Genomic DNA, 115,343 nt, shown 5'->3' on the forward strand with positions numbered 1-115,343 from the left:
TAAGTCTACTTTAAATTTAACCTTATTATGACCTAGTAAATTTGGATATTCATCGCGATAAACTAAAGTCATAGATGCATCTAGGCCGATCATCGGGCGTTTAAGGGTTGCGATGTCATTATAATAATCGCAGGCGCTTTTTGCCGTTTCAGTAAATTTTGTCAAAAACCCTTTAACATGCTGAGCTTTACCGTTAACTTGAAATGGTAATATAAGCGGAGAAAAACCTAATCCCTCAAGCGCAATAACAGTGTCTTTTATCAAAGATGACTCATAGCTTGATGTGAACGCATCTTGTACAAGAAAAACAGTCTTTTGCTTATCAACTTCGGTCAGCTCCTGGTAACGCGTTTCGTTGTAAAAGTACTTTCTTTCAACCACTTGGCTTGGGTGTTGGCTAAGCTTTGGTGCATCAACATAACCAACAATATTGTTTACAACAAAGTTGCTAATTGGATTGTGAGTCAGCCAATTTGTGACCGAGGACATCCTAGAAAGCGTTGGCATTATAGACTCGACATTAGCAACTAAATGATCACTTAACGGTCGCATGTACCTCAGGTAATAAGCCTCTAAAAATTTACTTCTAAATGTTGGTACGTCAACTTTTATTGGACATGCTGATGTACAAGCTTTACACGCTAGACACGCATCCATGCTTTCTTTTACTTCATGGCTAAAGTCATATCGACCGAACTTTTTCGCTAATGTATAAGCGGCTTTGTATGGCAATCTAAACAAGTCAAGAAATACCGTTTTTGCCATTACCATGTTTACATAAGACACACCTTCGCCTTGAAGCCTTAACCATTCACGCATCAATGTTGCACGCCCTTTAGGCGAATATCGACGATCTTTGGTTACTTTATAAGATGGGCACATTACGCTGGATTCATCATAATTAAAACATAAGCCATTACCATTACAATTAACGGTCTGTTGATATTCTTCTCTAACTTCGATAGGTATTTGCTTATCAAATCGCCCTCTTTTAACCGCATCAACACTCACCAATTTTTCTTCACTGCCTATCGGTGTGCATATTTTACCTGGGTTTAGTCTATTGTGAGGGTCAAAGGCTGCTTTGATTTTTCTAAGCTCTAAAAATAGTTCTTCTCCAAAAAATTCTGGACCATATTCGCTTCGATATCCTTTACCGTGCTCTCCCCACATTAAACCTTTATATTTTGCGGTGAGCTTAACAACTTGGTCGGATATCAATCGTAATAACTTTTCTTGGTTAGGATCCATCATATTTAACGCTGGTCTAACATGAAGAACACCGGCGTCTACATGACCAAACATGCCATATTCAAGGTTATGAGAGTCTAATAGCTGTCTAAATTCAGCGATAAAATCAGCAAGGTTTTCTGGAGGTACTGCGGTGTCTTCTGCAAATGCGATAGGTTTTTTATCGCCTTTAACATTACCAAGTAAGCCAACCGACTTTTTACGCATTGCGTATATTCTTGCCATTGCTGAACGGTCTGAAGTTACTGAATAACTTATTACGCCTGAACTTTTTGTTGAGATTAGTTGATCTAATCTTTTGCATAGACTTGAGACTTTATCATCTTGATTACTCTCGTCTTCATCGTTAAATTCTACAATATTTAACCCTGCTATGACGTGGCCTTGAACCTCAACAATAAGATCTTGGACTTCCTGCCAAATTACGTCTTGTTTAGCTAAGTTAAGGACTTTACTGTCGATAGTTTCTACAGATGTCGCTTTTGCATCAACTAAAAAGGGTGAGTTACGCAGTGCTGAATCAAAACTGTCATACGTGATATTAATCATCGTTTTATAAGCTGCTATGGGCGTAATATTAAGCTTAGCTTCAGTAATAAACGCTAACGTACCCTCGGATCCTGCTAATACTCTACTTAAGTCAAAGTGCTTTTTATCATCACATAATACATGCTCTAAGTCATAACCTGTCAAAAAACGATTTAAACGAGGAAATACTTCTCGAATTTGGTCTCTATAATTAGTTGCTGTTTCGTATACTTGTTTATATATACCTGCCGTTGTCTTGTTGTCGGCACTTCGAGATAGCGCTTCATCAACGGTCAAAGGCGAGGTAGACAACTTATCCCCGCCAATAGTAATGGCTTCTAAACCAAGTACATGGTCACTTGTTTTGCCATAAACCAGAGAGCCTTGACCTGACGCATCAGTGTTTATCATTCCACCAATTGTTGCTCTATTTGATGTTGAAAGATCGGGAGCAAAGAAAAACCCGTAGGGCTTAAGAAAATCATTCAGCTGATCCTTTATTACACCGGACTCTACCTTGACCCAGCGTTCTTCAACATTGATTTCAATTATATTTCGCATATGTCGTGACATATCGACAATTATAAACTCAGTTAAAGATTGGCCGTTCGTACCAGTGCCACCACCTTTTGGTGTAAATTTTAGCGTTTTAAACTCGGCTTCATTCGCAAGCTTTGTTAATTCGAATAGATCTTTTTCATTTTTAGGAAAGACAATGGCTTGAGGAATTGCTTGATAAATACTGTTGTCTGTCGATTGCGACAAACGAGCAGAGTAGCTTGTTTCTATATCACCAGAGAATTTAAATGACGATTTGTCCTTTAGCTTTTTGCAAAACAGGTGAACCTTTGGACTAATGGTGTTCTGGACAGGAATTCTACGAATCATATATCAACTAGCGCTCTACAGATAAAGAATAGTCGTCGATTATAACCAGTTCTATCCCACTAAGTCTAAACTTCTTGAAGCTGTTAGGGTATTAAACCAAAGGTCGATATCCATTGAATTTGGACGTTTAATGCTATGTATATTCACAACTTTTGCATCTTTATCTACATCTGAATTACGTTGTGTGTGAATATCTTTTGAGATTAGACTCGTATTTATTAACTTTTGTCTTACGTTAAAATCTAAACTATTAACTAATTCGTCGTCAAAAACTGCCGTTTTGTAACAAAGGGGTTCCGGCTTCAGAGTGTTCTCTAACCGAACATCTTGATATTGACCATTATGAACCAGCCTATTTTGATTAGATGCACGGACCGAGTTACCCGCACCATATATATCGGGCTTGACTGTCGGAAAAATGTCGGCGATGGCGTTTGCGTTAAGGTTTGTAGGCGTGTCTACTTGATGAAATTGGTCAAATTCAGTGGCATCTTGTGTAATCATTGAAAGCAGTAATGCAAAACTTTGGCTATCTGATGAATCTACAGCACGACGGAATTGTGAATAATAGGCTGACTCTCTAATTACATTATTATTCGTATTTAAACCAGAGTGATCTGAACTGCTGTTTGGCCAATTATTCGACATATAAACTTCTTATTTACTTCAATTAGTTATTATTTCGGCAGTCGTTAAATTTTCTTTAATTATTTGTTTACAGATTTTTTTTCTTTGTTATTATGCGTCTCGTTCTGGAGGGGTTCCCGAGTGGCCAAAGGGATCAGACTGTAAATCTGACGGTTCTACCTTCGGTGGTTCGAATCCACCTCCCTCCACCACTTTTCGAAGAAAAGGCACAACTAAGGTTGTGCCTTTTTGCGTTTATAACACCTAAATTCAATAAATTTGCCATCCTGATTTGTAAAATTTCACTTTCAGTTATATACCTTTAAGACACTAATTAACTTTTAGGTCTCAAAATATGCGAACAAAGGTTTATGCAGCCACGGTGGCATGTGCTTTGTTGGCGCAAGGAAGTGCACAAGCTGATATCGACTTCACTGGCTTTGCTAGCATTACCGCTGGTAAAGTATTGAGTGGAGACGGTGTTCCACATTATGATGTTCCCCCAACTTTTTTAGCTGACTACCCTATCGTATCAGCGTACACCGAAGATCTATCATTTAAACAAGAAAGCTTGTTTGGTCTTCAGGTCAAAGCCACACTTTCAGACGGTCTATCTGCTACAGCGCAAATCGTCTCTAGAGGTGCAGATAATTTTAATACCACCTTTGAATGGGCTTATTTGTCTTATGAGGTAAACGACAATTGGACAATTCAAGCTGGTAAAAAGCGCCTTCCATTATTTTACTACTCAGACTTTTATGATGTTGGTTTTGCTTATGTATGGTTACGACCACCTGCTGATACTTACACATGGCAAGTCTTCAACTACAATGGCATTAATGCTTTATACACGACGCAAGTTAATGATTGGTCTGTCTCAGCAAACTTTTATACCGGTGAAGAAGAGAGTGTAAATAATAGACTATTAAGTCAGTTCTTTTTTATTGAGCCGACAACTGAGATTTGGAAAGACATATTTGGCGCCGTCGTCAACACAAGTAATGATTGGTTAGAGTTTCGATTTACAGCAATGACGTATACTAACGAACGCTATCGTAGTGGTGTACAACAAACGTGGGGAGGCAGTACAGAACGTGATGGTACATTTTTAGGTATTGCAGTTAATGCGACATGGGGAGATACCTTTCTTCTCACAGAATTAAACAAATTAAAATTAGACGATGACGGTGAGCTTGATTCGTTAATGGTGAGTGTTGGACATAACTTTGGAAGTGTTACACCTTATTTGTCCTATTCTAAACTCGATCAAACAGGCGAGTACTTAGATGGTTCACCAATTACTGACGGCGAAGATCACGATACAACTTCTGTCGGCTTAAGATACAACTTTCATCCATCAGCAGCGTTTAAAGTGCAATATGACATCGTGAACGACAACTCCTATGAGTATGCCGTGGCCGGTGACAGTAAATCGCTTACTTTTGGTATAGATTTGGTTTTCTAGAGGAATAAACAATGAAAAAACTTTTAATTATTTTAGCACTATTTTCGTTTAATGCAGTATCGGAAATTGCAGTGATTGTTCACCCTTCTAACGGCGCTAGCCTAGATGAAAAAGATGTAGCCAGGATATTTACAGGCAAAATGAAATCGTTCCCTGATGGAAACCAAATTATTCCTGTTAATTTAGACAATAGTCAAGCTGCAACAGCTGAATTTAACGAGAAGGTACTTAAACGTTCAGAGAGCCAATTAAAAGCCTATTGGTCAAAGTTGGTCTTCACAGGGAAAGGTACCCCACCGCAGTCTGTTGCCAATGCTGATGAGGTTCTAAAATTGGTTTCTACTAACCCTAGCGTTATTGGTTACATCGATGCATCAAAAGTCACGGCCGATGTTAAAGTAATTACGACTTTCTAATTGTAACAATTAGCCCTAAGTTGTAACTTACGCAAAAATTGTAAAAAAAAGGCTCTTAATAAATTAAGAGCCTTTTTTATTTCGCAATATTTATCTACACCATATCCATAATCATAGACGTAGGATTTTCTAAATACTTAGTCCATAAATTGTTAAAACGTGCAATTGTCCCACCATCTATTATGCGGTGATCACCAGACCAACTTACATTCATTATACGTCTTGCTTCAACATTTCCATTTGAATCAAAGCGTGGCAATGTTTGCATTTTACCCAGCGCAACAATAGCAACTTCAGGTTTATTGATTATAGGTGTTGCTGTAGTTCCACCCAGTGCACCAATATTAGATATTGAGATTGTGCCACCTTTAAGTTGCTCAGGTGCTAATCGTCCAGCACGGGCTTGCTCTGTAAGTTCAGTCATTTTAACTGCAATATCTTTAATGCTTAATAATTGACATCCCTTGATATTAGGAACTAAAAGTCCGACTTTAGAATCTACCGCCATACCGATATTGTGATCATTGAAATACGTTAACTCTGTACAGTCGTCATTTGGCTGAGAATTCATAATTGGGAATTGCTTCATTGCCATTGACATCGCCTTCATAAAAAATGGCATCATTGTCAGCTTAATACCTTGAGCTTCGTATTCAGGTTTTAATTGTTTACGTAATTCATATAGCGCGGTTAAGTCAACTTCATCAGAGTATGTAAAATGCGGAATCGTTGAAACTGATACCTGCATAGCTTTCGCCATAGCGGCCTTTACGCCTCGTATAGGTTCTACCCGATTGCTTTCAGACGGTAAGGATGACGTCGCGTCCTCTTGTTTCGAATCGTTTGCAAGCTTGGTAGATGACTGTACGCCGTTATCTTTAAAAGAGAGTAGATCTTGTTTGTAAACACGTCCTTTAGCACCAGAACCCTGTACTACCGTAATGTCTAAGTTTAACTCCCGCGCCAAACGACGCACCGCCGGTGACGCGACGGCTTTTTTCCTAGTAGAGTACTCATTGTTTACTTCCTCTGAAGCCGGCTTAGGGACTTGACTATCAATGGAAACAACGTTCTCAGTTGTTTTAGAAGCTTTATCTTCGGCGGCTGAATTTGCTATCGCACCTTCAACTTCAATAGCAAACAAAGGTTTGTGCACTATCGCAATTTCACCTTTTTTATAATATAACTTTGCAACAACGCCATCACTTTTAGCCGGTATTTCAACCATAGCCTTATCAGTCATTACTTCGCAAATCGGCTGATCTTCCTTTACAACATCACCCTCTTTAACCAACCATTCAACAACTTCACACTCTACTATGCCTTCTCCAATATCGGGAAGTAGGAAGTCCTCTAGGGTTGTACCTGTGGCATTTAATTCGTTTGAGTCATTGTGGCTCGGCGCAGACGTTATTGTCTCAACGCTCGGTTTTGACTCAGAGGCTTGCTCATTATTAGCAGTGCCAGTTTCTTGCAACGCAAATAAAGGCCCGTGAACTTTAGCAATCTCGCCTTTTTTATAATAAAGCTTGGTAATAACACCGTCACTTTTAGACGGAATTTCTACCATAGCTTTATCTGTCATCACTTCACAAATTGGTTGGTCTTCTGTAACTGTATCGCCTTCGGATACTAACCACTCAACAACTTCACACTCGACAATGCCTTCACCAATATCTGGTAAGATAAAATCAGTACTCATTCTTAATTCTCCAGACTTAATAATTAACAGAGCGTTTAATCGCTTCGTAAACTTTTAGGTGATCGGCCATATATTCTTTTTCATGTGCTAATGGGTATGGCGTATCTAAACCACAAACACGTTCTATTGGAGACTCTAAATGCAAAAAGCATTCTTCTTGAACTGTCGCTGCTATTTCAGACGCAAAGCCACCCGTTAAAGGCGCCTCTTGAGACACAACTAAACGACCTGTTTTTATAACCGATGCAGTTACGGTTTCGACGTCCCATGGTGCTACGGTCCTAAGATCAATAACTTCACAGGAAATGCCATCTTTCTCTGCCATCTCAGCCGCTTTTTCTAGCATCTCTACTTGCGCACCCCAGGCTAACAACGTCACGTCTTCACCTTGCTGAACGATTTCAGCCTTACCTAACGGAATGGTGTATTTTCCTTCCGGAACTTCACCAACCGATGCACGATATAAACGCTTTGGTTCAAAGAAAATAACAGGGTCATTACTCTCTAAACTTGCTGCTAACAAACCTTTAGCTTGATATGCGTTTCTTGGGAATACCAGTTTCAGGCCTGGTGTATGAGCAAAATACGCTTCTGGCGATTGTGAATGATATAAACCACCGTGAATACCACCACCGTATGGTGTTCTAATCACCATGTTGCCTACGTTAAATTCATTACCCGAACGGAAACGGAATTTAGCGGTTTCATTAACGATTTGATCAAACGCTGGAAATATATAGTCAGCGAATTGGATCTCAGGGATGGCCAATGTACCTTGCGCTGCTAGACCGTTCGCAAAACCTAATATACCTTGCTCTACAAGAGGAGTATTAAAAACGCGGTCTTTACCGAACTTCTCTTGTAATCCACTTGTGGCTCTAAATACACCGCCAAAAGCACCAACATCTTCACCGAAGATACAAGCGTTTTCGTTCTCTTCCATGGCGATTGCTAACGCTGAATTTATCGCCTGTAACATGTTCATTTTAGCCATTATTTAGACTCCCCTATACGACTTGCCGTAGCAGGATACGACTCTGGGTATTTTAAGATATGTGCTTTTAGTTGCTCGTATTGCTTTTGCAGATGGGCTGGTACTTCTTCATACACATCTGTAACTATTTCTTCTAAAGCTGGCTTAGCGACCTTTTCTGCGACTTTTAGTGCATCAAGTACCTGCACTTTTATTTGCTCTTTTACTTTCTCATCTTCAGCTTCATCTAACCAACCTTGCTTCACCATATATTTACGGAATCGCTCGACTGGGCAATTATCACGGAAGGTTTCTTCTTCTTCCTTTTCACGATATCCCGTAGGATCGTCTGAAGAAGAATGAGCTGCTAAACGGTAGGCGATTGATTCAATTAAAACTGGTGCGTTATTCTTTACTGAATATTCGCGTGCCATTTTAACCGCTTCATAAACAGCTAGAGCATCGAAACCGTCAACTCGAATGGCCTTCATACCATATCCAGTCGCACGGACAGCTATACCATCGCCTTTAAACTGCTCACTTGCCGGTGTTGAAATCGCGTAACCATTGTTGCGGGCAAAAAATAGTGTAGGCGAATTATGTACTGCCGCCATGTTTAAGCCTGCGTGGAAATCACCTTCTGATGCTGCACCTTCACCAAAGTAGCAAATAGTACATGCACCATCGCCTTTAAGCTTTTGACCGTAAGCATAACCTGCAGCTTGTGGGATTTGCGTACCTAATGGCGACGAGATCGTAGAATAATTTAATTCTTTTGAGCCATAGTGAATAGGCATTTGACGGCCTTTTCCAAAGTCTTTTTCGTTTGAAAACATTTGGTGCATAAACTGTTCGAGCTTAAAACCTCGATAGGCAAGAGCGGCTTGTTCACGATACTGGGCAAAGATCATGTCTTTGTCTTCTAATGCAGCAGCACTGCCAGTTACAGCAGCTTCTTCACCAAGACATTGCATATAAAAACTCACCCGGCCTTGACGTTGGGCTGCCAACATACGTTCATCAAATACACGAATAAAACGCATCGTTTCATATATACGAATTGCGGTTTCTTTATCCATAGAAGACTTTTGAGCGCCTTTATAAAGCTCGCCATTGTCATCTAACATTTTGAACGTCGGTATCGACAATGCGTGCTCACCAACAAAATCCAGCTCTAACGTATCTTTACGAATCGTATTAGTTGGATTTTCAACGTTTAATAGCTTAGCCATTGAATCCTATCCCCTTTCTTCAAATCGTTTGTTATGGCCTAGACCCCTAACAGAGCGCAATTTGATCATTATTTTTATACAATATTATAGATTGTGCAGGACTTTACCTGCGAGCGGGATTTCGTTCAATTTTTGAGGGGTTTAGAGTAAATAGTTTAGAGATATAAAGTGTTCAGATAAATTGCCACTTTTGGCTATTTATTAAGCTGGAGTGAATATTTAACAAACGAACTCGTAATGATAAGTGCCACCATTACGAGTTGTTACGCGACTTTCTTGTCAAACTAAGTTAGCGGATATATCAGTAGGTAGAACTGTTAACAATGCTCTTTGCCCGATTGCGACATTAGCATTAGGAAAGACTATAGCTTCTCCGTCTTTTTCCGTCACGATAGCGACGCCGTTCTCAGTTGCGAGTTCTTCTCCGGCTTTAAATTGAGTAAAGTTAGCAACATTATCGGCAAAACTAAGCTGAAACGATTGATCATGTTTATTAATTTCACGATACACTGTCATAATTTGGTAATTTGCTGAATTAAAATTATCACCAGCATAAGTATGACCTTGCAACAAATTTATTAATGTGGATTTAGCGGCTACAAACTTGCTTTGATCGTTTTCACCAAAGGGTCTAACTTTTCCTAGCTCAACAGTAAACGAATTTGCTCCGTGTGTATTAGACGAGTAATAGCTAAACGTTGTGGCCGGCTTCTCCATTAATAAAAACGTTGTTACGCCCATCGCTTTTAATATTTCAAACTGTTGTTTTTTCCAAGGTTTACCATGCACATAAGGATATACGGCAAACTTCTCATGGGCAGAATCCCTAATTGCTGTGTGTAAGTCATAGTGAGTCCGCTCAGCGTTTGTATATTCAGCATAAAAATTGGTCATGTAATTTTCCAACTTAGACGCTCGCTCACGCTCTTTATTGAGAAATACTTTGGTAACCTGACCTTCGTGTAACGAATGGTAGCCACTAAAAAGTCGGTTCATATTTTCTTCAACAAATCGCTCACCGATATTAATAGAAGCGGGATTACCAAACATAAACAGGACAGGATGTTTAATAATTAAATCACCTGCTATAAGAGAATTAATTATTTCGCTGCAAATCTCAATAGGTGCCGTTTCATTACCATGAATCGCAGATGAAAAGACAAACGCCTGTTCAGCTTGTTCTTTTTTCAAGGTTTTCGGCTCAAACTTAATAACACCGGTATCCCAAACGCTGATGTTATATATCTCGTTTGAACTTATAAACGCGTCTAAATGCCACTCATGTTGACGGGTTAGTGTTAAAAAGTCTGTTTTAATAAGATCATGCATATGGGAAAAGTCCTAAATTTCTATTAGTTAGCGCATGCCATATTAGCAAAGCTAAAAGTAAATACATAACAATCCACTTGATTAGATACATTCAACACTAACTATTATGTATATAAAAATGCCCAGCATAAGCTAGGCATCTTTTAATCAGAACGTATAGTTCTACGCGTTTTTAACTGGGTAAGGCTTAAGTTTCCAAATCCTATCAACATAGTCCTGGATTGAACGGTCAGAGTTAAATTTACCCATGTACGCCGTATTTAATATTGCACTTTTTGCCCAGCCACGTTTATCTGTGTACTTAGTATTTATCTGTTGATGTGCTTTAGAATAACCATCAAAGTCAGCTAAACATAAGTAAGGGTCTCCGCCTTCTAAAAGGCTATGTTTTATCGAAGCAAGCTCACCAGGTTTACCCGGTGTAAAGTAGTCTGTTTCAAACCAGTCTAGCACGGCTTTAATTTCTGGATTCCCATAGTAGTAATCCCAAGGGCTATACCCCGCTTTATTTACTGCTTTTACTTCATCAACAGTTAGACCAAATATAACCACATTATCAATACCAACCTCTTCAGCAATTTCTATGTTAGCACCATCAAGTGTACCAATCGTAATTGCTCCATTTAGAGCTAACTTCATATTACCGGTACCCGACGCTTCCTTACCCGCTGTTGATATTTGTTCAGATACATCCGCCGCTGGTATCATTTTTTCTGCTAATGAAACTCGATAATTCGGTAAAAATACTACTTTTAGCTTGTTATTAATTCTTGGATCATTATTAACCTTATCGGCAACTTTATTGATGGCATAGATAATATCTTTCGCTAATGCGTAGCCTGGCGCGGCTTTAGCACCAAATATAAATACTCGAGGATGCATGTCGTAATCAGGGTTTTGTAGCAACCGTCGATATAAAGCCATAATATGGAGTAAGTTCAGATGTTGGCGCTTATATTCATGTAATCTTTTTATTTGAATATCGAAAATAGCACTCGGATCTACTTCAACATTCGTTAGCTCTTTAATCACTTTTGCTAGTTCAACTTTATTATCATGTTTTATTGCCATGAATTCTTTTTGAAATGCTAAGTCGTCCGCTGATTTATCTAGTTCTCTCAGTAACTCAAGGTTCGTAGGCCATTGGTCCCCTACGGTTCTATCAATTAAGTCTGACAAACTAGGATTACACGCTTTTAACCAACGCCTTGGAGTAACACCATTTGTTACGTTCGTTAATTTTTCTGGCCATAACGCATCAAATTCAGGAAAAAGATCGGTTTTTACCAAGGCCGAATGTACTTCTGCTACCCCATTTACCTTGTTAGAGCCAATAACGCTTAAGTTGCCCATTCTAACCATACGTTCGTTGCCTTCTTCAATGATAGAAAGCTTAGATTTTACTAAATCATTACCAGGCCATTTAGCTTCAACTTCAGTAGCTAAAAAGCGTTGGTTAATTTCGTAGATAATCTCTAAATGTCTCGGCAGTAATTTTTCGAATAAACGCACCGACCATTTCTCTAGCGCTTCCGGTAATAACGTATGATTTGTATAGCTAAACGTTTCTCGGCAAATTGTCCATGCGTAGTCCCAGTCTTGTCCATATTCATCCACTAGGATACGAAGTAGTTCAGGAATAGCGATAGCTGGGTGGGTATCATTTAATTGTACTGCGACTTGCGTACTAAAATGACTCCAGTCATCGTTATGTACTCGTTGATATCGCTTAATAATATCTTTTAACGAACAAGCGCTGAAAAAGTATTGCTGCATAAGGCGTAACTCTTTCCCGGCATCAGTATCATCATTTGGGTATAAAACTTTAGATACTGTTTCTGCTTCTACGTTTTCTTTGTGCGCGTCATGATAGCCGCCAGCGTTAAATACGTCCCAATTAAAAAAGTCTGATGCTCTAGACTCCCACAGTCGTAAGATATTAACGTTGGTACCTTTATAACCTACAATAGGAACATCCCAAGGAACACCTTTAATTACTCGACCTGGGTGCCAAACTTTTGAAATTCCGCCGTTGTCGTCAAATTTTGTTTCAACATACCCATAAACAGGCACTTCTTGTATACTTTCAGGGCGACATATTTCAAATGGATTACCATATTCGCGCCAACTATCTGGGCGTTCTATTTGATGACCATCTTGAAATTCTTGACGAAACAATCCATGTTCGTAATGAATACCATAGCCTACCGCTGGTAAATGCATCGTTGCCAAGGAATCAATAAAACAAGCTGCAAGTCGGCCAAGTCCACCATTACCTAAGGCCATGTCTTCTTCTTCGTCAACAAGCTCTGTTATGTCAACGTTCAACTCATTTAACGCTTGTTTCGCTACATCATATAAACCTAGATTATGAAGATTGTTGCCTGTTAAGCGGCCCATTAAGAACTCTAAAGAAAAGTAATGAACGGCACGCGTGTCATTTTCAAAATATGTTCTTTGGGTTTGGCTTAAACTACTATGCACGTGCTCATTTAGTGCAGACGTTACTGCATCCCACCAACTACGATTAGTCGCTTTGTTGATATCTGTGCCATGAGTAGCATTTAAATGCTTAATAATTGACTCTTTAAAAGTCTGCGCTGTAATAGATGCAGTAAGAGGAAAATTCGATTTATTGTTAGTCGCCATTTGAAATGCCCTGTTGTCTCCAGACTCAGCCTTTTTATTAAATGTTCAGAAGTTAATTCCGAATTGCGTGAGTTCAAGAATAGTCAAAATCTTGGGAAGGAATATATAGGCTAGGAGGTTTTTGACCAAGCTGATGGCCGGACTTTTTGCCCTACATACGTTTGCAGGGCAAAATTTGGCGTTATATTAAAGTTATAGGCCTTTGTTATTAAACGCGGCTGAGACTATTGATTGTGCTTCTTTCTCAATCTTCTCTAAATGCTCAATACCTAAAAAGCTCTCCATATATATTTTATATATTTCTTCTGTTCCTGAAGGACGAGCTGCAAACCAGCCATTTTGAGTAACTACTTTCAAGCCACCAATAGATTCATTATTACCTGACGCTTTTGTGAGAATAGAAACAATTTTTTCACCCGCTAACGTATCAGAAGTAATGTCTTGTGGTGCAAGTGAACTCAATACAGATTTTTGTGCTGCGTTCGCTGGTGCATCAATTCGCTTGTAGTAAGGCTGACCATGCTCTTTTACTAACATGTCATAATATTCAGATGGATTTAAGCCTGTCACAGCGGTAATTTCAGCCGCTAACAAAGCTAAAATAATACCGTCTTTGTCTGTTGACCAAGCGTCACCGTATTTTGTCAAAAAACTTGCGCCGGCACTTTCTTCACCACCAAACATTAACTGGTGATTAGTTAAACCATCTACAAACCATTTAAAACCAACTGGTACCTCAACAACTTCTTTGTTGTTTGCTTTGGCAACACGATCAATCATTGATGTCGAAACCAAGGTCTTACCAATTTTAAGATTCTTATCCCATTCAGGACGTTGTTTTGACAAATAGTCAATACAAACTGATAAGTAATGATTTGGGTTCATTAACCCGTGCGTTTTGGTCACTATACCGTGACGATCATAATCGGGGTCATTTGCGACAGCGATATCGAATTTATCTTTTAAACTAATTAAGCTGGCCATCGCTTTTTCAGACGAGCAATCCATACGGATTTTACCGTCTTTATCTAATGACATAAACGAAAAAGTCGGGTCTACCGTCTGGTTAACCATTTTAAGATCGATACCGTACTGCTCTTTTATTTGTGGCCAATATGCAATACCCGACCCGCCAAGAGGATCAACGCCTATGCTTACGCCTGCTTTCCTTATGGCTGCAAAATTAATTACGCGCTCTAAACCATTTACATAATCTTCAACAAAGTTTTGCTCTTTAACGTAACCAGTTTGCCAAGCTTGAGCGTATGGGAATAGTTTTACATCAAGCAAATCTTCAATAAGCAATTGGTTTGCTCTATCTTCAATCCACTTTGTAACTTTGCTATCTGCTGGTCCACCATGAGGGGGATTATACTTAATACCGCCATCCTGCGGTGGATTATGCGATGGCGTTATGATGATGCCATCAGCCAAAAATGCCGGATGCGCCTTATTGTGCTCAATGATCAAGTTAGAGATCACGGGTGTTGGTGTATAACCTAAACCCTCTTGCACTATTACCTGCACTTCATTTGCCACCAGAACTTCGATGACCGATGCGAACGCAGCTTCAGATAACGCGTGGGTATCAAAACCAAGATAAACAGGGCCTTCGTAATGTTGCGCAATACGGTATTCACAAATAGCCTGAGCAATCGCTAAAACATGGCTTTCATTAAACGTTGTATCTAACGCTGTGCCTCTGTGACCCGAAGTACCAAATGCGACACGTTGTTCCGGATATTTTTCGATGTCTGGTTCATTTAGGTAGTAACTAGTCATCAACCTGGGTACATTGATTAAGTCTTCTGCGGTTGCAGGCTGTCCGGCTCTTGGGTGCATTGCCATCAATATTTCCTTAAATTAATTCTCTGAGCTTTTCTGCATCAGACTCAGCATAGCCTAACTGGCGAGCTACTTCGAAAATGATGAACTTTTTACGGGGCGTGTTGTTATTTGTTGTTACCCAGTATTCGCTATTTGGTATTTGCTTGGGTTTAATACTGCTACCACTGGCTTCTAGTTCGGATGCTGACAGACCAAAGTAATTTCGTTCACGGCCCTTAATACTAAGAACATCTGTGAATGTATTGGTGTGCGCTCGATGAAGTTTACTCAATATAAAAAGAAAACGACCAACAGCCCCTTTTTGGGTAGCAACTTCTTCTTTATTCAATAAATTAAATACAGTTGTGTCTTTGCATATTACGGTATCATTTGCACTTGGTGTAACGATTTCTTGAGGCTCTATAATTGTTGAACCTAGTTCGTTATTTTTTACTTCGGTATTTGTAGACTCAGTAACCGCTGAGTTTTCATGTTTTAAAACTGCGGTTTCCTCTGAGTTACTTTTTAAACTCACTTCAACTGTTTTTATTTCTGCATGTTCCCACAGCAGTCGTCTTAATATATCTGAGGCATTTTCGCCAATTTTTTGCGTGTTTGCGGCGATAAATTGATATAAATCATCGTCTATTTGAATAGTTTTCATAAAATCCAATCATTACTAATTATTATTTGATTCAAATGATCGTTAACGGTAGGCGTTAAAGAATGCCATCATTATAACCAGAATCAAAGCCGCTCTTAAACCCTAATTGCATTAATACGTGGTGTAAGGGAAAATAAAGAACAAGTATAGATGTTTTAACGAATAATTTTTCAAGGCAGTGTCAATGACAATACATTTTCAAACCATAGGCGACGGTGAACCTTTAGTCATTATTCATGGTTTATTTGGTACATCTGATAATTTAAAAAGCGTCGCTCGAGAACTGTCTAACCAATTCAAAGTTTTCCTAATCGACGCCCCCGGTCATGGCGACTCAGATAGCGTCTCACCGCTTTCAATAGGCAATATGGCGTCCGAGGTTGCAAATTTTATAACTGATTTGAATATTGGCCCTGTCGCTATTTTAGGTCACTCACTAGGTGGGAAAATAGCGATGGAAGTGGCACTCACGAAACCTAATTTAGTATCAAAGCTGATCGTTGCGGATATTGCGCCCGTTCAATATACAAGAAGACATGATGCAATTATATCAAGCCTAAAAGCCGTTCCACTTGATAGCTTAAGTAGTCGCCAGGAAGCTGATGCTATATTGGCTGAACGGATTGAAGAACCGGCAGTACGTAGCTTTTTATTAAAAAGTTTAGTTCGAAATAAAGAGTCTGGTTCGGGCTGGAAATGGCGTTTTGACTTAGAGCAGTTGTCAAAGGACTACGATGAACTCATAAAAGCAAATATTGTCGCTGAGTTTACCAAGCCCACCCTTTTTATAATTGGTAGTGAGTCAAATTATGTTACGCCAGATTATCGCCCGCACATAGTGTCACGCTTTCCAAATGTGCAGGCTAAAACTATTAATGGTGCTGGTCACTGGTTACATGCGGAACGTACAGTCGCATTTGTAAAAATATCTAGAGATTTTTTATCTCAATAGCTGAAATAAGATTGTAAATTTGTTAAAATCCGCCGCCGTTTCAGTCAATAGAGCTGAAATAGCGGTAAATCTAAAACACAGACCTAGGTTTTTGGTCATTTAAGGTATGAAGTAATGACACCAGAGCAGTATGCAATTGCAGAAACAATTGGACTAAATTTGTTTTTTTTGGGCATTTTTGTGTTTATTGGCTTGGCGATACAAGATGTTTTGAAAAAAGGCGAAGTACCAAAATTTGGTCGCGTATTTGTTTGGTTAGTTTTGTTCCTAGGTTGTGCGGGTTTTGTTGCAAAAGGAATAATTCAATTTTTTTGGGAAAATAACGGTTTATCTTAAATGGCAAAAGCAACAATTGATAGAACGACTATTGACCTTTTTGCAACTGACAAACAAAGAGGCAGACCTAAATCTTCTCCTTATAGTCGTGAACAACAGATAAGAATTAATAAAAAAAATCAGCTTACCCGAGACAAGCAAGCTGGTTTAAAAAGAGTAGAAATTAAATTACATCGTGAAATTTACGACGATGCAACCGTAATTGCAGAGCAACGTGGCATAAGCCGCAGTGAGCTACTTGCAGAGTTAATAGAAGAATCATTAAAAAATTTATTAGAAGGTTAATCCGATGGCAAGCGTAGGCATCTATTTTGGAAGCGACACTGGTAATACAGAACATATAGCAAAGATGATCCAGAAAGAATTGGGCAAAAATCTAATTGATGTTCATGATGTTGCAAAGAGCACTAAGGAAGAAATTGCTGAGTACGACCTATTACTTTTTGGTATCCCAACTTGGTACTATGGTGAAGCTCAGTGTGATTGGGATGACTTTTTTCCTGAACTAGAGCAAATTGACTTTGATGGAAAGCTTGTTGCTATATTTGGTTGTGGTGATCAAGAAGACTATGCTGAATACTTCCTCGACGCTATGGGTATGGTACGAGACATCGTTGAAACAAAAGGCGCAGTTCTATTAGGTCAGTGGCCAACCGAGGGCTATGACTTTGTCGCGAGTAAAGGCATGGCAGATGCAGATCATTTTGTTGGCTTAGGAATTGATGAAGATCGCCAACCAGAATTAACCGAGCAGCGCGTTAAACAGTGGTGTGCTCAGATTCGTGAAGAAATGTGTTTGGATGAATTAGCCTAATATTTTTACTATTAATTAATTCTAAATAGAAAACAGCGAGTGAATTGACTTCCCTCGCTGTTTTTTTTTATTAAAGACCCAAATTGCTTAATGCCTAACTTCTGCCGTTAAATGTAACCACAAAACATTATTGAATAATGTAAACAACTGTCGAAACTATCACAGCCCCTATTATATTGAGCCCTATACCTTTTTTAGCCATATCAGATATCGTTAGTTGTCCTGACGCAAATACAATACTGTTTGGTGCCGTTGCGACTGGCAAACAAAATGCGAAACTACAGGAAATTACCGCGGGGATCATAATAAGCTCGATAGGGATGCCCTTCTCTATGGCGACGCTTGCTAATATTGGCATAAATAAAGTAGCGGTGGCTGTATTTGAAGTCACTTCCGTTAAAAACGACAAACTTAAACACAAAGACAACAATAATAAAAACATCGGCAAAGCAAAAGCAGATGATAGTTGCTGTCCAATTAATTCACTTAGACCTGATGCAGCAAAACCCTTTGCTAAACAAATACCGCTACTAAATAGGATAAGCATATCCCACGGAATCGTTTTTGCTTGCTGCCAGTCTAAAATAGGTTTGTCATCGTCACCTATTACTATGGCCATTAACATTGCTCCAAACAGCGCTATAGTTGCGTCGCCAACTTGATCTATACCTGTCAACTCCGCCCAACCACCAAACGGATGCTTCCTAAATATCCACATCATCGCAATAATGAAAAAGATAAGTAATGCGCGTTTTTCGCTTTTTCGCCATATTCCAACTTCCGGTAGCTCTAGTTTGTGTTGGAGTGAGATTCCGCGACTTAAATACAAAGCAACAACAGGAATAGTCACTACAACGACAGGAATACCGTATTTCATCCATTCAACAAAGCCGAACTCTTGACCAGCAAAGGTCTCGTATACTGATGCAAATATAACGTTTGGCGGTGTACCTATTAGTGTTCCAACGCCGCCAATACTTGCAGAGAAAGCCAGCCCTAACAGCAACGCAACGGCAAAGTCTCTATTTTTTGCTGATAGCGCGATGGCTGTCGCTACTGGAATTAAAGCAAGTACTGTTGCGGTATTAGATATCCACATCGACAAAATGCTACTTGCTACCATGAATGCAAATACTATTCTGAATGCACTGGTTCCGCCAATAGCATTTATTATGCTAAAAGCGATGCGTTTATGAACCCCTGAAGACTCTAACCCTTTTGCTAATAAAAACGCGCCAAGTAATAAAATAATGACATGACTACCGAAGGCAGATGAAGCCTCTTTAAAGTCGATTATCCCAAACGTAGGTAGGAATATAAATGGAATCAAAGACGCAAATGGAATTGGTACGGCCTCAGTTACCCACCAAATGCCTACCCAAACAGTAATACCAAGTGTTATTGCGATATCCGCAGGTTGGCCAAGTTCAACCGTCATAATGCCCGCGAAAAGCGCTATAAGCGGCGCCAACCAAATTAAACTTTGCTTACTAATACCCATTACCGCTCCGTTCTTTTTATTCTTGTTCTTGTTCTTGTTCTTGTTCTTGAAAGAATAGCATCCAAGTAGCCTTCCCTATGCAGATTTCCAAATCTTAATTTTTTTGATGATATCTTTTGCGGAACTTATTTTTTCTTGGTGATTCACTTCATTAACTTTTGGATTTTCAAACGTAAGATTAATGTCAGTCGGTGCTATGCCAATATCGCTTGGTTTTATTTGACTTAACAAAACATCAACCTCAACCGGTTTGTTACATAATAATGCAATATCGCAACCAGCGCTTATGGCTTTTTCAAAGCGCTCTAAGTAACTTAATGGCTTAGCTGCAGATGCTCCAGCACCCACCATAGCTAAGTCGTCACTAAAAATGACTCCTTTAAAGTTGAGTTGTTTTTTTAACAGTTCTTGTAACCAGTGCTTGCTATAACCAACCGGTTCATCTGCTATTTGCTTAAAAATAATATGAGCCGGCATTATTCCATCAACGATATTTTTAGTAATTAATTTTTCAAATACTTTCAAGTCGTTGTTTTTAATGTCAGCCCAGTTCCTAACGTCAACAGGAACATGAAAATGCGAATCTTCTTTAGTTGAACCATGTCCAGGAAAATGCTTTCCAACGGTCGCCATGCCAGCTTGGTGCATCCCGTCGCAAAAAGCCTCAATGAGCTGAGCGGCAATATCGGGCGACTCATGAAACGCTCGGTCGCCAATAACGTCAGACCCTTGGTCAACATCCATTACTGGAGCAAAACTCAAATCAATTCCATGTGACAAACATTCATACGCCATTAGATAGCCGATGTCACTTACTGACGTTAAGCACTGTTTACTTGGATATTCTCTAACTTGTTTAGAAAGCGCGTGTTTATCTAATCTTTTACTATTGTCGTCATTAGCATTGGCAAAATAACGATACAGGTCTGCCATTGCAGGTAAATGAGTAAAGCCATCTGTTTTAAACCGTTGTACTCGTCCACCTTCGTTATCTACAGCAACTAAAAGAGGTGTCTGCGAAGCATTCTTTATTGCCTGAACAAGGGCCTTTAATTGACGGCTACTTTCAAAGTTTCTCGCAAATAAAATAACGCCCCTTACCAACGGGTGTTTTAATCGAAGCGTTTCTTGAGTGGTTAACGATGTTCCTGCGATACAAACTAACAATGACTTAGCAGGATACTTACTTATGGAGGTTGACATGTGACCCTATTAATACACTTATTTTTTTATTTGAGAATCCTACGTAATTTATAGCAATTAGTACATCGTTTACATAAAGCTTTTACGTTTGCAAAGTACACCTGAATAAATAATAATCTTGGGACTAATATTGAGGGAATAATATGAAACTAAACGCACGCAACATATTAAAATTAAGCTCCATTTGGCTCGCCGTGGCAACAAGCATTCAGTTACAAGCAAGAACAGAATCAAACATAGCAGATACTGATATCAAAACGGCCCGTTTGGTAGAATCCATCGTTAATGCAACCCCAATTAAGCGCAAAGAGCCAGCTTACCCTTCAAGCGCCGCTAAAAAGGGAAAAGAAGGATGGGTTCAGGTAAGTTTTGTGATCGATACTGATGGAAGTGTAATAGAGCCAATAGTCATCGATTCTGTGGGCGACGTTGCCTTTGAACGTGCAGCATTAAAAGCAATTAAAAAGTGGAAATACTCACCTGCACAAAAAAATGGAGAGGCAATTCAACAGTGCGATTCGCAGCTTCAATTTGATTTTTCATTGAATAATAATAGCGTGTCAAAACGATTCAGAGAATTTTACGACAGTGCATTAGCTCTATTGAAAAACAAAGAGCTAAATAAATTAGAGATTGTATTGTCAGAAGCTAAATGGGCTGAGACGGCTAACTTAACTGAGCTTACATGGTTTCACTATTTAAACGCAGAATACTATTTACTGCGGGGCGACAAAAACAGTGAATTAAAACATCTATATAAAGCAACTCACAAGCCTAAATATGCAAATTACAATGGCAGGTTACCCGAAGTTACAACCGTACGTAATTTGCATCGAATGTTCATCTTAGAGTCAGAACAACAGCGCTATAACGACGCTCTATACACTTTTAATAGCCTTGATTATTTAACGTCTGACCAAGCAAAAAACACAAAGCAAGCATTAGCACCATTCGCTGAAAACATAGAGCAATATATAGCCAGCGACAAACTAATTGTTCGTAACGCAAATCTGTCTGAGTCTGGTACTTGGCGACACAGATTGTCTCGTAATTCTTTTGTAATTCAGAATATAAATGGCACCCTAGATAAGTTAGATGTTCGTTGCGATAACAAACGTAATACTTTTACTGTCGAAGAGAATAATCAATGGGTAATCCCAAAATCTTGGGGTAAATGCCAAGTTTTAGTTGATGGCAGTAATGGTGCAAGTTTCAAGTTAGTTGAGCTAAACAGTTAATACAGGTATTACTACTCAGGTTCCCTTCTATCCTGTATAATCTTGCGCAAATTCGGCAGGGCTATTTTAAATGCCCTGCTCGAACGTTCAATTAAAGAAGGCAAAGTATGACAGTCGAAAAATTCACTCCAAACAAAACAACAACGCTTGAAACTCCAGTTAAGGTAATTGCAGAGCAAAATAAAGCACAAGGTGCGACTACGTTAACGGAAGGTCAATCTTTTGATGTAGGGAGTAAAATCGGTTTTATAAGTTTAGGCTGTCCAAAAAACTTAGTCGACTCGGAGCGAATTTTAACTCAACTTCGTACAGAAGGTTATGAGGTGGTTAATACTTACCATGACTCAGATTTGGTTATTGTTAATACTTGTGGCTTTATTGATAGTGCTGTTCAAGAATCTTTAGATACCATAGGCGAAGCGTTAAAAGAAAATGGCCGTGTTATCGTAACTGGTTGTTTAGGTGTTAAAGATGATGAAATTAGAGAAATTCACCCAAATGTATTGGCAGTTACAGGCCCTCATGCCTATGAAGAAGTCCTTAACCAAGTTCATGAGCATTTGCCTAAACCAGAGCACAACCCTTTTGAAAACTTAATTCCTGACCATGGCGTTAAGCTGACTCCAAAACATTTTGCATACCTAAAAATATCTGAGGGTTGTAACCACAGATGTACGTTCTGCATTATCCCATCAATGCGGGGCGACCTAGTTAGCCGCCCAATTGGAGAAGTTTTATCAGAAGCGGAGCGCTTAAAAGCCGCTGGCGTAAAAGAGTTATTAGTAATATCACAAGATACTAGTGCTTACGGTGTTGATGTTAAACACAAAATGGACTTTTGGAACGGTATGCCGATTAAAACGGACATGAAAACACTATGTGAAAAGCTGGGCGAAATGGGTATGTGGGTTCGCTTACATTACGTTTATCCTTATCCTTCTGTTGATAAAACAATACCGTTAATGGCTGAGGGTAAATTATTACCTTATTTAGACATTCCTTTTCAACATGCCAGTCCTAAAATTTTGAAAGCGATGAAACGCCCAGGGCAAGCAGAAAAAGTATTGGAGCGAATTCAAAAATGGCGAGATATTTGCCCTGAAATTGTTATTCGTTCAACATTTATCGTTGGTTTCCCTGGTGAAACTGAAGAAGACTTTCAAATGTTGCTCGACTGGTTGGATGTAGCTCAACTAGACAGAGTTGGCTGCTTTAAATATAGCCCAGTCGAAGGCGCTAAAGCTAACGATCTTGGTGGTGATGTTTCTGAAGAAGTTAAAGAAGAGCGATATATTCGTTTTATGGAAAAACAACAAGCTATTAGTACCGCTAAGTTAAAAGCTCGTATTGGCACTACAATGAAGGTATTGATTGATGAAATTGATGAAGAAGGTGCTATTGGTCGTTGTTACGCTGATGCGCCAGAAATTGACGGTATGGTTTACTTGAATGAAGAAAAAGATGTAAAACCAGGCGACTTAGTTGATGTTTTAATAGAGCATTCTGATGAATATGACCTATGGGGCCGTATCGTATAATTCAAAACTATTTTACATTAGAGCTGTTTTTACGGTTCTAATGTAATCTGTTATGCGTATAATGAAATTAGAATTAATTAAAAGAAAAGCTTTATGAGTGAAAATGATCTTCAATTAAAAAACGCCGGATTAAAGGTGACTTCGCCCCGTTTAAAGGTTTTAGAACTATTAAAATCTCTTAAAGACGAACATATCAGTGCCGAAGATTTATATAAACTGATGTTAGAACACGAAGAAGAAATCGGTTTAGCGACTATTTATAGAGTCTTAAACCAATTTGATGATGCCGGTATTGTAACAAGGCACCATTTTGAAGGTGGCAAATCGGTATTTGAGCTAGCTAATAAAAAACATCATGACCATTTGGTTTGTTTAGACTGCGGTAAAGTTCTTGAATTTACAGATGATGTTATTGAAAAGCGTCAAGACGATGTAGCAAAGCGCAATGGTATTGAACTTACCAATCACAGCCTTTATCTATATGGTAACTGTGTTAAAAAAGACTGCGAGAACCGCGACTAACGCGTTCTCGCTAGCATCTTAATTGATGTACGGGTTGTTTACCCTTTCATTTCCAATAGTTGATGTTGGGCCGTGTCCTGATAGGAACTGATAATCATCATCTAATGGCAACAGGTTTTCTTTAATTGCATTTATTAATGTAGCATGGTCCCCTCTAGGGAAATCTGTTCTGCCTATACTCCCTTTAAATAAAACGTCCCCTACCCAGCACCATTTATACTTATGGTTAATAAAAACAACATGACCTGGAGTGTGTCCAGGACAATGTAAAACTTGAAACTCTAAATTACCTACAGTGACTTTGTCGTTATGAGACAACCACCGCGTTGGTTCGAAAGGTTTTGCCTCGGGAAACTGAAACATTCTTGACTGATCAGATAACCTATCTATCCAAAAAATATCTTCTTGTTGTGGGCCTTCAATTGGCAAAGTTAACCTTTCACTTAAATCTTTGGTTCCACCGGCATGATCAATATGGGCATGGGTAATTAAAATTTTCTCTGCAATCACGCCTAGTGAATCTAACTTTGAGATAATGCGATCAACTTCTCCGCCTGGATCAACTATGGCAGCTTTGTTCGTTTCAGTACAAATTATGATACTGCAATTTTGTTGAAACGGCGTCACTGGTAAAACTTCAATTTTCATTTATTCCCTCGAAGAACTCTTCTACAATTGCTTGATAACTACCTGACGATTTTACCTCGTTAAGGCCAACATTAAAAACTTCTATCAAATAATTACATTGAACAAACGATTTTGCACAAACTAAGTAATACGGCTCGGTATAAATTACTTGTTCATCAAGCAGTTCTAACTGCTCATTATCCTTTTGCGAAAAGTATCCAAGTAAATATTTAGCTAACGCTTTTTCAATTAAAATTACATCAAGCTCACTATTCAAAAGTGCTTTAATGCCCGTGTAATCAGATACTAGTTGTTCTGTGTTTAAATACTGTACATAAGAATCAAACTGCGGACCATAACTCTGGATCCTTGATAAGCCTATTTTATAAGGTCGCAATTGGTCATAGCGTGTCCAATAGAAGCGCACAGTTTTACGTGCTAAAAAAACAAACTCAGCTTTATAGATAGGTTGAGAAAAAAGCCACTTTTTCTCTCGCTCGTTATTTTTCTGCCACCAATAAGACAAGTGATGTTCAAGATCAACGGCTTGTTGCGCCTTCGTCCAGTTAGTAAAAATAAATTGAGGTTTATTATTACTATGGTCTAATGACTTATGAACTATTTTTGATATAAAACCTGTCGAACTGCCTTCTTCCATTATGTAGGGAGGAGCAACTCCGGATGATATCTTGATAGTATTAGTTTCGGCGTTTACTCGTATACTAAACAGTATCAACAAGAATAAGGAAATAAACTTTATCATGGTTATTCAACAGCCACCTTTTTCATTCACTAAGTTAGTTTATAGCGCAATTACACGAACCCCGCGTGAATTAGCACTATTTCAACCTTTTGCTATTAGTGTAGATAACTTCTTCCCACATTATAAAGTTCTAAATGGTTTTGAGAGTTTATTTGGTTCTGTCGACCACCGTCCTAATTTTGTATTTAACGCGACGTTCCCACTGATGCTTCAATGTATTTGTCAGAGCAGTATTCCTTCAAATTTACTTGGATTAATTCATATTTCATCAGAAATAATCCCTTTAAAGAAACAAAACTGGCGACTGCCGTCGGTTGTCTCTGTTGAATTAATGACAGCTACAGAAAATGAAAAAGGTATCCTTTATGAAATTAGAACTTCGGTTTGGCAGAATAAAGAACTTACTATCGTTAACATTAATAAGATGTTAGATAAGAATCGTTACTACAAAGGAAGCTCCGCTCCTATATCGCAAGACAATAAAATAACGACAGAATTAGCAAGCTACAAAATTACACAAAAAATGGTTAGAAATTACGCTTCAATTTCTCGAGACTATAACCCTATTCACATCAGTAACTGGTTAGCAAAGCAGTTTGGTCTCAAATGTGCCATTGTCCATGGCATGTATAACGCCCACTTAGCGATAAACGAAGTGATGCTAGAAGAAGATAATAAATATGGCTCGCTATTGGTAGAGTTTAATAAACCATGTTTCATACCTGCAAGCATGGTTTTAACTAAAACCGAAGATGCCTACTCGATGTATTCTTCAGACCTATCAGAGCGTTTTGTAAAGATTAGCTTCAAGTCAGCTCAGTAAAATAGTGTTCCATAAATCGCGAGCATTAAAAAAGGAAGCCTAAGCTTCCTTTCATCAAAATCAAATTTTTGCTTGATTAAGCAGCTAACGCTTCGTTTGCTTTAGTAACTAAAACAGCGAATGTTGCTTGGTCGTGAACAGCGATGTCAGCAAGGATCTTACGATCTACTTCAATAGACGCCTTTTTCAAGCCGTTCATGAATTTGCTGTATGACAAACCGTTTTGACGAGCCGCTGCATTGATACGAGCAATCCATAATTGACGGAAAACACGTTTCTTTTGACGACGGTCACGGTATGCATATTGACCTGCTTTTGTTACAGCTTGGAATGCTACGCGGTAAACACGTGAACGTGCTCCGTAATAACCTTTAGCTGCCTTTAGTACTTTTTTGTGACTCTTGCGAGCTTGTACACCACGTTTTACTCTTGCCATTATTCAGTCTCCTCTCTTAAGCGCCAGCTAACATACGATCGATCAACGGCTTATCTACTGAAGAAACCATTAACTTGCTACGTAAGTGACGTTTACGCTTAGAGCTCTTCTTAGTCAAAATGTGACGTAAGTGAGACTGTTTACGTTTGTAACCACCAGAGGCAGTCTTTTTAAAGCGCTTTGCCGCGCCGCTATGAGTTTTAATTTTAGGCATTGCCTAGACTCCGCATTGTTAGAGTGTTAATTAAAATGGTATTAAGGCGAACTGGTTTGTCGAAACTCACCAATTACTTGTTAAGGCCTTACCTACCGACTATTTTAAGAGCTTAGTTGCTCTTAGTTGGTGCGAGTACCATGATCATCTGTCTACCTTCAGCACGTGAAGGGAAAGATTCGCACGTAGAAATTTCTTCTAAATCCGCTTTAACACGTCTTAGTAAATCTAGTCCGATATCTTGATGAGCCATCTCTCGACCACGGAAGCGGATAGTGACTTTCGCCTTGTCTCCAGCTTCAATGAAGCGACGCAGGTTGCGTAGTTTTACCTGGTAATCGCCTTCATCAGTTCCAGGACGGAATTTAATTTCCTTAACCTGAATCTGTTTTTGCTTCTTCTTTTGCTCTTTTTGAGCTTTACTCTTTTCGTATAGGAATTTGCCGTAGTCCATAACTTTACAAACAGGTGGTTCAGCATTTGGACTGATCTCTACAAGATCCATTCCTGCTTCAATTGACGCTGCTAATGCTTCTTTAATAGAAACAACACCTAAAGGTTCACCTTCAACGCCGACTAATCGAACTTCTTGAACGGTAATTTCTTCATTTAACCTGTTTTGAGCAGCCTTCTGGCCACGTTTGTTTTGCGCTCTAATGGCAAAATCCTCCAAAAAAATTATAAATAAAGCACCGCGAGTCGTTTTCTATAATTTTATACTCATTGCGATGCTCGATATTAGTTACGAATGTTATTCGTATTTGCTCACTACTTCATTAAATTGTGCGATAAAGTCATCGATTGGCATTGAGCCCATATCGTCACCTTTACGAGTTCGAACTGCAACTTGTGCTGATTCTTTCTCTTTTTCGCCAACAACCAACATAAACGGAATACGCTTAAGAGTGTGCTCACGGATTTTAAAGCCTATCTTCTCATTTCTCAAGTCCGAAATGACTCTAATTCCACTTTGTTTCAGCTTTTCTTCAACATTTTTAACATATTCAGCCTGTGAATCGGTAATATTCATAATTACTACCTGTTTTGGGGCCAACCATGTCGGAAGTAAACCAGCATACTCTTCTATCAAAATTCCTATGAATCGTTCTAATGAACCAAGGATGGCACGATGAATCATGACCGGTGTGCGACGTTCATTGTCTTCAGCAACATAAGTTGCACCTAAACGACCCGGCATAGAGAAATCAACTTGAACCGTACCACATTGCCAAGCACGACCTAAACAGTCATGTAATGTGAATTCAATTTTAGGACCATAGAATGCACCTTCACCAGGTTGCAAGTCATACTCTAATTCGTTTGCATCTAACGCATCAGCTAGTGCTTTTTCTGCTTTATCCCAAATTTCATCGCTACCTACGCGCTGTTCTGGACGCGTAGAAAGTTTAATTGATACATTTTCAAAACCAAACGTTTTATAAGTATCAAAAACCATTTGAATACAGCCGATTACTTCTTGTTGAATTTGTTCTTCAGTACAGAAGATATGAGCGTCGTCTTGAGTAAAGCCACGAACACGCATTAAACCGTGTAATGCACCAGATGGCTCATTACGGTGACAACAACCAAACTCAGCCATACGCAATGGCAAGTCTCTGTATGACTTTAGGCCTTGGTTAAAGATTTGAACGTGCCCTGGGCAGTTCATTGGCTTGATAGCATATTCACGGTTTTCAGAACTTGTAGTAAACATGTTGTCTGCGTACTTGTCCCAGTGGCCTGATTTTTCCCACAAGCTTCTATCCATCATTAAAGGGCCTTTAACTTCGTCGTAGTTATACTCAGTTAACTTGCGACGAATAAAACGCTCTAGTTCAGTATAAATAGCGTAACCATCGTTATGCCAAAATACCATGCCTGGGGCTTCTTCTTGCCAATGGAATAAGTCTAACGCTTTACCAATTTTACGGTGATCGCGCTTCTCAGCTTCTTCTAGACGCTTCAAATAACCCTTAAGTTGCTTTTTGTCAGCCCATGCTGTGCCGTAAATACGCTGTAACATTTTGTTATCAGAATTTCCGCGCCAATAAGCACCAGCGACTTTCATTAACTTAAAGTGTTGGCAAAATTTCATGTTTGGAACGTGAGGACCACGACACATGTCGATGTATTCTTCGTGATGGTATAAAGCTGGTGAATCTGCTTTATCAATATTTTCATCAAGAATTTCGATTTTGTAACTCTCTCCTCGTGCTTCAAAAGTATCACGCGCTTCTTGCCATGTTACTTTTTTCTTTACAACATCGTAGTTTGTTTTCGCTAGCTCAAGCATGCGTTTTTCAATTGCTGCGATATCGTCTTGCGACAATGATTGCTCTAAATCAACATCGTAGTAAAAGCCATTTTCAATAGTAGGACCAATTGCCATTTTTACATCTGGGAACAATTGCTTAATCGCATGCCCTAATAAGTGAGCACAAGAGTGACGGATAATTTCTAGTCCATCGTCATCTTTGGCAGTGATGATTTGCAATTTAGCATCTTCGGTAATTAAGTCTTTTGCATCAACGCGGTTGCCATCAACAACACCAGCTATGGTCGCTTTTGCTAAACCAGGGCCAATGTCACCAGCAACATCAAGAACAGAAACAGCATTATCAAACGAGCGTTGACTACCGTCAGGAAGAGTAATAACAGGCATTTTATTTCCTTAGTACAGTGGCGGCGCCTACAATGCGTCGCGTATACAGTATAATTTATTAAGTGTTGGCATGTTAAACGGTTACAATCCGTTTAAACTAGAGCCGGGAGAGTGACATAAGTCTAGCGCGAATGTTATTTTATCTAACATAAGATCTCAAGCCAGATACCTGCTTTTATGTAGATAAATTTAAGCCAGTACAGAGTTTCCTCCGTACAGTTTCCATAAATTGAAAGTTAATGACACAGAGAATACAAATGAAGAGTAAAAATCTTGCCGTTTTAGTTACAGGGGCAGCAAAAAGAATTGGAAAACAAACCGCTACTTTACTTCACAAAAATGGATATAACATTGTCGTTCATTGTAATAACTCAACTGATGCTGCTGATTTATTTGTTCAGGAACTAAATACAATAAGACCAGGTTCAGCAAAGCGTGTTACAGCTGATATTACTAACTTTGAAGAATTGGAGTCATTAGCACAACAGTCTATTGATGCTTTTGGTCGACTAGATATGCTAGTTAACAACGCTTCGTCTTTTTACCCAACAAAGGTTAATGACGTGACTGAATCAGTTTGGGACGACTTAATGGGTACGAATTTAAAAGCGCCCTTCTTTTTAATCAAACACCTACAAGACGAGTTAAATAAAAATAAAGGTAACGTTGTCAACATGGTAGATATACATGCTGATAGACCGCTTAAAGATTACCCGGTTTATTGCATGGCAAAAGCCGGATTAGTCATGCTGACAAAATCGCTTTCTAGAGAATTAGCACCTAATATTAGAGTAAATGGTATTGCACCTGGTGCGATACTCTGGCACGAAAATGACTTATCAGAGCAAGACAAGCAGCAAGTCTTAAGCGAAATAGGTTTAGCTAGGCTGGGTTCTCCCGAGGATATCGCTGAAGCCATATTATATATGAGCAAAGCTTCATACGTTACAGGACAGATTTTGGCTGTAGATGGCGGCCGCAGTATAAATGGGGGAAGTAAAGCCTAATTTAGGAAGGCTTATGGACACATTTACAAAAACCATAGTATGCCCACATTGTGGGCATCATGTTAGCTTTGAATTCGATATGAGTAATGGCGATCAAGATTATTATGAAGATTGCGCTGCATGCTGTAACGCAATTCACTTAAATACTCATCTAGATGAGATCCGCCAGAAAGTAGAACTTAAAGTCGATGCTGACGATGAGCAAATATACTAAAAAAAGTAATTAACATTACGTAATTTGACTTTTAGTTACTATATCGGTTTTGTGATTTAAGATAACGCTCTACTGTTTGTACCGTTGTATAAGTTTGTTGATCAACTTCGATGTTGATTTCACTGCCTATTTTATAGTTACCTAAGTTTGTTATGGATAGTGTCTCTGGAATTAAATGCAACGCGAAACTATTCCGGTTAACATCACCGACGGTTAAACTACAACCATTCACACCGACAAAGCCTTTATGTAAAATGTACTTCATCCAACGTTCATCGAGGTTTAGTGTCAACTTAACGTTATCTTGCGATGTTTCAATATTTGTTAACAGTGCCGTAGTATGAATATGCCCAGAAACTATGTGTCCACCAATCTCGGTTCCAAATGTAACACTTCTTTCAAAATTAACCTTATCGCCTTGCTTTAAGGTGCGCAGGTTAGTTTTTTCTAGTGTTTCATCTATAACATCAAAATAAACTTGCCCAACTACATCTGACAATTGATTTTCATATTTCGTCACCGTTAAACAAACGCCATTAATGGCAATACTCGCTCCTATATTTAAGCGCTCTAAAAACTCATTGCCGACAGATAGACAGATCGTTTTAAACGTATCATGACCAGTAATTCCTATTACTGTCGCTTTTGTTTGAACAATACCAGTAAACATTATTAATACCCTTTATCGATGAGGCCCTACTATATAAAAGATTTGCCCATGTTCCTAATTCGTTTGACAGGTATACGTCGTAAACGCTTTTAAATTCACTAATTTGTTGGGAAATTAAGCAGTTGATTTAAATTTAGAATAAAACGGCTTGCACTTATTAACATCGTTGTTTAGCATACACCGGTCTTCAAGACACTTCTTTATACAACCGTAGCTCAGTTGGTTAGAGCACCACCTTGACATGGTGGGGGTCGGTGGTTCGAATCCACTCGGTTGTACCAATCTTTTCAATAATTTACTTCTCTTTCAGTATAAAACAATCAATGAGTTCACGATTCTTCATATTTTGATGCTTTATATCTAGTCGCTAAAATATTTATTTTAAACATAAAAAAAGGCTACCTAAGTAACCCTCTATCTAATTATTTATTTTTACGTCGGTTTAGCTAGTTATACGACGTCCCATCACGATAAGCCCTAGCATCAAAATAGCAAAAGCACTGACAAATATTAAAGCAATTCTCTTATTCATTAAACGCCACTCCTAAATTTGATTTCATGATGTACTGTAAAATCACGCAATTAGCGTTTCATTACATAACAAGCTGAATTTAATAGAATAATCCTTAGCTAGAAATTAATCTGTAAAATTATCTGACAAGATACCCCTTAAATTACTACGTCACGAAGTGCTTAAACATTAATGCTGTTTCTTTTTCACGTTTTGAATCAATAATCCAATGACAATAAAAAGTAACCCCAAAACTGTTGATATAAATATCTCTTCACCGACTATAAAGTGAAGTAACAATAACGAAATAAAAGGTGAGATAAATATTAAGTTGCTGATCATTGAAGTATTTTCTGCATATCTCATTGCCATTAACCAAAAAACAAAGGTAACCCCCATCTCAAAAACACCTACGTATACTGCTGCTAGGATTGATACGCTAGTAATATCATTAAAACCATAGAGGTATTGAGTCAGAGGCACTAACCAAATGGAGCCAAACAAAAAACATAGACATACCGATATTATTGGGTCGGTTTTTATTTTTGTGTTCAGTATCCAATAACTAGCCCAAAGAAACGTAGAAATTAATGCCAACGCCACCCCTATTCCGTCCGTGAACGTTAAGTCAAGCAGTTGCCCTTTTGTCGCTATAACTAAAACACCCAGGTAACCTAAACCACACGCTAACCAATCTTTTACTCTGATCTTTTGGCCTAAAAATATAGCGCTCATTAAAGTTAGTGCGATAGCCCATGTATAGTTTAAAGGTTGTGCTTGAGAGGCTGGTAGACGATCATAAGCACTAAATAGAACTAGATAATAAGCAACAGGGTTTAGTAAAGAAAACAACGCAAAGCGTTTCCACTTGGTTTTTAGAATAATTAATAGCTCTTGCTGTCGTTTGGTTAACAGTATAACTAAAAACAAAATGGTAAATGACGACACGGAGGCAATAGTCAGTAATTGCATTGGTGACATTGAGGATAAGGCTAACTTAAATGCTGTAGCAACAGTTGACCATAGCAAAACGGCGATTAACGCGTATTGAATTGCTCTGTGTTGGTTTTTTTCCATGTGTTTTTAACGATAATATGTCTTAGTAACTGGCGAGATTATAGATAAACGTCTATTAATTAAAGATAGTTTTTTTAATGGGTTATCTACATTTTGTTTACAACAAAACGACAAGCGCTTTTTATATCCATCATCCTTTTATTATTTACCTTTAATATCCGCGCTCAAGTTAGTCAAATAAGGATAGTTACTGAGCATTTACCTCCCTTTCAGATCGGTAAGGACAATCGCTTAGTTGGTGGAAGCGTTGGTAACGAAATAAATAAATTGCTTAGAATAGTATTACCCGATCACAGTATTGAAGTTATGCCGTGGGCTAGAGCTTACAAGGTCGCATTAAACAGACCTAATACTATTATATTTTCAATAGTTAGAACTCCTGAACGAGAAGACAAGTTTATTTGGATAGGCAAAGTGGCTGCCGTGTCAACCGAGCTCATCACACTGAAGAGAAAAGCTCTTGAGCCCGTTAAGTCTATAAATGAACTACGGCACATTCAAATAGGAGTTAAAAGGCAAGATGCTGTAGCTGATTTTTTAGCGAGTGAAGGCTTTCTCTTTGGTGAACAGCTAGTAGAAATAGTAAATACTTTTTCTACTATGAAAATGTTAGAAAAGGAACGCATAACCGCAATTCCTTCTAATAGGTTAATTACCGAATATTATTGCCAAACAACAGGGTGTAATACCACCGACTTCAAAACTATATACGTATTTAAACAACTGTCCGAAGAGTTTTACTTAGCCGTAAGTAAAGGCACTGATCCGATGCTCATTGAAAGGCTTAAAGAGGGTTTTTTAATGCTCGATTTACCTCTTTAATGCCTATTAATATTTTTATCTAGATAGAATTTTTAATTCTAGTTTTGTTGTTAAAGCGTTTACTACATCTTGGTTACTAACTGATAAAACATTTTCTGTTTCTTCAATTTTATCTATGAATAAGTACTGAAAATACCCTCTTATGGCCTTTTGTTGCCAAGATGAGGGAAGCTCCTTAAGATTTACTGCTAGTCCTAACTCTAAATACTTTAACTCTTCTAATACACTAAATATATTTTGAGAAACACGCAGAGGTGGAAAATCTATACAACACAAAACAATTTGATTCGGGTAAAGGTTCAATTCTCGCTTTACTTTAATTACCTCTTTTAGAAAATTACCATCTCGTAAAACATCAATACTTATAGGTATCATAAATGCCATTTTAGATAGCTTTCCAATATTATAAGTCCCTATAATGTCAGAGAACTGGGACAGTAACCTTGTATATAAAACAGTCAACAAGCCCGCCTCTTTGCAAAAGTCATACAGAGAGTTGAATGATTGATAATTAGCGTCAAAAGCACTATTTTCTAGCTGTATTTCATAAAAAGCAAAGTCACTAGGACTAGATATTGTTAGTGGTGTAACAGAAATGAAATTGCTACCGTTGCCCAACGCATCTCGAGTTTTTGCAATACTTCGTAATACTTCAATTTGTTGATTTGCCATATTTTCAGTAAAAAATGAGCATATATCCTGCGTATATTCGCTTTCCTCCAACGCAAGGTTTGCTTGCTGATATAAAACGTCAATTGTAGCGTGATTTTTACTAGTGGCGGAAACGCCTATTTTATAATCAATTAATACCTCGCTATTTTGCTGAGGATATCTATTAATGATTTTATTCGGTAATTGTTTTAACACTCCCGACATCAAAATAAGATCGTTACTGGAAATTAAAAACGCAAAAACCCCCTCTGCGACGGCATATACCTTATTGCTAAGATGACTCTCTTCAGTTTCCAAAACCATAAGGTTTTGCGATAAATTCAGTTCGATGTTGGAAGAAAAAGCGATCATTAGCTCAACAAGCTCATTACGGGACAATGTATTGTTTAGAAAGGGAAAGTTACAAACCTTAACTAGTATAAGTGAATAATTTGCTAGCTCTTCTTGTTTATTTAGTTTTGTTGTCTGAGTTTTTAGTGCACTGAAGTTCGGCAAGTCAAATAAAGCATCATGAGTCGCTTCGTATAGCCTTTGAGACTCACTGATTCTGACCCGCTCTGCTAACGCCATTGAAATAAACGCCATCTCAAACATAACGCTAAGCATAGTTGCATGCCTAGCCCAAAAAGTGTACTCAATCGCGCCTACCATAAACATAGTCCCAATTGCAGCGCCAGCTAACAAGGGAAACCAAGATAGGACATAATACTTCGCCCAATTTGAATTATGTTTAAATGTGCTAATCACCATCACTAAACACAAAATATAAATAAGGGTTTGTATTGGAAAGAAAAAATTGGCGGTTTGGTATTCTGGTATAAAAAAGGAAATAAAAGATAATAAACCTAAAAATATGATACAAAAGCGAGTGACTTTAGTTATATTTGAATCTGTTGCACTATTAAACTTTAAAAAATACATAGTAAACGCGAGTAAACTTATGCCAAGCCAAAAATAAAAAAACATCAAATATTGGCTAATAAATTTATATATTGGTGGTGTAAATATGAAAACTCCGAACCCGTGTAGTACAGAAAGAACAACCAGAAAAAGTGTAATGTATGCGATATAAATCAAGTATAAAGTTTCCCGATTTCCGACGTACAAAATCAGATTATATATACTCATCAATAACACTATACCAATAAAACCTCCCCAGAGAAGGTACACTGCTTCTGTATACTGAGCGAAATCTTTTTTATGAAAAATTAGTATTGGTAAATTAGGGCTACCATCTGTCTGTGTTTTTATTATAAGTCTTTTAACAACATCGCTATTTAGATTTAAATCAATTCTGGGCATTGCAGCCAACGAGGCCGAACTTTTTTCGGAGTATTTATTGAGTCTAAATAACGGTTGTTCGTATTTACTTTCAGTATAAATCTCTAAGACATCCAACGTTGGATTATCAAATAAAAGAACTAATTCAAGATTTTCTTTAGCTACATTTTTTAAAGATAATGAATGCCATCTATAGTCTAATCCAAAACCTCCGCTACTCGCATTTAGCGTCTCATTCGGTGCCTGTTGCAGTTCATGTGTAACAATATCGATTGGCTTATCGTTGTCTGATAAATAGCGTTTAAATTGAATATCTAAGAAAAAATTATCGCGGCTTATTTTAGAGTCTGTCACCTCATTTATTACCAAACTCAAATTGACCAAAATCAATAAAATAGGAAACAGCACCAATATCACCATTAGCCATTGCTTTATACGACTTTTCTTATTCACTTTCTTTCCTGTTATATTTATCTAGAAATAGCAGGTACTGTTCCTGCTGCATCGGCTGAGCTAGCGCACAACTCTGTACCACTAAGTTTTCATTATCAATAAAGTCTATCGAGTAAAAGTCTTCTATTGATAACTCAAGTAATACTTTATTTGCTAGTGTTTTAATAAACGCGGTGACTGCTAGAATTCTATTATGATTAATTTCACCTTCTTTCGTCTCCATTATAGAGCCAGGCCCGAAACGAATATACATCATTGGAAATAATTTATAACTTATCATCGTCGAAACCGTGCTGAAATTTGTACTTAATAAAAAGCCATGCGTCTCTAATTGTTTGATGTTGGGCAAAAGAAAAGCGTCGTTAACGTCTGTATCATTGCAAGTCAACTCCAAAACAAATTGGTTCGCATCGACTTCATGAGTACTTATTTTCCGCTTTATTACTTTAACAAATCTATCTAAATCTAGTTCGTTTAAACACAGCTTAATCGTTAAGGTGTACACTGATCCATTTGTGTGTCGCCGTACAGATTTTAAGTGCACACAGGCTTGTTCTAATAAATTTTCAATTATTGTGGTTGATAAGCTTAGGCTATTTGTAAAATCTGAAGTCCGAACGGGCTCTGACTGACCGGTTTGTTTATTACAAATAAACGGCATAATTTCTGCGCCTATACACTTTTTCTTTTTGATATCAATTTGTGGTTGGAATAAATATTCGATTTTTGAAACAGATGCTGTGTCTTGTACATAAAGAGTTTGGCTTTTGACTTTTGCGATGTCTTTTCTAAGTGATTTATCGAGTATACATATAGATAAGTTTTTAGCGTGAGCTATGTCTATCGCTTTTAGCGTGTCATCAATAAGGTCAATCGTTTTGTATGAGCTATTTTGATATGAGGTAACGACAATATTAAAGTTAAAATTAACTTCAATATCAAGTTCATCTAACTTAACCGTTACTGGCTGCTGATCCGCGAGTTTTTTTAACACTGCATCCAATAATACAACATCGTTGCTTATAACTAAAAACGCAAACACCCCTTCCTTTATGTTTGCCGCAGACTTTGCTTCAGATGATGGATCTATTTCAATTATCATCAGATCTAAGCTCAAAAGTTCTTCTATATTTTTTAAAAATATTAACGTCGCTGATTTTAGTAGGCTACCTTGTAGATAGGTTTTAATAGAAGAATATCTATGTACTGAAAAGGTTAAAACTGAAAAATCAAAAACTGTTTTATCCAGTCTCAATTCATCTACACGCTTTTGGAAAAGACTTCTGTTTGCAATTCCAAGTAATTGGTCATGGGTGGTCTCATATAACCTGACCTGTTCGGTAGCCCTTAACCTTTGTACAAGTGCCATAGAAATTAATGACATTTCGGTAAGGACACCCAACAAGAGCGCATGCCTATTCCAAAAAGAGTAGTCTAGTTGCCCAGCAAACATAAGAGAGCCAATTGCAGCTCCTAGAAACAATGGGAACCACGAAATGATATAAAATTTCGTCCAATGTATATGCTCACGAAAGGACATTGCCAATAACGCAATTACGAGAGCATAGGTAAAAGCTTGTAGAAAGAAAAAAGGTATTGCCGCAGTCGACTCTTTTAAAAATAGAAAAATAACCGACGCTAAAAGTAACAAATATTTAAAAGCATGTGTGAATCTTACAACTGAATAACCAGACTTGTTTAGTTTTAAAAAATGTAAAGCTAAAGACAGTGTGAAAAAACAAAGAATGCAGTTTAAGACATTAATATTATTTGATAATAAGTAATATATTGAATCATGGACTAGATACACATTAAACCCATGTAGAGTACCGAGCTGCAACAGAAACACACAAACGTATCCGATGTAATATAAATAAATATTTTCTCGTGTTCCGGCATACAAAATAATGTTGTAGAGCGTCATGACAATAGCAGAGCCAATAAAAGCTCCCCAAACCATGTAAATTGCAGTTTTGTATCGTGAAAAATCTTCTGTCTTGAAAACTAGTAGTGGCAGAAATGCTGAGCCCGTAGTTTGTGTTTTAAAATATATTGTTTTCTGACTATTTGCTGGAACTAAAAGCTCACTACTTGTGTTTCTATTGTTGAGTCTCGATTGTTCTTCGTAGCCATCACCAAACCGTGAAACATATCTAACGGTGTCTCTATCCTGCTTGTAGACATAAATACTATCGATTGTCGGATTGTCAAAGTACACAGTATAACGTTGGTCTAGCGACGACAAATTAGAAATTACATAACGGTAGTAAAATACTCTATCATCAAAGCCCCAATTTATTGTTTTACTGAAGCGTTGATAATTTAAGTTTTTAATATAAAACGTTTGATCAGTGTCTATTTCACTGGTAGCCCATGACTTATCGATATGTGTTGTTAATTCACTATCACTTATTCTTAATCCATCTAACGCATAAAACGTAGAAACACTGCTATAAACAAGTGACATCACAAATACTAAAACGATTGCTATAAGGCCGTATTGATAAATATTTCTCAATTTCATTCCAGTAATATATTTGTAAAAAACACTTGCAGTGGTACAAAAAACAGACTAAATCACAAACACTGTTCATTTATCCAGTAGTTACTAAATATGTTAAACAATATAATTTCAGCAAAGACAGAATACCAACTTAACCCTTTGAATAGTATTAAAAAAGGGGACTTAGATCTAATTAGTCTTTTAAAAGCTTATAGCACTTTACCCGGTTGGATTTTATTAATCGCTCCGGAAGGCTGTCCAACAAAAGACTACCTAATTGAAAATAGTATAGATGTTAATAAAGTTATTGTTTTTCAAAAGAAGCACTGCCAAGATGTATTCTACACTGCAAACGAAGCGGTTAAGCACCATACATGCTCAGCAGTCATATTTTGGGATAATGCGATGAGTGAAGCGCAGCAAAGAGTAATTTTCGAAAAAGGAAGCGATGCGGCCATAGCAATTCACTCTTTAAATGTCGATAACATTGATGGCATACTTCACGCTCATTAAATTTTATAAGAGAAAATAAATGTCTTTTTCTTGTCCCTGCAATTTAAAGTCTGCACATTGTGTTTGTAACGATCTTATAAATGGGTCTTTAGTCGCAGAAACACCTTTAGACTTAATGCGTTCTCGTTATGTAGCTTTTGCCACTGGTGAATGTGAGTATCTATTCGAAACAAGCTCGCAAAAATTGAAAGCCGAACTTAGTGTTAAAGAATTACATACTGCTTGTCAAAATTGTGACTTTACAAACTTAGAAATTATTAACGCTGAAAATGACACGGTGGAATTTAAAGCGGACTTTATTGCCGATGGTTACTTACAGCAGATTTATGAAAAGTCGTTATTCATAAAAGAAAACGGTGAATGGAAATATGATTCAGGTGAGTTGTTTGATGTTCCTATTATCAAAATAGAGCGTAATGACAAGTGCCCATGTGGATCAAACCAAAAATTTAAAAAATGTCACGGAAAGTAAAAAGCCAGCAATTAAGCTGGCTTTAAATGAGTGTATATTACCGGAAGGTTAATACTAAGAGCGTTTCTGCTCTTGCTCTGCAAGATATAACCAAGTTTCTAATACCGTATCTGGGTTTAAAGAAACTGAATCAATACCCTCTTCTACTAACCAATTTGCAAAGTCTTCATGATCCGAAGGTCCTTGACCACAAATACCAACGTATTTACCAGCTTTCTTCGCTGCTTTTATTGCCATTGACAATAGTGCTTTTACCGCTTCGTTTCGCTCATCAAATAAATGTGCAATTAAACCAGAGTCTCTATCAAGCCCTAAAGTAAGTTGCGTTAAGTCATTTGAACCTATCGAAAACCCGTCAAAATACTCCAAAAACTGATCGGCTAATAATGCGTTTGATGGTAATTCGCACATCATGATTACGCGCAGTCCGTTTTCCCCACGTTTTAAACCGTGTTCTACAAGTAGTTCCGATACTTGTTTAGCCTCACATACAGTTCTTACAAACGGGATCATAACTTCTACGTTTGTTAAGCCCATGTCATTTCTAACACGTTTTAACGCTTCACATTCAAGTGCAAAACAGTCACGGAACGAATCAGAAATATAACGAGATGCGCCACGGTACCCTATCATTGGGTTTTCTTCATCTGGTTCGTATTGCTCACCACCGACTAAATTAGCATACTCGTTTGATTTAAAATCAGACATACGAACAATGACTTTTTGCGGATAAAACGCGGCAGCTAAGGTAGCTATACCCTCTTTTAGCTTGTTGATATAAAACTCAACTGGTGACTCGTAACCTGCGATCAGCTCATCAATTTCATCTTTGATATCGGTTGATTGCGCTTCATAATTCAATAACGCTTTTGGATGCACGCCAATCATACGGTTAATAATAAACTCTAGACGGGCTAAGCCAATACCTGCATGCGGCAAACGGGCAAAGTCAAAAGCACGATCTGGATTACCAACGTTCATCATTACCTTAACCGGTAAGTCTGGCATTTCATCTACTTTTGATGTAACGACTTCAAATGGGAGTACTTCACCATAAATAAAACCAGTATCACCTTCTGCACAAGACACAGTGACTTCATCACCAGTTTCAATTAACGATGTTGCATCACCACAACCAACCACCGCTGGGATACCTAATTCACGAGCTATGATAGCGGCATGACATGTGCGACCACCTCGGTTTGTAACAATCGCTGATGCTCGCTTCATGATCGGTTCCCAGTCAGGGTCTGTCATGTCTGTCACCAAAACATCACCAGGCTGGATCTGGTCCATTTCTGCAATTGACTTTAATACTTTTGCTGTGCCTGAACCCACTTTATGGCCAATAGCGCGACCCGTACATTTGACTGTACCACGGCGCTCTAATTGGAAAGTTTCTATAACATTAGCTTCTTCATTACTGCGGACAGTTTCAGGTCTTGCTTGAACAATATAAAGTTGGTTATCTAAACCATCTTTAGCCCACTCAATATCCATAGGGCGACCATAATGTTTCTCAATCGTTACGGCTTGTTTCGCTAATTCCATGACTTCTTCATCAGTAAGAGAGAACTCATTCGCACGAGCAGGATCAACATCTTCAATAGTAACTTGTTTACCATGCTCTTGTGTATCGGCATAAATCATTTGAATTGCTTTACTGCCCATAGTTTTGCGCACAACAGCTGGTCGGCCTGCTGCTAAGGTTGGCTTATGAACATAAAATTCATCTGGGTTTACTGCACCCTGAACAACCATCTCACCTAAACCAAAGGCTGACGTTACAAACACCACGTCTTCAAAGCCAGATTCAGTATCAATCGAGAACATAACACCTGAAGATGACTTGTCTGAACGCACCATGCGTTGAATACCAGCAGATAAAGCAACACCCTTGTGGTCATAACCTTGGTGTACACGATAAGAAATGGCACGGTCATTAAATAATGATGCAAATACGTGTTTAACTGCGACCTTTACGGCGTCTAGACCTTTTACATTAAGAAACGTTTCTTGTTGACCCGCAAAAGACGCATCTGGCATATCTTCTGCTGTTGCAGAAGAACGAACTGCAAATGATGCTTGCTCACCTAATTCACCCGCTAACTTTTGATACGACTCTGCTAGTGCGGCTTCTAATGCTGGCGTAAACGGAGTTTCAATAATCCAGTTACGGATTTGCTCTCCAGTTTTAGTCAATTCAGCGATATCATCAACATCTAGTTTATCCAAAGATTCATGGATTCGTGCTTCTAAGCCACTTTGTTCTAAAAATTCATTAAAGGCGAAAGACGTTGTGGCGAAACCACCGGGTACTTTCACTCCAGCATTGGCGAGATTACTAATCATTTCGCCTAATGACGCATTTTTACCGCCAACTTGGTTGACGTCGTTCATTCCTAATTCTTGATACCAGAGTACATATTCCTGCACGATGACATTCTCCACTAATATTAATAAGTTTTGAGATAAAATAGAGTTTGATATAGGTTTTGTTATATGATTTGTATTATTACAAAAACACTTACAAACGCGAGCGCATTCTACACAACCTACCGCTATTGGTAAAATTTAAATGCGTTTGAAAATTTATTACTACAAAGGATATTTATGACGCGCAGCGCATTTTATGTATCTGATGGAACTGCAATTACAGCAGAAACCATAGGTCACGCGACATTATCGCAATACGACTTTACTATTGAACACATTACCGTGCCTTTTATAGAGAGTGATGAAAAAGCTAAACAGCTAAAAGAGCAAATAAATAGACGTTTTAAAACTACAGGCCATCGCCCTTTTGTATTTCACACCTTTGTTGACAAATCCCTCGCTAGTGAAGTTTGTGATTCAAATTCGATTTGTTTTGATGTGCTTGAACCCTTCTCAAATGTCATCAGTGAAAAGCTTAATATCAAAGCTAATCCAGTTAAACACAGAACACACTCAATAAAAGAACATAAATATGACGCCAGAATTGAGGCAATGAACTTTGCACTTGCCAATGATGACGGTCAAACTACCGATAATTATGATGATGCGGATGTTATTTTAGTCGGCGTTTCAAGAAGTGGTAAAACCCCTACAAGTATATACTTGGCACTTCAATATGGTATCAAAGCCGCTAACTATCCATTTACTGAAGACGACATGGAAGATTTTAAATTATCAGACGTTTTAAAAGCGAATAAACGAAAGATCTTTGGCTTAACCATTGAACCAAACAGGCTAGCCGCAATTCGACACGAACGCTACGCTAATAGTAAATATGCGTCACTGCGTCAGTGCCGTATGGAGCTACGCGAAGTTGAACGTATGTACAAAGCAAATAAAATCCCTTTTATTAATACAACACATTTCTCAGTAGAGGAAATATCAGCAAAAATTACTTCTACAATGAAACTAGTTCGTCATAATCACTAGGTACGGGAAAGAAATAAAAACACGCCATAAAGCAAGGGCTGATGTAACAAGTAAATAATAAGACTATGTTTGCCAGCCCAGTTTAACCAACGATTAAACAAGTTATTTCTTATCTCTATATTAAGCAGGGACATTTTAACCTTGTCACTATATTGAATGGCGTAACCGATTGCACAACCCCATAAGACAACGCCAAACCAAGGAAATACCGGAGCGTAATCTAAGGCAGGTCGTTGATGCAGTACCATTCCTATCCAATGTAACCAAGCTACTTCAAACACTGGGCTCGATATTAAATGGCCGGCAAAAAATATAATTGTACCTATTGCAAGACTTATCCAAGGTTTATTAATGAATAGCAAAGCAAGCCAACTAGAGAATAAAATTAGATGAAGAATACCAAATAAAGTGGTTTTTTCAGGGGCAATAATAAAAGAAGATATAGACACCGCAATTGATGCAGCCATTAGCTGCATTGTTCGACGTTTAATACTTGACCAATTAATTCCATTTGCATGAACAAATTGAAGACTAATACCAACCAGTAGTAAAAAACTTATGACTATCAAATACCGAAATGGAACCCAATACCCAACGCCAAATTGAGTATCAATGTAACCAAACACATCTAAATCGTAACAAAGATGATAAATCACCATTAATAAAATTGCGCTACCCCTAAACCAATCGATTATGGGATAGCGAACTTGAGGTAATTTGTTATCGAGCGTCTTTGAGTGCATCAGTAATCAAGAATGCCAGCTCCAATACCTGATCAGCATTTAAGCGAGGATCGCATTGTGTTTCATAACGTTGACTCAAATCAGCTTCACTCAGTCCATAAGCGCCACCGGTACATTCGGTAACGTGTTGACCTGTCATTTCAAAGTGAACACCGCCGGCCCACGTTCCTTCTGCTTTATGAACACTAAAGAAGTCTTGGATTTCTCTCAACACGGCATCAAAATTACGAGTTTTGTAACCGTTGCTCGCTTTAATCGTATTCCCATGCATTGGATCAGAACTCCAAACGACATGCCGTCCTTCTTGCTTTACTCTTTGAACCAAGGCAGGTAGCTTTTTACCGATAACATCAGCACCCATACGAGTGATTAACGTTAATCGCCCAGGTATGTTGTTCGGATTTAACGCATCTATCAGTTTAATAAGCTCATCCGGCGTCATACCAGGACCAACTTTAACGCCAATTGGGTTGTGGATGCCTTTAAAAAATTCAATGTGAGCATGGTCTAATTGACGGGTACGCTCACCAATCCAAACCATATGAGCAGAGCAATCGTACCATTTATCTGTTAGATGATCTTTGCGGGTTAAGGCTTGCTCATAGTTTAACAAAAGCGCTTCGTGCGATGTAAACAATTGCGTCTCTTTAATCATCGGCGTTGTTTCTGACGTTAGTCCAATGACTTCCATAAAGTCTAACGTTTCCTTTAACTGATCAGCAAGGTGTTGATAACGTTCCCTATTTGGATTCGACTCTACAAAACTCATATTCCAACGGTTTACCTGATGCAAATCAGCTAAGCCACCTTGCGCAAATGCACGTAGTAAATTAAGAGTTGATGCCGAATGATGGTACGCTGTAATTAAGCGTTGTGGATCAGGCTCTCTCGCTAACTCATTGAATTCGAAGCTATTAACAATATCACCTCGATAACTAGGAAGCTGTACGCCATTAATTTCTTCAAAATCAGAAGATCGTGGCTTCGCGTATTGACCTGCAACTCGAGCAATTTTAGTTACTGGCACTTTGCCACCAAACGTTAGTACCACTGCCATTTGCAGCATTACCTTAAACGTATCGCGAATATTAGTCGCACTGAAATCATTAAAAGATTCAGCACAGTCGCCACCTTGAAGCAAGAAACCTCTACCATTTGCGACTTCACCTAATTGGCGATGCAGTTCGCGCGTTTCTTCAGCGAAAACCAATGGTGGGAATGAGTGTATTTGAGCCTCTACACTTTTTAATAATTCTTTATCTTTATATGTTGGCTGTTGCTGTATTGGCAACGCTCTCCAACTTTCAGGAGTCCAATTTGTCACGTAATACCCTTAGTTTAAATATAGTCACTTTTTTATTTGATTTAGAAGACCATCACTAGCGTCTTCGATGAGGTCCAAAACAAACTCAAATCCAGCCGCACCACCATAATAAGGATCAGGAACTTCACTTTGGTCAGCATAAGCTTGTGAGAATTCTGTCATCAATCTTATTTTATGATGATGATGTTCAGGGCATGCAGAAATTAAATCTGAAAAATTCGAATCGTCCATTGCTAGAATAATGTCGAAGTTTTCAAAGTCACTCTGTACTACCTTTCGGGCAGATATTCCAGAAAAGTTATATCCTCTACTCTCACCAACTTTTTGTGAACGTCCATCGGGCTTTGCGCCTTGATGGTATGCTGCTGTACCTGCACTATCGATTTTTAGATCGAGGCCAGCGGCTTCAGATTTGTGCCGAAATACCGCATGAGCCGAAGGCGAGCGACAAATGTTGCCTAAACAGACAAAAAGCACTGAGTTAATAGAAGATAATGTCACTTTTTTGGTAACCTTGTTTGAAAATTAAACTAAGTGGTAGTGCGCCTTAACTTAAGGACAGAATACATTGTGTCAGAAGACGTTATTTGCGCTACACCGATGGTTACATTAAGCCACACTGTTCATGATTTTTAAACCATTACCACCACTAAAATAGAGTCTATATACTAATATCTTACTCTTTTTAGTAATAAACAAGTCATTCAGCAGATAGCATTTGATTATTTATAGCCATAACACTTAAATATATAGATAATACGGCACCGAAAATGACAACAAAGCGCATTAATGAAAGAAGTAAAAGCAAAATTTTTCGATCTCAATGAAACTAGACATTTATTAAAGCTCGCGATCCCTTTACTTATCACTCAGGTAATTACGGCACTCATGCTGTTTACCGATACAGTAATAGCATCCCAATTAAGCCATGTGGATATGGCATCGGTTTCCGTTGCCACTAGTTTATGGGGACCAGTTGTATTTTCAATTCAAGGTTTGCTTATTGCCGTCACACCTGTGGTCGCGCAATTGTTAGGTAGCGGTGGCGCAAACAGTGATACCCGTCCGATTGTTTCTACTTTGTACCAAGGTATTTATCTAGCACTTATTGTTTGTGCGTTTGTAATTTTGTTTTATCAGTTTGTTAATGTGCCACTCGATAACTTAGGTCTAGAACAAGAGTTACATGACAAGTCGTTAGGTTATTTACAATTTGCAATTTGGGGCATATTGCCAACCTGTTTGTTTTTTGTATTTAGAAGTTTTTTTGAAGGCGTTGGTTTAACCACCCCTGCGCTGATAACCGGTGTTATTGGTTTAATATTAAACATTCCGTTGAACTACATTTTTGTATTTGGCGAATTCGGTATGCCGCAATTAGGTGGTGCCGGTTGTGGATTAGCAACCGCAATTATCCAATGGATAAGCTTTTTTGTACTATTGATTTATTTGCATAAGGGTAAACGCCTAAAGCCAATGAAAGTATTCAGTCGCTTTGAAAAGCCCGATACTATTAAAATCAAGAGCTTGTCTAAGATCGGATTGCCAATCTTTATATCGTTGCTTTTTGAAACCACATTATTCGCGTTTTCAGCACTTGCTATCGCACCACTTGGGTCTATTGCCGTAGCAGGCCACCAGGTGGCATTTAGTTATAGTAGTGTTGTATTTATGATGCCGCTAAGTCTATCTATGGCCGCTACAATTCGCATCGGCTATTTAAAGGGATTTGGCGATATCGCAATGTTAAAGCAAGCAATTAAGACTTGTTTTGTATTAGCAGCAGCCTTTGGCACGTTTGTAATGGCAATTACGTTTTTTTTCAGGGACGTTATTATTGCTATGTATACAGAGCAACCAGAAGTTGTTGCCCTTGCCTCTAGTATCTTAATTATTACTGCTATTTATCAGCTTCCTGATGCTGTACAGGTCATGTGTGCGGGTATATTTAAAGGTTTGAAAATCACTAAACCGCTTCTATACATCACATTTATTGCATATTGGCCACTTGGTTTTGGTTTAGGCTATTTACTCGGGCGAACCGACGTAATAGTTCCAGCGATGGGACCTGCCGGTTTTTGGTGGGGGATTGTTTTGGGTTTAACCGCAGCGTCTATCATGTTCTTTTACTGGCTGAGAAGAACGCTGAAAAATCCAGACACTTTTCTGCCCAATTAATTAAAATAAAAAAGCCAGCTTAATAAGAAAGCTGGCTTTTTCCCAATTTACACTCGTTAAATATTGCCGAGAGTTAGTCGTCTTCTGTTAACGTCATTAACGATGTATTGCCACCAGATGCAGTCGTATCAATACTTACTGTCTTTTCCGTTAACATACGTGAAATAAGATTATCATCGTACTCAGCTTCTATAACTGGAAGTATTGCACCATTTCTGCGTGCCAATTGCTCAGAAACATAGGCTGTTCGTTTAGATCGAGACTCGATTACAACCCCTGCTAAGTCTTCATGACCTAATAATGGTTCTAAATGACGAAGTCTTGCCACTTGTAGTACGCCTTTTTCTACGCCCGTCGCTAGTAGCTTCTCACGGAACGCCTGAGCTTCCTCATAAAACAAATCAGAAACAACAGCTATTACAACGTTACCTGTTGCCAATGCCGTTACAACAGATAATGTCCAATAGTGAAACGATACATTTTTATCTGCAAAACATACTAATGTGCCACGTGGCTCATAAAATAGAGTATTTGATTCACCTGTTGGTCCAGGCAATTGAACCGGCTTTTTCATTTTACGTTCAATATTAATCAACTGATTACGAGACGCTTTTAACGTTTTTTCTAAGTTATCGGCTAAATCATCAACTATATCAACAGTCGCAATACTTGCTAATAACTGTCGTACATAAGATAAGCGACTTACCAAATCAGTTAACCGCCAAGACTCGCGGGTAAACTTAGCGGTTTCCATCATCTCTTTAGCGGCGTCAATCGACAGGTCATCTGTTTCTAATGCTGGATCTTCTTCAGGATAATCAAATTCATCTGGCGTTGCTTTTTCAATCATCAAACGAGGCAAATAGTTTGGACCACCCGCTTTAGGACCCGTTCCTGATAAGCCTCGGCCGCCAAATGGTTGTACACCTACCACAGCACCAATCATGTTTCTATTAACGTAAACATTACCCGCTCTAGACAACTTAGCGAGTTGAACTGCACGTTCTTCAATACGAGAGTGAATGCCCATAGTTAAACCAAAACCTGTTGAGTTAACTTGGTCAACAACTTCAATTATTTGATCGGCCTTAAAACGAATTACATGAACACATGGTCCGAAAACTTCTTTTTCAAGCTGGTTAATATTCTCTATTTCATAAAGCCTTGGAGCGAAATAAGTTCCGTTTTCACAGTCACTTGAAAGCGTGCCTTCAAATAGCAACTTGCCTTTAGACTGCATGAATTCGGCGTGTGAATTAAGAGCTGCTAACGCTTTCTCATCGATTACAGGACCTACATCTGTAGATAACAATGCCGGATCACCTATGGATAATTCATCTAACGCACCTTTAATCATACGGATCACGTTATCAGCAATATCCTCTTGGATATATAGCACCCTTAACGCCGAGCAACGTTGACCGGCACTTTGGAAACCAGATGCAATCACGTCATCAACAACTTGCTCCGGTAACGCCGTTGAGTCAACAATCATGCAATTTTGACCACCCGTTTCTGCAATAAGTGGAACCTGCTCACCACCTCGCTCTGCTAATATCTGCGATATTAAGGTACCGGTTTGAGTAGAGCCGGTAAACATTACTGCCTTTACTCTCTCATCTGGTAATAAGGTATTGCCTACGTCAGGCCCTCTGGCAATAACAAGTTGGACAACATTTTCTGGCAAACCAACTTGTTTCATCAACTCTACCGCTCGAATCGCAATTAAGCTCGTTTGCTCCGCCGGCTTTGCTAGAACCGTATTACCGGTAACAACAGCGGCAACCACTTGGCCTAAAAATATCGCTAACGGGAAGTTCCAAGGGCTAATACATAAAATTACGCCTCGAGGCTCTAGCCTGTCATCATTTGCAAGTTCTTCGGCTCGAGCTGCATAGTAACGACAAAAGTCTACCGCTTCACGAATTTCGTCCACACCGTCTTTAGCTATTTTCCCAGCTTCTTTTATACATAAACCAATTAATTCTTCGGTATTATCTTCAAGAATATCAGCGGTTTTACGCAATAATTCTGCTCGAACTGAAATAGATGTTGTCGACCATTCAGTAAAGGCGTTATCCGCTCGCTCAAGCATTTTTGTCATTTCATCTGTACTAGTAAACTTGTGATAGCCTACCACTTCTGAATGATTTGCAGGATTTCGAACTGCATGTGCATTATCTGGCAAGTCTTTTTTAAACGCTTTAACCGACGCTTGATTCGTTTCAAACCAAGACTCCAATGACTTTTTAAGAGGTAATAGTTCATTAATGTCGGTTAAATCTAGACCTTTTGAGTTGGCTCGCTCTTTACCAAAAATTTGATGTGGCAAATTAATTTGATCGTTGTAAACAGACTCAAGTCGTTGTGTTCTTTCCATAGGATCAAACAACAAGTCTTCAACTGGTTTTTCAACATCTACAATCGCATTCACAAACGACGAGTTGGCACCATTCTCTAATAAACGACGAACCAAATAAGCTAAAAGGTCTTCATGAACGCCTACAGGCGCGTAAATACGACATTGAATTTTCTGCTCACTCACTATTTGGTCATACAAGCTATCGCCCATGCCATGCAAACATTGAAATTCAAAACCCTCTTTATCATCACCAGCGAGCTCTAATATTGTCGAAGCTGTATAGCCATTATGTGTCGCAAACTGCGGATAAATAGTATCGCGATACTCTAACAATTTATTAGCACAGGCGTGGTATGAAACGTCTGTAGAGGATTTACGAGTAAATACTGGAAAATGTGGTTCGCCATCTCGTTGCGCGTTTTTGATTTCAGAATCCCAATACGCCCCTTTGACCAAACGCACCATTAGCTTTCGGTGAGTTTTTAATGTCAGGCTACGTAACCAATCAATAACAAAAATAGCTCGTTTTTGGTAAGCTTGTACCGCTAATCCAAATCCATTCCAATCACCTAAGTCATCATCAAGAAAAACCGCTTCAATGATATCTAAAGATATATCTAGGCGTTCCGACTCTTCTGCATCTACAGTAAGTCCGATGTCCCAATCTTTAGCCATTAATGCTAATGCTTTTAGCTTAGGAACAATCTCCTCTAAAACACGATGACGGTTACCAAACTCATATCTAGGATGGATAGCGGATAGTTTTACCGAAATTCCCGGGCTTGTTCTCGGCCCACGGCCTTTGGCTTTTTTACCTATAACTTTTATAGCATCAACATAAGCTTGATAATACTTATTGGCATCTTCCATGTTGCGCGCACCCTCTCCTAACATGTCATAGGAGTAGACGTATCCTTTAGTCTCTTTTTTCATGGCGCGTTCAGTTGCATCTTCGATGTCTTCGCCCATTACAAACTGCTGACCCATTATCTTCATTGCAATTTTCATTGCTTTACGGATAACCGGCTCACCAAATTTACCTACAGTGCGTTTTAAAATACCATATTGAGCTTTGGTGCTATCACTTGAATACTTCACCATACTGCCGGTCAGTAATAGTCCCCAACTTGATGCGTTAACGAACATGGACTCGCTACCACCAATATGACGACTCCAAGCACCTTGGCCTATTTTGTCTTGAATCAATTTATCTTGTGTTGCTTTATCTGGAACGCGAAGCAAGGCTTCTGCCAGACACATAAGAACTACGCCTTCCTCTGAAGATAATGAATATTCATTCAAAAGTGCGTCAATGCCACTGTTTTCCGTATTTTCTTTACGAATACGAACAACCATTTTACGAGCTCTTTCCCATGCACGGCTACGAGCCGCAAGACTAATCTCTGCCTCAGGAAGGATAAACTTCATTGCTTCTTCTTCATCAATGCGATAGAAGTCTCGAATCTTTTGACGAATTGGGCAATCTGTAATTAGGTTGTCGTTAAACAACATAGGCAAAATCCTCTTAAACAAAAGTGAGCCACTTTAATAGCAGCTAAGAATGGCGCGCATTCTAATAGAAACATTCACTAAGTGACTAATAAAATTTATTATATATCTACACCTAGTTTTACTTATCAATCAATCATTAAGTACACCGTGCAATAAATAATTAGCAAGTGCAACCTTAGTCCCTATTATGGTAACTCCTGACCGCGCGAACTAACATAAAGTTGGTACCACTGCTCACGGCTAAGCTCCACTTGTAACGCTTGTTGACAGGCTTTTATTCGTTGGCAATTAGTTGTACCTATAATTGGCATTACATTAGCAGGATGTTTCATAACCCACGCTAATATAATTGCTTCAGGCGATACACCCTGTTCCTTCGCAATTAGTTTTACAAGGTTAGCAGTATTCTTAATATCTTCATTGCCATTTGCCACTGAACTTCCTGTAAACATGCCTTGACTTAAACTCCCCCAAGACTGCAACTGCACTTCGTTGTCTTGACAATATTCAAGTGTACCAATGGGAAAAGAATGTTCCACTTTACTACCGACATTGCTAGTTACACTTTGTTCCAGCCAGTCTAGTTTACTTAAGCTTAGCTCTAACTGATTTATTACTAACGGTGTGTTCAAGTTACGTTGCAGTGACTTCATTTGATGTGACGACATATTAGAAACACCAAAATGTCCAACTAAGCCCTGTTGTTGCAATGTGTTTAAGGTATCAGACAATTCCATCGAATCCATTAATGGGTCCGGACGATGTAAAAGTAATATTGGTAACTGTTCTATATTCAAACGCTTTAAAATGCCTTTTACGCTCGACTCTATCCATTCTTTTGAGAAGTCATATCTTTTCGGGCCAGCGTCATCTTCAAAACGAATGCCGCACTTTGACTGCAACACAATTTGTTCTAACAACTCTGGGCGTTGCTTAATGACTTTACCGAAAACCTGTTCAGCTTTGTTAAAAGTATAAATATCGGCATGATCAAATAATTGGATCCCGGCCTCTAGCGCTACGTCAATTACCTCATGGGCTTGTTTTATGTCTTGATCAGAGATGGCTTGGTTATTCCAGCCGCCGCCCAGTCCCATGCATCCGTAGACTAATCGATTGGATACACCTAAATTGTGTAACGTTGTGGTAATTTTCATAAATATCCAAATTAAAAAATGACGTTTAAGACAAGGGAATTAAAAGCTTTAACGAGTTGTAATTAACGCCAGTAAGTCACCAGCTTCTGAGGGTCTCGATCGCGTTTTATTGGTGGCTCAGATTCTGGCGTGCCTAAATATAAGAAACCAATGATTTCATCCTGCTCATCAAGACCAAATGACTTTCTAACATTGCTATCCGTTGCAAATGAGCCGGTGCGCCAAATACCATTAAACCCCATAGCCTGAGCCGCCATTTGCATATTTTGCGTCGCACAGCCTACCGTTGCAACTTGCTCTACACGTGGCACTTTTTCATGTTCTTTAAATCGCATAATTGTGACAATAACCATAGGTGCGCGATATACCATAGTTTTTGCTTTTTCAATTTTTGCTTCTGGATAATTTGACTGGATTGCTGATTCCACCAAAATGCTTGTTAGCTTAGTCAACCCTTCACCCTCACAAACTATAATTTCATATGGAGAAAGGTGAGCATGATCAGGTGCGCGAAGCCCAGCTTGGAGAATTTTATCTAATTGCTCCCCACTTGGCGCTGGAGCTATTAGTTTTGAAAAGGATGATCGAGTTAATAATAAATCTAGCGCCTGCATAATGTTTTCCTGCGTAATACAATGCAAACAGTTTAACGCTTTTATAAACTCGTTCCCATCCCTTATATAACATTGGTCTAGCTTATTTGTTGAGCCATCGACTTATGAATATAGTAATCAATACTTGTGTATCTGCCAGCGCCAGCAAATAACAATACCAAGACCATCACAAAATAAGTTACAGCGAATTCAATTCCGTTATTTAAAATAGTAAAAGAACCTGAACTAGTGAGCCATTCATAGTTTCCGTGCTCTTGCAAAATAGTGATCGCAGCTTCTTTTTTAGCTGTCGCGGCTAAAACACTTTCATTTAGAATGATGGTACCATCGGCCATCCAGCTAGATGCGTCGGCTATTGCTAACCATCCATTATCCCAATGCACTGTCAATGCGGCGACGGCCATTGTGAAAGCTAAAGGAATTGCAATAATTCGTGTCGCTAGGCCTACAAGTATTAACCAACCTCCTATAAATTCTGTTCCAGCGGCCATTCCGGCAAGTAACTCTGGAAACGGTAATCCCAGGCCCCAGTCTGGATTAGCAAACCAAGCAACCGTGCTATCAAAGTTAATCAATTTATTCCAGCCAGCTTGAATAAAAATCGGCGACAAATACAGTCGAATTAATAGTGGTGGAATACCATCTAAGTGCTCCATTTTTGCCACCCATCGTTCGTAATAATTAAATATCTTCTTCATTCATTGCCCTATTTGTCACTTTGATATAAATATAGTGTATAGGACCGCGTTTTTATTTTTAAAATTGCATGGGCCTTAAACAATAATTGGTTTGTACATAGAGTTCAGGTGGGTGACCTATTAGTGAATTAACAAAGCAAGAGAGAATGGCGCGAGCGAGGAATAAGATTAGGTTAATGCGACGAAAAATTAGTGAGGCTGAGCAAAGACAGTTGAAACTAAAAAATTTAGTTCAGGTATACGTTAGTCAACGTCCAGAGATAACGACCAAAATAATTAAAGCCTGGCTTAATTCGTCATCAAAATAACGCACTTTTCCTACAAAAATGGTGCTTTAACAATCACTGTTAACAAATTAATACTAGTGCTTTTGTTGCTATAATTGCCATTTAGACTAAAATCCGCGACCTATTTATCGCAACAACAAAACTGAGCCTTCTATGCCTGCAATTATTATTAGAAATGAACGAGTCAAAGCTATCACCCGAAAGCATCCTTGGATCTTCTCCAAAGCCATCAAAAAAATTATTGATAACCCAGCATTAGGTGAAACGATAGAAATTAAAGATGAAGATGGCAACTGGTTAGCAACAGGCTCTTACTCTCCTCATTCTCAAATAAGAGCAAGAATATGGAGCTTCGAACAAGGTGAAGCTATCGACCACGGGTTTTTCGTTCGTCGTATACAACGCGCGCAAGCAATTCGCCAAGATATTATTGCTAAGGGACAGTTAACAGGCTATCGCTTATTAGCAGCTGAAAATGATGGATTACCGGGCGTTACAGTCGACGTATTTGATACAACGATTGTTATACAGCTAGTCAGTGCTGGCGCAGAGTTCCAACGTGAGGATATCATTTCAGCGTTAAAAGAAGTATTTCCAGGTTTTACTATTTATGAGCGCTCAGACGCTGACGTACGAGGTAAAGAAGGCATTAAAAAAGCGCGTGGTTTAGTGCATGGCGAATTAGCGGACGAAATAGTTATTTCAGAAAATGGCATCAAGGCCTACGTTGATGTCGAGCAAGGTCATAAGACTGGCTTTTATCTAGACCAACGCGATAACCGAGCAACTTTAGAAACTTATGTAAAAGACAAATCTGTACTTAATTGCTTTAGTTACACAGGTACCTTTGGGCTATACGCTCTGCGTGGTGGTGCAACAAGCGTAACTCAGGTCGATCTATCTGCAGACGCACTTGCTATTGCTGAGCGCAACGTCGAATTAAATGGCTTTGATAATCAGAAAGTTGAATACGTTAAGCATGATGTCTTTAAGTTACTTCGTAAATATAAAGAAGATGGTAAAAAGTTTGACGTTATCGTTATGGATCCACCAAAATTTGCTGAATCAAAAGCACAATTAAACGGTGCATGTCGTGGCTATAAAGACATTAACCGTATTGCTATGGAGCTTTTGAATCCAGGTGGTCATCTATTGACCTTCTCATGCTCTGGCTTAATGGAAACAAATCTATTTCAAAAAGTCGTTGCGGATGCGGCACTAGATGCCAATCGGGATGTATTCTTTAAAGAAAAATTAAGCCAAGCGCATGACCATATTATCTCTAGCGCTTACCCAGAAGGTTTCTATCTAAAAGGTTTTGTTTGCCAGGTATTCTGATCTGTATGCCAGGCTTTCTGAACAAAATGCGCGGCGTCATTAAGACGCAGCGCTTTAGCCCTACCGAACTAATTTTTGGCGGCAAATACTGATTACTTATTTGACCTAACCAACTATGTTCAAATTCACTTTTTAAAGTCAACTTCTTGAAAATTAACTTTCTTCCAAATCAAAGAATAACTGATGGTTGTCCGATGTGATCAAACTATAGCCTTTAAGTTTCCCTTCGCTGTCAAGTTCCACTAAGCCCGCAGCCGACTGCGTATGTAAATTGCGTTGTTTAAATCTCGTTGCTTCAGCTTTTAACGGATGATGTTCAATTTCTAACTTACGCCTTTTAGTGAATACATTTAACAAACTATGTGGCGAATATAAAAACCTATCTATATAGTCAAAAAACTTTAGTAAACCCGGTGGAAATTGATTCTTAAAACCACTGCAGGTTAATTGCCATATACGATCAGTGTCGGAGCTAAAACGTCGCTGAGCTGAAAAACAAAAAGAGTAGTGAACGTCGCCAGACATTATGATTACTTCATCCGGTGCGCTGTCATGGCGAAGCATATTCATTAATTTTTTAGCTGACCCTTGATGCGCCATCCAGTTTTCTACATCCACCAGCAACTCTTTTCCTAATAGTGCACATATCTTTTGAACTACCTCTATAGCTTTAACGCCAAAAACAGGCGCGGGAGAAACAATCAACATGGCAACTTGCGGTTCAAAAAGTTGTCGCTCGAGCTCTTCCAAATGTTTAAAGTCCATCAAGCCACTGGGGTTTTTAGCGGACGTTTCTGAACGCCACCTATGTGTTCGGGTATCAAGCACTACGATTTTAGGGGTACTATTTATTTGATAATGCCAATCATTAAAGTCGTAAAGTGTTTCGGTAAAATTATTGTCTGCAAAATCTTCTGTCATTGACAACTGTTTGATCTGACTTATCAAAGGTTGATGATTATCAGGGTTATTTCCCCAACCTTGGAAAACAGTATAAGACAGCAACGCATCTCGAATCATTTGACGGGTAATCAAATGCCCATAAACATGCTCTTCCCAGTCAACACTTAAGTTCCAATCATCAGTAACATCATGATCATCAAATATCATTAAGGTTGGGACATTTCCTAAGGTGAATTCAAAATCAGGCAGTGTCTCAATAAAACCCTGTAAGGCAATCCAATCCTTTCGATAAGCGGACCTCAATTCACCGTGAACTTTCTTTTCGGCTAACGTCACTTCTTCTTTTACCATGTTCCATACAGTAGAAGACCAAGTTAATAAGTAAACAGCAAAAAACTCGTCAAGCCCAATTAAATGATTGTCATGAAAACGTGAGGATATAATGTCGTCGCCATGCCAAAAGTTTGCCCAACGACTCTGTTTTTCTTTTTTTGGGAAGAGCTGACTACGGGTATTAAGTGAATAACGCCAATCTAACTGTTGTTTTGATACATTACCTAATTCATGTTCAGCGGAGTAAAGCCCTAATTTTTTCGATAGTGTTTGAGCGGCCACCAGCATGGGAGCGGATACGTCATCAGCGTAGATTTGATCGCCTGTCATTAAAAGATAATCAGCGCGGGTAGTGAAATTGCTTTTTACCTGCTCTGCTATGCCATTAAACGCATCTACTGAAGGATGATCAGGTTTGCGGCAAGAACCCTGAATAACCGAAGATATTTGTTCGTTTACCTTAAATGAGAATACGTCATTACCCGACGGTGAAATTATCGTCTGAGAGTTATCAATTATTAAGTAGTTGTGCTCTACCGCGTACGACCACTCTGCCCCCATTGGTCGAACGTTAACCATGTTCACAAAACAATGCTCCCCGATTTGCACTGTATCAAGGGCTTGCTGAATAGCTAACTCACCACCGGTTGTGCTGACTTTTATTTGGTAATCCTGTTGCTGATTCGTTACAAACCAAATATTAGCCTGTTCTTTATCAACGAGTCGTAAAAACGGCCCACATAAAATTGACGGAGAAGTTATCAACACAAATAAGTCTTCTTTTTAAACATGTTAAAAGATAAAGCTAGCTACTATGGCTAGCTTTCATCAAATATTCAACTGTTTAACCATATACTCTAAGTAACAAAATGTTATACAAAGTTACCCGACTGATAATCACGCAGCGCTGTATCTATCTCACTCATTGAATTCATGACAAATGGGCCGTACTGAATAATAGGCTCGTTAATAGGTAATCCGGCTAACAATAAAAAACCAGACTCTTCTAATGCAACTAAGTCAATGGCTTCACCCTCGCCTAAAGTTGCTATTTGTTTAGCCGCAACAACCTGACCGTTAATTTCAAGCTTGCCATGGTAAACATAGATAAAGCCTCGTTTGTCAGTATGTATATTAGTGCTTAATGAACCTTTATTAAGCGTAACGTCGTAAATTTCTGCTTCGATATCAGAGCGAACAACTGGACCTTCGGTACCCACACCGTTAAATTTTCCGGCAATCACTTTTATCGTCGCGTCTGCGCCTGTATCTTCTGTTCCTTTCAAAACCGGTATGTCTTTTTTTGGTATATCAATATATTTAGGCTGTTGTAGCTTATCTTTTGCTGGCAAGTTTAGCCAAAGCTGAAAGCCAAACAACATGCCTGAGTCCTGCTTAGGCGTTTCTGAATGAATAATGCCTTTACCTGCTGTCATGTATTGCACGCCGCCGGATGTTATAAGCCCATGTCCGCCAGTGGAGTCATTGTGCTCCATACTACCTTGGATCATATAGGATAACGTCTCGAAACCTTTATGCGGGTGAGCTGGAAAACCAGCAATATAATCATCGGGATTGTCCGACCTTATTTCGTCTAACATTAAAAACGGGTCTAAATTCCGTAATGCAGGCTGACCAATTGCGCGAGTTAAATTTACGCCCGCGCCATCTTGCGTCGGCATACCGTTTAATACTCTTGTTATTTGTTTTTTCATAATGCGTTACTCATTAATTCAATATACTCATCATGATAGTTAGATATCAAAAAATGTATATCGCGTTTAATTGACCCATCCTTTCTATTTTTTAGAACGTTTTTAAAACATTGCCCCTATATTAAAAACTTGTCTATGGTTAATAACATAGCACTAATAAGACGCGTTGAGAGACTATGCAGAAAGTAACGACTTGTACCTTTATATCGACAGATGGGGCCTGCTGTAATGAATTGGATATAGGAAATGGTTTCTGCTTTTGGCATGACGCGCATATAGATAAGACGAACATGAAGCTTGCAATGAAGTTAGAGGAATTTATTGCGGCTGGTGGCGTAACACAAGGACTGCGATTAAAGAAAGCAAATCTAGAAAACGTAAGGTTAGTTAATTATGGGTCCGAAACGGGCTACGACTTTAGAAATTCAGATTTTTATCGTGCTAATTTACGTAACGCTCACCTTTTTAACGCTAACTTAGAAAGTTCTTCATTGATGAAAGCGCAACTGCACGACGCAGATTTGCACTGTGCCAAACTTCATAACTGTAATTTACTTGGTGTAAAGCTCAAAGGTGCTCGATTAGATAATATCAGTCTTGGGTCTCACGTGTACCAGGAAGGAATTGCAAAGTTAGCAGATAAACAAGGTGAAAATGGAAAGGCGATCGACTTTTATGAGCAATCTGAGGAGATTTACCGTTCCTTTAGAAAAGCGGCACAAGATAATGGTTTAATGAATTTAGTTGGAGAGTTTGCATACAAAGAATTAACAATGAACAGAAAACAAAAGCCCAAATACTCCGCAGAACGTATAGGTTCAAAAATGGTTGATTTGTTTTGTGGTTATGGTGAAAAGCCACGCAATGTCATTGCGTTCTCACTGTGGTTTATTCTGTTATGCGCAAGCATGTACTTTACGCTAGGGGTGGAGTCGAATTATGGCCCAATAGGCTATAACTCAAACTATAGCTTTGCTGAAAATTTAAATCATTTCGGTTCAGCTATTTATTTTAGTGTGGTTACCTTTACAACCCTTGGTTATGGAGATATTCATCCAATTGGATTTGCTAGAGCAGTGGCGACCTTCGAGGCCTTTATAGGTAGTTTCGCCCTAGCCTTATACGTTGTGGTATTTGTAAAGAAAACAAGTAGATAGTAAAAACGAGTGTTTTTTTTCTATTTTGGTGAAACTTATTCAAATAACTCAGGTCTTATTTAATGAATAGCGCAAGCATCTTGAGACCGTGTTTGTGCTATTTCTTCATTATTAAGTTCCAATCCTGTTGGACAAGGCCAGCTCCCGCTGGCCTTTTTTTAATCAAACAATAATTTACTCAACCCCGACTGCCGTTGCGTATGCTGCCCTACCGAATTAAGTATTTGTCGCTTATCACCAAAAATGGTGAACCTTTTTTTGGCTCTAGTGATTGCTGTATAAACTAGCTCTCGACTCAATAACTTATTGCCAGTTTCTTCGCCTGGCATTAATAAAACGGTGTGATCAAATTCAGAGCCTTGACTCTTATGGACTGTCATCGCATAAACCATTTCATGAGCTGGTAAGCGTTGGTTAAACAACTTAACTAACTTGCCACTGCCGTCAACGAAGTAGGTCATCAATATTCCGGAAGCAGGATCAGGTAACTGCAAGCCTATATCACCATTAAATAATCCCAGGTGGTATGCATTCTCGGTTACTAATATCGGTTTACCAACATAATGCTCATGATGCCAATCAACATGTCCCAATTGCGATAGTCGCTGTTTTACCAACTTATTAATCGCTTCCACACCAAATTGACTTTGTTTTACACAACATAATATTTGTAACTTAAACAAATGTTCAAATAGCGATTTGACTTGCGACTCCTCATTTTCCGATGTTAAACAGACTATCTGCTCAAACATAGTTAAATGATGATTAACCATTAAATTAACAACAATTCCTACAGAATGAATTTGCTGGTTTAACCAACTAAGAACGGTAGAGTTTTCTAGAAATGCTTGCACACTTTGCTTATCTGTATTTATTGAGTTTTCCACCAACAAATGATCAACGGCGCTTATTCGCCCTTCATTTACAGCTTTGGCTAAAAGACCTATTCCACCTAATGCATCAAAGCGATACGACCGTTTTAGTTCAGTGACATAAAAGAGCTGATTTTGCTGTTCGTCAGACATAGTGGTCAGTGGTGAGCACACCTCAGCTAATAAGTTACCCGCTTCTACTGAGGCTAACTGTTGTTTATCACCAATCATAACCATTTGACAATGATCAGGTAACGCAGCCATCAACTTAGCCATAAGACTTAAATCAACCATAGACGCTTCATCTAAAACTAAAACATCAATCGGCAGTTTATTATTTGCGTTGTAGTAAAACTCGTTTTGTCCTAATGGCTTTAATAATCGATGAATTGTTGAGGCTTGTATAGGGATCAGGTTTTTGACCTCATCACTAATATTTAATTTTTCGATTCCTTTAGTTATCGACTCCGTCAATCTAAGTGCTGCTTTACCAGTTGGCGCTGCTAATTTAATCGTAAATGAACCTATTTGGCGTTTTATAAGTTCAGGTTGTGGTAAATACATCTCGATTAACGCGGTTAATAACTTGATTACCGTCGTAGTCTTACCGGTTCCTGGTCCACCAGTAATAACAGAAAAGCGGTGACAAAGACTGTTATATACGGCGCGGTGTTGCCAATCAATGCTTTGTGACGACTCGTCATTGTTACCCGTAAACAAGTTATCAACTAAGCTAGAGTTGCCCGCTAATACAGAATTTGGCAACCAATGATGGGCAGGTTTATAAGACTGACCGGCAATAATAAAGGCGGCCACCAGCAACTCTTTTTGATAATAACGATTAAAATACACAAAGCCGTTAGCTTCTACCAATGGACAATGCTCACCACAAACACCGGATTCGGTTAAGTGCGCTAACCACGACTCTTGAGGTGGCAAAGGTAGATTTGCATTCATAATCCAATCTAAAGACATTAATTGGTTAAGCGCAAAACAAGTATTTTGCCTGTTTATTTCAACGCTCAATCTAGTAGCGACTAGAACTACTAAATTGAACACGTCTATTTTAGATAGGTTCAATTCTTTACCAAAATAACAACCAACATGGTAATCAGCGTCAGAAATTACGCCATCTAATCTGAGCTTTTTCAATAAATGCATGACTGGAAGTGCTGCGCGCTCTTTATCGATAAATAGTGAGTTTGCTTCGTTTAAACTAGAGGTCGCTTGCGTGTTCAGCTTTGTCTCATCCATGTTTGTTAGCTCCGTTTTGTAACGCGTTACCTAAAAACTGGATTACTTCAAAAGGCACTTTATACCTATAAACACCTGTATTTATTGATATATCTGACATTCCTCGAACAAATAAATAGATACCACCAGCTACGTGTTTATCGTAGTCGTAATCTACTATTTTTAACGAAAGCCATTTGTGTAATGCATAGCTATAAATTATTAACTGCAAATGGTAATTGTGATCGGTCATCGCTAATTTCAAATTGCCTTGTTCATAAGCATCAAAGTTATCGCCTAAAAAATTTGATTTGTAATCGATAACATAATATTGGTTATCCACTACCGCTGTTAAATCAATAAAGCCTTTTATCAGACCTTTAAGGTTACTCTGCCTCAGTACATTGGTATTGATATTGTTGCTATCGAAGCCACACATCCGCAACGCGTTACCAATCATATCACTACTAAGTGATTGAACATCAAAATAAAACTCCATCTCGTCTAATCGGGCTTGTTTATTAAGGTGCGATAGCGACCAATCATCAATATTAGTCTCAAGTACGGATTGAAGCCATTGTGATGTGCCATTAACTAGCTCGTCATCTAAGCCAAAAAGCTGCAGTGCGTCTTCAATAACCTTGGTTTGCTTATTAACAGGTACCGTAAAATCTAAATGCTCAAATATGTGATGCAAACACGAACCCGGATTAGCACCTTTTGGGAAAGTAAAGCGTGTCTGATTATTGATATCAAACATCGAATTTTGCTCATTCTCAGATTGCGACGACTGCTCGTCGGTAGCGCCGGCAATAAAATGCTCCCCGCTGCCCACTAAAGCCGAGTAACTCAGTATTCTCCAGTTCTGATCTATTTCACCGTGGAATTGATTGCAATTAAGTTCAACTTCCAGCGCAGACTGCGCTGCTAATGAAAGTTTACCGGCTTCTTCAAAAACCGTTTTTATCTGACTAGGTTCAATAAACCGTAATTTTGCGACCTTGGTATCTAAGGCTATAAAGTGATTTTTTAACGCTTCCTGCCAATTAAGCTCTGAGAGTTTATTTGCATCTCTACCTAAGATTAGTCGTCCGAACGCCGACTTTTCGACGCAGCTCGTTTTACTATTTGACTTGGCCTTGAGATTAAAACAACCCAGTACTAAACGTTGTTTTGCGCGGGTCATTGCCACGTACAATAATCGAATATCCTCTGATAACCGTTCTTGTTCTGCAAGTTGCATCTCTATTTTACGCTTATCAACTCTTAAACTTAACCCGCCAAGACGATTAGAGTGATGAAGTGCCGTTAATTGTGCTTTAAACTCTGTCGCAAAAGGAATATATACAATTGGATATTCAAGCCCTTTTGAACCATGCATGGTAATAATTTGCACCAAATTATTATCAGACTCTAAGCGCATTGAAACTTCTTCATTGGCCTCTTTAGCATTTTCAATCACGGTTTGGCGTAACCAAGCCATCAACTTTTCGGGTCCGTTCTGTACGATGGCCTCTTGCTGAACAAGCTCTAACAAATGTCGATAGTCTGTCACCTGTCTTTCAAAGTCATAGTTGTCTCTTTGCCAACTTGCGTAAGTGTCCGCGAAGTCCAATATATAATTTAACGCCGTTGATATTTTACCTTGAGACCAGAACTCGTGTGCTTGATGAAAACAGACTAAGTGCTGGTGCCAACTTTTACTATCGTGTTGTAATGAATACAATTGCTCTAGCGAGTAACAAAAGAAATCTGTGGCTACGGCGGCTTTGACCTTTCTTTCGTTAATTGGTGTATGAATAGCTTCTAATAAACGGAGCAAGTCTTTTGCTAACGGATTATCAAAGACACTGTCGCGACTTATATACACCGAACGTACACCTAGTTCATTTAGCGTGTTTTTAATTAACTTTGCTTGACGCCGGTTACGCACTAAAACTGCGATGTCATTTGCCTGAACCGCGACTTTATTGCCATTAGGGGACTCAAAATAACAAGTGTTAAGTTCAGACTTTTTAAGCAAAGTAGCAATATCAAGTGCACATTGTTGTGCTATTGGACCCTGAATTTCGCTAAGAGAATAACCAATTGCATCGGTATCGGTTTCTTTCTCTGCATCCAGAGCAGAAAAGTGCATTATCTCTAATTTTGGTGATAAACCATTATCTTCAATGAGTTGTACGCTATCATCTTTGCCTGAGCCTACCGAGATAAAGGGTATCGAGTCTTCTTCAAACTTATTTGGACTCGTTTCAAAAAAATGATTAATCGCTTGAATTAAGTCACGATGTGACCGCCAGTTAGTCGATAAAGTGAAATGTCGCTGCTCTGATAAATTGTTTTTGGCTTTAATATAAGTAAAAATATCGGCACCGCGAAAACGATAGATGGCTTGCTTAGGATCGCCAATCATTATCATATTACTATCAAAGTCCTGATCATCAGCGGGTTGATAAAGGCAATTAAAAATATCATATTGTACAGGATCAGTATCTTGAAATTCATCAATGAAGGCCAACGGGTATCTTAGCTTAATGCTTTTAATGAGCGCGTCAGAATTTATCTCATCAGACAAAGCTTGTTGCAGTTGCAACAGTAAGTCGTCTGGCGTAAGTAGCTGTTGTTCGGCCTTGATGCCTAACGCACTAACTTCAATAAATTGTTTTGCCTGCGTTAACCAATAACCATCAAATTGGCTATCTAATAATTTATTACCCACCACTGCAAGTTGGTCAAATAATCCAGTAACCGAATGGCCTATAGGCGAATGTCCCTTTTTATAATTGCTGGCATCCGCGACATTTTCACTACACCAGATGGTTAATATATCAAGACTCAGCGCAACACTACCTACTGGTCTTTGCGCAAAATCTTCAAGTACGGGTAATTTTGTTATCAGTTGTTTTCTACCATTCACTCCTGCATCTTTAAGCACAGCAAAAAAATCAGACGTTTGCAGTTCATTATGCAAAGCCGCGGTTAAGTCTATGAATTTAGATAAGGTATTTTGATAGTCGATAGGTGCCAGCGATGGCTCAATAATGACTTGTTTATTTAGTAACTCAGCAATATCAGACAATAGTTTGCTTGGGTTTGGCCAGCGCGATCGAAAAAGTTGATATTCTATGCCTGATAATGGCACCGCATATTGTCGCCAAAAGTCGTACAGCGCTTGTTTAACATAAGGACGATTGTCCATTTCAAACGTTTGCTCAAACGCCATCTTGGTTTCAAAAGCAAACTGGTTTAAACAACGCTGGCAGAAACCATGAATAGTAAAAATGGATGCCTCATCAATTAACGTAATAGCGTCCTGAATTTTATGATATGCAGATAATACGGCAATTTCTCGACTGGAATCGACATTTAATCGCATATATAACGCACTGTACTGCTCTATTATCGACTTTAATGACAAATCTATATCTTTTGTCGCATCATCTGACATAAACTTAAGCAACGCGATTTGGGCGTCTTTTAGTTTACTTCTTATGCGATCTCTTAGCTCTTGTGTTGCCGCCTCAGTGAAAGTCACCACTAAAATTTGATCAATAGATAACGGCTGTAATTGTTCAAGTTGACTGTCGCGCAATCCTAAAATAGCTCTTAGATATAACGTCGTGATGGTGTAGGTTTTACCTGTACCCGCGCTTGCTTCAATTAACGCGTTGCTCGTTAATGGCAGGGTTAATGGATTGAGTTCATTCATCGTGATAACCCTCCTTGATTTACATACTCTTCCATAAAGCTCGCTAACTTTTTCATTTTACCTTCAACTTGATGCTCAACAAGTGGACAAAGTAACCTTTCGGTAATAGTGAAAAAAGCATCTTGCAAGTGATGTTTAGGACCAAAATGACGAACAACATGCTCATCTATGAGTGCTCTTGGATCATCAATATCATTGTTAATTTGCTGTCTAGTAGATTCTATGATTTTGTACTGAGGAACGCCCTTAAGCATAGCTAGCGCAGTGTTGTAGGCAAAACGGCCATACCAGGGTATAGGCTTAGCAAATTCGCTACTCGTTAAATAGGCCCGCAACCATTCTTTTAATAACGTAGAAGCTTGCTCTGGTTCGATATTATTAAATGAAATGAAATCTCCAGTATTGTGCGACACCAAAAAGGTCGGGCCTGGCTTGTCTGATAAACTTCGGCATAAATGAATTAACCAAGCTTCAATTCGATCGTCTGCTCGCACGTCTTTTGATAGCCTTTTTACTAAGGTTAAGCCGTGATCAATTTTAAAATCCGCGTTTAATAGTACCGACAACGAATCAACGTCTAATTCCATCGATAATTTAATATTGCGAGACGAACTTGATTTAGCGTTCGCTAAATACTCACTTCGTAACTGTTTTACATTCTCGTCCATTAAGCTTACGGTGTTTTGATAATCATTGAGTAAATCTTCGCCCCATTTTCGTGGTGGAAAAGCGCCTGAAGTTAACCAGGCGTGTTCCGTTTGCGATTCAATATCCGCATTTAAATCTACTAAATTCGCCACATGCTTGTACCGCTGAAGTCCATCATGCTCAAAAGATTCAACATCACTAAAACTGTGATCATTTAAATTAAGCGATAGGCCAAGCTGTTGTCGGTAAAAATGCTTTATCGGGTTTTTCGCAAACGTAATTAACTCATCCAAATTTACATTTATCACATTGTCGACGGGTGTTAAGTCAGAACTTTTCGTTAATGTTAAAAAAGGATCATTTGTGCTATCCCAAGTGCTTTTAACATTATCAACCTGAACATCACGAGTCTTTTTACTCAACAACAATGAAGACTCAAGCCATTGATTATTATAACTTAATGGCCGACACGAACCACTATTGTCGACAAAATACAAGGGGTTAAAAGGCTGCAATGCATGGCGGATCATAACGTGATCCTTCACCTTTTTAGACTTATTGCCATCGGATGGATTGTCGACAATGTAGCTTTCATCTAAATAGTCAATCAGCTCACTCAGTAATACAGATGGCATTAGTTCTTGGTTATTTTTATTCGACTGACCAAGGTAACTTAAATGCAATTTTTGCCGCGCAGAACATAAGGCTTCTAAAAATAGATAACGCTCGTCTAACTTTCTCGCCCTATCCCCTTTTCGTGGTTTATTCAAGCCAACTAAGTCAAAACTCAGTGGCTCAACGTGACGAGGAAATTCACCATCATTCAAGCCTAAAACGCAAACAATGTTGAACGGAACCGAACGCATAGGCATTAATGTACAAAAGTTAACTCGCCCCGCTAAAAATCGCTGGGATACGCCTGATTCATTTAAACCTTGTTTAAAGAAGTGTTGAACGATTAAGTTATTAATTGGGCCACTAATGTCATTGTTATGTTCATATTCAATCAGTTGCTGGTTTGCTTCGCGTAGTTTTTTAGTTGAAATAAAGTCTTTCTCATTGGCGTCATCCGTGGCAAACAAGTCTGTTATTAGTTCGTCAATGCGTTGGTGCCATTGGATAACACTTGCATCGTCACTAAATCGTACTTTTAGTTGCGCCAGATAACTCATAAACGATATGAGCTTACCAAGAATGTTTACATTGAGCCCTTCTATGCTGGTATAACTCGCAGTTCCGTGCCAAACCGATTCTTGGTCGAGGGCAAAACCTAATACCATTCTTTTTAAGCCATATAACCAGGTATTGATGTCTTCTGCTGGCATAGACCATTGACTTTTATGCTGACCATCAACAGCCCACTTTATTTCACATTCAACTACCCAAGTCTTTATTAGTTCAAGTTCGCTTGCCTCAACATTAAATGCGTCCATCACAAGTGGCACTTCCAACCAGTCCAGGACTTCACTAACGGTAAAGCGCGATGTCGGTAAGCCTAGTAATGAGATAAACGTATTTAATAGCGGATTTTCGGTAAGCGAGCTTCTATCTGAAATACTATAAGGAATAGTTTGTTCTGGCGACTTCAGGTTTTTAGCAAAAACAGCGTCGATAAAAGGCGCGTAGTCATTAATATCAGGCACCATAACTATGATGTCTTTTGGCATTAATTCTTCGTTATCTAGCCAATATAAGAGCTTATCTTTTAGTACTTCCAATTCACGATATCGACTATGACAGTTATGTATTTGAATACTATCGTCACCTAATGGTAGCTGTTCTTTACCAGTGTCTGCATTCAACGCCTCTATGCTTAATGGTGCGTTACTGTTTCGATACTCTAAATTTAAAATATCATTTTGGACCTTGGTTAATATAGTATTTGGTTGATCAGCAACAAAAATATCCACGAAATCTATGTCTTGCTGGGCTAGGCTATCTAAATAATCTCGCCCTACTTTACCCCAACTTGCTAATAGCGGATTCCCAGTGACGAAATAATCCAGTTTATGTTGATTGTTCGTGGTAACCACTTGGCTTTGCGCTTGGCTAAGTCTCGCTAACGTTTTCTCACTTATAATGTCACCCCAATATATATTACAAGGGTTAAACCACAATATACTCACTTCAATATGTTGGCTAAGCGCATGAAGTACCTCAACCTGATGGGAAGGCAGACTTGAGATACCAAACACAAACAAACGACTTGGTAATGCGTCTTTTATTTTGGCTGGATCGCCGTTGTTAATCTTGTCTAATAGGTCTAAGTGCAATGATGCTCGGTGATGCGCATTTTGGCTTGACTGTTCAATGTCATCGCAGACACCACGCCATAGAATGGCCTGCCATTTTTGTAAACCAATATCATCGGTGCCTGGTAAGTCGTCATTGCCTTGTTGCCAATAGCTTAACCACTCTGGTCGATAGACTAAATAATTGTCGTAGGCGTCAGCAATTTTTTCACTTAACTGGAATCTTCTTAAGTTAGCGAACGATGACAGCTGGGTATTGTTTTGCTCAAGATATTCTGTGATTGCTAAAAATTCTGGGGTGTCTGAATAATTTGGTAATATCTGGTAGATTTTCCAACGTAATCGATCTTTGTTAAATGCGCTTGTTTTTGGCACATCTGGGATCAGCGATTGATACAATGACCATATAAAACTACTCGGCAGCGGGAACTTTAAATTTGCGGCAATGCCAAGTTTTTGCGCTATTTGAATTTTAAGCCACTCCGACATCCCTGGGCTCTGCACCAAAATAGTATCTGCGCTAAAAACATGACTATCTGGGTTTAATTTTATTTGCTCGGACAACAAGGTAACAAGAGCTTCTAAACGGTTGGACTGGTAAACAGTAATATTTGGGGATAATTGTTGATTGTTAATATTGATGTCCTAAATATTTATCAATTAAGTTTGAAACATGCTCCATGGCTTCTGTCTCTAAAGAGTCTTCATCTTTATTAATTAGCACAAGCATTTTATTTGCTTGTTCTGAACTGAGATGTTTGCCATTTATAAAAAAGTCAATTTCAGGCAGTGTTTTGTCGTATCTTGGCACAACATTCCAAGTTATCAGATGATTATGAATTTTTTGAAAATATCGGTTGGCTACAACACAATAGTCTTCTACATGATCAAGGCCTTTTGGCCCTAACGACCCTGGTTCCACTCTTAACAGTACACATAATTTTGTATCGCTTGGCATACGCAGGCCTCTTTAGTCGTAACACTGCTAATAATTTCTTTTTTTTAATACACTTACAAAAGATATTTAAAAATACTACTGAGTAAAAAAAGAAATGGCAATGTAAAAATACTTAGATAGGATTGTAGTTGCTACATCATCCATACGCCCAAATTTATTTTGCAATCAATACTATCTAACACCATATGTATGATAAGACCAGCACCTATGATACGTGTTTTTGGCCATAGCAATAATGCACTATAAATACAAACAAATGGCCAAGTATGCAGAGGATGAAACCCCATACTACAACGCATCGGATCGTAAATTGGTGTTGCGAGCAAATGATCGATGTCAATGACCATAGTCAACATCATTATTATGAATGCTTTTTGCCAACTTTTACGAAAGAAAATAAATGCCACCAAAGCCGGCACTAAAAAGTGTAGAAATATGTGAAAAATAATACGTTTCCTCGAATATAAGCTATCTCGGAATATTACGAATCCTTACGCTGTTTCGCTAGTCATATTTAATATTTCACATAAATATTCACCGTTGCAAAACGTTGCCTAATTTCAAGTGCTGAGGCATGATCTCAAAATAAGTATGATAACGAACCTTCAATAAGCGAATTTTATGAAAATTATTTCTTTTAATATTAATGGACTACGAGCACGCCTACACCAACTAGAAGCGCTTATAACCAAGCACAATCCAGATGTTATTGGTCTTCAAGAAACAAAAGTACATGATGAGGCATTTCCAGAGGAAGCCGTAACTGCGATGGGTTACAAAGTATTTTATCACGGTCAAAAAGCACACTACGGTGTCGCCATGCTAGTCAGAAATGATATCGCAGAGCACATATCTAATGTCCAAAAAGGATTTCCAACGGATAACGAAGACCATCAAAAGCGCATGGTTATGGTTACTTTTGACTATAACGGTACGCCTGTTACCGTTTTAAACGGTTACTTCCCACAAGGCGAAAGCATAGATCACGAAGTAAAATTTCCCTACAAGCGTGCTTTTTATAACGATTTAATGACTTATTTAAACGAATATAGAAACGCTGACGAGGCGGTTATTGTCATGGGTGATATTAATATATCTCCGACAGACTTAGACATTGGTATTGGCGAGCCGAATAGAAAACGTTGGCTTAAAACCGGTAAATGCTCGTTTCAACCGGAAGAGCGTGAATGGTTGTCTCGACTATTAAACTGGGGATTACACGACACATTTAGAAGCTTACACCCTACTAAAGGTGAACAATACTCTTGGTTCGACTATCGCTCTCGTGGTTTTGATGACAATAGAGGTTTACGCATTGATGTAATATTAGCGACGCCGCTACTGAATGATAAGGTAATTGACGCTGGTATAGATTATGAACTTCGTGGAATTGAAAAACCATCTGATCATGCGCCTATTTGGTCCACTTTTGACATATAAATAAACATTTCATAATTGTTTAAATAGTTAAGCAATAACTTGAGTCACGTTGGGTTATTGCTTAAACAGCTGGTTCAATAATAAAGCTAAGTCCATAAAGGTTAAACGACTATTCGGCTTCCTGCTTATTACATAGCTATTTACCGGTTTCGATTCTTCAAAACTTGCCTGAACTTGTTGTTGCGCAATTATTTTATGTTCAATCTCTCTATACCAATTTTGTAAACTAATGGGCAAACGCCTATTTGCTTGTTGTCCTAATTGATAATAACCATGGGCAGGAATTGATAAGATCAATAATGACATCGCCAAAGCCGTTTGCAATGATTCAATCCCCAAATAGTATATTTGTAGCCACACGGTCACTAACGCAATCGCCGGGGCCGCAGTCATAGATAGATCTGTTAAGCGAATCGCCTTGGTTTGTTCAAACATCAGTAAATAAGGCTCTTTTTTGGGCCATGTTTGACTGAATTTGTAACCTAAGTAAAAGGTATTTTTTAAAATAGTCATGCCCCCAAATCTAATTAAACGTTATACTGATAAAGATAACCTAAACAACGAATTTTGAAAACTTTCTAAGGCATCTATCGGCAGTACCAAAAGGTCATATGCTTTAGAAAACCAAACCAACTTGCTATGTAGCGTAAGGATAATATGAGCACTAATACCCATGTTCTTGTTCTCAATTGTGGTAGTTCTTCGTTTAAGTTTGCCTTAATCGACAGTCAATCTGGAAACCAACTGCTTTCGGGCTTAGCCGAAAAACTTGGCCATACTGATGCCATTATAACGATTAAACGTAACGGTGAAAAAAATAGTTTAGCGCTTGGCGAACATAATCAACATGTTGATGCTATTAAGGTCCTCGTTGGCACTTTAAAACAATTAGGACTAGACGATGGTATTAGTGCGATTGGACACCGTGTTGTGCATGGTGGCGAAGCATTTACCGAGTCTGCTATTATCGATGATGACGTTATTTTCGCTATAGAAGCCGTATCTGCCCTTGCACCATTACATAATCCCGCCAATTTAATTGGTATTAAAGCTGCTCAAGTGGCGTTTCCAGGTGTACCGCAAGTAGCTGTATTTGACACTGCATTTCACCAAACTATGCCAGCCAAGGCATTCATGTACGGTATAGACAAAAACCTCTATAAAGACAAAGGTATTCGCCGTTATGGCTTTCATGGCACTAGCCATTATTTTGTTAGTCAAAAAGCGGCAGAATGGTTAGATAAATCAACAAAAGATACGTCTGTTATTACCGTACACCTAGGCAATGGTTGTTCAGTCTGCGCAGTTAACGACGGTAAAAGCATGGACACATCGCTGGGAATGACACCATTAGAAGGTTTAATGATGGGTACCCGAAGTGGTGATATCGATCCCGGTGTTATTATTCACCTTATGAAGCAGTACAATTACGACGCTTCTCAAATTGATGATTTATTAAATAAGCAAAGTGGCATGTTAGGTTTAAGCCAGTTGTCCAACGACTGTCGAACTCTTGAAGACGCGTTAAACGATGCTGACAATGACAAACGACAAGCGGCGCAGTTAACTCTTGAGGTGTTTAGTTATCGTGTTGCCAAGTATATTGCAAGCTACACTTGTGCTCTCACTCATTTAGATGCCGTCGTTTTTACGGGTGGTATAGGCGAAAACTCAAGTTACATTCGAAATAGAATCGTTAAGCATCTATCTCTACTCGGTTTAACTATCGATGAAAGTAAAAACCAGCAAGCTCGATTTGGACAGGCCGGTGCTATCCACGACTCGACATCCAGAACCCCTATTATTGTTATTCCAACGAATGAAGAATGGGTAATAGCACAGGACGCCGCGCGCTTAACAAAGGAGGCAAAATAATGGCTCATAGAATTATGTTAGTGCCGGTCGGATCCGGTGTTGGACTTACTTCAGTAACTTTAGGTTTATTTAGAGCTCTTGAGAACAAAGCGGTAAAGATGAATTTTTTCAAGCCAATATCACAGCCAATAAGTGGCGATAAAGGTCCTGAAAAAACGACACAAATATTACGAAACTTAAGCCACATTGATCCCCCAGAGCCTTTTTCATTGCACTACGCTGAAACGCTCATTGGCGATGATAACGTCGATATTTTACTAGAAGAAATTGTCGAACGTTTTGAGTCTCATATAAAAGAAGATGAAGCCGTAATTATAGAAGGTTTGGTACCGACCAAAGATCAAGCCTATGTTAATAAAATTAATCGACAAATAGCTACTGCACTCGGTGCTGACGTTGTGTTTGTTATCGCGCCGGGTAATACATCTATTAACGCGCTTGAAGATCAACTGGAAATTGCAGCCAATAATTATGGTGGGTTTAAAAACGAACATGTTATTGGCGCCATATTTAACAAGATCAACGCTCCACGCGATCTGAAAGGAAATTTGGCGAATGACTTTTCTGAAGTACTTGGTGAAAGTAAGCTTGTTGATGAGTCCGCTAGTTATCGAAAACTATCTATTTTCAACAAAGAATTTAGTCTACTTGGCTGCGTTCCTTGGAACTCAAATTTAATAGCACCAAGAGTAAAAGATCTAGCGGAGTATTTAGAAGCTAAGGTAATTAATGAAGGCGACCTAGAGTTCCGCCGACTTAGATCAATCACTGTGTGTGCAAGAACAGTCGGTAATATTCTTGGCCGAGTTCGACCTGGTGTACTGCTGGTTACGCCTGGCGACCGCTCTGATGTTCTTGTTGCCGCTTCCTTAGCCGCAATGAATGGTACAAAACTAGGCGCCATCCTGCTCACTGGTGGATTTCAACCAGAACCGTCTATTTTAGAATTATGTAAACAGGCCTTCGAGAAAGGTTTACCTGTGTTATCAACTAAGAGTGATACGTGGGATACGGCACTATTGCTACAACGATTCAACATGGAGGTTCCTGTTGATGACGAGCAACGCATAGAACGAGTTAAAGACCACACCGCAAGTCACATTAGCGATGAATGGATAACAAGTTTAACGAAAAACGTCGCAAAGGTAAGAAAACTATCCCCTGCTGCTTTTCGTTATAACCTCACTGATAAAGCAAGAAAAGCAAACAAGACTATTGTGCTACCGGAAGGCAATGAACCGCGAACTATTAAAGCTGCAGCTATATGTGGTAAACGCGGAATAGCAAAATGTGTATTGCTAGGCGATCCAGAAGAAATCATGCTGGTGGCAGAACAACAAGGCGTTGAACTAAACGATAATGTCATCATTAAAAACCCTGACAAAATTCGTCATCGATATGTCGCACCTATGGTTGAGCTTAGAAAGCATAAAGGGCTAACTGAAGTTGTAGCTGAAGAGCAACTTGAAGATAATGTCGTTCTTGGCACCATTATGTTGGCGCAAGATGAAGTAGATGGCCTTGTTTCTGGCGCTGTAAACACTACAGCTAATACTATTCGTCCGCCACTGCAATTAATTAAAACAGCCGAAGGCGCTAGTTTGGTTTCTTCCGTGTTTTTTATGCTTTTGCCTGATCAAGTTTTGGTTTACGGTGATTGCGCAATTAATCCAGATCCTAACGCCGAGCAATTAGCGGATATTGCAATCCAATCGGCTGATTCAGCACAAGCGTTTGGTATTGAGCCTAAAGTGGCAATGATTAGTTATTCCACCGGAACCTCGGGTACGGGTGCCGATGTTGATAAAGTTCGACAAGCTACCCAAATTGCCAAGCAAAAGCGCCCAGACTTGATCATTGACGGACCGTTACAATACGACGCTGCTGTTATGAAAAATGTCGCTAGGAAAAAAGCACCTAACAGCCCCGTAGCAGGTCAAGCGACGGTATTTATATTTCCAGATTTAAATACCGGTAATACGACATACAAAGCTGTCCAGCGAAGTGCCGACGTAGTCAGTATAGGGCCGATGCTGCAAGGAATGAGAAAGCCTGTTAATGATCTTTCAAGAGGCGCTTTAGTTGATGATATCGTCTACACAATTGCTTTAACTGCGATCCAGGCGTCGCAAATTTAGGATCACTTTACTAATTATTAAGCACTGATTCTTTTTTAAACCATTTGATGAAGTGCTTATAATTCAAGGGTTAAAGAGAGTTACACCGAGTAACCAACAAACTTATCCACAGATATTGTGAGTAACATATATTTAAGTAACTGATCTTTAGAAAATTTCGTAGTAGTATCATAATTGAAAACTTGTTAGCTAATTTGTATAAAGAGATTTGACTTACCATGCCAAAACAAACGCTTCAACTACTCGACTCGGAACTCTCCATTCATAGCCTACCGCCAGAGCAGGCTATACCATCGGAAGTATTGCAATCAGAATTGTTTTTTATTGGCAAAACAACAGATGAAGTTTCTATTGTATGTCTTTCAGATATTGAATTAGAGAGCGAAGAAACTGAGCCTGGCTGGCAAGCGTTAGAAGTGTTAGGTCCACTGGGATTTTCATTAACAGGAATTTTATCCAACATTTCCGGTGTATTAGCTAGCGCCAATATTAGTATTTTTGCAGTCTCTACCTTTGAAACTGACTATATTCTAGTAAAGGCGTTACATATGGGCGATGCCGTCACCGCTCTACGTAAAAATGGTTATAAAGTATTAACCGACTAATATCGTCATTACACGGAATACTTATGTCACATAGTAGGTTCAACTCAATTACGCGCAACGCCAGTCCTGGAAAGGTAAAAGGCATAAAAATACTTGCACCGGCTTCTGGCAAAGTAGAGATAATTTCCGATCCAACGCTATTAGCGTTGGGTGAAGGCGTCGCTATCTATTTAACTAGCCATCATGTTGTGTCTCCGATAAATGGAACTGTAGTCGATATTCAACCTAGTCATGCGAGAGTGATCATTCAAGCCAAAAATAAATTGAAATTTTTAATACAGTTACCATCAAGCTATGCTGCACAAATGGGATTAGGCATTGGTTGTATCGTTAAAAAAGGCGACAGTGTAGCGTCAGGTCAGCCGATTTTAAATTTGGATTTATACAAAATACAGCAACACCTAAAACCAATTACATTGCAATTTCTAATCCTTGATAGCGCGCCTTTTGGACGCATTCAAGTTCCTCATAAAACGGTCGAAGTGAATCAAGACACCATTTTTAGTTTGGTTGCACTTCCAAAACATATTAAGTAGTCAAAAATATGAATTCAATTACGTTATACGGTATAAAAAACTGCGACACGATTAAAAAAGCCAAGAAATGGTTAGACACTAACGATATTGACTATGTTTTTCATGACTATCGGGTTGATGGCATAGACGAAGCTTGGTTAAAAGAAGTGGTGGAGCATTTAGATTGGGAAATCGTCTTAAACAAACGAGGTACTACCTATCGTCAGTTGGATGATGCTTTAAAAAACAACTTGTCAAAGCAAGTAGCTGTTGAACAAATGTTATTGCAACCAGCGATGATCAAACGCCCTATTCTAATTGATAAAGACGGCTCATATCATATCGGTTTTAAAGAACAGCAATACCAAAAAGTGTTTGGGAAGTAGACTAATGAGCCATGAGCATGAAACTATAACATTGGCAAAGGAATTAATTTCACGACCGTCAGTTACCCCGCATGATGAAGGTTGTCAGGCACTCATGGCTAGTTATTTAGCGCCATTAGGATTTGATATTGAGTCGATGTTTTTTGTTGATACAGAAAACATGTGGGCACGTAAAGGCTCAGAGTCGCCCGTTTTTTGTTTTGCAGGACACACAGATGTGGTGCCAACTGGCGATGTAAAACACTGGCAAACGCCCCCTTTCGAACCAACAGAAATAAATGGCTACCTGCATGGCCGAGGCGCAGCGGATATGAAAGGCAGTTTGGCAGCTATGGTCATTGCCACTAGGCGCTTTGTTAGTGATCACCCAAATCATAAAGGCAGCATTGCATTTTTAATTACTAGTGATGAAGAAGGCCCTTTCATTAATGGCACAACTCGCGTTATTGATGTGCTTGAAGCGCGTAATGAAAAAATAAATTATTGTATTGTTGGTGAGCCATCGAGTACCGATAAAGTGGGCGATATTGTGAAAAATGGCCGTCGTGGCTCATTAACAGGCACATTAACCGTTAAAGGCACTCAAGGTCACGTGGCCTACCCGCATCTTGCTGAAAACCCGATTCACACCTCTGCTGCCTTTATCGCCGAGTTAAGCGCTGCCACTTGGGACTCAGGAAATGAATTCTTTCCTCCTACATCGATGCAAATCTCTAACATTAATGGTGGTACCGGTGCTGGGAATGTTATCCCAGGCGAATTAACATTACAGTTTAATTTTAGATACTCAACGGAAGTCACTGATCATCAATTAATTGAACAAGTAGAGCAACTGCTGTCAAAGCATAGCTTTGAATATCAGTTAGATTGGATTCACAATGGCCAACCATTTTTAACTGACGAAGGAACACTTTTAGATAGTGTCAATACCGCTATAACTGAAGTTGTCGGAAAGCCTGCTGTGTTATCCACTTCAGGAGGCACATCAGATGGCCGTTTTATTGCACCCACCGGTGCGCAAGTGATTGAACTCGGGCCATGCAACGCCACCATCCATAAAGTAAATGAATGCGTGAAGATCAGCGACTTAGAGTTACTTACCGATATGTATTACAACACCTTGGTTGGCTGTTTGTTGTGATTATGCAGGCGCTTGGCTTAGATGATAGCCACCTATTTGTTTTAAACAACAATTTGGACAACAAACAGCGTCTTCACAAAGCGATTGAGGCCGATTATCGAGCATTAATCGCTAGTGCCAAAGAGGCCGGTTTTAATTTACAAGTCGCATCTGGGTATCGCGATTTTAACCGTCAGTCTATGATATGGAATAGTAAATTTAACGGTCATCGCCCTGTCCAAGCTTTAAATGGAAACGTCATTGATATAGAAAGTAAGTTCGGCTTTGATAAACTTGCTGCAATACTTACATTCTCGGCATTACCAGGGCTTAGTCGACATCATTGGGGCAGTGATTTTGACTATTATGATGCGTCAACAATCGCACCAGAGTACCAGTTACAACTTGAATCACATGAGTATCAATCGGGTGGACCTTTTTCAGGGTTATCTGATTGGCTTGATAAAAACGCAAAGAAATTTGGTTTTTTTAAACCTTATGCCTCATACCAAGGCGGCGTTGCATCAGAGCCTTGGCATTTATCTCACATTAAAATTGCTTCGCAGTACGAATCAACAATCAAAAGTCTGACAAAAGATGAGTTTTCCAAAATTTTAAATGATCATAAGGTTGAAGGCACAGATATTATCTCTGAACACTTTGACACCATATTACAACAATTCGTATTTAACATAGTGGAGCAAAGTTAATGAACTGGACAGCCTTCTTTATTATCATCGTTGTACTTGGCGTCATTGTTAGTAATATTATGCTACTTAAATACTCCGCTAAAATGTCGATGAAAAATATTAATCAAGATCCAATTGATCAAGCAAAGGCTAAGCTCAAAGAACGCGAAGAACATAAGCCAAAAGATTCAGATTAGCTTCGTTTGGTTTTTATCTACTTCGAACAAGCACTCTACGCCATAAACGTCATTAAGTTTTTGGGTCAGGTATTCTGTATTTTTAAGGTGAACATCACCTTTCCCTTCTACAAAATTAGCAATCCAACCAACTAACTGGCATCCCGATGCTTTAATAGCTTGTGCCGTTAAAAGTGCGTGATTTAGGCACCCTAATCGAATTCCCACGACTAAAATTACAGGGAGTCGCTTGACCGCTACCCAATCAGACAATAGCTGTTGATTATTTAACGGTAAATGCCACCCGCCTGCCCCTTCAATTAAGGTTAATTCAGCCAAAGATAATGCTTTAGGTAACACATCATCTAATTGTTGAAACGACAATGGTCGTTGTTCGATCTCGGCTGCAATGTGCGGTGCTATTGGCTGTTTAAACACAATAGGGTTAATATCATTTAACGAATATCGCTTATTGCTCGCCTGCCATAATCTATAGGCATCTTCATTTAACTCAGTTCCATCTTCATCTAACAAATGACTCTCAACGCCTGCAGATATTGGTTTAAATGGATTTACATCAATACCAAGCGAATTCATGTGTCTAAGTAGTAAAGAGGTGCAATACGTTTTACCTATTTCTGTATCGGTACCCGTTATAAAAATTGCCGAATATTCTGTTAAATTTTGAACTTTTTTATCTAATTGACTCATCTAACCCTCTCGCAATAAGTTAATCACTTATTTATAACAATCGTCTTTACGCGATATGTGGCTGGCACCAAGTTTGTACCTTTATTCGCAAATAGGTCTCTGTAATGATGTTCCATTAACTGCCATTTTCTTTTACCAATTAACCCTTTTTGGCCACGATTGCTTACTATATTCGCACCCAAAGACTTTAATTCCTTTGCCAAAGACATAGCATCGGTGTACCAATAAACTAATTCGTATTGGCAAGATTGAATATCTGCAGCAGATAAACGTAACAACGATTGCTCAATATCATTCGACTTCTGGTATTGATGAATATGCCTATCACTGTCAACATGTGCCCATGCGGCTTCAAGTTCATAAAGACTGCCCGGCAATAAAGTGCTAATGACGGCGGTACCGCCAGGCTTCAATACTCTATCAACTTCAGTAATTACCGTATCAAAATCACACCATTGCACCATCAAATTTGAGAATACCCAATCAATACTGTTTGTTTGAATTGGTAGAGAATGGCTATCGCCACAAACCTTATTATTTAACGCGGGGTTAGTATTTAACATAGGTTTACTCAAATCAAAGCTAATTAACTCACCTGGTAAACTATTTAATTGGGGTTGAAATAATCCAGGTCCGCAGCCAAGATCTAGTCCCCATTTTATCGCATCTCTCGCACATCTAGATTTGATATCTGCCCGCAAGTTTTCTTGCAATGCATTAATTAGTAGCTGGCCCGTTTCAAGTTGTAGTTGCGCTTTGTTTCTGTAGGTTAATGCTGAATTACCAAAGTGATATGCAACTTTTTGTGTTGGTATTGTAGAAAATTCGCGTTCTATATGTGTACTAATCACTATGACTCACCTCAACCGCGCTCGTTGTTGTCGAACTTAACGCCTTTACCAAAGACTCAACTAAGTCATTAATACAATTAGGTTTATGGTCGGACGTTATGGTTACGCGTAACCTAGATTGACCTTTAGGGACCGTTGGTGTTCGTATCGCAGTTAGCCAAATACCGTCCTGCTTAAGTTGTTCAGTCATTTTCAGTGCATGCTTTTCATCACCTACCATGATGGGTTGAATTGCAGTGTCAGAATCGAGCACTGGCAAGCCATTTTTTATCGCTAGACTTCTGAATAGCTGAATGTTTTGTTGTAGTTTTTGTTGCCGGTCTGCATCATTTAATTTATGGAGATTAAACTGTACTGCGGCACATTGCAGAGGGGACAAATGCGTAGAATAAATATAGTCCTTACAAAAGTTCTCTAGATATTGGCAGATATTATCTTTAGCAATAACAGCGGCCCCTTGAGCCCCCAAACTTTTACCAAAAGTGACAACGTAAATATCAACATCAGACAAAGTGATACCGGCTGTATGTAATGAATGTCTACTAATACCAAAGCCATGTGCATCATCGACCATTAGCAGCGTATTAGTTTGACGAGCAATTTTTGAGATTTCAATAAGTGGCGCCCTATCACCATCCATACTAAATACGCCTTCCGTTGCTAATAGGCGCTTTTGTAGTGGACCACTTTTTGAATTTAGTAATTTTGCTAAATGTTCAACATTATTATGACTAAAACGTTTTTGCGTTAAATGGCCGGCTGCTTGAAGCTTAGTGCCTGCATCAATCAACGAGGCATGATTTAACTTGTCTTGAAACAATTGATTAGAGCTATCTTTATCTTTAAATAGCGCATTAATAACACCATTATTTGCTGCATATCCAGAGCTAAATAAAACCGCACTATAGTCATCCGGTGCGTCAACATAGTTCAGTAAGTCGTCAATTAACGCTTTATGTTGATAAGAAAAACCAGTTACAAGTGGACTTGCCATTGAACCACTACTGCAATTTTTGCCTGTTATCCCAAGTCTCGTGTCTTGCCACTTATTAAATTCAGTTAAGCAAAACGATGAAGCTAAACCTAGATAATCATTGCTTGAGTAATTGCGGTAATGATTTCCGTTGTAAACTAACTCTGTCGACGATACGTATTCAAACGCACGACGAGAACGCAACAAACTATTTTCATCGCGCATCTTTAACTCTTCAGCTATAAAATTACTAAACGCAGTCATGGGTTATTGCGCTTCAAAAAACAGCTCTTGTTCTGGTGCATTTTGTTCTTTTAGTTGCTCAAGTAATGCTGCTTCTTTTGTGTCATCAGAGTAGTCTTTAGTCTGTTCAGAGTTCACACCTAACTTGGCAAACAGTTTTTTATCAAAGTGTTCATCTGGATTTGAAGTAGTTAGTAGCTTACATCCATAAAAGATTGAGTTAGCACCCGCCATAAAACACATAGCCTGCATCTGCTCATTCATGCCTTCGCGTCCAGCCGATAGACGTACAAATGACTTCGGCATCAATATTCGCGCAACCGCGATAGTTCTTATAAATTCAAACGAATCCAAGTCGTCTACATTATCAAGCGGAGTCCCTTTAACTTTAACTAACATATTAATAGGCACACTTTCAGGATGATGCGGTAAGTTTGCTAAGGCAATTAACAGGCCGTGTCTGTCTTTCGCACTTTCACCTAACCCTACTATACCGCCAGAACAAACATTCATGCCCGCTGAACGCACGTTATCTAACGTACTAAGTCTGTCCTCATAAGTTCGTGTAGTAATAATGTCTCCGTAGTATTCTGGAGACGTATCTAAGTTATGGTTGTAGTAATCTAAGCCTGCTTCTTTTAATGCTAATGCCTGCTCTTTGCTTAACATTCCCAACGTCATACAGGTTTCTAAACCAAGCTCTTTTACACCCTTGATCATTTCTATAACATAAGGCATGTCTCTATCTTTAGGATTACGCCATGCTGCGCCCATACAGAAACGCGTAGAGCCAATTTCTTTTGCTTCCTTGGCGCGTTGAAGTACTTTTTCGACTTCCATCAAGCGTTCTTTTTCAAGGCCTGTAGAGTATCTAGCGCTTTGCGGACAGTACTTACAATCTTCGGGACAAGCACCTGTTTTTATCGATAACAAGGTACTTACTTGCACGTAATTGGGATCGAAGTGCTCGCGATGGACCAGTTGAGCTTTAAACATTAGGTCATTAAATGGCATATCAAAAAGTGCTTTTACTTCTTGATGGGTCCAATCGTGTCGAATTTGCGTAGTCATAATGCGCCTTTACTAGAATAAGTAATATTTTTTATTGTTTTTAATATGCTCGATAGTCTATCCTGCGCCAACACCTTGTCAATTTAGCCTTTCACCAAAAGTTTACTAATGAACGTTTTATGAACAAAAAGACAACAACTCATACCACTATAGATATTAATTTCGATAAAGAACACATTTGGCATCCATATACATCGATGACAAACCCGTTGCCCTGCTATCCAGTAAAATCAGCAGAAGGTGTGTATATTGAATTAGAGGATGGCACAAAGCTTATTGACGGTATGTCCTCATGGTGGTCTGTAATTCATGGTTATAATAATGAGCACATAAATGAAGCGATATCGAGTCAACTAAAAAAAATGAGCCACGTTATGTTCGGTGGGTTGACGCATGAACCTGCTGTGAATTTAGCAAAGCATTTGGTTGAGCTTACACCGGATGGTCTAAATAAAGTTTTTTTAGCGGATAGTGGCTCGGTATCTATTGAAGTGGCATTAAAAATGGCTATTCAATATCAGTTGGGTAAAGGTCATATCGGTAGAAATCGATTTATTGCTTTAAAACATGGCTATCATGGCGATACTTTTGGCGCTATGGCGGTCTGCGATCCTCTTAATTCAATGCACAGCTTATATTCTGGCATGATGCCGCAAAACTACTTTATTGACTCTCCTACAAGTAAGCCTACAGACTCATTTCAGCATAATGAACTTGCTGAATTGGCTGACGTCTTAGAGTGTCGTAGCGACACCGTTGCTGCACTAATTATAGAGCCCATCGTTCAAGGTGCAGGCGGAATGCGATTTTACCACCCTGACTATTTAAGCGGCGCAAAAAAGCTATGTGAGAAGTACGGCGTATTACTTATCGCAGATGAAATTGCGACTGGCTTTGGAAGAACGGGAAAAATGTTTGCATGTGAGCATGCTAACATTACGCCAGATATATTATGTGTCGGCAAAGCGATCACAGGTGGGTATATGACATTGGCCGCCGCAATTTGTACTGATGAAGTTGCCATCACACTCAGTAATAGTCGTGCTGGAGTGCTAATGCATGGCCCTACTTTTATGGGTAATCCATTAGCTTGTGCAGCGGCAAATGCCAGTATGGAATTATTGAAAGCTGGAACATGGGAAAACCAAGTAAAAAACATAAATAGAATATTAAATCAGGAACTTAACTCCGCAAATCAACTGGAACGCGTTACTGAGGCTCGTGTTTTTGGAGCCATTGGAGTGATTGAAATGAAGGAAGCGGTTGATGTCGCCAGCATACAAAAACAATTTGTAGATAAAGGCATTTGGGTAAGACCGTTTGGCAAACTAATTTATGTAATGCCGCCGTATATCATATCTGAAATAGAGCTAACCGAATTATTACAAAAGATGCTGTTGGTAGTGAAATCGCTGTGACTTCTTCGCCATTGATTGAATGACACCTAACTCTACATTATGATTATTCCGATTAGCATATAATGTTTGATGTTGCGGGCTTTTAAAAAAGCCAATCGATACAACTTCTATTTCGTAGTTATATTTTTTAGCTAATGTTACGTAGTTGTCGATTTGCCATGCTTCAATGTTGGTATTATCACAAATTACCAGTGGTACCTTTTTTTGTAACGACTTACCAAACGCAGCTTGGTTTTGTTGGTGAAACTGCTCTAATTGGCGAGGGTTAAACATATATGAACCTTCGCTGTAAAAATAATGATCGGTACTATGAATTGCGTAGTCATTTGGTGATAAATCAGCCGTCAACAATGTCACGTAATTAGACTTCCCGGCCCCTGGTAACCCCCTAATAATAAATACTTTATTAGACACTAATCACTCCAATAAACGCCAATAGAACGACCATTAGAAACATTAGGTTATACTTTTGATAATCGGTTTTACGTTTGTTGCGAATTTGATTACCGATTAAAGAGACGGCACTAAATGTCACACTAATATATAGACTCAAATATAAATAGTCTTTTAACGTTCCCAACCAATACTCTCGAATTGGGATTTTATGGAATTCTAAAATTATATTATTGAGTTCTGGTCGTGCGTAATGAAACAACGCTAATGCGATGACAAAGACTAACCAAGACAAAACATTTAGCGCATTTATTATTTGACTAAAAAGATCTGGTCCTTTTCGCCTCTCGATCCCATTCCACATTTCGTACTGCTCCAAATTGACGAAATAACAACCATTATAAAACAATTAACTAATTAACTGTAAACCATACTCTAATATCACTTGTATCTGAATGACAACTAAGTAAGATTACACCCTATTTATTTTTAACCCGATTTAAAGAAAAGACCGAATAAACATGGCACATAACTCAGTAAAATCTTTATTAGCTGGCGAACTAAGCGCTGGTGAAATCGTAACAGTAAAAGGCTGGATACGCACGAAACGTGACTCTAAAGCTGGCATTTCATTTTTAGCCGTTCACGACGGTTCTTGTTTTGATCCGATTCAAGCTGTAGTGCCAAGTGATTTAGCGAATTACGATGATATCACTAAATTAACAACTAGTTGCTCTGTTTCTGTAACGGGCAAGTTGGTTCAGTCTGAAGGTCAAGGCCAAGCTGTTGAAATTCAAGCAGACTCAGTAGAGATAATTGGCTGGGTAGAAAATCCAGATACATACCCAATGGCTGCTAAACGTCATTCAATTGAATATCTCAGAGAGCATGCTCACCTTCGCCCTCGTACTAACATTATTGGTGCGGTAGCACGTGTTCGTAACTGTTTATCACAGGCTATTCATCGCTTTTTCCACGAACAAGGTTATTACTGGGTTAGCACTCCTATTATAACGGCATCAGACTGCGAAGGCGCAGGAGAAATGTTCCGCGTTTCGACGCTAGACATGGTTAATACGCCGATGACTGACGATGGGAAAGTTGACTATAGCCAAGACTTTTTTGGTAAAGAAGCATACTTAACTGTATCTGGCCAGCTAAATGGTGAAACCTATGCTTGCGCATTAAGCAAAATATATACATTTGGTCCTACCTTCCGTGCTGAAAATTCAAATACTAGCCGCCATTTGGCTGAATTTTGGATGATTGAACCAGAAGTCGCGTTTGCCGATTTAAATGACATCGCACAATTATCAGAAGATCTACTAAAATACGTGTTTAAAGCGGTTTTAAATGAACTACCAGACGACATGAAGTTTTTCGAGCAGCGAGTTGAAAAAACAGCCATATCTCGACTTCAGCAAGTGGTTGATTCTAGCTTTGTTCGCATGGATTATACAGACGCAATCGATATTCTACTTAACTCTGGCAAGAAGTTTGAGTTCCCAGTTAAATGGGGCATCGACCTATCTTCAGAGCATGAGCGTTATTTAGCTGAAGAGCATGTAGGTGCGCCAATTATCATGCAAAACTATCCGCGTGATATTAAAGCGTTTTATATGCGTCAAAATGACGACGGTAAAACGGTAGCGGCAATGGATGTTTTGGCACCAGGCATTGGTGAAATCATTGGTGGTTCTCAACGTGAAGAGCGTTTAGACATATTTGATGCTCGATTAGAAGAAATGGGCTTAAGCAAAGAAGACTACAGCTGGTATCGTGATTTACGCCGTTACGGCACAGTGCCTCACGCTGGCTTTGGTCTTGGGTTCGAACGTTTAGTTGCATATGTAACTGGTATGCAAAACGTTCGTGACGTTATTGCTTTCCCACGTGCACCAGGCACCGCAAATTACTAATCCATATTCGCATCTTTTGATGCGAATTTAAGATTTATAAAGGGTAAAAATGAACTTATTAGGCGTAGAACTTAATAATAAAGAAGCTGTTTTTGTATTAATGAACAGTGAAGGCGGCATGTTTAACGTAAAAGAAACTCGTACAAGAGGTATTGAACTGCGTGATGCCGAAAATGCAGACGGCATTCGTGCGTTTTATTCTATTTTTAAAAAGATGGTAGAAGATTACAAAGTCGACACTATTGCAATCAAACAACGTCCTATGCGTGGTAAATTTTCTGGCAGTGCGAATAGCTTCAAAATGGAAGCTGCTATCCAGTTAATTGATGACGTAAAAGTTGCAATGGTTAACAACAAAGATATAAAAGAAACGTTAAAACGTAATCCTCTTGAATATACGATGAAAGACTTAGAGCTTCGTCAATTTCAAGAAAGCGCTTTTCACACCGCATATACTTTCGCACTGGCGAACGATTAATAGAAACCTATGTCGAAAAGTATCTTAGTCATTGATGATGCCGATGATATTTTGGTCTTGTTTAAAGAGCTATTGTCCGATTTAGGCTTTAGCTCTGTTGTTTGTGTTTCAACTGGTGGCGCAGCCATTGACGTACTTAAAGAACAAACATTCGACCTAGTTATTTTAGATATTGAATTGCCCGATATTAATGGCAAAAAAGTATTAGACAGAATTAATGTAGAAAACATCGACGTTCCCGTCGTTATGTGTTCATCTTATAACTCAGTAGATAATGTACAAGTTACCTGGGAAATGGGGGCTAAAGGCTTTTTATCCAAACCTATCGACCCCGTAAAGTTAAAAAATCTGCTGCAGCGAATTGGAATTTTACAATGACAAACGCCCTGCTCTTAAGTGCCTCGCGAGAAGGTAATACCGGTTACCTAGAACATGCAATCCCATTAATTAAAGCGTTTTTATCTCAGTTGACATGCTCTTCAACGCCTAAAATACTGTTTGTTCCTTATGCCGGCGTCTCTGTTTCTTACGATGACTATTTTGAAATGGTTAAGAAAGCGCTAACGAGTTTACCCGTTGAAATAACCTCGATACACCATTATGACGACCAGAAAACAGCAATTAGAAATAGCGACATTGTTCTAGTTGGTGGAGGCAATACTTTTGCGTTACTTGACCGTTTATATCAGCTCGATTTGATCTTGGAACTACAACAACAAATAGATAATGGCACTGCCTATATTGGTTGGAGTGCAGGCTCGAATATTGCCGGTGCAAGTATCAGAACAACTAACGATATGCCAATTGTTGAGCCTAAATCGTTTGATGCGCTTAATATTTTACCGTTTCAAATAAATCCGCACTACACCGATTATCAAGCTCCAGGCCACAATGGCGAAACCCGCGAAATGCGTTTACAAGAGTTTATGGTGCTCAACCCTAAAACTACGGTTGTTGGTATTCAAGAAGGTAGCGCTTTGCTGTTAGCGAATGGCAAACTAACCTTACTTGGTGACAAACAAGCTTATGAATTTAAGGCAGGTAATAAAGTAACTGTTGAGTCAAATCACGACTTTAGTTATTTGCTTGGTACTTCTATATGACATACTCAGAACTGATTGATTTGAATAACTCCGTGGCAATGAATGCCAATGAATTGGAGATATTATACTCAGCAAAAGAATATAAAACGCGCTTAGTTGAATATATTAAGTCAGCTAAAAATCGTATATATATTACGGCGTTATATTTACAGGACGATGAGGCTGGAAGAGAAATATTAGATGCTCTTTATCAAGCCAAACAAGTTTCTCCTGAACTAGATATTAAAATTTTTGTTGATGCACACCGCGCTCGTAGAGGGTTAATTGGTGCAAAAGATCAGGAAGGCAATAGAGCTTTTTATCTAAATAAAGCAAAAGAATTTGGTTGTGAAGTTAAGATCTTTGGTGTTGCAGTAAAAAATAAAGAGCTGTTTGGCGTTTTGCATCTTAAAGGCATGGTCTTTGACGACTGTTTGTTTTTTACCGGTGCAAGTATCAATGATATTTATTTGCACCAAAAGGATAAGTATCGCTTAGACCGATATTACTTATTTAATAGCACAGTATTAGCTGATAGTTTTGTTAAGTATTTAAATCAAGTTTTTGTTCATTCAGATTTAGCGCCTCGCTTAAATAAAGGTGAATTCCCAATACTGCCGGACTTGAAAAAGCTTATTCTGCAGTTAAGACATTATCTTACAAATAGTGAATATAAAATATCGTCACCTACAACAAACGCGAGTGAACTGCTCGTTGAGCCACTTGTTGGGTTTGGTAAAAAGCATAACAATCTTAATAACAAAATTAGAAAGTTAATTCAAAAGAGTGAACAGTCGGTAGTTATGTTTACGCCCTACTTTAACTTACCTAAAGTGTTAACTCGTGACGTAGCGAAAGCGCTGAAACGAGGCGTTAAAATAGAGATTACCGTCGGTGATAAAACAGCAAATGACTTTTTTATCCACGATGTAGAAAAGTTTACTACTATCGGCATTGTTCCGTATGTGTATGAAATTTTGTTAGTTCGATTTGCTAAACGCTGGAAAAAGTATATCGACAATGGCCAACTTGTTGTTCGGCTATGGAAACATGAACAAAATAGTTACCACTTAAAAGGAATGATTGTTGATTCCCGTTATCATCTTATTACCGGTAGCAACATAAATCCAAGAGCATGGACATTAGATTTGGAAAATGGTTTGTTGATTGACGACCCAGGTAAAAAGCTAATGCCTATGGTTCAAAAAGAGATAGAAATGATTTATCAACATACTGACATTGTTGAAAGTTATAAACAGTTAGACAGTATTAAAGACTATCCAACTAAGCCTCAAAAACTATTGAACAAAATACGAATGACTCAAATTGACCGTATATTAAAACGCCTGCTTTAATTAAGCAGGCACTTTTAAGCGGTTATTCACATCACGACTTTTTCTGATCAAGTCATCATCATGGCCTGAGAACGATTTTGCGGCTCTATCATAAAGCACAACGTTTGCGGCCGCAGCCAAATTTAAGCTTCCGTTAGTTGGCATGTAAACAACAAAATCAGCAGCATCAACAATATCTTGTTTCAATGAGCCATCTTCTGGCCCAAAGACGTAAAACGCTTTTTCTGGATGCTCAAAAACAGGCAGCGGCACTGCACCTTCTGCAAAGTCAATACAAACCAACTTTACATCGTCTGGTTTCGACTCTAAAAATGACTCTACATGAGTGACAGAAATTTCATTGCCAACATTTTGAGTATCCGTCGCATGTTTTTTTGCTTTGTTGTAACGGTTTCCCGTATAAAGCAAAGCAGGAATATTATAACAGCCTGCTGCTCTAAGAATCGCCCCAACATTACTGGGGCTTTTCGGGTTTGTTAAACAAATAGTGACATCTTGATTATTCATATTAAATTTTTGCAGCTAGCTCAGCACCTTGACGAATAGCACGTTTGGCATCAAGTTCGGCAGCAACAAATGCACCACCAATAATTTCAACCGACTGACCTAACGCTTTTAACTCGTCCGCCAATTTATTATTTGATAATTGTCCAGCACAAACAATAACGTTATCAACATCTAAGTATTGAACTTGACCATCGATGGCTATTTCCAATCCTTTTTCTGAAAACGACCGGTATTCAACTCCATTTAACATGGTTACGCCCGCTCGCTTCAACTCGGCTCGATGAACCCAACCAGACGTTTTACCTAGTCCAGCACCAACCTTCGTTGTTTTACGTTGCATTAAGGTTACTTCACGTGCAGGTGGATCGTCCTTCATTGGTTTAATTGCGCCACGGTTTTTATAATCAGTGTCAACGCCCCAATAAGCTAACCAAGCTTCTAAGTCTAGTGAATGGGATTTAGGCTGTGTTAATGCAGCCGATACATCAAACCCAATGCCACCGGCACCAATGACCGCTACTTTATTGCCTACTTCTTTTTTGTCACGAAGTACGTCAAGGTAACTCATAACGCGTTCGTCATCAAAACCTGGTAAGTTTAATTCACGAGGAATTATACCTGTCGCGACAATTACTTGGTCAAAGCCTTGGCTGGCTAAAGATTCTGCAGACTGACGTTCACCTAAGTGTAAATGAACACCAGCATCTTTAACTCTATTTTCAAAATAGCGAATCGTCTCGTAAAACTCTTCTTTACCCGGGATCGTTTTGGCGATATTGAACTGGCCACCAATTTCATTAGCCTGATCAAACAAATGGACTTCATGACCTCGTTCAGCTGCATAACATGAAAATGCCATACCCGCTGGTCCTGCGCCAACAACTGCTAACTTTTTCTTATTTACTACGGTTTTGAAAACCAACTCGGTTTCGTAACCTGCTCTTGGATTAACTAAACAACTTGCTTGTTGACGTTTAAATACATGATCTAAACAAGCCTGGTTGCAGGCTATGCAGGTGTTTATTCGATCTGCTTGGCCAGCTTTGGCTTTATTAACAAAGTTTTCATCCGCTAACAAAGGTCGCGCCATTGACACCATGTCGGCCTGACCGTCTGCTAAAATAGACTCCGCGATTTCAGGCGTGTTGATACGGTTTGTGGTGATTACCGGAATCGAAACTTCTTTTTTAATCTTTTCACTAATCCAAGTAAATGCTTTACGAGGCACAGACGTAACGATGGTAGGTATACGAGCCTCATGCCAACCAATACCAGTGTTTAATAGCGTAACACCTGCTTTTTCTAACATTTTTGCAAGCGCAACAACTTCTTCAAATGTCGAGCCGTTATCAACCAAATCAAGCATAGATAAACGGAAAATGATAATAAAGTCGTCACCAACTTGTTCTCTTATCGCACGAACAATATCAATTGCAATACGAGTTCTGTTCTCAAAGCTACCACCGTATTGATCTGTCCTTTTATTGGTTTTAGGCGCAATAAACTGGTTAATCAAGTAACCTTCTGAACCCATCACTTCGACGCCGTCGTATCCGGCTTTTCGGGCTAACTTTGCACAATTAGCAAAATCGTTAATCGTTTTACGAATACCACGCGCACTGAGTGCTTTTGGCTTAAATGGCGAAATTGGCGCTTTAATAGCAGAAGCAGAGACGCTAAAAGGATGGTATGCATATCGACCAGTGTGCAATATTTGTAAACATATTTTGCCGTCGGCTTCATGAACGGCGTTGGTTATTTTTTTGTGTTTACCAACATGCCAAAAATGACTTAATTGAGCACCTCTTGGCTCTACTCTGCCCGCAAAGTTAGGCGCAATACCGCCTGTAACGATTAGACCAACACCACCTTCAGCTCGTTCTTTATAAAATTGCGCTAAACGATTGAAGCCGTTTTTTTCTTCTTCAAGACCAATATGCATTGAGCCCATTAAAACTCTGTTCTTTAACTGCGTGAAACCTAAGTCTAATGGTTGAAATAAATGAGGATATGACATGTTGCAAACCAACGTAAGCTGTTTAAACTAAGCAAAACTTTAACCGACTACTGGTCTGACATCAATAGTTTAATTTTGTTACATTCGATTTCTGGTAAAGGTTTGATAATTAATCAACAATGACAGATGAATTTTAACTCTCTTTGGGACACTTTATGTCTAGTGAAATTACTACCAATAAAAATTGGTTTTTCGATTTGATACGCGCATGCTGGGGCGTTTTGAATTTTACCCGCAAAGCTATTCTTAATATTATATTTATAATTTTAGCCGTAATTATCTTTGGCGCCATTTCCTCAAAAAAAGATCAACCCATCATATTTTCCGATAATTCAGTATTAGAGTTAAAACTTGTTGGCGATATTGTAGAAGAAAAAGCAGTCGTCGATCCCTACGCCGAGCTTATGAATGATGCTTTAGGTGCGACAAACACACGTAAAGAACTATTGTTAACAGATATATTAAACGCAATTGATTTTGCAGCAAACGATAAAAAAATAACTATGCTTAAACTTGACTTGCACGGTTTACAAGGCGCAGGTCTAAGCAAGCTACAAGAAGTGGCAAATGCCATTAAACAGTTTAAAAAAACAAGTGGAAAACCTGTTGTTGCTTACGGTGACTTCTTTACTCAAAGTCAATATTATTTAGCCTCACACGCAGATACCGTAATACTTCATCCAATGGGCTCAATTATTTTGGACGGATTTGGCCGTTACAATACTTATTACAAATCAGCGTTAGAAAAGCTAAATGTTAATTCTCACATTTTTAGAGTGGGTACATTTAAGTCAGCCATCGAACCTTATATTCGTGACGATATGTCTGAGGCAGCTAAAGAAGCTAACTCACAGTGGCTAAATGAACTTTGGGACATGTATAAAACTGACGTTGCTGTTCAACGAGACTTAAATGAAAGTCACTTTGATGAGAAACTTTCTATTTTTTACGACAAGTTCAAATCTGTTGACGGAGACTTTTCTGATTTAGCACTCACCAATAAATGGATTGATATGGTGATGACGCATCAAGAGTTTGATGCTTACATGAAGCAGGAGCTGAATGCGAGTAAAGAAAATGTTATTACGTTAAATAAATATTTAGACTTTGTCGATCAAACATTCCCTGTCCTTAACGCGGACAAAGTAGCTATCGTTGTTGCGAGCGGTACTATTTACGATGGCAATGCAAAACCTGGCGAAATTGGTGGTCACTCTACGGCAAAGTTATTAAAAGATGCGCGTTTAGATGACTCTGTCAAAGCCATTGTGTTGCGTGTTGACAGCCCTGGTGGCAGCGCATTTGCTTCTGAAATAATACGAAATGAAATTGAAGCGATAAAAGCTTCAGGTAAACCTATTGTTACCTCAATGAGCACGCTAGCGGCATCGGGTGGTTATTGGATTGCAGCGTCAACCGATAAGATATGGGCGTCACCAAGCACTATCACAGGCTCTATTGGTATATTTGGTATGTTTCTTACCTATGAAGAAACACTTGCTAAATTGGGCATCTACACCGATGGTGTAGGTACCACTGAGTTAGCCGGACTTTCTTCTGCCCGTAAGTTACCTTCTGAAATGAAAAACATCATTCAATTGTCTATTGAAAATGGCTATCGTCAATTTCTTAACTTGGTTTCGCAAGAGCGTGATATGACAGTTAAAGAAGTAGACAAAATTGCACAAGGTCGCGTTTGGTCTGGTCAAACTGCCAAGGAATTAGGCTTAGTTGATGAGCTGGGTTATTTTGACGATGCTATTAAGGGAGCAGCAGAGCTAGCCGGTCTTGAGGACTATTCTGTAATTACCATACAAGAGCCTGTGGTCGGCTTTGATAAAATAATTCAAGAATTTTTAGGGATGGCAAAAGTTGTTCTTCCAGCCCCTGCGGTACAAGCCACCGAGCATCGCCCTAATCCATTTTCGTCACTGGTAAATCAAATGTGGAATGAAGCCACAGGATGGCTTAAATTTAATGATCCTAAACATATGTATATCTATTGCATAGAGTGTGAAGCGTTAACAAAATAATGCAGAAAAAGAGAATCTATATTGCCTATACTGGTGGCACCATTGGTATGAAAAAGTCTTCTCAGGGATATATCCCTGTAGAAGGCTATATTACTGATGTTGTTAATTCATTACCTGAATTATTTCGCGATGAAATGCCAGAGTTTGTGATCAACGAATACTGCCCAGTTATAGACTCGAGTAATATGTCTCCTAGTGATTGGCAAGTCATCGCTGAGGATATTGCAGAGCACTATGCTGAGTTCGATGGTTTTGTTGTTTTGCATGGTACTGACACCATGGCGTATACCGCGTCAGCCTTGTCTTTTATGTTAGATAACTTGAGTAAGCCCGTTATTGTTACAGGTAGCCAAATTCCACTTTCGGAAATTCGCTCCGACGGGCAAACCAATTTACTTAATGCTCTGTACCTTGCCGCACACTTTCCTATTCCGGAAGTAAGTTTATTTTTTAACAATAAGTTATTTCGCGGTAACCGCTCTACTAAAGCAAACTCAACCGGTTTTAATGCCTTTGACAGCCCAAATTTTGATGCCCTTGCTACCGCCGGTATTCAAATTCAATTAGGCGCTGGCAAAGTATTAGAACATCATAAAACAGATCAATTAAAGGTGATTAATATCAGTGGCCAACCTATTGGTGTTGTCACTCTTTATCCCGGAATAAGTCACACTGTCATTGCAAATGTATTAGCTCAACCTGTCAATGCGCTTATTGTTCAAAGTTATGGCGTAGGCAACGCGCCACAAGACGACGCCTTAATAAATGAATTAAAGCAAGCACATCAACGAGAAATATTAATTGTTAATAGAACTCAATGTTTTAGAGGACAAGTTAATATGGATGGTTATGCAACCGGTCATGTTTTAAAAGATGCAGGAGCGCTTTCTGCCGGTGATATGACGTTAGAGGCATGTTTAACTAAGTTACATTACCTTTTAAGCCAAGATCTTAGTTACAAGCAAAGGCGGGAGTTATTTGTCTCTAATTTAAAAGGTGAGCGTAGTAATTAGCCCCCTTTAAAATAGACTGGCCTGATATTCAAACCCCAGTCATTATTAACTTAAGATCAAAATAAAAAGCCGACATCAATGTCGGCTTTGTTCTGCTTGTTATTTAAAGCAATTAGTCGCTGATAGCGATTGGGTTAGATAGAGAATACGTGACGTACTCTTGATATTAGGGCTACATCATCGCTCGATATTGCGCCGGCAGATAACCAATCTTCAAGTAATTCATCTTTATTATAAGATGTTCCTGACTCTAACTTTTCTGTCATCATAGACATTTGTATAGCTTGGCGTTGAGGCAGTTCAGATTCAGGGCTTTCTAATTCAGCAATGATTTCCATTTTCAGGGTTGCTTCTAAACGATCAACCTTGCTATTCGCGTTTAACGCATTAGACCATGAAGGCTTTAATATACTTGTATCTATCGTTTTACCGCTTGCTAAATCTTCCAATGCATTAAAAAGCATGACGTATTGATTTAAACGCATGTTCTTTCTTAAAGACAGCTCTGTCTCTTCAATCTTTTCTAGTAATGAGTTTTTAACCTTTAAAACGCGCTCATAATCACTTTTTTCAAGTTCAGACTTGGATATAACCAATTCTTTAACTTGTTGGCCAAGCGCTTTAGCTTCGTTGTTTTGGGTTAATGATTTTAGCTGTTCAGTGAAGGCATTCAACTGTGTTATCAAATCATTTTTAATCTCTGTAGAACGAGTTCGATTTGCATTACGAAGCTCCCCTAGTGCGTCAAACACGGCGTTGTTAACTAAACGAAACTCACCCCACAATTTATCATCAATTTTACGGCCACAAAAACCAATCTTTTTCCAGTCCGACTGCAACTTTTTCAATTCGTTTGCTTTATCTGGAAGTGACGTGTCAGAGTCAGCAATTTGTTTTGCCTTGTCTAACAACGCCTGTTTATCCGTTTGGTTAAACTTTTGTTGTTCAATTATTTTTGTTTTTATGGATTTACTCGCAGCTGAAAAGCGCTCGTTTATCTCTGATACTTTTGACTTATCAACAAGGCCGATATCAAACCAGTGCTTTGTCAATTTACTATTTAATAGCTCAACTTCTCTCCAGCTACTCACCTCTTCATTTGCAAGGTTGTTCGCTAACGTTTCCAATTGCTCTAAAACAAGTAACTTGGCTTGATACGCTTGTTCACGTTCTTGTTCTAACTCAGAGTAAAATGCACGGCAAACGGCAAAAGCTTGTTCGGAAAACTCGTTAAATTGAAGATTTAATGGATCTTCTCGGTCTATTCTCCCAAGAGATAACCAATCACTTCGCAACACTTTTACTCGATGAGCTTGTTCTGAAGCGTCAACTAACGGTTGTTTCGCTAATTTTTCAATTTGCTCAAGTAATTCTTGACGTTTAGGCTCAGCAATTGACTGCTCTAAGTCGCGTAACTGTTCTATTTGAACATTGCTGTCAGTCCATTGTTTTTCAATTTGAGTCTGTTGATATACGTTTAGCTCACCATGCCACTTTTGTAATTTATTAAATAACCCAAAAGCCTCTCTAAAACGTCCATCCGTAATAAGCTGCATTAACTCCGACTGCTTGCGTTTAAAACTAGAAAAACGTTTATTCTGCTCTGCTTCAAGTTTTTTAATCGATTTATCGAGTGCCGCTGATGCAATGTTATATCGTTCGGTAACGTCATGACTTATTGAAATTGACTGCTCTAATTCGGACCAGCTCTTTTTTAGCTCTTTGAAGGTTGGCTTGATAGTATTTAACGTTTCTAGTGACGACGGTAAATCAATACTTTCAATCTTTTCGATTGTATCTATTGCCTCTTTTTGTAATAACTTAATTTTAGGCAAATCGATAAAGCCACGCTGTAATTTATCAATACGTTGACTTAATTTATTATTTTCGTCGTCGGTTAGATTGGCACTATCTATCTTATCCGCTAGCACTGCTAACGTTTCAGTCATTCCAAGCTTAATCTCTCCGCCTTCACTAACTAGGTCATTCAGTTCATTTTCAAATTGAGTTAATTCAGACTCAATTTCAGCTGTTAATTGCTTTTGCTGCTCCAACTGTTCGAGTTGCTCTTTTTGCTCTAAATGCGCTACCTCTAAATAACTAAGCTTATCTTTAAGGCTACTATTAATGGCATCATATTTAGCGTTAAGCTCATTACTTACATGTTTATCTAGTTCGTTTACTAAAGGTAACTGCGCTTGCCAATCCTGGTTTAACTTTTGGTATTGTCGAGATATGTCTTCAAAGTCTTGTTTGTCTTTTAAGGCATTCAGTTGCGCAAGCACTAATCGAGCTTTTTTTTCTGCTTGAGACAGTGCAATTGTGTGTTGCTCTACTTCACTAATTTTATTGGTTATTTTTATCTGCGATTGACCGGACAATTTCTTATGAAGCTTTTTTAACGTTTGTAAATCGTTAACTGACTCGACAACAGCTGTTGCAGTATCAGCAGACAAACGCCCTTGCAACAGCGCCTCAATGTATAAGTCTTGTTTATCTAAACGCTGTAACGCAACTTCCACTAAGTCTTCACTCGGCAATAAAAACTTTATTTCGTCTATGAACTTTGCATTACTACATTCTTTGATGAAGGTGGCTTTTTCTTTTTGTTCAATGATCTCCGACTGCGGGGCAACGAGCGCTTCTCGAATGTGTTTAAGGGCAAATCGGCTTACGTCTTCATTAGGATCTTTTTTGGCGGCTTGCCAAAATAAAGAAAAGTCATTGAGTTTTTCAAGTGCGGCTCGTCGAACCGATTTTTCGGCGTCGTTAAATGCTAACTCATGAAGAATACTTTTTTGTTCGCCATTTAGGCGGTCCAACTCACTGACAGCACTAATACGATCGCTAATTTTAGTGCTTTGCCATTTCTTTTTTGCAAATAAACGCTTAAATATCATCTTGATCAAACCTTGCTATATCCATTTCAGAAAGAAACTCTTTTTTAAGTTCGCGTTTTGATTTCATAACCATTTCACCGTTCTCACCAACGGTAAAATGTTCTTTTGATTTAGCCACTTTACTTTGATACGCCAAGACTAACTGCAGTGAATCTTCGCGCTGTTTATCCGTGAGTTTTTGGCCATTCTGCCATTTTCCTGTTTCTACCGCATACTTCAGGTTTTCATAAACTTCTGGCGTCACCGCCGCTAACATTTGATCAAGGTTCATATTCTGCTCTACTACTTTTTGCGACTTCGTTTAGCCCAAATTATTCTAAATCTATTAACAATATACCAAATAAAGCCAATTAAAATACTCGCTTGTGCCGCGACAAATTGCGGCGAGGTATTATCTTCAATGTTGTAATACGAAAAACATCCAGCTAAGAACAATAACATTGCAATAAACTGATGGGTTTGTAATGACTGATTGTACTTTATCGAACGAATTTTACTGAGGCTATGGATTTTTTCCTCAGTCAAATTGGTCATATCCAATTCACAATGCGGACATACCTTCTGTTTGTCTGAAATTGACTTACCACACTGTGGACATTTAATAATTGCCATTTTTTAATCCTGTAACTAATAAAACTTTGGTGTATTAAACAAACAAAAGCACCTTAGTTGCCTAAGATGCTTTTTCTCGCTTTTTACGTGTTAAGTTTGACAACCCACGGCATTAACTGTCTTTCTTATGCTCGTCGTTAAACTTAACCCAATAGTCATCTACTGTTTCTTTCATTTCTTTACGTAATAAGAAAATACCTAATAAGTTAGGTAAAGTCATTACTACAATCGCTACCGCTGCTAGATTCCAGATCAAAGACGTATCAGCAAACGATGCCCAGAAGAAACCTGCAACATATATCACTCGATATGGCATAACAGAACGAGCACCTAATAAGTAGGTCATGGCTCGGTCACCGTAATATGACCATGCGATTGCTGTAGAAAAAGCAAATAATAGTAAACCAATTGTTACTATATATTTACCGGATTCGCCAAAAAATCCTCTAGTAAAGGCTTCGGTCGTTAAAGATGCAGAATGTATCAACGAGTCGCCTCTAACGATAATTTCTTTATTCTTTAATAAACCATCTACCACGTTTAATTTACCGTTATAAACATGTTCTCCAGGTAACAAGAACACAACATTTTCTGCAAATGAACGTGAATTCAAGATAGTGAAACCATCACTAACGGCTTTACCCTCTTTAACGATAATTTCGCCTTGATACGGTTTAACATCTGAACCAAGTTCATTTAAGTATGCCGATATCGACGTTAAATCAGTGTCATTCTTTTGGCTATATTCGCCTGCCAAAATAAGCATGTCTGAGCGCTGGAAGTCATTTTCATGCTTTTCGTGCCATGCACCTGAAGATAAAATAACCATGCCGGTTAACGTACAAATAATAATTGTATCAATGAAAGGTTCTAAAATTGAAACCATACCTTCAGATACTGGCTCGTCAGCTTTAGCTGCCGCGTGGGCAATCGGCGCAGAACCTTGACCCGCTTCGTTTGAGAACAAACCACGGTTAACACCTTTAGTAAACGCATACGCAAATGCGGCGCCAACAAAACCACCGGTAGCAGCAGATCCAGTAAAGGCATCTTGGAATACCGAAATAAACGAAGGACCTACATTTTCAAGGTTATATAAAATAACGCTTAGAGCGCCAATTACATAAAGTGTTGCCATGATTGGCACAACACGAGACGTAATATAAGCAATACGTTTAATACCACCTAAAATAACCAGTGCCAACAAAATAGCTAACACACCACCAGTTAACATGTGGTCAAAACCAAATGAATCATTCATTGACTGAGCGATGTTATTGATTTGAGGCAAACTACCTGTACCAAATGAGCTTACAACCGTCGCGATAGCAAATAAAACGGCTAACCACTTCATGTTCAAGCGACGATCCATGTAGTACATTGGACCACCAGCCATAGTGCCATCTTCTGTTTTAACACGGTATTTGTGAGACAAGGTTACTTCAACAAACTTTGTTGTCATACCGAAGAACGCCGTCATCCACATCCAGAATAAAGCAGCTGGGCCACCAATTGATAATGCTAGTGCAACACCACCAATGTTACCTGTACCTACCGTACCAGATAGTGCTGTAGACAAAGCTTGGAAGTGGTTAGTATCACCTTCCGCACCTTTTTTGTCGTATTTTCCGGTCACTACTTTCCAAGCATGCTTGAAGTAACGAATTTGTGGAAACTTAAGATAGATGGTGAAAAATATACCCACGCCTAACAGCACATAAGGAAACCATGGAGAGCTCCCTAAAATGCCATCAAGAAACAAGAGTAAATCGTTAAATGCGTTCACTGGTTATTCCTTTTTAAAGTTATATGAATTTTTATAGTTGTTATTTTTATGTTTTTATCGTTTTACGTTATTACTGCTTTATATCAAAACAGGGCGTTAAAGCCCTGATTTTATTTATCGTAATTGATCAATCACTGCAAAAATCGCAGTCAAAGCATCTGCACCAAACTTAGCAGAACGAACATCATTCCAGCCATAAATTGCGTCAGGTGCATCATTATGGTCTTTGAATGGCATTTCTACCGTATAAGACAAGCATTTAAACTGCTCCCCTACCCATGCTGCACCTACTGTAGGATTTGCCTCACCTGGCTTATCTTTATCGTAGCCATGCACATCCTGAAATTCTGGTGTGGCTGCAGCGTAAGCAGCTTTGAAGCGCTCTTCTAAATCTTTATGACGATCATCGTAGCTCTTAATTCCTTCACAGCCTGCGACAAAGTTATATGGAATAGCTTCGTCGCCATGAATATCTAAGAATAAATCGACACCTGTTTCTTTCATTTTTTGTGTAACTAAAAAGACTTCAGGACTTTTCTCCATGCTCGGCTCTAACCATTCTCGGTTCAAGTTGGTACCAACCGCATTTGTTCTGAGGTGGCCTCGCGCTGAGCCGTCTGGGTTCATGTTTGGTACTACATAAAAAACCGCTTTATCTAATAGCAGACGTGAAGTTGCATCGTCTCCATCAAATAATCGGTCAAGTAACCCTTCAACATACCATTCGGCCATTGACTCGCCTGGGTGCTGACGCGCCGTTATCCAGATTGACTTTTTGCCTTCTTCAGGGACCCCAATTTGTAGCAACGACATATCGCGCCCGTCAATTGTCTCGCCGAGTGTAATTAATTGGGTATCAGGATTTAATTGAGATTGGTGAATTAAATCTAAATGACGTTCATAAGAATAAGGAACAAAATAAGCATAAAAAACATTATCAAAGTCAGGAATGTGATTGATAACAAGTTCGCCATTATTGTAATCAGTATTTACTCGAAACCAAGTTTCACGGTCATAAGAGGCCATTGCTTGATAATTCTGCCACCCTTCTGGATACGCGGCATCTTTGGCATTGGTAATTCGTAGCGTATGTTCTTCACCAGCCGTTGTTTCTAACTTAAAGTGAAACCATTGATAAAAGTCTGAATTGTGATCATTGTTAATCGACAATTGAATGTTATTTGCATCAGTAATATCAAGAACCTTGATGTTACCGCTATCGAAGTTACTGGTTATTCTCATTATTTGGATCCGTTAACTTTAAAATCCTTCAAAGGTTAACACATAAAAAGTAGCTCTAGCCACTATTTATAGTTAGGATCAATGATCTATGTTCACAAAGTAAGCGTTCTGGCTTTTATTCCGAGCTCGGAAGAATACCCCATCGACTTTGCATGTACCTTGCCGTTAGCATCAAGAATATAGTAAGTGGGAAAACCCTTTATTTTATAGTCCGTGGCGGTTTTATCATTTCCCAATAACGTAGTAAAAGTAAGAGATTGTTTTTCGATAATATCCACAACTTCTTGTTTGCTGGTATAACTCAACGCTATGCTCACTACGTTGATGTCTTTGCCGTTCTCTTCATAAAAACTCTGTAAATTTGGCATACTGACTTTACATACAGAACACCATGGTGCCCAGAAAAATACAATCGTCGGTTTTCCATTAAATATGTTGCTGTTAAATTCCGTGCCCTTTAACGAAGTTAATGTATAACCTGGTGCTTTTTCGTCCGATGATAATAAAGGTAACTCTCTTATCCAGCTGATAAGTTGAAATAACAAAAAAAACGCAAGAGCTTGTACAGTAATGTTCTTTAACATGATACTCCTTTAAAAACAGTTAGAGCGTTTGTGGTGCTTAAAAGACCAAGACCTTTTAAAAAAAATTACAAAACATTGTCACACTTTTCCGTTTAGTCGTGCCTTTATAAGTGAACAGACTACTTACTAGGAAAACATCATGAAAAAAATGACGCTATTAATGGCCGCATTGCTAATAAAATCACTTTGTGCAAATGCAGAGCCGAGCTTAACCCAGACACCAGCAGATAATAATAAAAACAACACAACTCAACAGTCAATGCAAACAAAAGAAGGTCTTCCGGCATCTTGCATTAACAGTGAAGTAACAGGACAAGGTAAACCCATCATATTAATTCCGGGCTTTTCCAACGATCAAAGAGTATGGAAGGCTCAAACAAAAGCGCTATCTAAAACACATCAAGTTCATTTAATTTCACTTGCAGGCTATGCGGGACAATCGCCATGTCTGTATAAAAGTGGCTTTTTATCAACTGTCTCTGAGCAATTGATTGACTACATCGAAAATAACAAGCTTCAAGATGTCACTCTTGTTGGCCATAGCCTTGGGGGGTTACTTTCAATGAAACTGGCAATTGAGAAACCTAATTTATTTTCGCACATAATCTCTGTTGATGGTCTGCCATTTATAGGCCCAATCTTCACCCGCGACAATAACACTGAGATAAATGACATCGCATTTCAAGCGAAGCAAATAAAAACAATGTATAAACAAGCTTCCCCTAGCCAAATTGAATTTATGACTCAACAAGGTATGGCTGTTCAAACAAATAGTCTTACCGGACAAAAAGAGATTTTAGATATGGCAAAAACGTCTGATTCAGCCACACTAGGGGACAGTATTTTTGACGTGATGAGTACTGACCTTAGACCTGACTTACATAAAATCACCTCTAAACTATTACTTATTGGAGCCTCGGGCGGCTTCTCGTCTCAAGCCGAACATCAATATATAAAAGCGTTATACCAAGCTCAGTTATTTGATAAAGTTGATGCGGAGTTAGTCATGAATACCAACGCCAAACATTTTGTGATGTATGACGATAGTGATTGGCTGACAGACCGAATAATTGACTTCATTTCTGTAAAAAATAGTAATGTTAATTTTAATAAGTCGAATCATTCAATCATTAGCAAAAAAGGAAATTAGTAATGGAAAATACCAATCACAACATTATTGCTACTTCTTTTGAAATGATCACTTATGTTGAAAAAGCGCAACAAGGTCAAACGGCGGCATTTGAAAAATTAATCCATTACTCTCAAAATGCAATTAGCAGTATCGCCCTTGCTATTACAAAAGATATTCAGGCAAGCGAAGATGTCACTCAACAAACCTACATAAAAGCTTGGCAAGATATTGGCCAGCTTAAAAATCCACAAAGTTTTTTGCCTTGGATAAGACAAATAACCCGATATGCTGCGTTAAATTATATTCGTTCAAACAAAATTGAAAAGAATAACCAACACCCGAATTACGATGATCTACTTAACTTAGTTTGTGACGATAATGATCAACAAGATTTAGCATTAATAAAACAACAACAGTCACAACTTATATGGAACCTATTGGACTTACTGGAGCCTGATGTTCGTGAAATTGTTCTTTTGTATTATCGAGAACAAAAAAACAGTAGGTCTGTTGCACAATTGCTCGATATTAGCCCTAGCCTTGTCCGTAAAAAATTAGAAAGGGCAAGAACGCAACTCAAACCAAAAATTTTAAATAAATACGGTAATGTTGTTTATAGTACTGCACCTGCTGGTATCGCTGCAGTCATTTTAACCGTTATTAGCCCAACGTCTTTAGGTCTTTCATCAGGGTTTAGTTTGGCATCTTTAAAAGCCAGTGTATCAACAAACAGTAGCGTAGTGACTTCGTTAGGAACCAAGGTACTGTCGGCTTTTGCAAGCATACTGCTGCCTTTATTATTGGCATTAGGCGCAAACCACCTGTCCATGGAACAGGTCATAAAGCGAGTTGATGATTTAGGCGTGCAACGTGCACTTCGAAAACTCAGATTTCAAACTTCAATATGGATGATTGTCACTGCAATTATTATGGCTTTTGGCTATGGCTTCACCAATGGTTGGTTGATCCCATCCTTGGGATTCGTTCTTTTTTGGCTTGGTTTATATCGCTCCACATTAACGATTAACCAGCTTACAAATCTAAACGTAACCCCCACCATCATCAAAATCAGGAGCCTAGAGTTTAATGTAAATGCAATTGGTTGTTACCTTGGACTTTACCTTGGATTGTTTGGTGGCGGTGCTGGACTGGTTCTGGGCTTACTTAACTCAGGTCGCCTTAGCTCACTGTTGTAGCTACTCAATCAAAACATAGGCATGTTGGGTGTTTATTAACCGCCCAACATTGATTCTTAATAGTTGAACTCGCATACGCACACAATTGGTTTATACTTTTAATACAAACCCTAATTAAGTATCTATATCTATGCGCTTTTTTGTTTTTTGTTGGCTAGCTGTACTAACACTCCTAGTTTCGTATTCGTCTTTCGCAACACTTGATGACACTTATAGTGATAATAAACCTGAAGATAAATTTTCATTTTCTGGTTTTGGTCAGCTTGTTATTGGAAAGCTAAATACCGATAAAGCAAACTATAACGACTATGATGACTCTTTCAGCTTCAAATCAGAGTCGCTACTTGGTTTACAATTTGATTATAAATTTACTGAACAACTGTCATTATCTTCGCAAGTAATCGCTTATAGCAATTCGAAAAGGAACAGCGGTATTAGCTGGTTAACACTCAATTATCAACCAAACAAAAACGTTTTGGTCAAGATTGGAAAACTTAAAGTTCCTTTTTTTAATTACAGTGATATTTCTAATGTCGGGTTTTCGTACCCTTGGATAACCTTGCCAGAACAAGTTTATAACGACTACATGTTCGACGAAGTAGATGGTGTCTTTTTTAGATACGACGTACCCGTGAGTATATTTTCGTTCAACCTTGAAGGCTATTGGGGTTCAAAAAAAGACACCTATTACATCGGGCATGACTTAATTGATATAGATGTCGATGACCTTAAAGGTTTAATCGCGAATATAGGTGCAAACAATCTCAGTTTCAGAGCCTCGATTCATCAGGCCCATAATAATTCAGGTGACCGCAGAATTCTTGAGTTTTCAAAGCAGCTTCGTCAGTTAGGCTTTACCGAGAGTGCTGACTCATTATCATTAAAAGGCGATGTTAACTTTTATCAAGTAAGCATAAATTATGACAATTTAGACTATTTCATTCGTTCCGAATGGTCAAAAGTATCGCCTAAAGAGATATCGATCCCTACTATAGAATCATCATATTTTACAATTGGCTACAACCAATATCCATTTACCGTTTCACTTACTCGTGGCGCTTCAAATACCAGTTACTCAGGCCGTGCATTTGATATTCCGCTCGGTGTATCACCAGAACTGGACGCGTTAAATAATCTTTATAACTTTACTTATAACAGCTTACCCAGGGACACTTTAGATAGTACGAGCCTAGGGATACGCTGGGATTGGCAAACAAATATTGCGATAAAAACAGACGTAACCTGGCTAAAAGGACAGCCAAATAATAGAAGCTTTTACAACATAATAGATGAGTCGTTTGATCGAAAGTCGACCCTTTTTCAAGTTGCTATTACTTGGGTGTTTTAATTATGAGTCACTTACGCATAACTAAAACCGTCTTTGGCATCTTTGCGTTATTTAACTCAACCCTACTCTACGCAAATGACATTATATTAGTCACCCATGTCGATACAAAAATTGAGTCACTAACTCAACGCGAGGTAAAGAACCTTTACATGGGCGCAGCGTTAACTTATGAAGTGACACCACTCGCGTTGTCCCCTAATAACTCTGCACGGGTAGTTTTTAATACTAAGGTACTGGGTTTGACTGAGTCTAGAATTCAATCATATTGGGCACAAATGAGATTTACGGGCCGTAAAACGCCTCCACAAACTCTCGCATCCGAGATAGATATCATACAAAAACTAACGAGCTCACCTAATAGCATTGGCTACATATCAGCTGATCAAGCTTTACCGGACAACCTTAAAGTACTATTTTCGACAAAGAGAAAAAGTACGCGTTAAGCATTTTGACTTTTACTCATAATAGCGCTCAACGGCTCTGGTTTTCCAAATAAGTAACCTTGTAGTTGCTGGCAGTCGTGCTTTATTAAAAAGTCCATTTGGTTATTCGTCTCTACACCTTCAGCACATATAGTTAGATTTAGTTGTTTCGCTAATTTAATTATCGTTGTTGTAATTAATGTGCTTTGCACCGAGACCTCTAACTCATCAACAAATTGTTTGTCGATTTTCAATGTGTCTATTGGCATTTTTGTCAGGTAGCCAAGTGATGAATAACCCGTTCCAAAATCATCTAGCGCAATGCTACAGCCGAAGTTTTTTAAACTGGTTAGAAAAGAGTCAGCTTCTTCGAAGTTTTCAAGGTAGGCCGACTCTGTAACTTCAAATTCGATTGTTTCGGGTAAGATGCGGTTACTACTTACATGATGCTTGATGAAGTCCAGTAAAGAAGCTCTTTTAATATCATGCGCTGATAAATTAATGGCGATCTTTAGTCCTGACTCATGAAGTGACATCAAGGTTGGAGTGTCTTTACAAACTTGTTGAATTACCCACTCAGTTAATTGTTTTATTTTTCCAGATTTTTCTGATATTGGAATGAATTCAGCCGGCGATACAAAGCCTAACTCTTTACTTGTCCAACGAATTAACGCCTCATATCCAACTATTACTTTGTCGATATTAACCTTTGGCTGGTAATATACGTTAAATTCGTTATTTTTAATTGCGGGTATAAAGGAATTAGCAATTTGTAATTTACGTTTTTTATCTTCCATCATTTCAGGTAAAAATTCAGTATGAGTATTTTTCCCTGCCATTTTCGAGCGATACATGGCAATGTCTGCATTGGTTATGAAGTCGCTTAGATTAAAGTGTGAGTCTTGAGCTTTAGCTACCCCGATACTTACTGAAATATTTAATTCCCAACCAGATACCAATATTGGTTTATTGAGCCCATTTATGATTCTATTGGCAATTTCTTCGAGTTCGTAGTCGTTTGGTTCTTTGTGCATTAAAATTAAAAACTCATCGCCGCCCAACCTTGCAATAACATCACTATTTCTTAAAAAGCTAGGTAATAATTTTGCTATTTCAATTAACAAACCATCGCCGACATCATGACCATAGTTGTCGTTGATTTCCTTAAATCCATCTAAATCTAAATACATTAAGGTAACGTTTATTCCTTCGCGCTCAGCTTTAGCGAGCTCTAAACGTAGTGTTTCCATAAAAAATGAACGGTTGGGCAGGCCCGTTAATGAGTCAAAATTAGCCAAACGTTGCATAGTTTTTTGTTGTTCTTTTAGTCGGCGCGTGTACTTTTCATTTTTATCAGTTTCAGTCTCTATTGTTGCCATCATATTGTTAAAATTATCACCAAGACTTTTTACTTCTGACTTTCCAGTGAAGTCAAACCGTACGCTGTAGTCTTGGGTTTTTGTAACTAGGTTAGCTAACTTAGAAAGTTTATTGAGTGGCAACAATAAGTCACCTTGGATTTTTAAAACAAAATATAAAACAATGATTAATAGAACAAAAACTATCGGTGTGACATTAACAATCAGAGATAAGTTACTGTCATTGAGTGGTTTACGTGCATCTTTTACAATTAATAGGTAGCCTTGCGGAAAGCTCGGATCGCCGACTTGTTTCAGGGCAATTAAGTTGTCTTTATTGCTGTATACCCCAAGAGATAAGCTTTGTATGTCATTGGGTAAGTAGGATTTAATATCAGAGTTTTGCTGCGATAACGACTGGCCTATATACACCTGCTTTGAATTCCATTCGCTGTCATATATAGCGGCTACTTTTATATTTTTATAGGCGTCTAACCTAAGCAACATAGTTGTTAATTCAATTTCGTTAAACTCAAGCGCTATAATCGGGATCAAATCATTAGACATGTTTTCTGACAACGAATCTAAATCATTAATCACCGATTTTTTGTATAGCCTTTCGTGCTCTAACATTGACATTAATAATATTGTAACTGTCAAAGCTATAAAGGCGAGCACTGTGATTGAGGTTAATGTACCTTTAATACTTCGCAAAAAACACAACCCTGCTTAAACCATTATTTTAATAAACATAATAGCTTATATTCATTTAAACCTTGAGCCAGAACCTAATATTTCGCAAAAAAAACCGAGCTAATGCTCGGTTGATTAAATATAACACCGACTTTTAAGAGAAGCCGAGCTCTACTTTAAGGTTTACTTAGGTAATGTAGGGTATTCGATGCCTGCCATTTCCTGCATAACACGCACAACCTGACAGCTATAACCAAACTCGTTGTCGTACCAAACGTAAAGAACAGCTCGGTCACCATCAACAATTGTTGCTTGAGAATCAACAACACCGGCGTAACGGCTACCTACTAAGTCAGTAGATACAATTTCAGTTGAACTTGTAAAGTCTACTTGATCTTTTAAATCAGAATGCAGTGCTACATCTAGCAAGTAATCATTTAACTCTTCACGAGACGTGCTCTTTTCAAGATTAAGGTTCATGATCGCCATAGACACGTTTGGTGTTGGTACACGAATCGCGTTACCAGTTAACTTACCGTGTAATTCAGGTAATGCTTTAGATACCGCTTTAGCAGCACCTGTTGATGTTAATACCATATTTAATGCTGCAGAACGTCCACGACGCTCAGCTTTATGGAAGTTATCAATTAGGTTTTGATCATTTGTGTATGAATGAACTGTTTCAACGTGGCCATTTTTAATGCCAAACTTGTCGTTCATTGCTTTTAACACTGGCGTAATAGCATTGGTTGTACAACTTGCCGCACACACAATCGTGTCTTCAGGTTTAATGTCTTTTTCGTTTACACCGTAGACGATGTTTTTGATTTGACCACCCGCCGGAGCAGTTAGAAGGACTTTAGAAGTGCCTTTAGATTTAAGGTGCAAACCTAAGCCGTCTTCATCTTTCCAGATGCCAGTATTATCAACGATTAGCGCATTTTTAATGCCATAGTCTGTGTAATCAATGCTATCTGGAGAGTTTGCATAGATAACCTGAATGTAAGTACCATTTGCTTTTATTACGTTTGTTTCATTGTCTACCGTAATGCTGCCATTAAAAGGACCATGTACAGAGTCACGACGTAATAAACTTGCGCGCTTTTCTAAGTCACCGTCTTTACCACCACGAACAACAATTGCTCGTAAACGTAAGTTAGCGTTAGGACCATTACGTTCAATTAGCAAACGAGCGAGTAAACGACCAATTCGACCAAAACCGTATAATACAACGTCTTGTGGTTCTTGGCCTTCACCACCTAAAATGCTCGCAAGCTCTTCTTTAAGGTAATCTTCTTTAGTTGCACCTTCACCGGCAAACTTATAAAGATTTCTGAATGCTAATTTGCCTAGATCAATTTTTGCAGGCTTAAGATCCATTTTCGAAATAATTTCAAGGAATTCAAAGCTTTCACGAAGACGAAGTTTTTGACCTTCATATTTAGTTACTGTTTTGTGAGCTTTGATAATATCAATCGCAGATGCCGACACTAGCGGACGACCGTATATGCAAATTTCGATACCGTGGTTACGATATAGGCTACCAATAATTGGTTGCATACGATCGGCGTAATCTTGTCTTTCTAACCAACTTTGTTGGTATTGCTGTTCTGGAGTTAGTGTCATTACATCTACCCTTTAACTTAATCAAATTAAAACGCGATTGAAGGCCCTTCAATCAAAACTGCCGGCATTGTAAATTAATATTATGAAAGTTTAAATGTAATATTACAAAAACACTTTCATTTTATACAAAGGGTCGTGAACTATCCTGTACAACAAGTGACTTAAATAGACGTAACAGGCGTAAAACTGCTACTCAAAAAGGTTTAATCTGTATTTTCCATACTACGAAATGTAAGTGATACTGAATTAACACAGTAACGCTTACCGGTATTAGTTGGTCCATCATCAAATATGTGTCCTAGATGCGCATCACATTGCGAACATAATATTTCCGTTCTAATCATGCCATGACTACTGTCTTTCACATACTTAATTGCATCATCCGAACAGGCATCAAATGAAGGCCAACCGCAGTGTGACTCAAACTTTTGATCCGAATAAAAGAGAGGCTGCTCACAGCAAACACAGTGATATACCCCTTTTCGAGCTTCATTTAACAGCGCACCAGAGTATGGTCGCTCTGTGCCATGATTCCGAGTCACCTCATATTGTTCCGGCGTTAGCTCCGCGCGCCACTGCGCGTCGCTCTTTTCAACTTTACTCATAATGTACTCGCCTTATGGTAATTAAATATTTAACAAACCATCTTGTGGTTCATTTCCATACATAGACTCAAAATTTGGAATATTTGACTCCCAGCTTGGGACTTTATCGCCAATTAATTCTCTAATAGTATCAATAAATAACCGAGTCTTTACTGGTGAATCACGATGTGGATACACTGCATAGAGTGAACCAAAGTCTATTAATTTTAAATGAGTCATAATTGGCATTAATTTTCCAGTTATAACCTCTTGGTTTAACATTTGCGCAGACACAACTGCAAACATGTTGCCGGACTCTGCCGTTTTGACTAACATTTCCACGTCATTCACTCTATAAGCTGCATTCAGTTTTATCGAGTCTTCGAGTCCTTTTTCGTTTATAAAGTTTAGTCGATCAACTTCCATACCCGATGAAGAGTATATAGCGCAAGGTAAGGTTTTTAGGTCGTCTAGTGTTTCTGGTTTTTTAAATCGTTTGAAAAACTCATCAGAAGCAACAATAGCCAGCCGGTTTCGTGCTAATTTTCTCGCGATAAGAGTTGAGTCTTTTGGCTCTCCAAAACGAAAGCCAATATCGTAACCCTCACCCACTAAGTCAACTAACCGATCTTCAAGCCTGAGTTCTACATCTATCTGCGGAAAACGTCGTTGAAACTCTATAATTGCTTGCTGTACATATCGGCGTCCAAAATGTGTCGAACTTGTAATTTTTAGTCGACCTTGTGGTTCTGAATGATAATTTTGCGCGCGTCTTTTTGTTTCGTTTAACAACTCTCTAAGTAACTTTGCTTGTTCTACGATCTCTGTGCCTGCGGCGGTTAGAGAAAGAGAGCGTGTTGTTCGATTTAATACCCTAACACCTAGCTCTTGCTCTAGTTTGGCTATTTGTTTTGAGATAACCGATCGATCGACATGCCGATGCTCAGACACCTTGGCAAAAGTGCCTAACTCAGTTACCTCCAACAATAGAAGCAGTTTACTCGCCAAATCCATAGATTTTCCATTGGTGCATTGTAAGCATTAATAAAGTGCTAATTCGAGCATTATTCTCGTAAGAATACAAGTCTATAATTCTTGGCAACTTAGGAGAATACTATGACAAGAACTTTGAAATTTGGAATGCTTAGTTTAGCACTTGCCAGCGTAATTGGGTGTGCTGAGGTAAAAACACAACAAGGAAATGGTGCCCCACCGCCACCCGTGATCGATGTTGCGACAGTTTCATCCATTGAAATTACTGATTGGCACACTTTTACTACACGCACCGTTGCGCCAGAAGAAGTGCAATTACGACCGCGCGTTACTGGCATTATTGAATCCGTTCGCTTTACAGAGGGCTCCTATGTTAAAGAAGGTGACATTTTATTTTCACTTGATAAACGAGCATATCAAGCAGAGCTTAAAAACTTAGAAGCGCAACTAAAACGAAGCAAAGCGGCACTTCGTCAAGCGAAGAGCGAATATGAGCGAGGAATGTCGCTGGCTGAATCTAAAGCAATTTCTGTAGAACAAGTTGATGCACGTCGTGCTCTTTTTGATCAACGTAGTGCTGACGTTGATTCAATTGAGTCTTCGTTAAATATAGCCCGCTTGAATTTAGACTTTAGTGATATAAAAGCGCCTATATCTGGAAAGATATCTTTGGCATACCATACTAAAGGGAACACAGTACGCGCGACAGAAACCGTTCTTACTAATATTGTCGCTAGCGATACGATAGAGACCTATTTTGAAATAGACGAGCGTACATGGAACAATAAGTTTGCCTCGCTAGAAAATTTAATCGGTCTGCCTGTGCGTATGGAGTTGACCGGTTCTAAAAAAGCCATCTTTGGTAACTTAGACTTTATAGATAACATGATCAATTCAAGCACAGGTACTATTAAAGTGCGTGCTGTTTTTGATAATGAGTCTGGTGCATTACTACCAGGTGCTTTTGCTCGTGTTAGTATCGCTCCTACAGACTTTTCACAACAAATTATTGTTCCTGAACGTGCAATTGGTACCGACTTAAAAAATAAATTTATCCTTGTTGTTAAAGATGAAAACACTCTTACATATCGCCCAATTCAAGTAGGTAAACGTTTAGGTGATTTTAGAATTGTTACTAGTGGCTTAAAAGCAGGTGAAAAAATTGCGGCAAATGGCCCTGCGAAAGTAGGACCTGGTATGCCAATTAACCCTAAACAGGTTGAACTTGAATTACCAAAAAGCTTATTAGTAAGTGATTTCTTAACACATTTAAAGTCCACTACTAGTGTAATGGGTGCCAAGTAATATGAAATTTTCACACTTTTTTATAAGCCGGCCCATATTTGCGGTCATGTTATCGCTGATAATTTTTATTGCTGGTGCTATTTCATTAATGCAGTTACCGGTTAGTGAATACCCAGAGGTTGTTCCTCCAACGGTTGTTGTAAACGCAAGTTACCCTGGCGCAAATCCAAAGGTCATTGCTGAAACAGTAGCTACGCCTCTTGAGCAACAAATTAATGGTGTAGAAAACATGTTATACATGTTTTCACAAGCAACCGGTGACGGGCGTCTATCGTTAACAATTACGTTTGCGCTTGGGACCGATTTAGATAAAGCTCAGCAACAAGTTCAAAGCCGAGTGAACAGTGCCGTGCCGCGTTTACCAGAAGAAGTTCAACGACTCGGTGTAATCGCAGAGAAGTCATCGCCTGACTTAGCTATGGTTGTTCATTTATACTCACCAGAACGTAGCCACGACATAAGTTATTTATCAAACTACGCGGATATTTACGTCAAAGACCAGCTCACCCGACTAGAGTCGGTTGGTGACGTTCGAGTCTTTGGTGGCGGTCAGTACGCCTTAAGAATTTGGTTAAACCCAGAACAACTTGCTGAACGCAAACTCACCGCGTCTGATGTGGTGAATGCCGTGCGCGCACAGAACAGACAAGTAGCGGCTGGTACACTAGGCGCACAACCAACGTCGTCAGACACACAGTTCCAAATTTTATTAAACGTTAAAGGCCGAATGGGTAGCGTTGATGAATTTAACGACATTGTTATAAAAGTTGGCGATAACGGTGCTGTAACTCGATTGAGCGACATTGCTCGTATTGAGCTTGGTCAAAATAATTATACACTTCGTGCAATGCTAGACAGTCAGCCAGCAGTTGCCTTGCCTATTTTTCAACGTCCTGGCTCGAACGCAATTGAACTGTCTGACAGTGTTCGTGAAGTTATGAAAGAACTTTCTACAAGATTCCCACAAGGGGTTGAGTACGATATTGTTTATGACCCAACTATTTTTGTTCGTGGCTCAATTGATGCCGTAATTACAACCTTATTTGAAGCGGTGTTGTTGGTCGTTATTGTTGTAATACTATTCTTGCAAACATGGCGTGCATCTATCATCCCACTTATTGCAGTCCCAGTTTCATTAGTCGGAACCTTTGCGGCTATGCAATGGCTTGGTGTCTCCATTAATACCTTATCGTTATTTGGCTTAGTCTTAGCCATTGGTATCGTAGTTGACGACGCCATCGTCGTGGTTGAAAATGTCGAGCGTAATATTGGTGACGGGCTTTCCCCGTTTGAAGCGACTAAAAAAGCAATGACAGAAGTGACGGGACCAATTATTGCAATTGCGTTGGTATTATGTGCGGTATTTATCCCTACTGCATTTATTACTGGTTTAACCGGCCAATTTTATAAACAGTTTGCCTTAACTATTACGATTTCGACGTTAATTTCTGCGTTTAATTCACTTACTTTATCGCCTGCATTATCGGCTATTCTTTTAAAGCCTCACGGTGCTAAACCGGACTGGTTGACTCGTGTTCTAGATAAAGCTTTTGGTAAATGGTTATTTGCTCCTTTTAATAAAATGTTTGATAAGGCGTCAGACGGATACGTTGCACTCGTCAAAAAGCTAATTCGCTACTCAACAATCGTATTAGTCCTTTATATTGGCTTATTAGGACTAACAGGCAAAGTGTTTACGTCTATTCCAGGTGGCTTTATTCCTGCTCAAGATAAGCAATATCTGGTTGCTATTGCACAGCTTCCTGATGCAGCTAGTTTAGATAGAACTGAAGCTGTTGTTAAAGAAATGGAAAAAATTGCCTTAGCAACACCGGGTGTAATACATACAGTTTCATTCCCTGGTTTATCGGTAAATGGATTTTCTAACAGCTCAAACAGCGGTATCGTATTTGTTACTCTTGATAGCTTTGAAAACCGAACAACCCCAGATTTATCAGCGATGGCTGTTGCTGGTCGCCTAAACGGCGCGTTTTACGGCATTGATGAAGCTTTTGTCGCTGTATTCCCTCCCCCGCCAATTCTAGGTTTAGGTACAACGGGTGGCTTTAAGTTACAAATAGAGGATAGAGCAAACTTAGGTTATGAAGCCTTATTTAATAATCTTCAAACAGTAATCCAAGCCGCTTATAAGGAGCCAGCTTTAACCGGGATCTACTCAACCTTCCGTATTCAGGTTCCACAAATGGATATTGAAATAGATCGAGAGCAGGCGTTACTTCAGGGCATACCGCTTAATGATGTTTTTGATGCGCTGCAAATTTACTTAGGTTCGGTTTACGTTAACGACTTTAATTTGTTTGGTAGAACATACCAAGTTAACGCGCAGGCGGAAGCTGAGTTTCGTGCCGATCCAGAGCAAATATTACAATATAAAGTTCGTAATGCTCAAGGTCATATGATTCCGCTTGGAAGCATCCTTAAGGTGACGCCTACTACAGGACCAGACCGTGTTATGCATTACAACGGCTACCCTTCCGCAGAACTCAATGGCTCACCTGCGCCAGGTTACTCTTCGGCTCAAGCTCAACAAGCGATAGAACGAGTTCTTGCAACAACATTGGATGACGGTATGGCATTTGAGTGGACAGAAGTTACCTACCAACAAATCTTAGCCGGCAATACAATGGTTTATGTGTTTCCGTTAGTTGTTTTACTGGTATTTATGGTTCTAGCCTCACAATACGAAAGCTTAAGGTTACCTTTAGCAATTATATTAATCGTGCCTATGACTATATTATCAGCATTAGTCGGTGTTTGGTTTGTATCGGGTGATAACAACATCTTTACCCAAATTGCACTTATTGTTTTGGTGGCGTTAGCCTGTAAAAATGCAATTTTAATGGTGGAGTTTGCCAAAGAAAAAGCAGATGCCGGAGCCACTACTTTTAATGCCATTGTTGACGCATGTCGTTTACGTTTACGCCCTATTTTAATGACATCGATTGCGTTTACAGCTGGCGTAGTACCATTAGTACTCGCAACTGGTGCTGGCGCAGAAATGCGCGAAACCATGGGTATAGCAGTATTTTCCGGCATGATAGGGGTAACCGTATTTGGTTTATTGTTTACACCGGTGTTTTATATGTTGGTAAGTAAAACTGATAAGAAAACGACAGAGCAGTAATTTTTATGAAAGCATCTAAATCTACTACGCCAAATAAAAATATAACGATGATGAAAGCGATTGCAATTAACGAGGCTAGTGACGATTTTAACGTTGTTGAGATTTTGTTGCCAATCCCTTCGTTGAAAGACGGCCATCACTTAATCAAAGTTAACGCGGTGGGATTAAATCCTGTTGACGGTAAATTGGCAGAGTGTGGATTCTCTCGTTGGAGTTATCCTCATGTAATAGGTTTAGATGCCGTCGGCACCGTTGTTGAAAATAGTAATGGTGCAGCTCCAGCTGTCGGCACCCGTGTCGCATGGCACCATAATGTAAAGGTGCAAGGTGTTCTTTCTGAATACGTAATTGTACCGAGTCATGCGCTAATCGAGGTACCCGAATCAGTGCCAACACAAGTCGCAGCAACTGTCCCTAGTTCTGGCATCACGGCTTATATGGCTTTGGAAAGGCTAGGTTTGCATGAAGAGCAAACTGTCTTGATAAAGGGAGGCGCTGGCTCTGTTGGTCAATTCGCTATTCAGTTAGCGCATAATATTGGCTATAGAGTAATCACCACCGCTAGAGCTGAAAATGCACCGTTCCTGCGACAGCTTGGTGCTGATCATGTCATTG

The 115,343-nt window shown here is 38.8% G+C and carries 98 protein-coding genes and 2 tRNA genes (2 of these 100 only partly in view); 45 read left to right on the forward strand and 55 right to left on the reverse strand.

Features of this window, described 5'->3' with window-relative positions; genetic code table 11:
• Both ydiJ and J9318_RS08435 read right to left on the reverse strand, forming a co-directional pair.
• Nucleotides 1–2,667 carry the 5' portion of a D-2-hydroxyglutarate dehydrogenase YdiJ gene (gene ydiJ, locus J9318_RS08430; RefSeq protein WP_210559503.1) on the reverse strand. The gene continues 405 nt to the left of window position 1, outside the view, so 2,667 of the gene's 3,072 nt are visible here — the first part of the coding sequence; the start codon lies at nt 2,665–2,667; the stop codon falls past the left edge of the window.
• Between the two features lie 51 nt (nt 2,668–2,718).
• On the reverse strand, nt 2,719–3,315 hold the full coding sequence (locus J9318_RS08435; protein WP_210559504.1) for a VC2046/SO_2500 family protein: 597 nt from the start codon (nt 3,313–3,315) through the stop codon (nt 2,719–2,721).
• A gap of 106 nt (nt 3,316–3,421) precedes the next feature.
• Here J9318_RS08435 and J9318_RS08440 point away from each other — a divergent pair.
• The 3 genes from J9318_RS08440 to J9318_RS08450 all read left to right on the forward strand — a co-directional run bounded on the left by J9318_RS08440 (nt 3,422) and on the right by J9318_RS08450 (nt 5,175).
• Nucleotides 3,422–3,506, forward strand: a tRNA-Tyr gene (locus J9318_RS08440).
• 143 nt (nt 3,507–3,649) lie between these two features.
• Nucleotides 3,650–4,759 (forward strand): porin family protein, encoded by a 1,110-nt coding sequence (locus J9318_RS08445; protein ID WP_210559505.1) that lies wholly within the window; start codon nt 3,650–3,652, stop codon nt 4,757–4,759.
• Nucleotides 4,760–4,770: 11 nt separating this feature from the next.
• Nucleotides 4,771–5,175, forward strand: a complete 405-nt coding sequence (locus J9318_RS08450; protein ID WP_210559506.1) for a type 2 periplasmic-binding domain-containing protein — start codon at nt 4,771–4,773, stop codon at nt 5,173–5,175.
• Between the two features lie 94 nt (nt 5,176–5,269).
• On the opposite strand, the gene J9318_RS08455 is transcribed toward J9318_RS08450, so the two are convergent.
• The 7 genes from J9318_RS08455 to seqA all read right to left on the reverse strand — a co-directional run bounded on the left by J9318_RS08455 (nt 5,270) and on the right by seqA (nt 15,551).
• Nucleotides 5,270–6,877, reverse strand: a complete 1,608-nt coding sequence (locus tag J9318_RS08455; RefSeq protein WP_210559507.1) for a dihydrolipoyllysine-residue acetyltransferase — start codon at nt 6,875–6,877, stop codon at nt 5,270–5,272.
• Between the two features lie 16 nt (nt 6,878–6,893).
• Nucleotides 6,894–7,871 (reverse strand): alpha-ketoacid dehydrogenase subunit beta, encoded by a 978-nt coding sequence (locus tag J9318_RS08460; protein WP_210559508.1) that lies wholly within the window; start codon nt 7,869–7,871, stop codon nt 6,894–6,896.
• Complete coding sequence (locus J9318_RS08465; RefSeq protein ID WP_210559509.1) at nt 7,871–9,082, reverse strand: thiamine pyrophosphate-dependent dehydrogenase E1 component subunit alpha; 1,212 nt, start codon at nt 9,080–9,082, stop codon at nt 7,871–7,873. The genes J9318_RS08460 and J9318_RS08465 overlap by 1 nt, the downstream gene beginning before the upstream one ends.
• A 279-nt stretch (nt 9,083–9,361) precedes the next feature.
• Nucleotides 9,362–10,411: a succinylglutamate desuccinylase gene (gene astE, locus J9318_RS08470; RefSeq protein WP_210559510.1), complete on the reverse strand. Its 1,050-nt coding sequence runs from the start codon at nt 10,409–10,411 to the stop codon at nt 9,362–9,364.
• A gap of 162 nt (nt 10,412–10,573) precedes the next feature.
• Nucleotides 10,574–13,060 carry a glycogen/starch/alpha-glucan phosphorylase gene (locus J9318_RS08475; protein WP_210559511.1) on the reverse strand — a complete coding sequence of 829 codons (2,487 nt, stop codon included), beginning with the start codon at nt 13,058–13,060 and terminating at the stop codon, nt 10,574–10,576.
• Nucleotides 13,061–13,252: 192 nt separating this feature from the next.
• Nucleotides 13,253–14,908 carry a phosphoglucomutase (alpha-D-glucose-1,6-bisphosphate-dependent) gene (pgm, locus tag J9318_RS08480; RefSeq protein WP_210559512.1) on the reverse strand — a complete coding sequence of 552 codons (1,656 nt, stop codon included), beginning with the start codon at nt 14,906–14,908 and terminating at the stop codon, nt 13,253–13,255.
• A 10-nt stretch (nt 14,909–14,918) separates the two neighbouring features.
• Complete coding sequence (gene seqA, locus J9318_RS08485; RefSeq protein ID WP_210559513.1) at nt 14,919–15,551, reverse strand: replication initiation negative regulator SeqA; 633 nt, start codon at nt 15,549–15,551, stop codon at nt 14,919–14,921.
• Between the two features lie 184 nt (nt 15,552–15,735).
• Here seqA and J9318_RS08490 point away from each other — a divergent pair, with 184 nt between their 5' ends.
• The 4 genes from J9318_RS08490 to fldA all read left to right on the forward strand — a co-directional run bounded on the left by J9318_RS08490 (nt 15,736) and on the right by fldA (nt 17,653).
• The gene (locus J9318_RS08490) at nt 15,736–16,503 is read left to right on the forward strand and encodes an alpha/beta fold hydrolase (RefSeq protein ID WP_210559514.1); all 768 of its coding nucleotides are present in this window, start codon (nt 15,736–15,738) and stop codon (nt 16,501–16,503) included.
• A 114-nt stretch (nt 16,504–16,617) separates the two neighbouring features.
• Nucleotides 16,618–16,839, forward strand: a complete 222-nt coding sequence (locus tag J9318_RS08495; RefSeq protein ID WP_210559515.1) for a DUF2788 domain-containing protein — start codon at nt 16,618–16,620, stop codon at nt 16,837–16,839.
• Nucleotides 16,840–17,124, forward strand: coding sequence for a LexA regulated protein (gene ybfE / locus J9318_RS08500; RefSeq protein WP_210559516.1), 285 nt, complete (start codon nt 16,840–16,842; stop codon nt 17,122–17,124).
• A 4-nt stretch (nt 17,125–17,128) separates the two neighbouring features.
• Nucleotides 17,129–17,653, forward strand: coding sequence for a flavodoxin FldA (fldA, locus tag J9318_RS08505; protein ID WP_210559517.1), 525 nt, complete (start codon nt 17,129–17,131; stop codon nt 17,651–17,653).
• A 127-nt stretch (nt 17,654–17,780) separates the two neighbouring features.
• On the opposite strand, the gene J9318_RS08510 is transcribed toward fldA, so the two are convergent.
• Nucleotides 17,781–19,154 carry an SLC13 family permease gene (locus tag J9318_RS08510; protein ID WP_210559518.1) on the reverse strand — a complete coding sequence of 458 codons (1,374 nt, stop codon included), beginning with the start codon at nt 19,152–19,154 and terminating at the stop codon, nt 17,781–17,783.
• A gap of 75 nt (nt 19,155–19,229) precedes the next feature.
• Complete coding sequence (nagZ, locus tag J9318_RS08515; RefSeq protein ID WP_210559519.1) at nt 19,230–20,357, reverse strand: beta-N-acetylhexosaminidase; 1,128 nt, start codon at nt 20,355–20,357, stop codon at nt 19,230–19,232.
• 143 nt (nt 20,358–20,500) lie between these two features.
• Here nagZ and J9318_RS08520 point away from each other — a divergent pair, with 143 nt between their 5' ends.
• The 3 genes from J9318_RS08520 (at nt 20,501) to fur (ending at nt 23,655) form a co-directional block, all read left to right on the forward strand.
• Entirely contained in the window at nt 20,501–21,595 is a 1,095-nt protein-coding gene (locus tag J9318_RS08520) for an energy transducer TonB (protein ID WP_210559520.1), read from the forward strand.
• Between the two features lie 107 nt (nt 21,596–21,702).
• On the forward strand, nt 21,703–23,133 hold the full coding sequence (rimO, locus tag J9318_RS08525; protein WP_210559521.1) for a 30S ribosomal protein S12 methylthiotransferase RimO: 1,431 nt from the start codon (nt 21,703–21,705) through the stop codon (nt 23,131–23,133).
• A gap of 93 nt (nt 23,134–23,226) precedes the next feature.
• The gene (gene fur / locus J9318_RS08530) at nt 23,227–23,655 is read left to right on the forward strand and encodes a ferric iron uptake transcriptional regulator (RefSeq protein WP_210559522.1); all 429 of its coding nucleotides are present in this window, start codon (nt 23,227–23,229) and stop codon (nt 23,653–23,655) included.
• Nucleotides 23,656–23,673: 18 nt separating this feature from the next.
• Here the strand turns inward: fur and J9318_RS08535 are convergent, their stop codons facing one another.
• Both J9318_RS08535 and J9318_RS08540 read right to left on the reverse strand, forming a co-directional pair.
• Nucleotides 23,674–24,303: an MBL fold metallo-hydrolase gene (locus J9318_RS08535; RefSeq protein ID WP_210559523.1), complete on the reverse strand. Its 630-nt coding sequence runs from the start codon at nt 24,301–24,303 to the stop codon at nt 23,674–23,676.
• Nucleotides 24,293–25,045: a substrate-binding periplasmic protein gene (locus J9318_RS08540; RefSeq protein WP_210559524.1), complete on the reverse strand. Its 753-nt coding sequence runs from the start codon at nt 25,043–25,045 to the stop codon at nt 24,293–24,295. Before J9318_RS08540 ends, J9318_RS08535 begins: the two co-directional genes overlap by 11 nt.
• Between J9318_RS08540 and J9318_RS08545 the strand changes: the two genes are divergently transcribed.
• Complete coding sequence (locus J9318_RS08545) at nt 25,044–25,868, forward strand: MaoC/PaaZ C-terminal domain-containing protein (RefSeq protein ID WP_210559525.1); 825 nt, start codon at nt 25,044–25,046, stop codon at nt 25,866–25,868. The two genes, J9318_RS08540 and J9318_RS08545, sit on opposite strands and share 2 nt — an antisense overlap.
• Before the next feature lie 76 nt (nt 25,869–25,944).
• On the opposite strand, the gene rplT is transcribed toward J9318_RS08545, so the two are convergent.
• The 4 genes from rplT to thrS form a co-directional block, all read right to left on the reverse strand.
• The gene (gene rplT / locus J9318_RS08550) at nt 25,945–26,304 is read right to left on the reverse strand and encodes a 50S ribosomal protein L20 (RefSeq protein ID WP_208832356.1); all 360 of its coding nucleotides are present in this window, start codon (nt 26,302–26,304) and stop codon (nt 25,945–25,947) included.
• Between the two features lie 16 nt (nt 26,305–26,320).
• A complete protein-coding gene (gene rpmI / locus J9318_RS08555) occupies nt 26,321–26,518 on the reverse strand; it encodes a 50S ribosomal protein L35 (protein WP_210559526.1) in 198 nt (65 codons plus the stop codon).
• A 112-nt stretch (nt 26,519–26,630) separates the two neighbouring features.
• A complete protein-coding gene (infC, locus tag J9318_RS08560) occupies nt 26,631–27,191 on the reverse strand; it encodes a translation initiation factor IF-3 (protein WP_210559527.1) in 561 nt (186 codons plus the stop codon).
• Nucleotides 27,192–27,269: 78 nt separating this feature from the next.
• Nucleotides 27,270–29,180, reverse strand: coding sequence for a threonine--tRNA ligase (gene thrS / locus J9318_RS08565; protein ID WP_210559528.1), 1,911 nt, complete (start codon nt 29,178–29,180; stop codon nt 27,270–27,272).
• Nucleotides 29,181–29,437: 257 nt separating this feature from the next.
• Here thrS and J9318_RS08570 point away from each other — a divergent pair, with 257 nt between their 5' ends.
• Entirely contained in the window at nt 29,438–30,187 is a 750-nt protein-coding gene (locus J9318_RS08570; RefSeq protein WP_210559529.1) for a pteridine reductase, read from the forward strand.
• Nucleotides 30,188–30,200: 13 nt separating this feature from the next.
• Nucleotides 30,201–30,401: a CPXCG motif-containing cysteine-rich protein gene (locus tag J9318_RS08575; protein WP_210559530.1), complete on the forward strand. Its 201-nt coding sequence runs from the start codon at nt 30,201–30,203 to the stop codon at nt 30,399–30,401.
• Between the two features lie 31 nt (nt 30,402–30,432).
• Here J9318_RS08575 and J9318_RS08580 read toward each other — a convergent pair whose 3' ends face one another.
• The gene (locus tag J9318_RS08580) at nt 30,433–31,071 is read right to left on the reverse strand and encodes a riboflavin synthase subunit alpha (RefSeq protein WP_210559531.1); all 639 of its coding nucleotides are present in this window, start codon (nt 31,069–31,071) and stop codon (nt 30,433–30,435) included.
• Between the two features lie 204 nt (nt 31,072–31,275).
• Here J9318_RS08580 and J9318_RS08585 point away from each other — a divergent pair.
• Nucleotides 31,276–31,352: transfer RNA gene (locus tag J9318_RS08585), tRNA-Val, on the forward strand.
• A 419-nt stretch (nt 31,353–31,771) separates the two neighbouring features.
• On the opposite strand, the gene J9318_RS08590 is transcribed toward J9318_RS08585, so the two are convergent.
• Complete coding sequence (locus J9318_RS08590; protein WP_210559532.1) at nt 31,772–32,659, reverse strand: DMT family transporter; 888 nt, start codon at nt 32,657–32,659, stop codon at nt 31,772–31,774.
• A gap of 93 nt (nt 32,660–32,752) precedes the next feature.
• Here J9318_RS08590 and J9318_RS08595 point away from each other — a divergent pair, with 93 nt between their 5' ends.
• The gene (locus tag J9318_RS08595) at nt 32,753–33,481 is read left to right on the forward strand and encodes a substrate-binding periplasmic protein (protein WP_210559533.1); all 729 of its coding nucleotides are present in this window, start codon (nt 32,753–32,755) and stop codon (nt 33,479–33,481) included.
• 15 nt (nt 33,482–33,496) lie between these two features.
• Here the strand turns inward: J9318_RS08595 and J9318_RS08600 are convergent, their stop codons facing one another.
• Nucleotides 33,497–35,842, reverse strand: a complete 2,346-nt coding sequence (locus J9318_RS08600; protein ID WP_210559534.1) for a 7TM-DISM domain-containing protein — start codon at nt 35,840–35,842, stop codon at nt 33,497–33,499.
• A 37-nt stretch (nt 35,843–35,879) separates the two neighbouring features.
• Entirely contained in the window at nt 35,880–38,405 is a 2,526-nt protein-coding gene (locus J9318_RS08605) for a 7TM diverse intracellular signaling domain-containing protein (protein ID WP_210559535.1), read from the reverse strand.
• A 96-nt stretch (nt 38,406–38,501) separates the two neighbouring features.
• On the opposite strand from J9318_RS08605, the gene J9318_RS08610 reads away from it, so the two are divergent.
• Nucleotides 38,502–38,903, forward strand: coding sequence for a hypothetical protein (locus tag J9318_RS08610; RefSeq protein ID WP_210559536.1), 402 nt, complete (start codon nt 38,502–38,504; stop codon nt 38,901–38,903).
• 19 nt (nt 38,904–38,922) lie between these two features.
• Nucleotides 38,923–39,375 carry a YchJ family protein gene (locus tag J9318_RS08615; protein WP_210562415.1) on the forward strand — a complete coding sequence of 151 codons (453 nt, stop codon included), beginning with the start codon at nt 38,923–38,925 and terminating at the stop codon, nt 39,373–39,375.
• Between the two features lie 54 nt (nt 39,376–39,429).
• Here J9318_RS08615 and ppsA read toward each other — a convergent pair whose 3' ends face one another.
• On the reverse strand, nt 39,430–41,811 hold the full coding sequence (gene ppsA, locus J9318_RS08620; RefSeq protein ID WP_210559537.1) for a phosphoenolpyruvate synthase: 2,382 nt from the start codon (nt 41,809–41,811) through the stop codon (nt 39,430–39,432).
• Between the two features lie 177 nt (nt 41,812–41,988).
• Between ppsA and ppsR the strand changes: the two genes are divergently transcribed.
• On the forward strand, nt 41,989–42,801 hold the full coding sequence (ppsR, locus tag J9318_RS08625; RefSeq protein WP_210559538.1) for a posphoenolpyruvate synthetase regulatory kinase/phosphorylase PpsR: 813 nt from the start codon (nt 41,989–41,991) through the stop codon (nt 42,799–42,801).
• On the opposite strand, the gene J9318_RS08630 is transcribed toward ppsR, so the two are convergent.
• From J9318_RS08630 to J9318_RS08640, 3 genes are read right to left on the reverse strand one after another with little or no spacing between them, the layout of a single operon-like run.
• The gene (locus J9318_RS08630) at nt 42,798–43,544 is read right to left on the reverse strand and encodes a heparan-alpha-glucosaminide N-acetyltransferase (protein WP_210559539.1); all 747 of its coding nucleotides are present in this window, start codon (nt 43,542–43,544) and stop codon (nt 42,798–42,800) included. The genes ppsR and J9318_RS08630 overlap by 4 nt on opposite strands.
• Nucleotides 43,522–44,868: a class II 3-deoxy-7-phosphoheptulonate synthase gene (locus J9318_RS08635; protein WP_210559540.1), complete on the reverse strand. Its 1,347-nt coding sequence runs from the start codon at nt 44,866–44,868 to the stop codon at nt 43,522–43,524. Before J9318_RS08635 ends, J9318_RS08630 begins: the two co-directional genes overlap by 23 nt.
• 24 nt (nt 44,869–44,892) lie before the next feature.
• Complete coding sequence (locus J9318_RS08640) at nt 44,893–45,369, reverse strand: low molecular weight protein-tyrosine-phosphatase (protein WP_210559541.1); 477 nt, start codon at nt 45,367–45,369, stop codon at nt 44,893–44,895.
• 288 nt (nt 45,370–45,657) lie between these two features.
• On the opposite strand from J9318_RS08640, the gene J9318_RS08645 reads away from it, so the two are divergent.
• Nucleotides 45,658–47,046, forward strand: a complete 1,389-nt coding sequence (locus tag J9318_RS08645) for an MATE family efflux transporter (protein WP_210559542.1) — start codon at nt 45,658–45,660, stop codon at nt 47,044–47,046.
• A 73-nt stretch (nt 47,047–47,119) separates the two neighbouring features.
• Here the strand turns inward: J9318_RS08645 and putA are convergent, their stop codons facing one another.
• The 4 genes from putA to J9318_RS08665 form a co-directional block, all read right to left on the reverse strand.
• The gene (gene putA / locus J9318_RS08650; protein WP_210559543.1) at nt 47,120–50,920 is read right to left on the reverse strand and encodes a bifunctional proline dehydrogenase/L-glutamate gamma-semialdehyde dehydrogenase PutA; all 3,801 of its coding nucleotides are present in this window, start codon (nt 50,918–50,920) and stop codon (nt 47,120–47,122) included.
• Nucleotides 50,921–51,105: 185 nt separating this feature from the next.
• Nucleotides 51,106–52,077 carry an aldo/keto reductase gene (locus tag J9318_RS08655; protein WP_210559544.1) on the reverse strand — a complete coding sequence of 324 codons (972 nt, stop codon included), beginning with the start codon at nt 52,075–52,077 and terminating at the stop codon, nt 51,106–51,108.
• Nucleotides 52,078–52,139: 62 nt separating this feature from the next.
• Nucleotides 52,140–52,691, reverse strand: coding sequence for an NAD(P)H nitroreductase (locus J9318_RS08660; RefSeq protein WP_210559545.1), 552 nt, complete (start codon nt 52,689–52,691; stop codon nt 52,140–52,142).
• A gap of 77 nt (nt 52,692–52,768) precedes the next feature.
• The gene (locus J9318_RS08665) at nt 52,769–53,389 is read right to left on the reverse strand and encodes an HvfX family Cu-binding RiPP maturation protein (RefSeq protein ID WP_210559546.1); all 621 of its coding nucleotides are present in this window, start codon (nt 53,387–53,389) and stop codon (nt 52,769–52,771) included.
• Between the two features lie 440 nt (nt 53,390–53,829).
• On the opposite strand from J9318_RS08665, the gene J9318_RS08670 reads away from it, so the two are divergent.
• Entirely contained in the window at nt 53,830–55,014 is a 1,185-nt protein-coding gene (locus J9318_RS08670) for a class I SAM-dependent methyltransferase (protein ID WP_210559547.1), read from the forward strand.
• Nucleotides 55,015–55,167: 153 nt separating this feature from the next.
• Here the strand turns inward: J9318_RS08670 and J9318_RS08675 are convergent, their stop codons facing one another.
• On the reverse strand, nt 55,168–57,018 hold the full coding sequence (locus J9318_RS08675) for a metallophosphoesterase family protein (RefSeq protein ID WP_210559548.1): 1,851 nt from the start codon (nt 57,016–57,018) through the stop codon (nt 55,168–55,170).
• A 104-nt stretch (nt 57,019–57,122) separates the two neighbouring features.
• Nucleotides 57,123–57,965, reverse strand: a complete 843-nt coding sequence (locus J9318_RS08680; protein WP_210559549.1) for a pirin family protein — start codon at nt 57,963–57,965, stop codon at nt 57,123–57,125.
• 176 nt (nt 57,966–58,141) lie between these two features.
• Between J9318_RS08680 and J9318_RS08685 the strand changes: the two genes are divergently transcribed.
• Nucleotides 58,142–59,122: an ion channel gene (locus J9318_RS08685; RefSeq protein WP_210559550.1), complete on the forward strand. Its 981-nt coding sequence runs from the start codon at nt 58,142–58,144 to the stop codon at nt 59,120–59,122.
• A 158-nt stretch (nt 59,123–59,280) separates the two neighbouring features.
• Here J9318_RS08685 and recD read toward each other — a convergent pair whose 3' ends face one another.
• From recD to J9318_RS08710, 5 genes are all read right to left on the reverse strand, one after another.
• Nucleotides 59,281–61,248 carry an exodeoxyribonuclease V subunit alpha gene (gene recD, locus J9318_RS08690; protein WP_210559551.1) on the reverse strand — a complete coding sequence of 656 codons (1,968 nt, stop codon included), beginning with the start codon at nt 61,246–61,248 and terminating at the stop codon, nt 59,281–59,283.
• Nucleotides 61,241–64,936, reverse strand: coding sequence for an exodeoxyribonuclease V subunit beta (gene recB / locus J9318_RS08695; RefSeq protein WP_210559552.1), 3,696 nt, complete (start codon nt 64,934–64,936; stop codon nt 61,241–61,243). Before recB ends, recD begins: the two co-directional genes overlap by 8 nt.
• Nucleotides 64,933–68,403, reverse strand: a complete 3,471-nt coding sequence (gene recC, locus J9318_RS08700; RefSeq protein ID WP_210559553.1) for an exodeoxyribonuclease V subunit gamma — start codon at nt 68,401–68,403, stop codon at nt 64,933–64,935. Before recC ends, recB begins: the two co-directional genes overlap by 4 nt.
• 64 nt (nt 68,404–68,467) lie before the next feature.
• Nucleotides 68,468–68,794, reverse strand: coding sequence for a hypothetical protein (locus J9318_RS08705; protein WP_210559554.1), 327 nt, complete (start codon nt 68,792–68,794; stop codon nt 68,468–68,470).
• A gap of 131 nt (nt 68,795–68,925) precedes the next feature.
• Nucleotides 68,926–69,213, reverse strand: a complete 288-nt coding sequence (locus tag J9318_RS08710) for a DUF6122 family protein (RefSeq protein WP_342345688.1) — start codon at nt 69,211–69,213, stop codon at nt 68,926–68,928.
• Nucleotides 69,214–69,415: 202 nt separating this feature from the next.
• Here J9318_RS08710 and xthA point away from each other — a divergent pair, with 202 nt between their 5' ends.
• Entirely contained in the window at nt 69,416–70,234 is an 819-nt protein-coding gene (xthA, locus tag J9318_RS08715; protein WP_210559555.1) for an exodeoxyribonuclease III, read from the forward strand.
• Nucleotides 70,235–70,288: 54 nt separating this feature from the next.
• Here xthA and J9318_RS08720 read toward each other — a convergent pair whose 3' ends face one another.
• Entirely contained in the window at nt 70,289–70,747 is a 459-nt protein-coding gene (locus tag J9318_RS08720) for a DUF412 family protein (protein ID WP_210559556.1), read from the reverse strand.
• A gap of 144 nt (nt 70,748–70,891) precedes the next feature.
• Here J9318_RS08720 and J9318_RS08725 point away from each other — a divergent pair, with 144 nt between their 5' ends.
• From J9318_RS08725 to J9318_RS08760, 8 genes are all read left to right on the forward strand, one after another.
• Entirely contained in the window at nt 70,892–72,109 is a 1,218-nt protein-coding gene (locus J9318_RS08725; protein WP_210559557.1) for an acetate kinase, read from the forward strand.
• A complete protein-coding gene (pta, locus tag J9318_RS08730; protein ID WP_210559558.1) occupies nt 72,109–74,247 on the forward strand; it encodes a phosphate acetyltransferase in 2,139 nt (712 codons plus the stop codon). The genes J9318_RS08725 and pta overlap by 1 nt, the downstream gene beginning before the upstream one ends.
• Nucleotides 74,248–74,465: 218 nt before the next feature.
• Nucleotides 74,466–74,852 (forward strand): ACT domain-containing protein, encoded by a 387-nt coding sequence (locus J9318_RS08735; RefSeq protein WP_210559559.1) that lies wholly within the window; start codon nt 74,466–74,468, stop codon nt 74,850–74,852.
• A 23-nt stretch (nt 74,853–74,875) separates the two neighbouring features.
• Complete coding sequence (locus tag J9318_RS08740; protein WP_210559560.1) at nt 74,876–75,388, forward strand: PTS glucose transporter subunit IIA; 513 nt, start codon at nt 74,876–74,878, stop codon at nt 75,386–75,388.
• A gap of 8 nt (nt 75,389–75,396) precedes the next feature.
• Complete coding sequence (locus tag J9318_RS08745) at nt 75,397–75,753, forward strand: ArsC family reductase (RefSeq protein ID WP_210559561.1); 357 nt, start codon at nt 75,397–75,399, stop codon at nt 75,751–75,753.
• 4 nt (nt 75,754–75,757) lie between these two features.
• Nucleotides 75,758–76,894 (forward strand): succinyl-diaminopimelate desuccinylase, encoded by a 1,137-nt coding sequence (dapE, locus tag J9318_RS08750; RefSeq protein WP_210559562.1) that lies wholly within the window; start codon nt 75,758–75,760, stop codon nt 76,892–76,894.
• Nucleotides 76,822–77,583 carry a M15 family metallopeptidase gene (locus J9318_RS08755; RefSeq protein ID WP_210559563.1) on the forward strand — a complete coding sequence of 254 codons (762 nt, stop codon included), beginning with the start codon at nt 76,822–76,824 and terminating at the stop codon, nt 77,581–77,583. The genes dapE and J9318_RS08755 overlap by 73 nt, the downstream gene beginning before the upstream one ends.
• Nucleotides 77,583–77,759: a DUF2897 family protein gene (locus tag J9318_RS08760; RefSeq protein WP_210559564.1), complete on the forward strand. Its 177-nt coding sequence runs from the start codon at nt 77,583–77,585 to the stop codon at nt 77,757–77,759. The genes J9318_RS08755 and J9318_RS08760 overlap by 1 nt, the downstream gene beginning before the upstream one ends.
• On the opposite strand, the gene bioD is transcribed toward J9318_RS08760, so the two are convergent.
• Genes bioD through bioB form a run of 4 tightly spaced genes read right to left on the reverse strand, consistent with a single transcriptional unit; the run spans nt 77,751 to nt 81,587 of the window.
• Nucleotides 77,751–78,449: a dethiobiotin synthase gene (gene bioD, locus J9318_RS08765; RefSeq protein WP_210559565.1), complete on the reverse strand. Its 699-nt coding sequence runs from the start codon at nt 78,447–78,449 to the stop codon at nt 77,751–77,753. The genes J9318_RS08760 and bioD overlap by 9 nt on opposite strands.
• Before the next feature lie 23 nt (nt 78,450–78,472).
• Complete coding sequence (locus J9318_RS08770) at nt 78,473–79,300, reverse strand: methyltransferase domain-containing protein (protein ID WP_210559566.1); 828 nt, start codon at nt 79,298–79,300, stop codon at nt 78,473–78,475.
• Nucleotides 79,293–80,537, reverse strand: coding sequence for an aminotransferase class I/II-fold pyridoxal phosphate-dependent enzyme (locus J9318_RS08775; protein WP_210559567.1), 1,245 nt, complete (start codon nt 80,535–80,537; stop codon nt 79,293–79,295). Before J9318_RS08775 ends, J9318_RS08770 begins: the two co-directional genes overlap by 8 nt.
• Nucleotides 80,538–80,540: 3 nt before the next feature.
• Nucleotides 80,541–81,587, reverse strand: a complete 1,047-nt coding sequence (gene bioB, locus J9318_RS08780) for a biotin synthase BioB (RefSeq protein ID WP_210559568.1) — start codon at nt 81,585–81,587, stop codon at nt 80,541–80,543.
• 119 nt (nt 81,588–81,706) lie between these two features.
• Here bioB and bioA point away from each other — a divergent pair, with 119 nt between their 5' ends.
• Nucleotides 81,707–83,005, forward strand: a complete 1,299-nt coding sequence (gene bioA / locus J9318_RS08785) for an adenosylmethionine--8-amino-7-oxononanoate transaminase (RefSeq protein ID WP_210559569.1) — start codon at nt 81,707–81,709, stop codon at nt 83,003–83,005.
• On the opposite strand, the gene J9318_RS08790 is transcribed toward bioA, so the two are convergent.
• Together J9318_RS08790 and J9318_RS08795 are read right to left on the reverse strand one after the other, a co-directional pair.
• Nucleotides 82,970–83,419, reverse strand: a complete 450-nt coding sequence (locus J9318_RS08790; protein WP_210559570.1) for an AAA family ATPase — start codon at nt 83,417–83,419, stop codon at nt 82,970–82,972. The two genes, bioA and J9318_RS08790, sit on opposite strands and share 36 nt — an antisense overlap.
• Nucleotides 83,412–83,762 (reverse strand): hypothetical protein, encoded by a 351-nt coding sequence (locus tag J9318_RS08795; protein WP_210559571.1) that lies wholly within the window; start codon nt 83,760–83,762, stop codon nt 83,412–83,414. The genes J9318_RS08790 and J9318_RS08795 overlap by 8 nt, the downstream gene beginning before the upstream one ends.
• 157 nt (nt 83,763–83,919) lie before the next feature.
• Between J9318_RS08795 and asnS the strand changes: the two genes are divergently transcribed.
• Genes asnS through pssA form a run of 5 tightly spaced genes read left to right on the forward strand, consistent with a single transcriptional unit; the run spans nt 83,920 to nt 88,232 of the window.
• Nucleotides 83,920–85,317 carry an asparagine--tRNA ligase gene (gene asnS, locus J9318_RS08800; protein WP_210559572.1) on the forward strand — a complete coding sequence of 466 codons (1,398 nt, stop codon included), beginning with the start codon at nt 83,920–83,922 and terminating at the stop codon, nt 85,315–85,317.
• A gap of 49 nt (nt 85,318–85,366) precedes the next feature.
• On the forward strand, nt 85,367–85,795 hold the full coding sequence (locus J9318_RS08805; protein WP_210559573.1) for a DUF3010 family protein: 429 nt from the start codon (nt 85,367–85,369) through the stop codon (nt 85,793–85,795).
• A gap of 9 nt (nt 85,796–85,804) precedes the next feature.
• Complete coding sequence (locus J9318_RS08810) at nt 85,805–86,173, forward strand: response regulator (RefSeq protein WP_210559574.1); 369 nt, start codon at nt 85,805–85,807, stop codon at nt 86,171–86,173.
• Nucleotides 86,170–86,898 carry a dipeptidase PepE gene (pepE, locus tag J9318_RS08815; protein ID WP_210559575.1) on the forward strand — a complete coding sequence of 243 codons (729 nt, stop codon included), beginning with the start codon at nt 86,170–86,172 and terminating at the stop codon, nt 86,896–86,898. Before J9318_RS08810 ends, pepE begins: the two co-directional genes overlap by 4 nt.
• The gene (gene pssA, locus J9318_RS08820; protein WP_210559576.1) at nt 86,895–88,232 is read left to right on the forward strand and encodes a CDP-diacylglycerol--serine O-phosphatidyltransferase; all 1,338 of its coding nucleotides are present in this window, start codon (nt 86,895–86,897) and stop codon (nt 88,230–88,232) included. Before pepE ends, pssA begins: the two co-directional genes overlap by 4 nt.
• Here pssA and J9318_RS08825 read toward each other — a convergent pair whose 3' ends face one another.
• Together J9318_RS08825 and J9318_RS08830 are read right to left on the reverse strand one after the other, a co-directional pair.
• Nucleotides 88,233–88,739, reverse strand: coding sequence for an RNA methyltransferase (locus J9318_RS08825; RefSeq protein WP_210559577.1), 507 nt, complete (start codon nt 88,737–88,739; stop codon nt 88,233–88,235).
• A gap of 1 nt (nt 88,740) precedes the next feature.
• Nucleotides 88,741–90,756, reverse strand: a complete 2,016-nt coding sequence (locus tag J9318_RS08830; RefSeq protein ID WP_210559578.1) for an oxidoreductase — start codon at nt 90,754–90,756, stop codon at nt 88,741–88,743.
• Nucleotides 90,757–90,911: 155 nt separating this feature from the next.
• Here J9318_RS08830 and sppA point away from each other — a divergent pair, with 155 nt between their 5' ends.
• Nucleotides 90,912–92,789: a signal peptide peptidase SppA gene (sppA, locus tag J9318_RS08835; RefSeq protein WP_210559579.1), complete on the forward strand. Its 1,878-nt coding sequence runs from the start codon at nt 90,912–90,914 to the stop codon at nt 92,787–92,789.
• Nucleotides 92,789–93,802, forward strand: a complete 1,014-nt coding sequence (gene ansA, locus J9318_RS08840; RefSeq protein WP_210559580.1) for an asparaginase — start codon at nt 92,789–92,791, stop codon at nt 93,800–93,802. Before sppA ends, ansA begins: the two co-directional genes overlap by 1 nt.
• Before the next feature lie 134 nt (nt 93,803–93,936).
• Here the strand turns inward: ansA and J9318_RS08845 are convergent, their stop codons facing one another.
• The 6 genes from J9318_RS08845 to J9318_RS08870 all read right to left on the reverse strand — a co-directional run bounded on the left by J9318_RS08845 (nt 93,937) and on the right by J9318_RS08870 (nt 100,926).
• Nucleotides 93,937–96,702 (reverse strand): DUF349 domain-containing protein, encoded by a 2,766-nt coding sequence (locus tag J9318_RS08845; RefSeq protein ID WP_210559581.1) that lies wholly within the window; start codon nt 96,700–96,702, stop codon nt 93,937–93,939.
• On the reverse strand, nt 96,692–96,973 hold the full coding sequence (locus tag J9318_RS08850; RefSeq protein ID WP_210559582.1) for a YeaC family protein: 282 nt from the start codon (nt 96,971–96,973) through the stop codon (nt 96,692–96,694). Before J9318_RS08850 ends, J9318_RS08845 begins: the two co-directional genes overlap by 11 nt.
• A gap of 11 nt (nt 96,974–96,984) precedes the next feature.
• On the reverse strand, nt 96,985–97,314 hold the full coding sequence (locus J9318_RS08855) for a zinc ribbon domain-containing protein (protein WP_210559583.1): 330 nt from the start codon (nt 97,312–97,314) through the stop codon (nt 96,985–96,987).
• Between the two features lie 112 nt (nt 97,315–97,426).
• Complete coding sequence (locus tag J9318_RS08860) at nt 97,427–99,100, reverse strand: alanine/glycine:cation symporter family protein (RefSeq protein ID WP_210559584.1); 1,674 nt, start codon at nt 99,098–99,100, stop codon at nt 97,427–97,429.
• Between the two features lie 114 nt (nt 99,101–99,214).
• Nucleotides 99,215–100,342: a M14 family metallopeptidase gene (locus tag J9318_RS08865; RefSeq protein ID WP_210559585.1), complete on the reverse strand. Its 1,128-nt coding sequence runs from the start codon at nt 100,340–100,342 to the stop codon at nt 99,215–99,217.
• Nucleotides 100,343–100,434: 92 nt separating this feature from the next.
• Complete coding sequence (locus tag J9318_RS08870) at nt 100,435–100,926, reverse strand: TlpA family protein disulfide reductase (protein ID WP_210559586.1); 492 nt, start codon at nt 100,924–100,926, stop codon at nt 100,435–100,437.
• A gap of 139 nt (nt 100,927–101,065) precedes the next feature.
• On the opposite strand from J9318_RS08870, the gene J9318_RS08875 reads away from it, so the two are divergent.
• From J9318_RS08875 to J9318_RS08890, 4 genes are all read left to right on the forward strand, one after another.
• Nucleotides 101,066–102,076: an alpha/beta fold hydrolase gene (locus J9318_RS08875; protein WP_210559587.1), complete on the forward strand. Its 1,011-nt coding sequence runs from the start codon at nt 101,066–101,068 to the stop codon at nt 102,074–102,076.
• A 2-nt stretch (nt 102,077–102,078) separates the two neighbouring features.
• Nucleotides 102,079–103,254, forward strand: coding sequence for an RNA polymerase sigma factor (locus J9318_RS08880; RefSeq protein ID WP_210559588.1), 1,176 nt, complete (start codon nt 102,079–102,081; stop codon nt 103,252–103,254).
• A 130-nt stretch (nt 103,255–103,384) separates the two neighbouring features.
• Nucleotides 103,385–104,602 carry a hypothetical protein gene (locus tag J9318_RS08885; protein WP_210559589.1) on the forward strand — a complete coding sequence of 406 codons (1,218 nt, stop codon included), beginning with the start codon at nt 103,385–103,387 and terminating at the stop codon, nt 104,600–104,602.
• Nucleotides 104,603–104,604: 2 nt separating this feature from the next.
• Nucleotides 104,605–105,045, forward strand: coding sequence for a type 2 periplasmic-binding domain-containing protein (locus J9318_RS08890; protein ID WP_210559590.1), 441 nt, complete (start codon nt 104,605–104,607; stop codon nt 105,043–105,045).
• Here the strand turns inward: J9318_RS08890 and J9318_RS08895 are convergent.
• The 4 genes from J9318_RS08895 to J9318_RS08910 all read right to left on the reverse strand — a co-directional run bounded on the left by J9318_RS08895 (nt 105,042) and on the right by J9318_RS08910 (nt 110,299).
• Nucleotides 105,042–107,096, reverse strand: coding sequence for an EAL domain-containing protein (locus tag J9318_RS08895; protein WP_244731609.1), 2,055 nt, complete (start codon nt 107,094–107,096; stop codon nt 105,042–105,044). The genes J9318_RS08890 and J9318_RS08895 overlap by 4 nt on opposite strands.
• A gap of 162 nt (nt 107,097–107,258) precedes the next feature.
• Nucleotides 107,259–108,701, reverse strand: coding sequence for a glyceraldehyde-3-phosphate dehydrogenase (locus tag J9318_RS08900; protein WP_210559591.1), 1,443 nt, complete (start codon nt 108,699–108,701; stop codon nt 107,259–107,261).
• Nucleotides 108,702–108,904: 203 nt separating this feature from the next.
• Nucleotides 108,905–109,306 carry a peptide-methionine (R)-S-oxide reductase MsrB gene (msrB, locus tag J9318_RS08905; protein WP_210559592.1) on the reverse strand — a complete coding sequence of 134 codons (402 nt, stop codon included), beginning with the start codon at nt 109,304–109,306 and terminating at the stop codon, nt 108,905–108,907.
• Nucleotides 109,307–109,327: 21 nt separating this feature from the next.
• Entirely contained in the window at nt 109,328–110,299 is a 972-nt protein-coding gene (locus J9318_RS08910) for a LysR family transcriptional regulator (protein ID WP_210559593.1), read from the reverse strand.
• 102 nt (nt 110,300–110,401) lie between these two features.
• Here J9318_RS08910 and J9318_RS08915 point away from each other — a divergent pair, with 102 nt between their 5' ends.
• The 3 genes in view from J9318_RS08915 to J9318_RS08925 are tightly spaced (at most 5 nt apart) and all read left to right on the forward strand, a layout consistent with a single transcriptional unit that may run on beyond the window.
• Nucleotides 110,402–111,583, forward strand: a complete 1,182-nt coding sequence (locus J9318_RS08915; protein WP_210559594.1) for an efflux RND transporter periplasmic adaptor subunit — start codon at nt 110,402–110,404, stop codon at nt 111,581–111,583.
• Nucleotide 111,584: 1 nt separating this feature from the next.
• Nucleotides 111,585–114,728, forward strand: a complete 3,144-nt coding sequence (locus tag J9318_RS08920; protein ID WP_210559595.1) for an efflux RND transporter permease subunit — start codon at nt 111,585–111,587, stop codon at nt 114,726–114,728.
• A 5-nt stretch (nt 114,729–114,733) separates the two neighbouring features.
• Nucleotides 114,734–115,343, forward strand: the 5' portion of a protein-coding gene (locus tag J9318_RS08925; RefSeq protein ID WP_210559596.1) for a zinc-binding dehydrogenase. It continues 419 nt past the right edge of the window; only the first 610 of its 1,029 coding nucleotides appear in the window; it begins with the start codon at nt 114,734–114,736; the stop codon falls past the right edge of the window.

This window comes from Psychrosphaera aestuarii, from assembly GCF_017948405.1.
GTDB classification, from domain to species: Bacteria; Pseudomonadota; Gammaproteobacteria; order Enterobacterales; family Alteromonadaceae; genus Psychrosphaera; species Psychrosphaera aestuarii.

Coding starts and splice junctions, on each gene's coding strand:
- J9318_RS08915 (WP_210559594.1), top strand. CDS start 110,402: ATGACAAGAACTTTGAAATTTGGAATGCTTAGTTTAGCACTTGCCAGC.
- J9318_RS08680 (WP_210559549.1), bottom strand. CDS start 57,965: ATGAAAAAACAAATAACAAGAGTATTAAACGGTATGCCGACGCAAGAT.
- J9318_RS08845 (WP_210559581.1), bottom strand. CDS start 96,702: ATGATATTTAAGCGTTTATTTGCAAAAAAGAAATGGCAAAGCACTAAA.
- thrS (WP_210559528.1), bottom strand. CDS start 29,180: ATGCCTGTTATTACTCTTCCTGACGGTAGTCAACGCTCGTTTGATAAT.
- J9318_RS08655 (WP_210559544.1), bottom strand. CDS start 52,077: ATGAAAATTACCACAACGTTACACAATTTAGGTGTATCCAATCGATTA.
- J9318_RS08540 (WP_210559524.1), bottom strand. CDS start 25,045: ATGATAAAGTTTATTTCCTTATTCTTGTTGATACTGTTTAGTATACGA.
- pgm (WP_210559512.1), bottom strand. CDS start 14,908: ATGGCAATGCACCCAAGAGCCGGACAGCCTGCAACCGCAGAAGACTTA.
- J9318_RS08910 (WP_210559593.1), bottom strand. CDS start 110,299: ATGGATTTGGCGAGTAAACTGCTTCTATTGTTGGAGGTAACTGAGTTA.
- J9318_RS08615 (WP_210562415.1), top strand. CDS start 38,923: ATGTCTTTTTCTTGTCCCTGCAATTTAAAGTCTGCACATTGTGTTTGT.
- J9318_RS08855 (WP_210559583.1), bottom strand. CDS start 97,314: ATGGCAATTATTAAATGTCCACAGTGTGGTAAGTCAATTTCAGACAAA.
- J9318_RS08870 (WP_210559586.1), bottom strand. CDS start 100,926: ATGTTAAAGAACATTACTGTACAAGCTCTTGCGTTTTTTTTGTTATTT.
- J9318_RS08455 (WP_210559507.1), bottom strand. CDS start 6,877: ATGAGTACTGATTTTATCTTACCAGATATTGGTGAAGGCATTGTCGAG.
- J9318_RS08610 (WP_210559536.1), top strand. CDS start 38,502: ATGTTAAACAATATAATTTCAGCAAAGACAGAATACCAACTTAACCCT.
- msrB (WP_210559592.1), bottom strand. CDS start 109,306: ATGAGTAAAGTTGAAAAGAGCGACGCGCAGTGGCGCGCGGAGCTAACG.
- fldA (WP_210559517.1), top strand. CDS start 17,129: ATGGCAAGCGTAGGCATCTATTTTGGAAGCGACACTGGTAATACAGAA.
- bioA (WP_210559569.1), top strand. CDS start 81,707: ATGAACAAAAAGACAACAACTCATACCACTATAGATATTAATTTCGAT.
- J9318_RS08725 (WP_210559557.1), top strand. CDS start 70,892: ATGAGCACTAATACCCATGTTCTTGTTCTCAATTGTGGTAGTTCTTCG.
- J9318_RS08665 (WP_210559546.1), bottom strand. CDS start 53,389: ATGAAGAAGATATTTAATTATTACGAACGATGGGTGGCAAAAATGGAG.
- J9318_RS08545 (WP_210559525.1), top strand. CDS start 25,044: ATGGTTATTCAACAGCCACCTTTTTCATTCACTAAGTTAGTTTATAGC.
- ansA (WP_210559580.1), top strand. CDS start 92,789: ATGCAGAAAAAGAGAATCTATATTGCCTATACTGGTGGCACCATTGGT.
- J9318_RS08435 (WP_210559504.1), bottom strand. CDS start 3,315: ATGTCGAATAATTGGCCAAACAGCAGTTCAGATCACTCTGGTTTAAAT.
- J9318_RS08575 (WP_210559530.1), top strand. CDS start 30,201: ATGGACACATTTACAAAAACCATAGTATGCCCACATTGTGGGCATCAT.
- J9318_RS08475 (WP_210559511.1), bottom strand. CDS start 13,060: ATGGCGACTAACAATAAATCGAATTTTCCTCTTACTGCATCTATTACA.
- recB (WP_210559552.1), bottom strand. CDS start 64,936: ATGAATGAACTCAATCCATTAACCCTGCCATTAACGAGCAACGCGTTA.
- J9318_RS08495 (WP_210559515.1), top strand. CDS start 16,618: ATGACACCAGAGCAGTATGCAATTGCAGAAACAATTGGACTAAATTTG.
- bioD (WP_210559565.1), bottom strand. CDS start 78,449: ATGAGTCAATTAGATAAAAAAGTTCAAAATTTAACAGAATATTCGGCA.
- J9318_RS08590 (WP_210559532.1), bottom strand. CDS start 32,659: ATGGAAAAAAACCAACACAGAGCAATTCAATACGCGTTAATCGCCGTT.
- J9318_RS08580 (WP_210559531.1), bottom strand. CDS start 31,071: ATGTTTACTGGTATTGTTCAAACAAAAGCGACAGTAATAGGAATTACT.
- J9318_RS08685 (WP_210559550.1), top strand. CDS start 58,142: ATGCAGAAAGTAACGACTTGTACCTTTATATCGACAGATGGGGCCTGC.
- J9318_RS08705 (WP_210559554.1), bottom strand. CDS start 68,794: ATGCCAAGCGATACAAAATTATGTGTACTGTTAAGAGTGGAACCAGGG.
- pepE (WP_210559575.1), top strand. CDS start 86,170: ATGACAAACGCCCTGCTCTTAAGTGCCTCGCGAGAAGGTAATACCGGT.
- seqA (WP_210559513.1), bottom strand. CDS start 15,551: ATGAAAACTATTCAAATAGACGATGATTTATATCAATTTATCGCCGCA.
- J9318_RS08645 (WP_210559542.1), top strand. CDS start 45,658: ATGAAAGAAGTAAAAGCAAAATTTTTCGATCTCAATGAAACTAGACAT.
- rpmI (WP_210559526.1), bottom strand. CDS start 26,518: ATGCCTAAAATTAAAACTCATAGCGGCGCGGCAAAGCGCTTTAAAAAG.
- putA (WP_210559543.1), bottom strand. CDS start 50,920: ATGTTGTTTAACGACAACCTAATTACAGATTGCCCAATTCGTCAAAAG.
- J9318_RS08805 (WP_210559573.1), top strand. CDS start 85,367: ATGAACTTATTAGGCGTAGAACTTAATAATAAAGAAGCTGTTTTTGTA.
- J9318_RS08775 (WP_210559567.1), bottom strand. CDS start 80,537: ATGACTGCGTTTAGTAATTTTATAGCTGAAGAGTTAAAGATGCGCGAT.
- J9318_RS08570 (WP_210559529.1), top strand. CDS start 29,438: ATGAAGAGTAAAAATCTTGCCGTTTTAGTTACAGGGGCAGCAAAAAGA.
- J9318_RS08630 (WP_210559539.1), bottom strand. CDS start 43,544: ATGCACTCAAAGACGCTCGATAACAAATTACCTCAAGTTCGCTATCCC.
- J9318_RS08745 (WP_210559561.1), top strand. CDS start 75,397: ATGAATTCAATTACGTTATACGGTATAAAAAACTGCGACACGATTAAA.
- J9318_RS08460 (WP_210559508.1), bottom strand. CDS start 7,871: ATGGCTAAAATGAACATGTTACAGGCGATAAATTCAGCGTTAGCAATC.
- J9318_RS08890 (WP_210559590.1), top strand. CDS start 104,605: ATGAGTCACTTACGCATAACTAAAACCGTCTTTGGCATCTTTGCGTTA.
- pta (WP_210559558.1), top strand. CDS start 72,109: ATGGCTCATAGAATTATGTTAGTGCCGGTCGGATCCGGTGTTGGACTT.
- J9318_RS08740 (WP_210559560.1), top strand. CDS start 74,876: ATGTCACATAGTAGGTTCAACTCAATTACGCGCAACGCCAGTCCTGGA.
- sppA (WP_210559579.1), top strand. CDS start 90,912: ATGTCTAGTGAAATTACTACCAATAAAAATTGGTTTTTCGATTTGATA.
- J9318_RS08825 (WP_210559577.1), bottom strand. CDS start 88,739: ATGAATAATCAAGATGTCACTATTTGTTTAACAAACCCGAAAAGCCCC.
- J9318_RS08760 (WP_210559564.1), top strand. CDS start 77,583: ATGAACTGGACAGCCTTCTTTATTATCATCGTTGTACTTGGCGTCATT.
- J9318_RS08670 (WP_210559547.1), top strand. CDS start 53,830: ATGCCTGCAATTATTATTAGAAATGAACGAGTCAAAGCTATCACCCGA.
- J9318_RS08450 (WP_210559506.1), top strand. CDS start 4,771: ATGAAAAAACTTTTAATTATTTTAGCACTATTTTCGTTTAATGCAGTA.
- ybfE (WP_210559516.1), top strand. CDS start 16,840: ATGGCAAAAGCAACAATTGATAGAACGACTATTGACCTTTTTGCAACT.
- J9318_RS08465 (WP_210559509.1), bottom strand. CDS start 9,082: ATGGCTAAGCTATTAAACGTTGAAAATCCAACTAATACGATTCGTAAA.
- dapE (WP_210559562.1), top strand. CDS start 75,758: ATGAGCCATGAGCATGAAACTATAACATTGGCAAAGGAATTAATTTCA.
- J9318_RS08900 (WP_210559591.1), bottom strand. CDS start 108,701: ATGACACTAACTCCAGAACAGCAATACCAACAAAGTTGGTTAGAAAGA.
- nagZ (WP_210559519.1), bottom strand. CDS start 20,357: ATGTCAACCTCCATAAGTAAGTATCCTGCTAAGTCATTGTTAGTTTGT.
- J9318_RS08810 (WP_210559574.1), top strand. CDS start 85,805: ATGTCGAAAAGTATCTTAGTCATTGATGATGCCGATGATATTTTGGTC.
- J9318_RS08535 (WP_210559523.1), bottom strand. CDS start 24,303: ATGAAAATTGAAGTTTTACCAGTGACGCCGTTTCAACAAAATTGCAGT.
- J9318_RS08660 (WP_210559545.1), bottom strand. CDS start 52,691: ATGCAGGCGCTAGATTTATTATTAACTCGATCATCCTTTTCAAAACTA.
- J9318_RS08920 (WP_210559595.1), top strand. CDS start 111,585: ATGAAATTTTCACACTTTTTTATAAGCCGGCCCATATTTGCGGTCATG.
- xthA (WP_210559555.1), top strand. CDS start 69,416: ATGAAAATTATTTCTTTTAATATTAATGGACTACGAGCACGCCTACAC.
- bioB (WP_210559568.1), bottom strand. CDS start 81,587: ATGACTACGCAAATTCGACACGATTGGACCCATCAAGAAGTAAAAGCA.
- J9318_RS08830 (WP_210559578.1), bottom strand. CDS start 90,756: ATGTCATATCCTCATTTATTTCAACCATTAGACTTAGGTTTCACGCAG.
- J9318_RS08510 (WP_210559518.1), bottom strand. CDS start 19,154: ATGGGTATTAGTAAGCAAAGTTTAATTTGGTTGGCGCCGCTTATAGCG.
- J9318_RS08445 (WP_210559505.1), top strand. CDS start 3,650: ATGCGAACAAAGGTTTATGCAGCCACGGTGGCATGTGCTTTGTTGGCG.
- J9318_RS08720 (WP_210559556.1), bottom strand. CDS start 70,747: ATGACTATTTTAAAAAATACCTTTTACTTAGGTTACAAATTCAGTCAA.
- pssA (WP_210559576.1), top strand. CDS start 86,895: ATGACATACTCAGAACTGATTGATTTGAATAACTCCGTGGCAATGAAT.
- J9318_RS08755 (WP_210559563.1), top strand. CDS start 76,822: ATGCGTGAAGATCAGCGACTTAGAGTTACTTACCGATATGTATTACAA.
- J9318_RS08795 (WP_210559571.1), bottom strand. CDS start 83,762: ATGTGGAATGGGATCGAGAGGCGAAAAGGACCAGATCTTTTTAGTCAA.
- J9318_RS08865 (WP_210559585.1), bottom strand. CDS start 100,342: ATGAGAATAACCAGTAACTTCGATAGCGGTAACATCAAGGTTCTTGAT.
- J9318_RS08520 (WP_210559520.1), top strand. CDS start 20,501: ATGAAACTAAACGCACGCAACATATTAAAATTAAGCTCCATTTGGCTC.
- J9318_RS08885 (WP_210559589.1), top strand. CDS start 103,385: ATGCGCTTTTTTGTTTTTTGTTGGCTAGCTGTACTAACACTCCTAGTT.
- J9318_RS08490 (WP_210559514.1), top strand. CDS start 15,736: ATGACAATACATTTTCAAACCATAGGCGACGGTGAACCTTTAGTCATT.
- J9318_RS08735 (WP_210559559.1), top strand. CDS start 74,466: ATGCCAAAACAAACGCTTCAACTACTCGACTCGGAACTCTCCATTCAT.
- rimO (WP_210559521.1), top strand. CDS start 21,703: ATGACAGTCGAAAAATTCACTCCAAACAAAACAACAACGCTTGAAACT.
- recD (WP_210559551.1), bottom strand. CDS start 61,248: ATGGATGAGACAAAGCTGAACACGCAAGCGACCTCTAGTTTAAACGAA.
- astE (WP_210559510.1), bottom strand. CDS start 10,411: ATGCATGATCTTATTAAAACAGACTTTTTAACACTAACCCGTCAACAT.
- rplT (WP_208832356.1), bottom strand. CDS start 26,304: ATGGCAAGAGTAAAACGTGGTGTACAAGCTCGCAAGAGTCACAAAAAA.
- J9318_RS08850 (WP_210559582.1), bottom strand. CDS start 96,973: ATGAACCTTGATCAAATGTTAGCGGCGGTGACGCCAGAAGTTTATGAA.
- J9318_RS08875 (WP_210559587.1), top strand. CDS start 101,066: ATGAAAAAAATGACGCTATTAATGGCCGCATTGCTAATAAAATCACTT.
- ppsR (WP_210559538.1), top strand. CDS start 41,989: ATGACGCGCAGCGCATTTTATGTATCTGATGGAACTGCAATTACAGCA.
- fur (WP_210559522.1), top strand. CDS start 23,227: ATGAGTGAAAATGATCTTCAATTAAAAAACGCCGGATTAAAGGTGACT.
- asnS (WP_210559572.1), top strand. CDS start 83,920: ATGGCACATAACTCAGTAAAATCTTTATTAGCTGGCGAACTAAGCGCT.
- J9318_RS08880 (WP_210559588.1), top strand. CDS start 102,079: ATGGAAAATACCAATCACAACATTATTGCTACTTCTTTTGAAATGATC.